Origin of the sequence: Marinomonas lutimaris (assembly GCF_019426345.1) — a bacterium.
GTDB classification, from domain to species: domain Bacteria; phylum Pseudomonadota; class Gammaproteobacteria; order Pseudomonadales; family Marinomonadaceae; genus Marinomonas; species Marinomonas lutimaris.
On record NZ_JAHLLW010000009.1, the window covers coordinates 1 to 115,343 of the forward strand.

Annotated in this window: 104 protein-coding genes (1 of these 104 running past the window's edge); 64 read left to right on the top strand and 40 right to left on the bottom strand. The window is 43.0% G+C overall.

Annotated elements, in window-relative coordinates; translation table 11 throughout:
- The first annotated feature begins 520 nt into the window (after positions 1 to 520).
- The 13 genes from KPL72_RS11765 (at position 521) to trxC (ending at position 9,668) form a co-directional block, all read left to right on the top strand.
- Positions 521 to 1,030, top strand: a complete 510-nt coding sequence (locus KPL72_RS11765) for a GNAT family N-acetyltransferase (protein ID WP_219702869.1) — start codon at positions 521 to 523, stop codon at positions 1,028 to 1,030.
- Positions 1,031 to 1,609: 579 nt separating this feature from the next.
- The gene (locus tag KPL72_RS11770; RefSeq protein ID WP_219702870.1) at positions 1,610 to 1,954 is read left to right on the top strand and encodes a hypothetical protein; all 345 of its coding nucleotides are present in this window, start codon (positions 1,610 to 1,612) and stop codon (positions 1,952 to 1,954) included.
- Between the two features lie 76 nt (positions 1,955 to 2,030).
- The gene (locus KPL72_RS11775; protein ID WP_219702871.1) at positions 2,031 to 2,543 is read left to right on the top strand and encodes a hypothetical protein; all 513 of its coding nucleotides are present in this window, start codon (positions 2,031 to 2,033) and stop codon (positions 2,541 to 2,543) included.
- Positions 2,543 to 3,421 carry a Kiwa anti-phage protein KwaB-like domain-containing protein gene (locus KPL72_RS11780; protein ID WP_219702872.1) on the top strand — a complete coding sequence of 293 codons (879 nt, stop codon included), beginning with the start codon at positions 2,543 to 2,545 and terminating at the stop codon, positions 3,419 to 3,421. Before KPL72_RS11775 ends, KPL72_RS11780 begins: the two co-directional genes overlap by 1 nt.
- A gap of 99 nt (positions 3,422 to 3,520) precedes the next feature.
- A complete protein-coding gene (locus KPL72_RS11785) occupies positions 3,521 to 4,330 on the top strand; it encodes a hypothetical protein (RefSeq protein WP_219702873.1) in 810 nt (269 codons plus the stop codon).
- A gap of 137 nt (positions 4,331 to 4,467) precedes the next feature.
- Positions 4,468 to 5,043 carry a hypothetical protein gene (locus KPL72_RS11790; RefSeq protein ID WP_219702874.1) on the top strand — a complete coding sequence of 192 codons (576 nt, stop codon included), beginning with the start codon at positions 4,468 to 4,470 and terminating at the stop codon, positions 5,041 to 5,043.
- Positions 5,044 to 5,326: 283 nt separating this feature from the next.
- Positions 5,327 to 5,824 carry a GNAT family N-acetyltransferase gene (locus KPL72_RS11795; RefSeq protein WP_219702875.1) on the top strand — a complete coding sequence of 166 codons (498 nt, stop codon included), beginning with the start codon at positions 5,327 to 5,329 and terminating at the stop codon, positions 5,822 to 5,824.
- Between the two features lie 260 nt (positions 5,825 to 6,084).
- A complete protein-coding gene (locus KPL72_RS11800) occupies positions 6,085 to 6,645 on the top strand; it encodes a helix-turn-helix domain-containing protein (RefSeq protein ID WP_219702876.1) in 561 nt (186 codons plus the stop codon).
- Positions 6,642 to 7,364 (top strand): AzlC family ABC transporter permease, encoded by a 723-nt coding sequence (locus KPL72_RS11805; protein ID WP_219702877.1) that lies wholly within the window; start codon positions 6,642 to 6,644, stop codon positions 7,362 to 7,364. Before KPL72_RS11800 ends, KPL72_RS11805 begins: the two co-directional genes overlap by 4 nt.
- A gap of 2 nt (positions 7,365 to 7,366) precedes the next feature.
- Positions 7,367 to 7,708 carry an AzlD domain-containing protein gene (locus KPL72_RS11810; RefSeq protein WP_219702878.1) on the top strand — a complete coding sequence of 114 codons (342 nt, stop codon included), beginning with the start codon at positions 7,367 to 7,369 and terminating at the stop codon, positions 7,706 to 7,708.
- A 145-nt stretch (positions 7,709 to 7,853) separates the two neighbouring features.
- Complete coding sequence (locus KPL72_RS11815; protein WP_212918305.1) at positions 7,854 to 8,039, top strand: hypothetical protein; 186 nt, start codon at positions 7,854 to 7,856, stop codon at positions 8,037 to 8,039.
- 343 nt (positions 8,040 to 8,382) lie between these two features.
- Positions 8,383 to 9,072: a hypothetical protein gene (locus tag KPL72_RS11820; protein ID WP_219702879.1), complete on the top strand. Its 690-nt coding sequence runs from the start codon at positions 8,383 to 8,385 to the stop codon at positions 9,070 to 9,072.
- Positions 9,073 to 9,221: 149 nt separating this feature from the next.
- Entirely contained in the window at positions 9,222 to 9,668 is a 447-nt protein-coding gene (gene trxC / locus KPL72_RS11825) for a thioredoxin TrxC (RefSeq protein WP_219702880.1), read from the top strand.
- A gap of 24 nt (positions 9,669 to 9,692) precedes the next feature.
- Here trxC and KPL72_RS11830 read toward each other — a convergent pair whose 3' ends face one another.
- The 7 genes from KPL72_RS11830 to rnt all read right to left on the bottom strand — a co-directional run bounded on the left by KPL72_RS11830 (position 9,693) and on the right by rnt (position 19,097).
- Positions 9,693 to 9,950: a YfhL family 4Fe-4S dicluster ferredoxin gene (locus KPL72_RS11830; protein ID WP_114411839.1), complete on the bottom strand. Its 258-nt coding sequence runs from the start codon at positions 9,948 to 9,950 to the stop codon at positions 9,693 to 9,695.
- A gap of 10 nt (positions 9,951 to 9,960) precedes the next feature.
- Positions 9,961 to 11,358 carry a prephenate-dependent tRNA uridine(34) hydroxylase TrhP gene (gene trhP / locus KPL72_RS11835; protein WP_249422227.1) on the bottom strand — a complete coding sequence of 466 codons (1,398 nt, stop codon included), beginning with the start codon at positions 11,356 to 11,358 and terminating at the stop codon, positions 9,961 to 9,963.
- 196 nt (positions 11,359 to 11,554) lie between these two features.
- Entirely contained in the window at positions 11,555 to 13,687 is a 2,133-nt protein-coding gene (locus KPL72_RS11840; RefSeq protein ID WP_219702881.1) for a TonB-dependent siderophore receptor, read from the bottom strand.
- A 248-nt stretch (positions 13,688 to 13,935) separates the two neighbouring features.
- Positions 13,936 to 14,196, bottom strand: a complete 261-nt coding sequence (locus KPL72_RS11845) for an HP1242/YdcH family protein (RefSeq protein WP_219702882.1) — start codon at positions 14,194 to 14,196, stop codon at positions 13,936 to 13,938.
- A 313-nt stretch (positions 14,197 to 14,509) separates the two neighbouring features.
- On the bottom strand, positions 14,510 to 17,884 hold the full coding sequence (locus KPL72_RS11850; RefSeq protein ID WP_219702883.1) for a DUF748 domain-containing protein: 3,375 nt from the start codon (positions 17,882 to 17,884) through the stop codon (positions 14,510 to 14,512).
- A gap of 44 nt (positions 17,885 to 17,928) precedes the next feature.
- Positions 17,929 to 18,360: a YbaN family protein gene (locus KPL72_RS11855; RefSeq protein ID WP_219702884.1), complete on the bottom strand. Its 432-nt coding sequence runs from the start codon at positions 18,358 to 18,360 to the stop codon at positions 17,929 to 17,931.
- Between the two features lie 68 nt (positions 18,361 to 18,428).
- Positions 18,429 to 19,097: a ribonuclease T gene (gene rnt / locus KPL72_RS11860; RefSeq protein ID WP_212918313.1), complete on the bottom strand. Its 669-nt coding sequence runs from the start codon at positions 19,095 to 19,097 to the stop codon at positions 18,429 to 18,431.
- A gap of 95 nt (positions 19,098 to 19,192) precedes the next feature.
- Between rnt and KPL72_RS11865 the strand changes: the two genes are divergently transcribed.
- From KPL72_RS11865 to KPL72_RS11885, 5 genes are all read left to right on the top strand, one after another.
- Positions 19,193 to 20,083: a flagellar protein MotY gene (locus tag KPL72_RS11865; RefSeq protein WP_212918314.1), complete on the top strand. Its 891-nt coding sequence runs from the start codon at positions 19,193 to 19,195 to the stop codon at positions 20,081 to 20,083.
- A gap of 202 nt (positions 20,084 to 20,285) precedes the next feature.
- Entirely contained in the window at positions 20,286 to 21,518 is a 1,233-nt protein-coding gene (locus KPL72_RS11870) for an argininosuccinate synthase (RefSeq protein WP_219702885.1), read from the top strand.
- A 185-nt stretch (positions 21,519 to 21,703) separates the two neighbouring features.
- Complete coding sequence (locus KPL72_RS11875) at positions 21,704 to 22,597, top strand: ribokinase (protein ID WP_219702886.1); 894 nt, start codon at positions 21,704 to 21,706, stop codon at positions 22,595 to 22,597.
- A 75-nt stretch (positions 22,598 to 22,672) separates the two neighbouring features.
- On the top strand, positions 22,673 to 23,614 hold the full coding sequence (locus tag KPL72_RS11880; RefSeq protein WP_212918317.1) for a nucleoside hydrolase: 942 nt from the start codon (positions 22,673 to 22,675) through the stop codon (positions 23,612 to 23,614).
- A gap of 77 nt (positions 23,615 to 23,691) precedes the next feature.
- Positions 23,692 to 23,964 carry an RNA recognition motif domain-containing protein gene (locus KPL72_RS11885; protein WP_219702887.1) on the top strand — a complete coding sequence of 91 codons (273 nt, stop codon included), beginning with the start codon at positions 23,692 to 23,694 and terminating at the stop codon, positions 23,962 to 23,964.
- Between the two features lie 46 nt (positions 23,965 to 24,010).
- Here the strand turns inward: KPL72_RS11885 and KPL72_RS11890 are convergent, their stop codons facing one another.
- The 10 genes from KPL72_RS11890 to metG all read right to left on the bottom strand — a co-directional run bounded on the left by KPL72_RS11890 (position 24,011) and on the right by metG (position 35,686).
- Positions 24,011 to 24,337, bottom strand: a complete 327-nt coding sequence (locus KPL72_RS11890; protein WP_212918319.1) for a hypothetical protein — start codon at positions 24,335 to 24,337, stop codon at positions 24,011 to 24,013.
- 183 nt (positions 24,338 to 24,520) lie between these two features.
- A complete protein-coding gene (aptA, locus tag KPL72_RS11895) occupies positions 24,521 to 25,846 on the bottom strand; it encodes an omega-aminotransferase AptA (RefSeq protein ID WP_219702888.1) in 1,326 nt (441 codons plus the stop codon).
- Positions 25,847 to 25,968: 122 nt separating this feature from the next.
- Positions 25,969 to 26,604, bottom strand: coding sequence for an endonuclease III (gene nth / locus KPL72_RS11900; RefSeq protein WP_212918321.1), 636 nt, complete (start codon positions 26,602 to 26,604; stop codon positions 25,969 to 25,971).
- Positions 26,605 to 26,725: 121 nt separating this feature from the next.
- A complete protein-coding gene (locus KPL72_RS11905) occupies positions 26,726 to 27,487 on the bottom strand; it encodes an electron transport complex subunit E (RefSeq protein WP_249411770.1) in 762 nt (253 codons plus the stop codon).
- A gap of 15 nt (positions 27,488 to 27,502) precedes the next feature.
- Positions 27,503 to 28,120, bottom strand: coding sequence for an electron transport complex subunit RsxG (gene rsxG, locus KPL72_RS11910; RefSeq protein ID WP_219702889.1), 618 nt, complete (start codon positions 28,118 to 28,120; stop codon positions 27,503 to 27,505).
- The gene (gene rsxD, locus KPL72_RS11915; protein ID WP_219702890.1) at positions 28,120 to 29,178 is read right to left on the bottom strand and encodes an electron transport complex subunit RsxD; all 1,059 of its coding nucleotides are present in this window, start codon (positions 29,176 to 29,178) and stop codon (positions 28,120 to 28,122) included. Before rsxD ends, rsxG begins: the two co-directional genes overlap by 1 nt.
- Positions 29,179 to 32,151: an electron transport complex subunit RsxC gene (gene rsxC, locus KPL72_RS11920; protein ID WP_249422228.1), complete on the bottom strand. Its 2,973-nt coding sequence runs from the start codon at positions 32,149 to 32,151 to the stop codon at positions 29,179 to 29,181.
- Positions 32,151 to 32,747, bottom strand: a complete 597-nt coding sequence (gene rsxB / locus KPL72_RS11925) for an electron transport complex subunit RsxB (protein ID WP_219702891.1) — start codon at positions 32,745 to 32,747, stop codon at positions 32,151 to 32,153. Before rsxB ends, rsxC begins: the two co-directional genes overlap by 1 nt.
- A 10-nt stretch (positions 32,748 to 32,757) precedes the next feature.
- Positions 32,758 to 33,339: an electron transport complex subunit RsxA gene (gene rsxA / locus KPL72_RS11930; RefSeq protein WP_012069258.1), complete on the bottom strand. Its 582-nt coding sequence runs from the start codon at positions 33,337 to 33,339 to the stop codon at positions 32,758 to 32,760.
- Positions 33,340 to 33,634: 295 nt separating this feature from the next.
- Positions 33,635 to 35,686, bottom strand: a complete 2,052-nt coding sequence (gene metG, locus KPL72_RS11935; RefSeq protein WP_219702892.1) for a methionine--tRNA ligase — start codon at positions 35,684 to 35,686, stop codon at positions 33,635 to 33,637.
- 254 nt (positions 35,687 to 35,940) lie between these two features.
- On the opposite strand from metG, the gene apbC reads away from it, so the two are divergent.
- The 7 genes from apbC (at position 35,941) to KPL72_RS11975 (ending at position 43,410) form a co-directional block, all read left to right on the top strand.
- Entirely contained in the window at positions 35,941 to 37,011 is a 1,071-nt protein-coding gene (apbC, locus tag KPL72_RS11940; RefSeq protein ID WP_219702893.1) for an iron-sulfur cluster carrier protein ApbC, read from the top strand.
- Between the two features lie 9 nt (positions 37,012 to 37,020).
- Positions 37,021 to 37,605 carry a dCTP deaminase gene (gene dcd, locus KPL72_RS11945; RefSeq protein ID WP_219702895.1) on the top strand — a complete coding sequence of 195 codons (585 nt, stop codon included), beginning with the start codon at positions 37,021 to 37,023 and terminating at the stop codon, positions 37,603 to 37,605.
- A 2,073-nt stretch (positions 37,606 to 39,678) separates the two neighbouring features.
- On the top strand, positions 39,679 to 40,284 hold the full coding sequence (locus tag KPL72_RS11950; RefSeq protein ID WP_219702897.1) for an AbiU2 domain-containing protein: 606 nt from the start codon (positions 39,679 to 39,681) through the stop codon (positions 40,282 to 40,284).
- Positions 40,285 to 40,418: 134 nt separating this feature from the next.
- Positions 40,419 to 40,889: a hypothetical protein gene (locus KPL72_RS11960; RefSeq protein WP_219702899.1), complete on the top strand. Its 471-nt coding sequence runs from the start codon at positions 40,419 to 40,421 to the stop codon at positions 40,887 to 40,889.
- An 89-nt stretch (positions 40,890 to 40,978) separates the two neighbouring features.
- The gene (locus KPL72_RS11965; protein WP_219702901.1) at positions 40,979 to 41,419 is read left to right on the top strand and encodes a hypothetical protein; all 441 of its coding nucleotides are present in this window, start codon (positions 40,979 to 40,981) and stop codon (positions 41,417 to 41,419) included.
- 985 nt (positions 41,420 to 42,404) lie between these two features.
- Positions 42,405 to 42,935 carry an NUDIX hydrolase gene (locus tag KPL72_RS11970; RefSeq protein ID WP_100187309.1) on the top strand — a complete coding sequence of 177 codons (531 nt, stop codon included), beginning with the start codon at positions 42,405 to 42,407 and terminating at the stop codon, positions 42,933 to 42,935.
- A 28-nt stretch (positions 42,936 to 42,963) separates the two neighbouring features.
- On the top strand, positions 42,964 to 43,410 hold the full coding sequence (locus tag KPL72_RS11975; protein ID WP_219702903.1) for a DUF1499 domain-containing protein: 447 nt from the start codon (positions 42,964 to 42,966) through the stop codon (positions 43,408 to 43,410).
- 61 nt (positions 43,411 to 43,471) lie between these two features.
- Here the strand turns inward: KPL72_RS11975 and KPL72_RS11980 are convergent, their stop codons facing one another.
- Positions 43,472 to 44,200, bottom strand: a complete 729-nt coding sequence (locus KPL72_RS11980; protein WP_219702905.1) for a tellurite resistance TerB family protein — start codon at positions 44,198 to 44,200, stop codon at positions 43,472 to 43,474.
- Between the two features lie 214 nt (positions 44,201 to 44,414).
- Between KPL72_RS11980 and KPL72_RS11985 the strand changes: the two genes are divergently transcribed.
- The 3 genes from KPL72_RS11985 to KPL72_RS11995 all read left to right on the top strand — a co-directional run bounded on the left by KPL72_RS11985 (position 44,415) and on the right by KPL72_RS11995 (position 47,015).
- On the top strand, positions 44,415 to 44,699 hold the full coding sequence (locus KPL72_RS11985; protein WP_219702907.1) for a DUF1294 domain-containing protein: 285 nt from the start codon (positions 44,415 to 44,417) through the stop codon (positions 44,697 to 44,699).
- 151 nt (positions 44,700 to 44,850) lie between these two features.
- Complete coding sequence (locus KPL72_RS11990) at positions 44,851 to 45,729, top strand: diguanylate cyclase domain-containing protein (RefSeq protein ID WP_219702910.1); 879 nt, start codon at positions 44,851 to 44,853, stop codon at positions 45,727 to 45,729.
- Positions 45,730 to 46,016: 287 nt separating this feature from the next.
- Positions 46,017 to 47,015, top strand: a complete 999-nt coding sequence (locus KPL72_RS11995) for a branched-chain amino acid aminotransferase (protein ID WP_212918332.1) — start codon at positions 46,017 to 46,019, stop codon at positions 47,013 to 47,015.
- A gap of 76 nt (positions 47,016 to 47,091) precedes the next feature.
- Here KPL72_RS11995 and KPL72_RS12000 read toward each other — a convergent pair whose 3' ends face one another.
- Positions 47,092 to 47,637 (bottom strand): hypothetical protein, encoded by a 546-nt coding sequence (locus KPL72_RS12000; protein ID WP_219702912.1) that lies wholly within the window; start codon positions 47,635 to 47,637, stop codon positions 47,092 to 47,094.
- Positions 47,638 to 47,826: 189 nt separating this feature from the next.
- Here KPL72_RS12000 and KPL72_RS12005 point away from each other — a divergent pair, with 189 nt between their 5' ends.
- A complete protein-coding gene (locus KPL72_RS12005) occupies positions 47,827 to 48,105 on the top strand; it encodes a hypothetical protein (protein WP_212918334.1) in 279 nt (92 codons plus the stop codon).
- Between the two features lie 125 nt (positions 48,106 to 48,230).
- Here the strand turns inward: KPL72_RS12005 and KPL72_RS12010 are convergent, their stop codons facing one another.
- Positions 48,231 to 48,731: a CpxP family protein gene (locus tag KPL72_RS12010; RefSeq protein WP_219702914.1), complete on the bottom strand. Its 501-nt coding sequence runs from the start codon at positions 48,729 to 48,731 to the stop codon at positions 48,231 to 48,233.
- 238 nt (positions 48,732 to 48,969) lie between these two features.
- Between KPL72_RS12010 and KPL72_RS12015 the strand changes: the two genes are divergently transcribed.
- From KPL72_RS12015 to KPL72_RS12025, 3 genes are all read left to right on the top strand, one after another.
- Positions 48,970 to 49,656, top strand: coding sequence for a response regulator (locus tag KPL72_RS12015; RefSeq protein ID WP_219702916.1), 687 nt, complete (start codon positions 48,970 to 48,972; stop codon positions 49,654 to 49,656).
- Complete coding sequence (gene cpxA, locus KPL72_RS12020) at positions 49,656 to 51,044, top strand: envelope stress sensor histidine kinase CpxA (protein WP_219702918.1); 1,389 nt, start codon at positions 49,656 to 49,658, stop codon at positions 51,042 to 51,044. The genes KPL72_RS12015 and cpxA overlap by 1 nt, the downstream gene beginning before the upstream one ends.
- 271 nt (positions 51,045 to 51,315) lie before the next feature.
- Complete coding sequence (locus KPL72_RS12025; RefSeq protein WP_212918338.1) at positions 51,316 to 51,537, top strand: hypothetical protein; 222 nt, start codon at positions 51,316 to 51,318, stop codon at positions 51,535 to 51,537.
- A 21-nt stretch (positions 51,538 to 51,558) separates the two neighbouring features.
- Here KPL72_RS12025 and KPL72_RS12030 read toward each other — a convergent pair whose 3' ends face one another.
- The 3 genes from KPL72_RS12030 to KPL72_RS12040 form a co-directional block, all read right to left on the bottom strand.
- Entirely contained in the window at positions 51,559 to 52,302 is a 744-nt protein-coding gene (locus tag KPL72_RS12030) for a class I SAM-dependent DNA methyltransferase (RefSeq protein ID WP_219702920.1), read from the bottom strand.
- A 191-nt stretch (positions 52,303 to 52,493) separates the two neighbouring features.
- A complete protein-coding gene (locus tag KPL72_RS12035) occupies positions 52,494 to 53,786 on the bottom strand; it encodes an NCS2 family permease (protein ID WP_212918340.1) in 1,293 nt (430 codons plus the stop codon).
- Between the two features lie 278 nt (positions 53,787 to 54,064).
- On the bottom strand, positions 54,065 to 54,925 hold the full coding sequence (locus KPL72_RS12040; protein ID WP_212918341.1) for a TraB/GumN family protein: 861 nt from the start codon (positions 54,923 to 54,925) through the stop codon (positions 54,065 to 54,067).
- A 217-nt stretch (positions 54,926 to 55,142) separates the two neighbouring features.
- On the opposite strand from KPL72_RS12040, the gene KPL72_RS12045 reads away from it, so the two are divergent.
- The 15 genes from KPL72_RS12045 to KPL72_RS12115 all read left to right on the top strand — a co-directional run bounded on the left by KPL72_RS12045 (position 55,143) and on the right by KPL72_RS12115 (position 71,236).
- Positions 55,143 to 55,667: an RNA methyltransferase gene (locus KPL72_RS12045; RefSeq protein ID WP_219702922.1), complete on the top strand. Its 525-nt coding sequence runs from the start codon at positions 55,143 to 55,145 to the stop codon at positions 55,665 to 55,667.
- A 220-nt stretch (positions 55,668 to 55,887) separates the two neighbouring features.
- The gene (locus KPL72_RS12050; protein ID WP_219702924.1) at positions 55,888 to 56,637 is read left to right on the top strand and encodes a DUF481 domain-containing protein; all 750 of its coding nucleotides are present in this window, start codon (positions 55,888 to 55,890) and stop codon (positions 56,635 to 56,637) included.
- A 12-nt stretch (positions 56,638 to 56,649) separates the two neighbouring features.
- Positions 56,650 to 57,672 carry a CobW family GTP-binding protein gene (locus KPL72_RS12055; protein ID WP_219702926.1) on the top strand — a complete coding sequence of 341 codons (1,023 nt, stop codon included), beginning with the start codon at positions 56,650 to 56,652 and terminating at the stop codon, positions 57,670 to 57,672.
- 212 nt (positions 57,673 to 57,884) lie between these two features.
- Positions 57,885 to 59,690: an acyl-CoA dehydrogenase C-terminal domain-containing protein gene (locus tag KPL72_RS12060; RefSeq protein WP_219702928.1), complete on the top strand. Its 1,806-nt coding sequence runs from the start codon at positions 57,885 to 57,887 to the stop codon at positions 59,688 to 59,690.
- An 83-nt stretch (positions 59,691 to 59,773) separates the two neighbouring features.
- The gene (locus KPL72_RS12065) at positions 59,774 to 60,085 is read left to right on the top strand and encodes an SCP2 sterol-binding domain-containing protein (protein WP_219702930.1); all 312 of its coding nucleotides are present in this window, start codon (positions 59,774 to 59,776) and stop codon (positions 60,083 to 60,085) included.
- Between the two features lie 186 nt (positions 60,086 to 60,271).
- Entirely contained in the window at positions 60,272 to 61,969 is a 1,698-nt protein-coding gene (locus tag KPL72_RS12070; protein ID WP_283248005.1) for an AMP-binding protein, read from the top strand.
- Between the two features lie 41 nt (positions 61,970 to 62,010).
- Positions 62,011 to 62,571, top strand: coding sequence for a DUF2889 domain-containing protein (locus KPL72_RS12075; protein ID WP_219702932.1), 561 nt, complete (start codon positions 62,011 to 62,013; stop codon positions 62,569 to 62,571).
- On the top strand, positions 62,571 to 63,326 hold the full coding sequence (locus KPL72_RS12080) for an enoyl-CoA hydratase-related protein (RefSeq protein WP_212918348.1): 756 nt from the start codon (positions 62,571 to 62,573) through the stop codon (positions 63,324 to 63,326). Before KPL72_RS12075 ends, KPL72_RS12080 begins: the two co-directional genes overlap by 1 nt.
- A 414-nt stretch (positions 63,327 to 63,740) precedes the next feature.
- Complete coding sequence (locus tag KPL72_RS12085) at positions 63,741 to 64,511, top strand: electron transfer flavoprotein subunit beta/FixA family protein (RefSeq protein ID WP_219702934.1); 771 nt, start codon at positions 63,741 to 63,743, stop codon at positions 64,509 to 64,511.
- On the top strand, positions 64,508 to 65,437 hold the full coding sequence (locus tag KPL72_RS12090; protein WP_219702936.1) for an electron transfer flavoprotein subunit alpha/FixB family protein: 930 nt from the start codon (positions 64,508 to 64,510) through the stop codon (positions 65,435 to 65,437). Before KPL72_RS12085 ends, KPL72_RS12090 begins: the two co-directional genes overlap by 4 nt.
- A gap of 117 nt (positions 65,438 to 65,554) precedes the next feature.
- Entirely contained in the window at positions 65,555 to 67,705 is a 2,151-nt protein-coding gene (gene fadB, locus KPL72_RS12095; protein WP_219702937.1) for a fatty acid oxidation complex subunit alpha FadB, read from the top strand.
- Between the two features lie 27 nt (positions 67,706 to 67,732).
- Positions 67,733 to 68,908 carry an acetyl-CoA C-acyltransferase FadA gene (fadA, locus tag KPL72_RS12100; RefSeq protein WP_219702939.1) on the top strand — a complete coding sequence of 392 codons (1,176 nt, stop codon included), beginning with the start codon at positions 67,733 to 67,735 and terminating at the stop codon, positions 68,906 to 68,908.
- 211 nt (positions 68,909 to 69,119) lie between these two features.
- A complete protein-coding gene (locus KPL72_RS12105; protein ID WP_219702941.1) occupies positions 69,120 to 70,094 on the top strand; it encodes a D-2-hydroxyacid dehydrogenase family protein in 975 nt (324 codons plus the stop codon).
- Positions 70,095 to 70,175: 81 nt separating this feature from the next.
- Positions 70,176 to 70,664 (top strand): inner membrane protein YiaA, encoded by a 489-nt coding sequence (yiaA, locus tag KPL72_RS12110; RefSeq protein ID WP_219702944.1) that lies wholly within the window; start codon positions 70,176 to 70,178, stop codon positions 70,662 to 70,664.
- Between the two features lie 149 nt (positions 70,665 to 70,813).
- The gene (locus tag KPL72_RS12115) at positions 70,814 to 71,236 is read left to right on the top strand and encodes a hypothetical protein (RefSeq protein WP_219702946.1); all 423 of its coding nucleotides are present in this window, start codon (positions 70,814 to 70,816) and stop codon (positions 71,234 to 71,236) included.
- A gap of 92 nt (positions 71,237 to 71,328) precedes the next feature.
- On the opposite strand, the gene KPL72_RS12120 is transcribed toward KPL72_RS12115, so the two are convergent.
- The 3 genes from KPL72_RS12120 to codB form a co-directional block, all read right to left on the bottom strand.
- Positions 71,329 to 73,158 carry a methyl-accepting chemotaxis protein gene (locus tag KPL72_RS12120; RefSeq protein ID WP_249422229.1) on the bottom strand — a complete coding sequence of 610 codons (1,830 nt, stop codon included), beginning with the start codon at positions 73,156 to 73,158 and terminating at the stop codon, positions 71,329 to 71,331.
- A 471-nt stretch (positions 73,159 to 73,629) separates the two neighbouring features.
- Positions 73,630 to 74,886: a cytosine deaminase gene (gene codA / locus KPL72_RS12125; RefSeq protein WP_219702948.1), complete on the bottom strand. Its 1,257-nt coding sequence runs from the start codon at positions 74,884 to 74,886 to the stop codon at positions 73,630 to 73,632.
- 107 nt (positions 74,887 to 74,993) lie between these two features.
- Entirely contained in the window at positions 74,994 to 76,238 is a 1,245-nt protein-coding gene (gene codB / locus KPL72_RS12130) for a cytosine permease (RefSeq protein ID WP_219702950.1), read from the bottom strand.
- Between the two features lie 284 nt (positions 76,239 to 76,522).
- Here codB and katG point away from each other — a divergent pair, with 284 nt between their 5' ends.
- From katG to iolG, 7 genes are all read left to right on the top strand, one after another.
- Positions 76,523 to 78,736, top strand: coding sequence for a catalase/peroxidase HPI (gene katG, locus KPL72_RS12135; protein WP_219702952.1), 2,214 nt, complete (start codon positions 76,523 to 76,525; stop codon positions 78,734 to 78,736).
- A gap of 258 nt (positions 78,737 to 78,994) precedes the next feature.
- Complete coding sequence (locus tag KPL72_RS12140) at positions 78,995 to 80,875, top strand: methyl-accepting chemotaxis protein (protein WP_219702954.1); 1,881 nt, start codon at positions 78,995 to 78,997, stop codon at positions 80,873 to 80,875.
- Positions 80,876 to 81,012: 137 nt separating this feature from the next.
- Positions 81,013 to 81,465 carry a DUF2127 domain-containing protein gene (locus tag KPL72_RS12145; RefSeq protein WP_212918360.1) on the top strand — a complete coding sequence of 151 codons (453 nt, stop codon included), beginning with the start codon at positions 81,013 to 81,015 and terminating at the stop codon, positions 81,463 to 81,465.
- A gap of 33 nt (positions 81,466 to 81,498) precedes the next feature.
- The gene (locus KPL72_RS12150) at positions 81,499 to 81,918 is read left to right on the top strand and encodes a GNAT family acetyltransferase (protein WP_219702956.1); all 420 of its coding nucleotides are present in this window, start codon (positions 81,499 to 81,501) and stop codon (positions 81,916 to 81,918) included.
- Between the two features lie 398 nt (positions 81,919 to 82,316).
- A complete protein-coding gene (locus KPL72_RS12155; protein WP_219702958.1) occupies positions 82,317 to 83,480 on the top strand; it encodes a Gfo/Idh/MocA family protein in 1,164 nt (387 codons plus the stop codon).
- A 53-nt stretch (positions 83,481 to 83,533) separates the two neighbouring features.
- Entirely contained in the window at positions 83,534 to 84,349 is an 816-nt protein-coding gene (gene iolB, locus KPL72_RS12160) for a 5-deoxy-glucuronate isomerase (RefSeq protein WP_219702960.1), read from the top strand.
- Between the two features lie 204 nt (positions 84,350 to 84,553).
- On the top strand, positions 84,554 to 85,552 hold the full coding sequence (gene iolG / locus KPL72_RS12165) for an inositol 2-dehydrogenase (protein WP_212918364.1): 999 nt from the start codon (positions 84,554 to 84,556) through the stop codon (positions 85,550 to 85,552).
- Positions 85,553 to 85,629: 77 nt separating this feature from the next.
- Here iolG and KPL72_RS12170 read toward each other — a convergent pair whose 3' ends face one another.
- The 8 genes from KPL72_RS12170 to KPL72_RS12205 form a co-directional block, all read right to left on the bottom strand.
- Positions 85,630 to 86,703, bottom strand: coding sequence for a DUF748 domain-containing protein (locus KPL72_RS12170; protein ID WP_219702962.1), 1,074 nt, complete (start codon positions 86,701 to 86,703; stop codon positions 85,630 to 85,632).
- Positions 86,704 to 86,829: 126 nt separating this feature from the next.
- Complete coding sequence (locus KPL72_RS12175) at positions 86,830 to 87,243, bottom strand: acyl-CoA thioesterase (protein ID WP_212918366.1); 414 nt, start codon at positions 87,241 to 87,243, stop codon at positions 86,830 to 86,832.
- A 101-nt stretch (positions 87,244 to 87,344) separates the two neighbouring features.
- Positions 87,345 to 88,367: a LacI family DNA-binding transcriptional regulator gene (locus KPL72_RS12180; RefSeq protein WP_219702965.1), complete on the bottom strand. Its 1,023-nt coding sequence runs from the start codon at positions 88,365 to 88,367 to the stop codon at positions 87,345 to 87,347.
- A complete protein-coding gene (locus KPL72_RS12185; protein WP_219702966.1) occupies positions 88,364 to 88,999 on the bottom strand; it encodes a dual specificity protein phosphatase family protein in 636 nt (211 codons plus the stop codon). The genes KPL72_RS12180 and KPL72_RS12185 overlap by 4 nt, the downstream gene beginning before the upstream one ends.
- 32 nt (positions 89,000 to 89,031) lie before the next feature.
- Entirely contained in the window at positions 89,032 to 89,886 is an 855-nt protein-coding gene (locus KPL72_RS12190; RefSeq protein ID WP_219702968.1) for an inositol monophosphatase family protein, read from the bottom strand.
- A gap of 95 nt (positions 89,887 to 89,981) precedes the next feature.
- A complete protein-coding gene (locus tag KPL72_RS12195; RefSeq protein WP_219702970.1) occupies positions 89,982 to 91,100 on the bottom strand; it encodes an ABC transporter substrate-binding protein in 1,119 nt (372 codons plus the stop codon).
- A gap of 23 nt (positions 91,101 to 91,123) precedes the next feature.
- The gene (locus tag KPL72_RS12200; RefSeq protein ID WP_219702971.1) at positions 91,124 to 92,293 is read right to left on the bottom strand and encodes an ABC transporter ATP-binding protein; all 1,170 of its coding nucleotides are present in this window, start codon (positions 92,291 to 92,293) and stop codon (positions 91,124 to 91,126) included.
- Position 92,294: 1 nt separating this feature from the next.
- Complete coding sequence (locus KPL72_RS12205; RefSeq protein WP_219702973.1) at positions 92,295 to 94,124, bottom strand: ABC transporter permease; 1,830 nt, start codon at positions 94,122 to 94,124, stop codon at positions 92,295 to 92,297.
- A 185-nt stretch (positions 94,125 to 94,309) separates the two neighbouring features.
- On the opposite strand from KPL72_RS12205, the gene KPL72_RS12210 reads away from it, so the two are divergent.
- The 9 genes from KPL72_RS12210 to rnk all read left to right on the top strand — a co-directional run bounded on the left by KPL72_RS12210 (position 94,310) and on the right by rnk (position 104,894).
- On the top strand, positions 94,310 to 94,909 hold the full coding sequence (locus KPL72_RS12210; protein ID WP_219702974.1) for a pentapeptide repeat-containing protein: 600 nt from the start codon (positions 94,310 to 94,312) through the stop codon (positions 94,907 to 94,909).
- A 37-nt stretch (positions 94,910 to 94,946) separates the two neighbouring features.
- Positions 94,947 to 95,486 (top strand): hydrolase, encoded by a 540-nt coding sequence (locus tag KPL72_RS12215; protein ID WP_219702975.1) that lies wholly within the window; start codon positions 94,947 to 94,949, stop codon positions 95,484 to 95,486.
- Between the two features lie 89 nt (positions 95,487 to 95,575).
- Complete coding sequence (locus KPL72_RS12220) at positions 95,576 to 95,860, top strand: hypothetical protein (RefSeq protein WP_212918375.1); 285 nt, start codon at positions 95,576 to 95,578, stop codon at positions 95,858 to 95,860.
- A 98-nt stretch (positions 95,861 to 95,958) separates the two neighbouring features.
- Positions 95,959 to 98,364 carry a zinc/cadmium/mercury/lead-transporting ATPase gene (locus tag KPL72_RS12225; protein WP_219702976.1) on the top strand — a complete coding sequence of 802 codons (2,406 nt, stop codon included), beginning with the start codon at positions 95,959 to 95,961 and terminating at the stop codon, positions 98,362 to 98,364.
- 349 nt (positions 98,365 to 98,713) lie between these two features.
- Positions 98,714 to 100,018: an L-fucose:H+ symporter permease gene (fucP, locus tag KPL72_RS12230; RefSeq protein WP_219702977.1), complete on the top strand. Its 1,305-nt coding sequence runs from the start codon at positions 98,714 to 98,716 to the stop codon at positions 100,016 to 100,018.
- Between the two features lie 116 nt (positions 100,019 to 100,134).
- Complete coding sequence (locus tag KPL72_RS12235) at positions 100,135 to 101,034, top strand: helix-turn-helix transcriptional regulator (protein WP_219703057.1); 900 nt, start codon at positions 100,135 to 100,137, stop codon at positions 101,032 to 101,034.
- A 117-nt stretch (positions 101,035 to 101,151) separates the two neighbouring features.
- A complete protein-coding gene (locus tag KPL72_RS12240; protein ID WP_219702979.1) occupies positions 101,152 to 102,498 on the top strand; it encodes an MFS transporter in 1,347 nt (448 codons plus the stop codon).
- A 19-nt stretch (positions 102,499 to 102,517) separates the two neighbouring features.
- Positions 102,518 to 104,179: a glycoside hydrolase family 3 protein gene (locus tag KPL72_RS12245; protein ID WP_219702981.1), complete on the top strand. Its 1,662-nt coding sequence runs from the start codon at positions 102,518 to 102,520 to the stop codon at positions 104,177 to 104,179.
- 301 nt (positions 104,180 to 104,480) lie between these two features.
- Positions 104,481 to 104,894 carry a nucleoside diphosphate kinase regulator gene (gene rnk / locus KPL72_RS12250; RefSeq protein ID WP_212918380.1) on the top strand — a complete coding sequence of 138 codons (414 nt, stop codon included), beginning with the start codon at positions 104,481 to 104,483 and terminating at the stop codon, positions 104,892 to 104,894.
- Between the two features lie 110 nt (positions 104,895 to 105,004).
- Here rnk and KPL72_RS12255 read toward each other — a convergent pair whose 3' ends face one another.
- From KPL72_RS12255 to KPL72_RS12280, 6 genes are all read right to left on the bottom strand, one after another.
- A complete protein-coding gene (locus KPL72_RS12255) occupies positions 105,005 to 109,006 on the bottom strand; it encodes a non-ribosomal peptide synthetase (protein WP_219702983.1) in 4,002 nt (1,333 codons plus the stop codon).
- Between the two features lie 189 nt (positions 109,007 to 109,195).
- Positions 109,196 to 110,428: an MDR family MFS transporter gene (locus KPL72_RS12260; RefSeq protein ID WP_219702985.1), complete on the bottom strand. Its 1,233-nt coding sequence runs from the start codon at positions 110,426 to 110,428 to the stop codon at positions 109,196 to 109,198.
- A gap of 80 nt (positions 110,429 to 110,508) precedes the next feature.
- Positions 110,509 to 111,342 carry an ABC transporter ATP-binding protein gene (locus KPL72_RS12265; RefSeq protein ID WP_212918383.1) on the bottom strand — a complete coding sequence of 278 codons (834 nt, stop codon included), beginning with the start codon at positions 111,340 to 111,342 and terminating at the stop codon, positions 110,509 to 110,511.
- Positions 111,343 to 111,345: 3 nt separating this feature from the next.
- Positions 111,346 to 112,398: a FecCD family ABC transporter permease gene (locus KPL72_RS12270; protein ID WP_212918384.1), complete on the bottom strand. Its 1,053-nt coding sequence runs from the start codon at positions 112,396 to 112,398 to the stop codon at positions 111,346 to 111,348.
- Positions 112,399 to 112,429: 31 nt separating this feature from the next.
- Positions 112,430 to 113,530 (bottom strand): ABC transporter substrate-binding protein, encoded by a 1,101-nt coding sequence (locus KPL72_RS12275; RefSeq protein WP_219702987.1) that lies wholly within the window; start codon positions 113,528 to 113,530, stop codon positions 112,430 to 112,432.
- A 226-nt stretch (positions 113,531 to 113,756) separates the two neighbouring features.
- Positions 113,757 to 114,857 (bottom strand): ABC transporter substrate-binding protein, encoded by a 1,101-nt coding sequence (locus tag KPL72_RS12280; RefSeq protein WP_249422230.1) that lies wholly within the window; start codon positions 114,855 to 114,857, stop codon positions 113,757 to 113,759.
- Between the two features lie 202 nt (positions 114,858 to 115,059).
- Between KPL72_RS12280 and KPL72_RS12285 the strand changes: the two genes are divergently transcribed.
- On the top strand, positions 115,060 to 115,343 hold the start of the coding sequence (locus KPL72_RS12285) for an isochorismate synthase (protein WP_219702989.1). It continues 892 nt past the right edge of the window; only the first 284 of its 1,176 coding nucleotides appear in the window; it begins with the start codon at positions 115,060 to 115,062; its stop codon lies beyond the right edge, outside the window.

Genomic DNA, 115,343 nt, shown 5'->3' on the forward strand with positions numbered 1-115,343 from the left:
TTTATCGGGCTTTCGCCCAAACGTCTCATTTACTTTGTTTAAGGTAGCGTTTAGCAACACGACTTTTATCGTAAGGCATAGATTGTTAACTTGGTGCGAGATAGGTCTTCAAGCAATGACTCTGAAACTCCATAAAGTCGCGCAACTTCGTCGCGTCGAACTGACTTCATCCTAGCTAATCGTCGGGAGTTACTCTGTTGCAGTGAACTTAATTCTTTGGTTAACTCAAGACTAACAGTGCGAGAACCAAACCCAATAACAAACGGCTTAGACAAGTCATTCCCGCGAAGGCGGGAATCAAGCTCTTATGGTCTTGGGTAGGTCGCGGCTTCAGCCCGACGCGGAATTTCTGATATACGATTTGTTTTGTGTTTTCAATGTCATTTGAAAATAATCACAGTATTTCGCGTTGGTGCTGGTAGGGAGTAAGGAAGTCTTTTAGTATTCATTGAGAGTGACTCATCGCCTAGAGATAATCGAACATTCGTACTATTAAAATGCCATGTAACGGAAAGGGAAAATGCTAGAAACTGAACGATTGATTCTGCTTAAACCAAACAAAAATGATCTGGATGTCATTTCTGAAATACTCTCGTGTCCTAAACAAACTAAGTACCTTCCAAATGAAGCGCCATATTCACAAATCCAACAGAAAGCGTACTTAGATAAGCGCATTGCTCATTGGGAGAATAATGAGTTCGGTACTTTTATTATTTGTTTGAAAGATAACCCTCGCATCAAACTCGGTTTTGTTGGTGCTGAATACGCTCCAAACCCAAAATATGTGGATATTCGGTTCGGTATCACCAAAGAGTTTGAAGAGAAAGGCTTTGTTACGGAAGCAGCAAGAGCGTTGGCAACTTGGTTTTTCGATAACACTGAACACGAAAAGCTTTATGGCGTTTCAATGGTCGATAATGTTGGTTCTAAAGCTGTTTTAAAGAAACTTGGCATGACGCCAGAGAAAAATGTAGACCTCTATAATTGCGAAGGGCTAGATAACTATAGCCTAGAGGCACCCACTGCATAACAATCTCATGTTGGCGCACATCTTTGTCGCATCGAACTGACTTATTCGGTTAATTCAAGACTAACAGTGCGAGAACCAAATCCAACAACGAAGCTCCATGGATGGCCGAGACACGTCATTTCCGCGAAGGCGGAAATCAAGCTCTTATGGCCTAGGATAGGTCGCGGCTTTAGCCCGACAATCAAAGAATCCAGAGCGAATAAAAAATGTATTTTATGTCTGTATATACAGTTTATTTTTAAAATGGTTATTTTATTGTGCGTTTAGCCATTTTAAATAAACCCCGTTGTGCGCTTTTTGTACTGGTAGAAAGTAAGAAAGTCTTTTACTATCAATGGATAAGAATATCGGCAGACGAAATAACGCGCTGTGGATAAATTAAATAACACGTATGCTCGTTTTTCCAGTTTTGAATTTTGTTAATGTTCTTATAAAGTCTTTATTGTTTATATGGTTGTAAGGATATTTCGAGGTTTTAGAAATTGTCTAAACGCGCATGCGCACTATTAAAATATTAAGTGTTCGCCAACATGCGATTGAATTATGCAGTAGTCGCTTTCATTAAAAAAGGAAATTACAATGACCGCAAAACTGCTAAGAGTTAACAATATCGACTTGGCATTACTCAAAAGTAATCCGCCACAGCTGAGTATTACTGTTTTTGGATCATCCCCAACCACAGGATGGACGAATACACATCTTGTACCCTATGTTTACATCATGCCTCCGGAAGGTGGTATTTATGATTTTGACTTGGTGGGAACCCCTCCATCTGGGCCTGCTGGAGAGATGATCTCTCCAGCAGTTGCTAATTATATTTGGCCTGAATATCCGTCTGATCTTAAGGGGGTTAGGGTGCATGCATCTTTGAACAAGGCAGAAGAAATGTTAGCTGATGATACCAAGTCAATTAATTACGATTAATTTAATTACTTAAAAAATAAAGACAGCAGATGCTTCGCACCGCTGTCTTTATTTTTTAGCACTTTCAAGGAGTATCATGCGAAACTGGATTAAGACACTTCTCTTTACATCGGCTTTTTCACCGACTTTGCTAGCACTTGCGTTTGTCAGGTTTCAAATTCAAGGTGTAGATTTTACAGTTTACCAGCTAATTATTATCTCTGTACTTGGTACCATTATCCCTTTATTAATTTTGGCTAAAGCAAATAGATCGACGGAAGTCGTTAGGTTTCAAGCAAAGAAAATTGAGTCAACTGATTTCTTCTTGCTAGCATTTGTCGCCAGCTACATTGCTCCAATAATAATGCGAGCCGTTGAACTCGATTTTACAATTATTTCAACAATTTCAGCGCTTATAGTTGCTGTACTTTGGTTTATGACAGCGATTCCTTCGCATCCTCTTTTATATTTGTTCAAATTTAGATTTTATAAGGTTGAATCGGAAAGCGGGGTAGTTTACACGCTTCTAACAAAACGAGAGTTAAAAGATCCGAAAAATATCAAAAATGTGAAATGTATTTCACACAGCATGCTTATGGAGAAGTACTAATGTTACTAAATTTATTTGCTCTGACAAATAATCCTGCAAATAGAATTGTACGATTTAAACTTACTGAAGATGTACAGGAAGAACTGTCTGGATTACTTATAGGTCAAGATAGGACTTTCGATGCAGCTATAGAAGAAGAGATTGAGTTTGATGGTAAGTACAAGCCTGACTCAGGTGAAGCTTTATTTATACAGAATTACGATGATATAGATAATCTGGAAAACTCAATAAGAAACCCTTTAGGGGTTGAAGAAGTCATTCCTAATAATGACTTCTTTACATCAATTAAAGCTCTGTTTTCTGGGTATGAGAACGAAGATGGTTCCATAAGAATATTACTTCAGTATTTCGACAAACGTAAAATCATATCAACAAATGGCCTTTCAATATTTCATTCTGTAGATGTATATAAGAAAGTTGAAGGTATAGGGATATCAATAGATACCAAGCTATCAGCAACGTTGACTGAAGGAAAATTAAGGTTCTTTAGCTTTCATCTATTACGTCAGGTTTTTGATCTAACACAATACTATAAAGAAGCCACAAATGATGATATCACTGAGTTCTCTGGTCTGGAAAATATAAAAGTCACAGACAATGATCATCTTTTATCGATTTCTGATAGCTGGGTTCGCAGGAAGATCTCACTAATTCAGCAGAGTGAAATATTAAGTACAGTACCAATGAATCAAATGAAAGCTGTGGCTTTGGAATTTAATATTCCATTCGAAACAGTAATTGAAAGTGAAGTTGAAATGATAAAATTACCTGATCAAAAAGCTGATCTGAAGATGCTTCTCAGGTTTCTTGATGAGGATTATTACCGATCACCATTATCAAACACTAATTTCGTCACTAATTCCAAGCGAGAAGCTTAATTACCTACTAACAAGGTGTTGCTATGGAAAATTTACTCGCTAGCTCTCCCACGTTTCCGCAGAGCGCGGCGTTACGCCTTTTATATTAGGAGCACTACAATGATTGAAGCTTTGAAGGATATTCCAATAGCAATTTGGTCGGTAGTATTGGGCTCGCTAATTACTTTATTCGGTGTTTTAATCTCCAACAGGAATAATAGAAAGAGATTGGAAATTCAGTTAAAACATGATGCAGAACTCCAAAAAGTTGAAAGAAAGGCTTCAGTGAGGCGCGAAGTTTACTTGAGTGCGGCTGAAGAATTAGTTAAGGCAAATAATTACCTTGGATCTCTTGCACAAATAGATCTCACTAAAACTAATATCGCTGAAGGGCTTCAAGGCTTTTTTACTTCAGCTGCGAAATTGGGTTTAGTTTCTGAGCAAGAAACTGGAAAAGCATTAAATGATCTGGTGTTGGCATATAGTGTTCTATTTTTTAGGTTGCTAGCTAAAGTGTCGCCTATTAATGATTCGAGAAGCGACATAAATATCATAAATTATCACTATGACGAATCTCAAATAGAGATAAAGAGAATTTTAGCTGGAATGACTAGCCAAAATGAATCTGGAGCGCCAAACAAAGTGGTTTTCGAAGCCTTAAACAAATCTTTTGAATTTCATAGTAATAGGTCAAAAGAGCTAACTGATGAAAGAGATGAGTGCTGGAAAAACGTAAATGAGCTCACAAGGAAATTCGCGATAGAGGTGGCAGAAGAAATGAAAGTAATTGTGCTACTTCAAATACCGGTTCTGGTAGGCATACGTAAAGAACTGGATTTAGAAACAGATATTGAATCCTACAAGCAACAAGTGGTAAACAACTCAGAAAAACTTAGCGAGCAACTTGATGTATTTATATCATCAATGTAAAACGAGACTTAACCAATCGTGTTTGTCAGACAGTTTGTTCCATTGCTCTTTTGTGCCGCTCGCTACGCTAGCACTAGCATAAAACGCCACTACTCAAGCTGTTGCTGCACTAGGCGTTAGTGTGATCAGGAGGATAAATGGCATCGTTTTGTAGTGAAAGAACAGTGGAATACATGCTTGTCCCACGAATAGTTAGTATTCTAGAAAAGCATTTTGATACTGTCATTCCATTGTTTTCTTACGCGACGCGTGAATTCACAAAGTTGTCTAAAAACCTACATAGCAAAGATAACTTTCAAGTTATTGCGCTATTCCCAAGAAGACCGAAAGTTTCTGATACTGGAGAAGCAGGAATATCCATTTTCTATGGACTTGATGAGTTTCAAATTATCACTCAATCTTTAGGGGTGCCAGTCGTATCAGGAAGTATTGATGCGTCTAATCTTTGGGAACTTGCTAAGCATGAAAACTTTGTATGGTTTAATATGAGTCAATTTATAGAAGAAGCATATATAACGCCAATTAGCTCTATATATAGAAATACACCTGAAGCAATTTATAGTGAAAATGCTTTGATAGAACTGGCAAAAAGTAGTCGATGTATAACTTTTAGCGAGCTTGTTGAGATCGCAAAGCAGGGGCGTATGAAGTTGGGGCATCATCGCTATGGACCAAGATATAGACCTGTGTACTTATTGTTGAAATCATACTAACAAAGCATTTAAGAGTGATTCCTAACGCTTAGTGTTTTCAGTTCAAGGTTGGGTTTCGTGTTTACGGCACAATGGTTTAGGTTATATGGTGAGCGTTGCTCACTACTTAACGCGGTGTTAAGTGTTCGGCAATCAAACTATATATCGTGTCGTTTAAAAATAAGAGGAAGGTAATGGCATTTAGGAGCCCTAATAATTTAGGGTCAGATGAAAAATAGAATCGCTTTTAATCAGTCCCAACTCCCCTAAGAATCCCAGCATTCCACATCAAACTGGAGACAAAATGGATTTAGTCTTACCATCCTCAAAATATATCCAAAGTTATAACGAGTACATCGAAGAGTTGGGTGATGAAGTTCGTTACCCTTTTCCTATGGGTTTTGATCATCAAGATTTTGATGCACTTTTAGCGAAGTTGTCTGATTTTTCCTTGGGAAAAAATCTGCCTGACGGTTTTGTGCCAAGTACAACCTTGTGGCTGGTGGAAGGCGATCAGTTGCTTGGTGTGACTAATTTACGTCATTACCTTAATAGCGCTATTGAAGAGTGTGGTGGTCATATTGGATTAGGTATTCGTCCATCTTACCGTGGCAAAGGTTTGGGTAAGTTGTTAATGAAGCTGTCGATAGAAAAGCTTAATGCTATGGACGTAAGTGTTGTTCATATTCACTGCTATAAAGATAACTCCGCATCGGCCAATACGATTATTGCTAATGGCGGCGAGTTAAGTTCTGAGCTGATTTTGGATGGTAAAGTGGTTCAACGGTATCGAGTCAGTTAAATGGAATCAGGTGCAAATAAGACCTAATTTTCATCTGGTCCAAACGGCACTTCAACTCAAGCTTTTCACCTCAAACCAAAGACACAAACAGCGTTAGCCTTACATCCTCAAAACATATCTCAAGCTATAACGAGTCCATCAAAGCATTAGCTGATGAACTCGTTTCCACCTCTCAACCCCCTCCATTTTCCACAATTCCATTGACTTTCTTTCGTTCTTTATATAGAACGTTCTATATAAAGAACAATTTGAGATGCACTATGAATAAACCGATTCTCGGCTCGTTAGGGCGAAATATACAAAAATTGCGTATGGCAAAGGGGTTGTCTTTGTCTCAGCTGGCTCTGGATGCTGGGCTGGCGAAGTCTAATTTGTCTCGTATTGAGCAGGGTGAGGGCAATCCGACTTTAGAAACGATTTGGCGTTTGGCAGTACAACTGAATGTTCCGTTTGGGGATCTTGTGGCCAGTGTGGAGTCGACACTGGGCGAAAACGGTGTACAGGTCAGGTTGATTGATCAGGGCGAGGGGAATCCGCGCGTCGATGTGTATTGGATGTCTTGCGCGCCGAACACTATTAAGCAATCAGAGCCGCATATTGCTGGTACGACAGAAGCTATAACCCTAATAAGTGGGCAATTGCTGGCGGGTGAAAGTAATGACTTACGCCAGTTGGAAATTGGCAAAGCCCATACTTTTGCGGCCGATGTTCCGCACAGTTATCAAACGGGCGATGAATGGGCGACGCTGATGATGGTCATTACTTATGCTAAACAGTCTGATGCTAAACAGGACGATGCCATACAGGAGGTACAGTCATGAATACAGCAACTCAAACTCTTGCGGGAACGCCTTGGAAACAAGGTGTAAAAGACGCGATTCCACTGCTTGGCGGTTACATTCCTGTGGCGATTTCGTTTGGTCTGATTTCCGTTCAGTCTGGTTTTAGTGTGTTAGAGACTGTTCTTATCTCTGCCTTTATTTATGCGGGCGCGTCACAGTTTCTTTTTGTTGCTATGGCGGCTTCTGGCGCGCCGTTATGGTTTGTGGTCATCATGACTTTGTTAATTAACGCTCGACATGTTGTTTATGGGCCAAATCTCTCTCCTTACTTAAACCAAGATAAAAAGTGGTTGCCACTAATGCATGGTTTGACCGATCAAATTTTTGCGCTGGCTCACGCACGTTTGCCTCAGCTTCCAGATCAGGCGCGGATAGGTTGGTACACAGGTGCAGCGGTGTTGGCCTGGTTGAGCTGGATTGCAGGAACCGCACTGGGTGCCATTGCGGGTGGAGAGTTGACGCAACGGTGGCCATTAATCAACGATATTTTGCCATTTGCACTACCAGCTCTGTTTTTCGTTTTAATTGTGCCGCGTTGTAATAATCGCTTGTGGACATTAACGATCGCTTTGTCTGCTGTTAGCGCTGTTATTTTGAAAGTGTCAGGTTACCCAAATGTCGCTATTCCGTTAGCGGCTTTGTGTGGCGCAGCCTTGTTCTACGCTCTGAAAAATCAGCGCGATATGGGAGGGCAATAAGTATGGAAATGTCTATGTGGCTGGCGCTTGCTAGCATTGCCATTGGTACCTATTTAATTCGTCTTTTACCCTATATTTGGATGAAGCGAAGCTTGGCGAAAAGACAAACGGAGGACGGCGTTGGCTCAATGCCGACTTGGTTAACCATACTGGGGCCAACCATGATTGCCGCGATGTTCGGTACTTCGTTAGTTCCTGCTCATTCTGGGGCTTTGTCATGGCTAGCGACTGGGGTTGGGATACTGGTTACTTACGGTGTTTGGACTCGAACTCGCTCTATGGGTTTGCCTATTTTATTTGGGGTCCTGGCATTTGGAATTGTGATGCTGTTTTTTGTTTTCTAAGAAAAATCCATTTAGTGCCCCAATAGTTGAAGAAAACTAAACACCTGAGTGAAAAAGCATCGTTTGTTAGGATGTTTATCTCCGATTAAAATTGTATTAGTAAATAATTTCATCTACTCATACATTTTTATTCGGAGTGTTTATTATGAACGCATTAGATAGCAAATCCTTATCTTCTCATGTGTTAGGCAATGTAAAAATCGCAGGCCTTAACGGTTTGTTTGGTAAGCTAGTTAGCCTTTTTAAAAGCAGTGAGAAAGCAGCTAAAGCACCAGTAGACATGGAAGTAGACAATCTTGATTGGTACCGCACTTTTCCTGTTAAAAAGTAAGCCTCGCTTTCCTGCAGCAATTTCCTACAGCAACGACCGAGAGAATAAAAATAACATTCCTCTGGTTTTGCTCGTTCTTGTAAATTTCTTTATTTTCTTATTTTTTCGATTCTAAATGGCTTTGTAAGCTTTTAGCTTAGTCGTTCGCATGGATCCTGATTTTTTACTACTTTGATTCAGGTGTAATCACTGCTCAAAACATTTTTTCCGATAGATAGCATCTTGCTTCCACTCCCTGTACATTGGTTACTCGGTCTGTTTCTTTATTAAGATCAATATTGGCTACTTACAAAGCCTACCAGTGTTATTTCCTGCAATGTTAGCGTTCAAATAGGAGTGCTCGATGCAAGCTAAGTTTACCGTTCAAATTGATTCCTTTCAGAAAATTAGCAAGATTCCAAACGCGTGGTCTGACGAAGATTATCGTGCTCTTTTGAGCATTATGGATTTCGACGATGATGTCGAGAAAATGGATGCAGCAGAGCTCCGCGAGATGTGCATGATGTCGCTGAACGATCTTGAGCCTGCGGATGCGGCAAAGGCGGTATTAACGCATTTATTTCCTGAGTTATCGAAAGGCAAGGTAGATCAAATTAGCCACGATATGCTTGATGACCGTTCGTGGGAAGAGTATCCAGATTGTCTGTTTCATGAGCGTTTTTTTAGTGCTTATGCCTTGTTGCGCGAGGCCTTTAATGGCACTTTCGCGAAGCCAACGGGTGTTGAGTTTGCCATTACGGTTACCGCTGAACATGTTGAAGATATGGCAATTTTTGATGAGTCGTTACATTCATCGATTGTACGTTTATTGGCGAGTGGGCAAGGCGATGATGCGTTAATCAATCGCTTATATGAAGATCAAATCAAAGGCACACAGTTTCCTGAAGCGCCGGGTCTTGTTTGGCAACTTAAGCAAGTTGCAGACGAAGGCACAACCCGCCAGTTTAGCTTGGTGAGTTCCTATTTTTGGATGGAAAACTTCGAGCAGATGGATGGTTTTCAAGCCGTCTCTCATGCTGATGCAGAAGAATAGCTTAGTGACGTGAGTTGAATCAGTCTTACGAAGGTGACAAAAAGCGAATCAATGATTCGCTTTTTGCTTTTCTAGGTTGGCAAACATGCAGTATTTCGATTTAATTCCGTTCTGTTTATGAATAAAAGCATTTAATCACGAGGCTCAAAATGACCAATTCACCTATTCAAATAGTTTGTCAAAGTTGCAGTACGAAGAATCGCGTACCGAAAGATAAACTTGGTAATAAGCCTCTTTGTGGCAAGTGTAAAAAGCCCGTTCTTTCAACACAGCCCATAATGGGCGGTGATAATAATTTTAAACGCTACATCAATGATAATGACCTTCCTGTTGTGGTGGACTTTTGGGCATCTTGGTGTGGGCCGTGTCAGCAATTCGCGCCTATTTTTGAACAGGTAGCCAGCGAGATGTCGACAAAAGCTTGTTTCTTGAAGTTAGATACTGAGCAGAATCAAACGACGGCCGGTGGCTATAATATTCGTTCTATTCCGACTTTGATGATCTTCCATCATGGCAAAGAAGTAGCTCGTTTATCTGGCGCGCTACCGAAAGCACAATTCCAACAATGGTTAGCGCAGAACTTGCCAGCGGCTTAAGATGTTTTGGATATTGGCTGGACGTTAAACGCTGGTATCAAAATGCATCTCAACAAACTTTTCGTATAGTGCTTCTTCTGTTTCGCGTCTGTCTGGATCGGGTTTTACACAGTCTATCGGGCAGACGGCGACACAGGTGGGTTGGTCGTAGTGACCAACGCACTCTGTGCATTTATCTGGATCAATGACATAAATCTTGGCGCCCATGGTAATGGCGTCGTTAGGACATTCTGGTTCACACATGTCGCAGTTTATGCATCGGTCGTTAATGAGTAATGCCATGGCCTTGCCTCTACGCCGTCGCGCTGGCGTGAGGTTGGCGGGTGGTTTGCCCTTCCGATAGGTTTCTCATTAGGATCCCCATGGAAGCATCAATACCTTGCGGGCAAGGAATAGACACCACATGACCACTGCCTTTTGCTACGTCGATAGGGCGACCTTGTTTGTCATTTAGTTCGCCTAATGCAAAAGTGACATTGCCTTTTGGTGTTATTAATTCCAAAGAATCCCCAACACTGAAGCGGTTCTTCACTTCAATAGTGAGTGAGTCGTCATGGGTTGCAATGACTTCACCGACAAACTGCTGTTTGTCACTGATGGAATTACCTGTTTCATAGTTTTGTAGGTCCACATGACGATGGCGTTGCAAGAAGCCATCTGTGTAACCACGATTTGCTAGGTTATCTAAGCTGCTCATGAGACTGGCATCAAAAGGGCGACCTGCGACGGCGTCATTAATGGCTTTGCGATAGATTTGTGCCGTTCTGGCGCAGTAATAAAAAGACTTTGTACGACCTTCCACTTTTAGAGAATGTACGCCCATTTTTACGAGTCGTTCAACGTGTTGAATGGCGCGCAAGTCTTTTGAGTTCATGATGTAGGTGCCCTGTTCGTCTTCAAACGCAGGCATATATTCGTCTGGACGACCGCGTTCTTGTAACAAAAAGAGCTGATCGCTTGGCTGTTGAATTTGCACTGCAGACGCTGGAGTTTTTGATGAAGCGGCACTGCTGGCAATGATCTGACCTGTTTCGTCTTGTGTTGCTTCGTGGGCGTTGTATTCCCATCGGCAGGCATTAGTGCAAGCGCCTTGGTTTGGGTCGCGTTTGTTCATGTAACCCGATAACAGGCAGCGGCCAGAGTAGGCCATACACAACGCACCATGAACGAAGACTTCCAGTTCCATGTCGGGTACTTTTAAGCGAATTTCTTCAATTTCATCTAGCGATAGTTCACGGGACAAAATAACGCGGGAAATGCCTTGTTGTTGCCAGAATTTCACGGTAGCCCAATTGACCGCATTGGCTTGTACTGATAGGTGAATTTGTTGATCGGGAAAGGCTTCACGCACCATCATTATTAAGCCTGGATCAGACATGATGAGCGCGTCTGGTTTGAGATCAATGACCGGTGCTAAGTCTTGTAAGTAGGTTTTCAGTTTCGCGTTATGGGGTGCGATATTGCTGACCACGTAGAGTTTTTTGCCCAGCTCGTGTGCTTCATTTATGCCAATGCCCAGCTTTTCTAGATCAAACTCGTTATTGCGCACTCTTAGGGAGTACCGTGGCTGGCCTGCGTAAACGGCATCGGCTCCGTAGGCGAAGGCATAACGCAGATTTTTTAACGAACCTGCTGGAGAGAGTAATTCTGGCATGAAGCTTTTTTGCTGAGACATTTTTTCTTGAGACATAAGGCGCACCGACCGATCAAAACGGGCGGAGTTTACCTGTGTGTTAATTGAACTCAAGTGATGATGGCGGGATTGGTGACTTAAATAAGCTCGGTTTGATCTAGGTCAAATATTAGAAATGACAGAGTAAAGTTAAAGGGGCAGATTCCTTTAATAGGCTCAAGGAATCTGCCCCTGTTATTGCTTCTTTACTCAGCTAAAAGTCATAGGCAGCGGTGACGTAAACGCGACGTCGTTCACCGACGAATGATCCTATGTTTTTGGTAAAGCCACTAACAGCATATTCTTTATCTAACAAGTTTTTGATGTTCAGCTGGAATTTCCAATCCTGCCATTTTGTCTGCCATGACATGTCATAAACAGTGTAAGGTTTGACTATTTGATCATCTCGGTTCTTTTGTTGGCTAACGTAATCTGCGCCAACAGCAATAGAGGAATCTATGCTAGGGAAGTCGTAGCGACTCCAAAGGCCAAGTTGATGATAAGGGGTGTTAGCAAAATATACGCCTTCTGCAGCATCAGTTACTTTCACATCGTTGTAGGCGTAACTGATATTGGCTACCCAGCGAGGTGTGATGTCTGTGAGAATATCCAGTTCGACACCTTGGCTGCGCACTTTGCCAAATGAAACCAACAAGTCACTGTCATTCGGGTCTTCTTGTAGGATGTTTTTGCGGACAATGTGATAAGCAGCAAGATTCACGTTGAGCTTGTTGTTAAACCAATAACTTCTTACACCTGCTTCAAATTGCTGACTTTCCTCTGGATCAAACAAGCTGCCATCGGCTGACTTTTGTTGGTCGGCTGCGTCTTGTGGTACGAATCCAGTGGAGAAAGAGGTGTAGGGTTTCCAGTTGTCATTGAGTTTATACGTCGCGCCAATGCGGCTAGAGTAGCCTGTGTCCTTGTAGTTTGCTTTTGTGGTCCCCGTTTTTAGTTTGTAACCATCGTATTTTTCTTCGATACGATCTATTCGTGCACCAGCAAGGAAATCTAGGCGATCGGTGACTTGCCATTGGTCTTGAACGTATAAGCCAATTTGATCCGTTGTGGTGCTTTCATTTGTTTGGAGAGCCATGTCATAGGCACTGATATCGTCTTGACCATAAACAGGATTGCTTAGACTTAGCTCGGCAACACCTTTGGTCGTTTTGTGATAAAGGAAATCGTTTTTCTGATGGAAATAATCACTCCCGACTAACACGGTATGATCACCTAGCTCTGCGATTAAATTACCTGCAAGCGTAATGCCTTCGCGAGAACGGACTTGGTCACGAAATTCTCGTTTCACTTTATCGCTATCGGTCGTATCAAGACCTTTAGACTCATGGTATTTCTGGGTTTCCGTGTTTTCGAAGTAACGAACAGACGCATTGCTCTCTAGCCATGAGTTGATGCTGTGGTCTAGGCGTGCTTGAAAGACTTGGGCATCCAGTTCTTGGTAATCACTTTTTTCGTTATTGTTCCAAGAAGTGTCGGCTAGGAAGTTGCCCTCGTCATCAGTAGGAATACCCCGTAAGCGGGCGCCAGAAAGGTATTGATGGATGTCCGTGTATTGAACGGTGAGTGTGTTGTTTTCATCGATGTCCCAAGCGTAACCAAGGTCAATAATGCGGTTTTCTTCTTCAACATTATTGCGGTAGGAGTTTTGTCCATCGGAGTAAATACCAACACGGTAGCGTTGCGATGCATCTTCATTGGCAGGACCAGATGATTCAATACTGCCACTCAAGAAGTCTTTATTGCCCGCACTGACTTTTAGGGTGTTTTTTTGTTCATAAGTCGGCTTTTTCGTCACATAGTTTATGACGCCGCCGGGTTCACCTGCGCCATAGATTGCACCAGATGGTCCTTTAAGGACTTGTATTTGTTCTATGGTGAACAGTTGAGGAATAGAAAAGTCGCCAAAAGGGTCGCCTTTCAGACCGTCGTAGAGTACTTCGTCTTGGCTAAAACCTCGTAATGTTACTGTGGAGACATTGTTTTGCGACATGCCTGAAATAGAGCGATATAAGTCCGTGATTTGTCTCGCGGCTTGGTCTTCAATGAGCTCTTCTGTCACGATTTGAATAGATTGAGGTGTTTCGTCTATTGGGGTGGAAGTTCGAGTGGCTAGGGCGGCTTCATCTTCTTTGTAATAGGATAGCGCGCGACCTTGTACCTGAAGTGTTTGAAGCTCTATGTTGGATCCATCCTTAACTTTGTTATCTCCATCATTGAGATAACTGTCTTGTGTGATGTTGCTTGCAGCATTTTCGGCAAAAATCACAGTAGAAAAAGCAAGCGCTCCACATGCTTGCATCATCATTAAGGTGGTTCTTAACGTCATAGGAAAACCAAGTTGAAGTGAGTGAGTTGCGTATATTAATGTTTATGATATTCGTTTACAAATGAGAATGGATTTACAAAAGCTTCAAAATACAAAATTGGCCGTTTTAACGCTAATGCAGTATTAGAAATGGTGTGGAGAGAAGGGCGTTTCTGGATTATCTGAGCTAGTTCATCGGGAAGTAAGTTGAGCGGTTTTAAAAACTAAAACCGCTCTTTGGGAAGGTGTTCTTTGTGGCGGTGTTGCTGTTACGCTTTTTCAGCAGCGAGTTTCGATGCTTTAATGTAGCCTTGTATAGTGTCTTTTAGCTGCAGGCGTTGTTTCTTTAACTTTTCTTCTTCGATTGTGGTCGCTGGGATGATTTCCTGCTCCATCTTTTCCACTTCTTTTGTTAAGTGGTTGTATTCGTCATAGAGTCTTTTAAAGTGCGCATCGTCCATTTTTAGCTGGTGGATGTCATCTTTATATTCAGGAAATTCGTTTACTAAATTATGGTCTTCAATCGGCATAATTGCCTCCTATACTTGCTAGCTTTCGTTTAAGACTAACCTAGTTTGGTTTGTCTTCTCTTGATGTTGGTCATGCTTTATTGAGTCTTTAACATATTCAAATCAATTACTTTGCTACATAGGGATTTCAAACGCTGCTTATATAGTTATGGCCTGTTTATTTTGGTTTTCAATGGGGGAATTTAAGTCTAGAGGATGTTGCACTATTTGGTGGGTTTCTTTGCGTCTTTTTGACATTAAAAAGCCGCGATAGAAACATCTATCGCGGCTAGCTTGGTTTGATTTTTTTTAAAGAGTGTCTAAAAATAGGTGCCTAGAAGTTCAGTTCTATCCTTGGTTTACTACTTTTCGATAGATCAATCTCAGGTGAGCAGAGGAGAACGCGTGAAGACGCAATCCCTTCCTTGACTAAATAATCTTTTAAATTATCTGCTCGCTTCTGCGCCAATTCTCTTGCTGTTTCTTTTGTGTCGTCGTCTATAGATACTGGCGGATTCTCAAGGCCTAGATCGCGGTAGCTGGCGACTCCACATGCTTTTAATTGACTGTCTTTTTTGTCTTTCATCAAAGCAACCAACTGAGTTAAAAAGGCATCTTGGGAATCGTTTAGCTCATCATCCTCGGCTTCAAATATCAAAGGCTCTACGCGAATTTTAAGCAGCTGGTCGCCAGCAAATTGCGCAATGCTAATAACATTAGCGTATGGCACAAAAGTTTGCATCAAGTAGGTACTCGATGCACTAAATAGCGCTTTTCGAACCGGTAACAGCAAGAAGTCTTGCCAACCGAATGCTGGGTTTTCAATGTCGCCAGAAAGTGGAATATCTAGATCAATATTGTTATCGCTGTCTTTTAGGACGCCAACGGCAATATTGAGAGGAACGGCGCCTGCTTTGATAACCGTGCTGCTGTCTTGGCGGCCACCTAGATCGAATTCTCGTAATAAAATGTGAGAGTTGCCACTCAACACTCCTTTGTCTGCATTGAGTTTTAAATCGAGATCTAATTGCCCAGAATCTATTTGATAACCTAAGACGCTAGCAATATAAGAAGAATAAGGTGGAAGCTCTGCTTCACGAATTACCAAATCGCTCTTTAGAGTTAATTCCTCTGCTAGAGGCCAAACTGTGATATCACTTTGCAGTGTTGCGTATTTGCCGTTACGAGCTTTTAGCGCAAGTACCGTTGCTTGGTCTTTTTTCTGTGTATTTAGATTACGCAATGACAATGTGTCTATGTCTAAAGTGCGTTGCAGCATCGGCGAAATGCTCTTATCTTTAACATAAATGCTGGATTCTCCAGTGGTGTCGTAAGCATCTAGAATGACGAAATAAGGTGCTTTAAAAGCGGGGTTTTGTTCGGCATCCTGTGTATTGCTGATGACGTTTTTAGCGTCTTTTTCTCGCGGAACCGTAGGGTTTTTTAATGCAGGCTCAGGGGTGGGTTGCTGATCTACATCGACGAAAACTAGGTTTTCTATGCGTTTTTTCGCATCCAAAATCAGGCTGACTTTGGCTGAATCTGTGGTGATCTGTTTGATTTTAGCGCCATCTTGCGTCGCATTAACGTTTTCAACCTTGATACTACCAATGCGGCTTAATGGTGGGAGAGTTTGTTTGCTACCTGCATCTGCAACCAGTTCGGAAACGGTTAAATCTATAACACTTAACTGCGTTAACGAGGCGTCAAAGTCTTTATCTTGTTGAGTAAACGAAAGGCCGCTGATGTCGGCATTTTTCCAAGAAGCAATGCGCTTTTTATTCGTTAGCATGCTGTCTAGCGATTCACTGGTGAAGTTAAGGTTAGTGCCTTTTATTGCTGGAGGTTGCTGATTAGCTTGTTCTACATCCAATTGGTCTGCTGTGAGTTTGGCCGCACTTAACGAGAATTGTTTTTCGTCACTTTGTTGCGCCTTTAGACCTTTAATATCTATCGTTAATTGCTTGTTTTGAACAGCAAGTGAGTCGCTGTTTTTTTGCAGAGCAAGTGTGTTTGATAAATTGAATGTGTCGTAGTCGGCTGTGTTTCCTGCTTGTTGTACGGATAAGCCATTGCTTTGGATGTTGGCAAGTAGAGCGGCGGTTAGGGCTTCATTGTTATCCATAGTAAAAGCCACATCGTTTAATGCAATGTGCAGTTGTTTGTTTTGTACAGCAAGGCTTTCTGATGAAAGAGAAAGCTCATCCATGTTCAATACAGAAGAGGTGGTCTTTGCACTGAGGCCTGATTGCTTATCCTGTTTTACATCAAATGGTGCTTTCAATGTAAGGTTGTCAAATTGTGCTTTTTGCTCGGCTTGAGCAAAGAGGGATTTCCCAAGCTGTAAATCAAGGTCGCCGGTCGCAGCTAACCCAAGTTCATTCTGTGTGATATCGAAGGGTGTCTTTAGTGTTAGGTTATCAAATTGTGCTTTTTGCTCGGCTTGAGCAAAGAAGGACTTGCCTAACTGTAAATCAAGGTCGCCTGTCGCGGTTAGCCCAAATTCATCACTTTGCTTTATGTCGAATGGCGTGTTCAGCACAAGCTTATCAAGTTGTACTTTTTGTTCTGCCTGAGTGAAGAGCGGCTGTTCTAACTGCAAATCTAGTTTTCCATTTGCTGCTAATCCCTGCTTATCACGTTTAACATCGAACGGCGTGTTTAGGGTTAGCTTATCAAATTGTGCTACTAAATCTGCTTGTGCAAAGAATGACTGCGTTGATTGTAAGTTAAGTGTTCCTGTTGCCGCTAACTGATCGGCGGAGGCAAAGTGGATATTGGCTTTTGAAAGCACTAGCGATGTAGATTTTGTTGTAGCTTTGTCTTGCTGACCTAAAGGTAAATCTAGATCGTCAACTTGGGTGTTTAGAGTTAGATTGTTAATATCAAAAACAGGTACGCCATTAATGTGTTGCTGAGTAAATTGAAAACCTGCTGAGAGGTCTAATTTACCTTGACCTTCGTTATAAGGCGCAGGCAAAAAGTGACGAAAGCTTTCTATCTGCACTCGTGTATTTTTAATATCGACGTCTGCGCTGGCTTGTTCTGGTGAGTAGTCAAATTGGCCATCTACAGACAGCGTCGTTTCATTAATTAGAGCTGATAAAGCAATTTCACCTTGCCAAGTGAGTTCTTGGCCGGATAGGTCTTCAATAGACAAATTTGTTAAGACGAATTTATCGGATTCAGCGGGTACGTTTAAGTCCGGCTGGCGGGATAAATTAACTTGGCTGTCTGTAAAGGAAAACGAAGGCAGTTTGATGTTCCAAGGCGTGCTTGTGTTTTTTTCCGACTCAGGTTCCGGCTCTTTTTGATCTTCAGGCGTGATAAATTGAGAGGTATTAATGCCCGCAACAATCCAGTCTTTTTCCTGTTGAGCGACAGTCAGATTTAAACCTTCAATCTTAGCTTCTGAAATATGGACTGTCTTAGTAAATAAAGGCCATATTTCGATTTCAACAATAGCGCGCTTAAGCGTTAAGGTGTCTTGGTTTTTGTCATTGATGACTACGTCTTTTAAATCTACTTTAGGTGGAAAAAAGTCAATAGACAGCTTGCCAATGCTAAGGTCTTCACCTTGTTCTTGAAAATAGGCCGTGAGGTAGTGTTCAGCTACAAATGGCGCTGCTAGCCAGGTTGCAGTAGTTAAGCCTGTCAGAGCTGCAAATGGATAAAAGACAAAATGTCGAAAATGTCGGCGTGTTATCATAAAGTGCCTTCCTGCTTTCTAAACAGTCAATAAGTGAATATGAGTTAGCTGGTCTCGTCTTTGTCTTTTGGGCTTTTTAATGACTCTTCAGCTTCTGTGGCAATCGGGGTTTCCGAACGAAGAGGCATACGTAATAAATAGATGCTGACGCATAGCCCTATGGTAATTAGTCCAACGGTTGCCCATAAGCGAGAAACAATAAAGATCGAAATCGCCATGCCTGCCCACATAAAAATGATGGCGCGGTTTCTTGCTTTACGAGGAATACCATCAGAAGATTGCCAGTCACGAACAATCGGGCCAAAGAATTTATGTTCAATCAACCATGTGTGGAATCGTACCGAGGATCGAGAGAAACACCAAGCAGCGAGTAACACCAGCGGTGTTGTGGGAAGTAAGGGAAGGAAAATACCAATAATGCCAGTGATCAGAGAAAACCACCCCAGCATCAGATATAAGATTCGCTTTCCTTGCATAGTAATGCCTACTTAATAGATAAAGAAAAAATGGGCTTTGGTGACTCAAGCCCATTCTTATTGTGGCGCTATTTTCCTGAGTTGAAAATAGCCGCCATGCTATCTTCTGCTTCGTTTTCAACCAGTGGCCAGCCGCCAAGACGTTTCAAGCGGTTAACCATTTCACAAAATAGTTCAGCGGTCTTTTCTGTATCATATTTTGCTGAGTGTGCTTCGGAGTTGCTAAACGGAATAGACGCTGCTTCACAGGCTTTTGCCAATACCGTTTGCCCAAACACCAAACCCGCTAGGCTTGCGGTATCGAAGCTAGAGAAAGGGTGGAATGGATTACGCTTAATGTCAGCACGTTCAATCGCTGCATTTAAAAATCCGTGATCAAAAGCCGCGTTGTGGCCAACTAAAATGGCACGTTTACAACCTACAGACTTTAGTTCTTTACGAACTTTCGTAAACATTTGATTGATAGCCTCTGTTTCTGGCATGTCTTGTCTGCCAGGCGCAAAAGGATCAATGCCAGTAAAGTCTAGCGCTGCTTTTTCAAGGTTTGCGCCTTCAAATGGCTTAATCAAAAATTCCAATGTTTCATGGATATATAAGTCGCCATTTTCATCCATTCTTAGGATGCTGGCCGCCATTTCTAGTAAAGCATCGGTTTTTTGATTAAAGCCTGCGGTTTCTACGTCGATAACAACAGGTAGGAAGCCGCGGAATCTATCTTTGATTTCATGGTTTGACAAAAGAAGGTCCTTAATTCTGCCGCTTGATCAACAGTAACGGTATACAATAGGATCGGATCATAACACATTTGATAATGCTTGAACGAGATGTCTAAATGGGAATTCCCCAACAACTTCTAATTCGCACCACATTTTTATTGGCTGCTGGCATGCCATTTACGCAGGCCAACGCCATAACTCACTACCAATCCGGTATTTCGGACTCTGAGTGGCTACTTTCGGGCGATATTTTTTCGTGCAGTTTAACGCACCCCGTGCCGAATTACGGAGAAGGTCACTTTATAAAAGAAGCGGGCGAACCGATGAAGTTTATTTTGCAGCCGCAGAATGAAAAGCTTGGTCCCGGTCAGGTTTATATTATTTCCCAAGCACCAGATTGGTCGCCGGGTTTAAAGCCAGAAACCTTAGATATTTTGCCTTATCCTGGCTATGGGTTGACGGTTGAAGTCGGTGGCAAAGTAGCAGAGAGAATGCTCTCTAGCTTGGATCGTGGGCGTCATCCAGTCGTGGCTGGAACAGCTTGGGAAAATAATCGTGAGACAATAGAAGTAGGTTTGTCGAATATTAACTTTGCGCCTGCTTACAATGAATTTAGACGCTGCCTGTCTAGCTTGTTGCCAGTGAACTACGACCAGATTGCTAGAACTGCAGCATTATTTCCAACCAATGGCGTGAACCTTACAGATCGAATTAAGGCACGTTTGGATCTGGTAGCCTTGTATGTTTCTTCTGATCCAAGTGTGGAATACATCTATATTGATGGCCATACGGATATTATTGGTTCTCGCCGAGATAACCGTGAATTGTCAAAAGTACGAGCAGAAAAAGTAACGTCGTATTTACTTGAGAAAGGTGTGCCGGCTGGAAAAATAATTTCTCGTTATCATGGTGAACGTTATCCTTCGACCACAAATAATACCGCTCAAGGCCGAGAACGTAACCGACGAGTCACGATTCGCTTAGAGAAGTCATCTGAGTCGAGTTAATTTATAAAGTATTACAGATTTATCTGATTTACTAAAAGAGCCCCGTTTTGCTGAATTATCTGAGCAAAACGGGGCTTTTTACTTGCTAAGCAAGAATCGAGATCTTACACTTACAGCCCCTTTTTTAAATTTTTTGCGCCGCCATGTTCTGGTTTGAAAGCACTGGTGAGGGAGCGCGAGCTCGTTGAGGAGAATAGAGATAATGTCTGACGTGAAGAAGGTAGTGCTTGCCTATTCTGGCGGCCTGGATACTTCCGTAATCGCGAAGTGGCTTCAAGAAGAGTATAACTGTGAAGTGGTTACCTTTACCGCTGATTTGGGTCAGGGTGAGGAAGTTGAACCAGCTCGTGCTAAAGCTCAAGCGTTGGGTATTAAGGAAATCTACATTGAAGATTTGCGCGAAGAATTTGTTCGCGACTTCGTTTTCCCTATGTTCCGTGCCAACACTATTTACGAAGGCGAATACCTATTAGGTACGTCTATTGCGCGTCCTTTGATCGCTAAACGCTTGATCGAGATCGCCAATGAAACAGGTGCCGATGCCATTTCTCACGGCGCAACAGGCAAAGGTAACGACCAAGTACGTTTTGAGCTTGGCGCTTACGCATTGAAACCTGGCGTTAAGGTAATTGCTCCTTGGCGTGAATGGGATCTAACGTCTCGTGAAACCCTAATGGCATACTGTGAAGAACACAAAATCCCAGTTGATTTTTCTACTAAAAAGAAAAAATCTCCTTACTCTATGGACGCTAACTTACTGCACATTTCTTTTGAAGGTGATCAGTTGGAAGATCCATGGACAGAGCCAGAAGACGACATGTGGCGTTGGTCTGTCTCTCCAGAAAATGCTCCAAACGAACCAACTTACATCGAAATTGGTTACCAGAAAGGCGATCCTATTTCTATCAATGGCGAAGCAATGTCTCCAGCAACTATCTTGGAAACATTAAACAAAGTTGGTGGCGCGAATGGTATTGGTCGTGTTGATATCGTAGAAAACCGTTTTGTTGGTATGAAAGCCCGTGGTTGCTATGAAACACCTGGTGGCACTATCATGATGAAAGCACACCGCGCGATTGAGTCTATTACTCTTGACCGTGAAGCGGCGCATTTGAAAGATGAGATGATGCCTCGTTACGCTAAATTGATCTACAACGGCTTCTGGTGGTCAGAAGAGCGTCGTATGATGCAAGCTTTGATCGACACATCTCAGAAGTATGTAAACGGTACAGTACGTCTTAAATTGTACAAAGGTAACGTAAGTGTTGTTGGTCGTCAGTCTGAAAACAGCTTGTTCGACAGCAAAATTGCTACTTTTGAAGACGATGCTGGTGCTTACGATCAGAAAGATGCAGCTGGCTTTATCAAGCTAAACGCATTACGTATGCGTATTGCCGCTCAGAAAGGTCGTGGTTTTCTAGATAGCGACAAGTAAGCACTTGTTGATTTAGAAAAATAAGCTTTCAAAAAACGCTCCATTCTTGCAGAATTGGAGCGTTTTTTATTTTTGTACACTTGGTCAGTATTCGCTGGTTAATTGACATAGCATGTCGCTTTGCAGAATGAACAGTAGAATGAAATGTGCCGATACGATGCATACTGATCTGAAGGAAGAGAATTATGACAATTTATAACTTTGGTTCGATTAACCTCGACCACCTTTATCAGCTAGATCATTTTGTTCGACCTGGCGAAACAATGGCTTCTAATAGCTATCAGTGTTTGTTGGGTGGTAAAGGAGCAAATCAATCTGTTGCACTTGCTAAAGCAGGTGCTGATGTAAAGCATGTCGGTGCGATTCATCACAGTGATCAAGCTGTTATTGATCAGTTAGAGTCCCTTGGTGTCGATACAGGTCTGATAAAGCAAATTGATGTGCCAACGGGTCATGCGATTATTCAGCTAACCAAAGAAGCAGAAAACTCGATTATTTTGTACCAAGGCGCGAACCATGCATTGACGGAAGAACAAGTTGATCAAGTTTTGTCGCAAGCAAACGCAGGTGATTGGGTATTGCTGCAAAATGAAACTAACCTTATCGAATATATCATGCGCAAAGCGCAAGAGAGCAAAGTTAAGGTTGCGTTTAACCCAGCACCAATGGACGCTGAATTAACCAAAAAAGTGCTTGGTTTTGTTGATTTATTGATTGTTAACGAAGTTGAAGCCATGGACTTAATTGGTACAACGGATATAGACAGCACTATTGAAGCGTTTCCAAAAGCTTATCCAGAATTAGAGGTGTTGATGACCCTTGGGAAAGCGGGGGTATGTTATTTCAGCGGTAATGAAAGCGTGAAGGTAAAAGCTTTTTCTGTGGATGCCCTAGATACGACAGCGGCGGGTGATACCTTTATTGGTTTCTGCTTGTCTTCCATCATGAATGGCGAAGACATGAAGCAAGCCATTACTCGTGCCTGCGCAGCTTCTGCTATTTGCGTTACTCGTTTGGGTGCAGCGTCATCTATACCGACACAAGATGAAGTGACGGCTTTTCTTGCCAAAAACAGTTAGCTAAAAAGAATTCGCTAAGAATGCTTAGCCAGAAATACATAGCCAACAATGAATAGTTAAAAGAGGAACAAAAACATGGCTCGTAAGATTATTATTGATACGGATCCAGGCATAGATGATGCAATGGCGATCTTCTTCGCCTTTCAAGCGCCACAGCTTGATGTATTGGGTCTAACCACGACGTTTGGTAATGTGTCTGTGGATTTGGCAACACAAAACGCCATCACTTTAACTGAGATCGCGAAAGTAAGCGTACCAGTTGCCAAAGGTGTAGCGGTACCAAGTAAGATTGCACCACGTCCACACCCAGATTTTGTTCATGGTAAAGATGGTTTCGGTAACATTGATTGGCCGGCACCAAAAGGTAAGGCAATCGAGAAAAGCGCGGCGCAGTTTATCGTTGATACCGTGCGTGAATTTCCGGGTGAAGTCACCATTATCGCTCTTGGGCCACTAGGCAACTTGGCAAAAGCGTTAGAGCTTGATCCTGAAGTGGCAAATCTGGTTGACGAAGTGGTTCTTATGGGTGGTACTGCAATTGAATACGGTAACGTGTCGCCTGTTGCAGAAGCCAATATCATGAATGACCCACATGCGGCAGACAAAGTTTTCACCGCAGCGTGGCAAGTGACTATGATTGGTTTAGATGTTACTCATCAGGTGTTATTAGACAATTCTGTATTAGAGCGTATTAAGAAAGCCAATCCGACGGAAGGTGGTTTCTTGTACGATTGTGCTCAGCATTATATTAATTTCTACAGTAGTCGTTTTGATATGGATGGTTGCTACTTCCATGATGCATCAACCATTGCTTATGTAATGGACCCAAGTATTTTTGGTGTTGAGTTGGGAGCGGTGCGTGTTGCTTGCGAAGGCATTGGTATCGGTCAAACGATTTTTGCGCCTCAAGGCATGAGCTTCCCAGAGCCTCATTGGAGCGATGTGCCAATGACGCAGGTTTGTATGGAAGTCGACAGTGAAAAATTGTTGGCCTTGTTTGAGACAACCTTGTCTTAAACCGTTAGAATGGCGCAATCAAACTTGAAGGCATGGTAAGTAACTTCCATGCCTTTTTTATTTATAAAGAGAAAAATATGAAATTATTAGTAAGAAACCTTGCCCGTAACACTACGGAAGACGAATTGAGAAGCTTGTTTGCCGTTCACGGTACTTTGCAGTCTTGTACGATTGTTATGGACAAAGAAACAGGCGAATCTAAAGGCTTTGCGTTTGTTGAAATGCCAAAAGTGGGCGAAGCGAAAGTCGCGATCAAAACACTGAATGGCATGGACGTAGATGGTTCTAAAATTCGCGTGAAGAAAGCGGAAGAGACAGCGAAAAAAGCGGATAGTAACGACGCAGAGTAAAATACACGCCTAGTTATCCGCTATCCTAGCTTGTCACTGCTATGAGCTAGGAATGAGCGTCTGCGAACTCTTTGATAAAGGCAAGATCTTTGTCTGATATAGTGTGATAAACGAGTTTAAAATAATGTTTATTATGCTCGTTAAACACATCCAGTTGTGGGTCACACAATGCTTTGATTGTGGCTGTTTTCCCTTCATGAATTGCCTTTAGCTCTACTTTAACTAATTTTGATCCATGTAGACCGTCTGGTGCTTCTACCTCTAGCATTTTTGTAGATATGTGCGTGCAATGAATTGGCATGATAGTTCCATTGGTTAGGTATAGGGAACCGGTCCAAAAGCAGCGAACATAAGGTGAGTGTGTAATAGACATTGGTTTTATCCTTTACTGGGTGAAGATCCAAGGTCATTGATGACTCTTCTAGGACAGCCATTATAGTGCAAGATTACAGGTTAGAGATAGCTAGAAAAAATTGATGTGAATCAAGATGTTGCTGTGAACTTACCAACAACATCTTGATTATAGAAAAGTATTACGAAGATAATTGAGAGGCTTTTATCTTTGTTGCTTAATTGTCTCGCCTAGGGCATTGACTAGGCTGTCAATCTCGGACTGCTCTGTTGTGAAGGGTGGTGCTAATTGAATAGTGTCGGCACCATAACGTACATAGTAACCTTTGTCCCACATTGCCATGGCGATTTGGAAGGGACGCTTAGCTGGTTCACCATCTATTGGTGCAATGGTGATGCCTGCCGCAAATCCATAGTTACGAATGTCAGTGATCATAGGGCTAGCGTCTTTAAGTTGATGTACGCTGTCCTCCCAGACCGAACTCATGCTGCTAACTCGTTCAATCAAACCTTGTTTCTTTATCTCACTAAGAGATGCTAAGCCAGCTGCGCAGGCAATAGGGTGAGCCGAATAGGTGTAGCCATGAGGAATTTCCAGCATGTAGTCTGGGCCGCCGTTATCCATGAAGGTATCGTAGATCTCCTGTTTGAAAGCTACAGCGCCCATTGGAATAACACCATTGGTTACTTGCTTTGCCATGGTAATCACATCAGGCGTCACCCCAAAAGCTTCTGCACCGGTTTTTGCGCCCATGCGACCAAAAGCGGTAATCACTTCATCAAAGATAAGCAAAATATTGTGCTGATCACAGATTTCACGCAAACGCTGCAAATACCCTTTTGGTGGAACGATAACGCCAGCGGAGCCAGACATAGGTTCAACAATGACTGCCGCAATGTTAGACGCATCGTGCATCATGATTAGGTTAAGCAAATCTTCAGCGCGTTCTTTGCCTTGTTCGGCCATGCCTTTAGAAAATTCGCTGCCCGGAACTTGGGTGTGAGGTAAGTGATAAGATTCTAAGCCTTGACCATAAAGCGTACGGTTCGCAGGAATACCGCCGACGCTGAAGCCTGAAATCCCCGCACCATGATAACCTTTAGCACGACCGATAAATTTAGTCTTAGTGCCCATGCCTTTTTTACGCCAGTAAGCACGCGCCACTTTTAACGCTGTATCAACGGATTCGGAGCCCGAACCCGTGAAGAAAATGCGGTTTAAACCAGCAGGCATAAACTCGGTAATTTGCTCTGCTAACAAGAAAGACTTCTCGTGACCGAATTGAAACGCAGGGGAGTAATCGAGGGTCTTAACTTGCTCAGCCACCGCTTCATTTATTGCTGGGTTGCTATGTCCTAAACCGCAAGTCCATAAACCAGAAAGCCCGTCAAAAATCTTTCTACCATCACTGTCAGTGTAATAATTTCCTGCGGCAGAGGTAATAATGCGAGGATCTTTTTTAAATTGGCGGTTGCCTGTGTAGGCCATCCAATGGGCATCAAGCTGGGCTTGGGTTAAACGGTGACTCATGGCATTCTCCCTCTAAAAAGTGAAATCTTAATAGAGTAAGAATGCCGAGCTAGAAAGGTTTAATAAATGTGATGTTATTTAATTTTAGGTTAGTCTTTAGTTAACTAAAAAAAGTTGGATAATTAAGTTGAGGTTTTGTCTTTGTATTCACACAAATCTTCAATAATACAGGCATCGCATTTAGGCTTGCGAGCGACACAGATGTAACGACCGTGAAGTATCATCCAGTGATGCGCATCCAAAAGAAATTCCTTCGGAACAAACTTCAACAGCTTCATTTCCACTTCTAAAACATTTTTGCCCGGCGCGACTTTTGTTCGATTACCAAAGCGGAAGATATGCGTATCAACGGCCATGGCCACTTGTCGAAATGCCGTGTTTAGAACCACATTGGCGGTTTTACGGCCAACCCCTGGTAGGGCTTCCAGCTCTTCGCGCGTTTCAGGTACGACGCTGTTGTGTTTTTCGATCAGGATTTTGCAGGTCTTGATGGCGTTTTCGGCTTTGGCGTTGAACAGACCAATAGTTTTGATGTAGCTTTTTAGGCCATCAACACCAAGCGCCAGCATGGTTTCTGGCGTATTGGCGACAGGGAAAAGCTTTCGTGTGGCTTTATTGACGCTAACGTCCGTAGCTTGTGCTGAAAACAGCACCGCAATCAAAAGCTCAAAAGGCGAGCTGTATTCCAGCTCGGTTACGGGATTTGGGTTTTCAGCTCGTAAGCGAGAAAAAATCTCGTAGCGCTTCTCTTTGTTCAAAATAAATTGCCTTTGTTCATTTTTTAACCCCCTCCCAGCCTCCTCCTTGGCGGGGGGAGGAGCTTAGAGCTTTTTTGTTCCTTCCCCCTTAGCAGGAGGGAGGAGAACAGAATTTGTAGAGTTAACTAACTTGCCCAGTCACCCGCACACGTTTTGAGGCACTTGGGCCGTCTTTGGCCTTTTGTTCTGCAACGCGTTTTTTCTCGCGTTCGTCTAGATAGTTCTTACCCGCGATCAATAAGCCTAAACCAATAAAGGCACCCGGTGGTAATACGGCAAACAATACATTTGGGTAGTTTTCGAAAACGGTGATTTTCCAATGGATAGCCATATCGCCGAACAACAACTGCATATCTGAAAACAATGTGCCTTGTCCGATTAGTTCACGCATGGCGCCCAAGGTGACAAGGATAAACATGAAGCCCAAGCCCATCATAAAACCATCTAGCGCTGAAGGCAGCACAGGGTTGCGGCTGGCAAAAGCGTCAGCACGGCCAAGGATTGCACAGTTGGTTACGATTAGAGGAATGAAAATCCCCAAAATCTGATAAAGCTCATAGGTGTAAGCCTGCATTATCAATTCGATACAGGTGGTAAACGAGGCGATGATCATGACAAAAGCAGGTAGGCGAACCGCATCGGCAACGTAGTTACGAATTAGGGAAACCGCAATGTTGGAACCTATTAAAACCACCATGGTAGCCAACCCAAGACCTAATGCGTTGACGACAGTACTGGTCACCGCCAACATAGGACATAAGCCAAGTAATTGAACTAAAGCTGGGTTGTTTTTCCAAATGCCGTTGTAAATGATTTCTGCGTAATTGGCGCTTGGTTTACTCTCTTCTTGAGTAGCGTCACTGGTTACTGTTTCTGCGCTCATTTTCATTTGGCTATCCTAATACGCTAGCAGCGTATCTTTGTGTTGATCAAAATAAATAAGAGTGTTCTTTACGGCACGAACCACGGCACGAGGTGTGATCGTTGCACCTGTGAATTGGTCAAAATCGCCACCGTCTTTTTTCACGCCCCAGCCTTTTAGGCCTGGATTATCTAACGATTTGTTAGCAAAGCTTAATATCCATTTGGACTTTTTAAGATCCACCTTGTCGCCAAGTCCAGGTGTTTCTTTGTGGCTAATGACTCGGCTACCAGTGACTACGCCGTTTTTATCAATGGCAATGAGCATGTCTAAATTGCCGTTATAGCCGCGCGGGGCGATGGTCTCGAAAATGATGCCAGAGACTTCGCCATTCTTACGGGCGATGTGGATTTTTATACCTTCTTCGCTACCTAATAAAGGATCAGCTGGCAAAATGGCAGTGTCTTTGGTTAAGTCGTTATCGTATAAATTGGCTGGTAAGATTTCGTTAAAAGCAGAAATTTGCGCATCCAAAATATTGTTCTTAATGGTGTGATCTGTCAGCTGATGGGTGATGGCAATGAGGCCAGCAGTCAACACCGCGAAGATAGCCAAACCAAGACTATTACGACGAATAGAGGCGAACAATTCCATTAGTTATCCTCCCCAATTTTTAAGCCGGTTTTGGCTTTTTTATGACCATAGGTTCTGGGTTGTGTGTAGTAATCGATTAATGGTGCCGCGAAGTTCATTAGCAATACGCCAAACGCCACGCCATCAGGATAACCGCCCCAAGAGCGAATGATGTAAATCAAGATGCCAATGCCCGCGCCATAAATCAGTTTGCCGCGATTACTGGTGCAAGAAGACACAGGATCGGTAGCAATAAAGAAGGCACCAAACATGGCGGCGCCAGTGGTTAGGTGGAAAAATGGCGTTGCCGTGTTGCTAGGATCAAATAAATGGAATGCGCCAGACATTACTAACAAAGCACCTAACAATGCCACAGGCGTGTGCCAAGTAATAATACGCAACCAAATCAGAGCAAGACCACCCACAAGGTAAGCCAAGTTCACCCAAAGCCAACTGTTTAGGCTTGGGCCTTGTAGCGCTGCAATGCTGTTAAAAGCTGCTTGGGTGTCTAATAAATCTTTGTGTTTGAAGCCATCTAATGGCGTTGCCATGGTGTAGCTATCGATCACGGGTAAGTGATGGAAAATAGCTTGCAAGCTCTGTATGAAAGACAGGGTTTCACCAGCAGGAATCATGCTTTGCACACCAAGCCATTGGCTCATAGGTACAGGAAAAGACACCAATACAATGGCATAACCGACCATAGCAGGGTTGAATGGGTTATTGCCCAAGCCGCCATAAAGCTGTTTGGCAAAAATAATAGCAAAGGCGACTGCTGTCACGGTTACCCACCAAGGCACAACGGGAGGCAAAGCAACGCCTAACAACACCGCAGTTAATAGCGCACTGTAATCTTTTAAGAAGAAGCCGACAGAGCGACGACGAATCGCCAAAATAGCCGCTTCACTTAATAGTGCCGTGATGCAGGCAATCATTAGGTTGATTAGCGTGCCCCAGCCAAATAGCCAAGTCTGTACGACTATGCCAGGAATGGTCGCTAAAATGACCATCTGCATCACCCAAGAGGTGCGACGTCCTGCACGTTGTGTGTGGGGGGAGGTGATCCTCAATAATGCCATTTAACGATTCTCTTGCATGTTGGTTTGCGAATGAATAAGTTTTTCTAACAAGGTTTCGGCGCTCTGCAGACGTTGCTCAGTAGCGGCAATCTCTTGATTGATGCTATCGGCGTCTTCAGGCGAGTTTTCTAAACGCTTGTTGAGCTTGTTAATTTGCGCTTTGGCGAGCGCGACAGCGATTTTTTCTTTCTTGATCTGCGTTGTCAAATCCATTTCTGGTTCAACTTTGGCTTCGCTGTCAGCAGCAGCTGTTTTCTCTACAGGCGTAGAAACGGAAGTAGCTGATGTGCTTTCTTCTGCTTCAAGCGCGGCTAGCTTTTGTTGTGCTTCAATGAGCTTTTTAGGCCACTCCGATGCCTCTATCTCGCTTTCGTCTTTGCCTTGCTCTTTTAAAAGCTGAATATTTTTCTCGGCTTTCTTGATACCGGCCTTAGCAATAGCTAGGTCTATCTTGCGTTTTTTAGCGGCATCTGCATCGACGTTTTCCGTGGCTACTGGTGTGGATGGCGCACTGGCTTCTGTTGTCGCAGGAGATTTAGTGGTTTCTGCTGCCTGTTCTTTCTCAAGTGCGGCGAGTTTATCCTGTGCTTCTTTTAGTTTGCTTGGCCATTCAGAAGCATTGATTTCAGCTTCGTCTTTGCCTTGCTCTTTTAGAAGCTGAATATTTTTCTCGGCTTTTTTAACGCCTGCTTTGGCGATGGCAAGATCAATTTTGCGTTTCTTCGCTGCATCGGCATCAAGATTCGCGGCGGTTGGCTCTGCTTTAGCCGCCGCAACTTTTGGCGCCGTTGTTTCTGGATTAGCTAAGGCTTTTTCCAGCTCATCAGCTCGTTGTTGCGCTTCTTGCAACTGCTGGCGAATAGACTCGATTTCTGGTGCTTGAATTTCTTCGGCTTTCTTCAAGGCTTTTTCGACTTTTTTCACCGCCGCTTTGGCAATGGCAGCATCGATTTTTAGCTTTTTCAATTCATCACTAATCACGGCTTTTGGTTCAGCTGCTGCCGTATTTGCGCTTGGCTGAGTGTTTTCGCTTAGCTTGCTGACTGTGTCTTGCGCGGCTTTTAGATCGGTTTCAAAAGCGCTGATCTTGTCTTTCAGCTCTTGATCATCTGGTGTTTCGCTAAGCTGCTTTTGTAGTTTCTTCAGTTTCACGCCAATCAAGGCTACATCGACTTTGGCTTTTTTCAGCTCGTCGCTAACCGGCGCAGGGCTTGCCTTGGCGGTATTTTCTACTGGAGCGACAGGCGCCGCGCTAGGAACTTGCGCAAGCTGCTCTTCTAGTGATGCGATAGCTTTTTCTTGATCAGTGACTTGCAGTTGCAAGCTGTTGATCTCTTCCACGTGTTCGTTTTCTTGCGCTTCAAGCAGCTGTTTTTGTAGCTTCTTCAACTTGGATTTGCCAATGGCGATATCGACCTTGAGCTTTTTCGATTCGTCATTGCTTGCCGGTGCAGCAGTGGCCGTTGGAGCCGCTTTTGCTGGTGCGGCTTTTTTCGCATCGGTTGCTTTGCTTGATGTCGCTTTTTGACGAGCAAGACGTTTGGCTTCTTTCTCCGCGGCCTCTGCGTCTTGACGAGCTTTACGCGCTTCAAAACGTTGCTTGGCTAAGTCTGATTTCACATTGGCTTCGCGAGCTTCACGGATGCTGCTCTTGGAATGACGATAATATTGCACCAGCGGAATGCTGCTTGGACAAACATAAGAGCAAGCGCCACATTCGATGCAATCAAACAAGTTGTGGTGTTCGGCTTTTTCGAACTCTTGGCTTTTGCTGAACCAAAGCAATTGCTGAGGTAGCAAACTAGCAGGGCAGGCTTGTTCACACATGCCGCAACGAATGCAGGCTTGTTCAGGTGCTGGTGGCGGAAGTTCTTTTTTGCTGGCCGCTAAGATGCAGTTGCTGGTTTTAACAATCGGCACAGCCGCTGAATCTAAGGTGTAGCCCATCATTGGACCGCCCATGATCAGACGGCTGAGTTTTTTCTGTTCAGAGTCGGCGTAATCCAATAAATGCGCAACTGGAGTGCCAAGTAGCACTTCGACGTTTTGCGGATTTTTTAATGCGTCACCGGTCAATGTGGTGAAGCGTGAAATCAAAGGCTTACCCAGTGTGATAGCGTCGTGAACCGCAACACAGGTACCGACGTTTTGACACAAAATGCCGATGTCCGCTGGATATTGACCGCTTGGGACTTCTTTACCCGTTAATAGCTGGATTAATTGTTTCTCGCCACCAGACGGGTATTTAGTCGGCACCACGGCAAGTTGAATCTTGCTATTGCGCTTGGTGAGTAGCGACTTTAGTGCGGCGATGGCTGTCGGTTTATTGTCTTCAATACCAATGACAACGTTATCGGCTTCTACAAGATGTTGAAGTATCTCGATGCCTAATACCAACTCTAGCGTTTTTTCACGAATCAGCATGTCATCGGCGGTGATGTAAGGTTCACATTCTGCCGCGTTAACAATGAAGTGCGTTAGTGGGTTTTTGTGTGCACCTTGTAACTTCACTTGAGTTGGAAAGCCTGCGCCGCCCATGCCGATGATGCCCATTTCAGACAAATACGCCAGCACGTCAGTTTTGCTAATGTCTTGCCAATTGCTTAATGGCTCAAGTTTTGTCCAGGTTTCATTACCGTCTGGGATGAGGATAATACAAAGGTCGCTTAAACCAGATGGATGGGCAATTAGGCGCTCTTCAATAGCAGCAATGGTGCCAGAGGTTGGTGCATGTAAAAAGCTGCTTAAAAAGCCATTGTTAATGGCAATGGTTTCGCCTTTTAGTACCTTGTCACCCACTTTTACTAGAGGGCGAGAGCTTTGACCAATATGTTGTCCAAGCGGCAAAATAAGCTCACTCGGTAGGCTTGGTCTGCCCAAAGGTAATTGCAACGATTGCGCTTTGTTTTCCGGTGGATGAATGCCGCCGTGAAAAGAAAAAACGTTTGCTGTTTGCATGTTTACTGCTGACATTAGTGTGCAACCTCCGCTTGGCGGTCGGTGGCAATAATGTTTAACGAGGTTGCCGCGATACCCTGCGGTTTGTCCCAAGACCAAGTTTTCGCTGTCACGCCTACTTCTACCATATCAATACAATCTACAGGACAAGGCTCGACACAAAGGTCGCAGCCTGTGCATTCGTCCGCTATGACGGTGTGCATTTGCTTTGCTGCACCTAAAATCGCGTCTACAGGGCAGGCTTGAATGCACTTGGTGCAGCCGATGCACTCGTCTTCACGAATGACAGCCACACGCTTTGCGCTTTCTGCACCGTGATCGCCATCTAACGGAACCGCTTCTACATCCAATAAGTCGGCTAAGGCTTGGATTGTTGCTTGTCCGCCTGGTGGGCAATGGTTAATGGCTTCGCCGTTCGCAATGGCTTCTGCATAAGGGCGACAACCTGGATGACCGCATTGGCCACACTGGGTTTGTGGAAGAAGAGCATCGATTTGGTCAACAATTGGATCGCCTTCCACGTGAAAGCGTACATTGGCATAACCCAAGATTGCGCCGAAAATAAGCGATAAAAGTACTAAGATGGCGATAGCGAGTAAAACAGTAAACATCGTCTGGCTCCTAAATCTGCACGAGGGCGGTGAAGCCCATAAAAGCGAGAGCCATAAGACCTGCGGTAATCATACCGATGGCAGAGCCTTTAAAAACAGTCGGTACATCTGCAACGTTAATTCGTTCGCGCATAGCAGAGAACAGAATTAATACGAAGGAGAAACCCACCGCAGCGCCAAAGCCGTAAAGGATAGATTCAACAAAGCCGTTTTGTTTGCTGATGTTTTGCAGTGCCACACCCAAAACCGCACAGTTTGTGGTGATCAAGGGCAAGAAAATCCCCAATACGCGATAAAGCAGAGGGCTGGTTTTATGGACAACCATTTCGGTGAACTGTACAACCACCGCAATCACCAAAATAAAGGAAATGGTTTGCAGGTATTCAAGTCCAAATGGCTGAAGTATGTAGGTATAAGTGAGATAGCTACATAGGCTAGACAATGTCAAAACAAAAGTCGTGGCCATCGCCATGCCAATAGAGGTTTCTAGTTTCCCAGACACGCCCATGAAAGGGCATAGGCCCAGAAACTGTACCAATACAAAGTTGTTAACCAAAATGGTACTGACCAGTATCAGGAGATATTCAGTCATCTCAAATCCAAAGTATGTGGTGAATATTGTGTGGTTTTAGACACCTTTAGACAAAAGTATCTTTGAGCGTAACTATACCAATCTGCTTATAACTAACAAGACTAAAGCTTTTGTATTTCTAGTCCGATTTAGTATATAGATAATAAGTTATGCTTATATAAGTTCGATTTATGTTTCTTTATTAATGCCAATGCCCACCTTATTAAGAATGTTTCTTATTAACTAAGGTGAGCATTGGTTTCTCATGCAATTTTTAGAGCTACCAAGAGGTGCTCTGTTGTTTGCTGAATAGTTGTTACATCACGCGTTGGCCTGGTTTCGCACCTGCATGAGGTTCCAGTAGGTAAATTTCTTCGCCACCAGGGCCTGCTGCTAATACCATGCCTTCTGACATGCCAAACTTCATTTTGCGTGGAGCAAGGTTGGCAACCATCACAGTATGTTTGCCTTCTAAGTCTTCTGGCTTATAAGCTGACTTGATACCAGAGAACACGGTGCGAGTTTCGCCACCGATGTCCAATGTCAGTTTTAGTAGCTTATTGGCTTTTTCAACGTGCTCGGCTTTGACGATCAAGGCGATACGTAAGTCAACTTTCGCGAAGTCATCAAAATTGATTTCTGCTTCAATAGGTTCTTTGCTTAGTTCAGTTTCTATTTGAGCGGGTTGAGCGGCTGCTTTCGCTGCGGCTTCTGCCGCCGCTTCTAGCTTGCCTTCTTCGATGATGGCATCAATTTGTGTTTGCTCAATACGACCCATTAGCGGTTTAAAGGTATTCACCGTACGACCAAACAACAATTCGCTGCGGTTGTCCCAAGTTAGTTCTTTGCCAAGGAAAGCTTCAGCCTCTGCCACCATGTTTGGCATAACTGGTTTCAAATAAGTAGCCAAGATGCTGAATAAATTCAAGGCAACAGTACAAACGTCTTGAACTTTCGGTAATGTCGCTTCATCTTTTGCCAATACCCAAGGTGCTTGCACGGCAATGTATTCGTTTGCCACATCAGCAAGGCGCATCACTTCACGAATCGCTTTACCGTATTCACGGCTTTCAAAGTGATCAGCAATCACTTCACCAGCATCGATGAAAGATTGAATCATTTCCTCTTCGCTCACTTTGCTGGCTAATTGACCGTCGAATTTCTTGCTGATGAAGCTCGCTGTGCGGCTAGCAATGTTAACCACTTTGCCAACAACGTCAGAGTTAACGCGTTGTAAGAAATCACCTAAGTTAAGATCGATATCGTCAACACGAGAGTTCAGTTTGGCTGCATAGTAGTAACGCAAGTATTGCGGATCCAAATGCTTCAAGTAAGTACGGGCTTTAATAAAAGTGCCACGTGACTTAGACATTTTTTCGCCGTCAACGGTTACATAGCCGTGTGCGTTCACCGCTGTCGGTGTGCGGTAGCCTGCACAGTCCAACATCGCAGGCCAGAACAAAGCGTGGAAATTGATGATGTCTTTACCGATGAAGTGGTAAAGCTCAGCGTTAGAGTCTTTGCCCCAGTAATCATCAAACTCTAAACCTTCCGTACGATCACACAGGTTTTTAAAGCTCGCCATGTAACCAATCGGTGCGTCTAGCCAAACGTAGAAATATTTGCCCGGCGCGTCTGGGATTTCAAAACCAAAGTAAGGTGCATCACGGCTGATGTCCCACTCTTTTAGGCCAGAATCCAACCATTCAGATAGCTTGTTAGCCACTTGCTCTTGCAAGGTGCCGCTGCGCGTCCATTTTGCTAGGAAGTCTTGGAAATCTGGCAATTTGAAGAAATAATGCTCAGAGTCTTTTTCAATCGGCGTCGCACCAGAGTAAACAGAGCGCGGATTGATCATTTCCATTGGCGTGTAAGTTGCAGAACAGACTTCACAGTTGTCGCCGTATTGATCTTCTGCTTTACACTTAGGACAAGTTCCCTTAATGAAACGATCCGCAAGGAACATCTCTTTTTCAGGGTCGTACGCTTGTACTATAGAACGAACAGCGATTTTGCCATTGTCACGAAGGGCTTTGTAGATGCTGTTTGAGAATTCGCGGTTTTCTTCAGAATGCGTTGAATGGTAATTATCGTAACCAATCAGGAAGTCATTAAAGTCTGCCATGTGCTCTTGGCGAACACCTTCGATCAACTCTTCTGATGTGATGCCATTTTGCGCAGCTTTGATCATAATCGCCGTGCCGTGAGCGTCATCCGCACACACTGCTGTACAAAGATGGCCGCGCATTTTTTGAAAACGCACCCAGATATCTGTTTGGATGTGTTCCAGCATATGCCCCAAATGGATAGAACCATTGGCATAAGGAAGGGCGCTGGTGACTAAAATTTTGCGTTGCGTTTGTGCCATTTTTGATAAGCCTGCTGGATTAAAAAAGGTCGGGTATTCTATCAATAATTAGGCGTAGATGACGAATAAATAAAGCGCCTAAAGGATAGATAGTCTAAGAAAAGCGACATTATAAGACCCAATCTTCCATGTGCAAGGGCTTGTCTTCTTCCATAGCTCTGCTTTTCTGGTTTCTGGGCTTGCTTTTCTGCAATTTGCCCCCAAACTTGGCTCAACATTAAAAGATTTACATTACGCCTTACAAGGATCCCCCTATGTTAACTGATGCCCAACTACAGGCGACTTTAGAAAACCTTATTGATGATAATAGCGGCCAACCTTATGGTGCTGTTTGGAACGTCGTAGCAGATGATAATCGCGTTCATGTCACCTTGATGCTTGGCTACCCAGCGCAAAAACAACAAGCTCAACTAGAAGACAAGATCAAAGAGCTCTTGGACGATTCTCGCAACTTGGTGCTAGACATCGACTTTCAAGTCAAAAGCCACGCGACTCAAGGCAACATCGCAGGGCTAAAAGGCGTGAAGAACATTATTGCCGTGGCGTCTGGCAAAGGCGGCGTGGGTAAATCCACTACCACGGTTAACCTTGCCCTTGCCATGGCAAAAGAGGGCGCTCGCGTTGGTATTCTAGATGCGGATATCTACGGCCCAAGCCAAGGCATGTTGCTCGGCTTCGCCGAAGGTACTCGTCCTCAAGTTCGTGAAGACAAATTCTTTGTGCCGCCAACTGCGTTTGGCGTGCAAGTCATGTCTATGGCGTTTCTGACCACTAAAGACACGCCAGTTGCATGGCGTGGTCCTATGGTGACAGGCGCCTTGATGCAGATCCTAACGCAAACCGATTGGGATAACCTTGATTACCTATTTATCGACATGCCACCTGGTACAGGCGACATTCAACTGACGCTGGCGCAAAAAGTCCCAGTGGCAGGTTCCGTCATTGTGACAACACCGCAAGACATCGCTTTGCTGGATGCTCGTCGCGGAATCGAAATGTTCAACAAGGTCAAAATTCCTGTGTTGGGCGTGGTTGAAAACATGTCGACGCATATTTGCTCCAACTGCGGTCATCACGAAGCCATCTTTGGTGACGAAGGTGGCGCGAGCCTAGCAAAAGAATACGATGTTAATGTATTGGGTAAACTACCACTCAGCCTAGCGATCCGTGAACAGAGTGATGCTGGCCGACCAATCGTGGTAAATGCCCCAGAAAGTGATACTGCAAGCATTTATCAGTCGATTGCACGCAAGCTTGGTGCTACCCTTGCATCCCAACAAAATGAACAAACAGCGATGCCTATTATTGGCATGAGCGACGATTGAGGAAAAGTAATGCGTTTGTGTGACCGAGATATTATTAAAGCCCTAGACGAAGGTTCCATTGTCATCGAACCCCGCCCAGATAACAGCGTTATCAGCGGCGTATCTGTTGACCTACGATTGGGCAACTCGTTTCGCGTCTTTCAAGGTCACCCAGCGCCTTATCTTGACCTAAGCAGCTCAAAAGCGGACTTAAGCAAAGTTATTGAATCCGTGATGAGCGAAGAAATCCTTGTCGAAGACGGCAAACCTTTCTTTATTCATCCGGGCGAACTCGTACTTGGCGTTACCAAAGAATCTGTCACCTTGCCTGATAACCTAGTCGGCTGGCTCGATGGTCGTTCTTCCCTCGCACGCCTTGGCTTAATGGTTCACGTAACCGCACACCGCATCGACCCAGGTTGGAGCGGCGGCATCGTTCTAGAATTCCTCAACGGCGGCAAACTACCAATCGCCCTAAGCCCAGGCATGACCATCGGCGCCATCAACTTCGAAACCATGTCGGGTTCTGCGGATCGCCCTTATAACAAGCGGGATAACGCAAAGTATAAAGACCAAACTTCCGCAGTTGGTAGCCGGATTTCCGGCGAAAACTAGTTTTCAGTTTCTTCCTCTTTTTTAAGGGGAAGACGGAAAATGGGGCTGTTCTTTGTTCCCTCCCCTTATGTCTTTCAAGGGGGGGGTTAGGGTGGGGTTAATCTTTAGATCTTCAAGTCTGTTTGTTACTTCTCAACACTTCCTAGTTTGCAAGCTTAGTTCCGCTCTGCTGAGCGGGTAACTTTTTGCTAGCGCCCAAAAACTTCAGTTTAAAGGAAAGCAAAAATTCGCTTTATCGGGCTATCGCCCAAACGTCTCATTCATTTTGTTTAACATCACGTCTTGCAAGACGATTTTTATCGGAAGGCATAGATTGGTTTTGATGATGCTAGGAAAGGTATTTTTATCTGATTCTGAAACTCCATAAAGTCGCGCAACTTCGTCGCGTCGAAGCCGCTTTTTTAAATTTATCTGGTTCCACTCAAACGCTTTGTATTCCCAACCTTTATTCCGCTTTTTAATTCAGGAAAAAGCTGAGCTGGTAACTTTTGCCAATCGATGCAAAAGTAACCAAAAGGTCGCTTTATCGGGCTATCGCCCAAACGTCTCATTCACGTTGTTTAAGATTGGTCTAGCAGGACGATTTTTACCGTAAGGCATAGATTGTTTATTTAGTGAGAGACAGATTGTCAAACAATGACTCTGAAACTCCATAGGGTCGCGCAACTTCGTCGCGTCGAACTGACTTCATGTGTGATGCTGGTTTTTGTAGGGCGGATGAGGGAGGTACGACCGTGATCCGCCGGAGAAAGCGAAGCTTTCATATGTAGGTCGTCCTTCAGGGCGACGCGAAATTTAGATTCCATTCAAACGCTTTGTATTCCCAAGCTTTATTCCGCTTTTTAATTCAGGAAAAAGCTGAGCGGGTAACTTTTGTCCGCCGTTTAATTCAGAAAAGTACAAAAGTAACCAAAAAATCTTTTATCGGGCTATCGCCCAAACGTCTCATTCATTTTGTTTAACATCACGTCTTGCAAGACGATTTTTATCGGAAGGCATAGATTGTTTATTTAGTGAGAGACAGATTGTCAAACAATGACTCTGAAACTCCATAGGGTCGCGCAACTTCGTCGCGTCGAACTGACTTCATGTGTGATGCTGGTTTTTGTAGGGCGGATGAGGGAGGTACGACCGTGATCCGCCGGAGAAAGCGAAGCTTTCATATGTAGGTCGTCCTTCAGGGCGACGCGAAATTTAGATTCCATTCAAACGCTTTGTATTCCCAAGCTTGGTTCCGCTCTGCTGAGCGGGCTAGTTCCTTCCCCTTTCTTCAAGGGGAAGGTTAGGATGGGGTTATTTCTTTGGGTTTTAAAGGATATTTGTTACTTCTCAATAGCTCCGAGCTGCAGGTTTATTCCGCTCTGCTGAGCGGGTAACTTTTGTCCAGATCCACAAAAGTAACCAAAAGGTCTCTTTCTCGGGCTATCGCCCAAACGTCTCATTTACGTTGTTTAATTCTGGATTAGCAACACGATTTTTATCGTAAGGCATAGATTGATTATCTTGTGGGAGTTGGCTCGTCAAACAATGACCCTGAAACTCCATAGGGTCGCGCAACTTCGTCGCGTCGAACTGACTTTTTCGTAGCTAATTGTCTGCAAATTTATACCCGATACCGTAATGCTAATCGTAGGGCGCGATGAGGGAGGTACGACCGTGATCCGCCGGAGAAAGTGAAGCTTTCATTGTCTGAAACCGACTTTATTTTTGGATGAAATTTAAAACACAATTTATGGGTGGATATACAGTCTATTTTTGAGATGAAGGTATTTTTGCTCGTTTAACCATTTTAAATAAACCGGTTGTGCGCGTTTTGTGCTGGAGGTAAGTAAGAAAGTCTTTTAGTATCAAGGAATAAGGATTTACAGAGCAGAAATAACGCGCTGTGGATAAAAAGAATAACGCGCACGCTCGTTTTTCCTGTTTTTCCTGTTTTTCCTGTTTTAACTTTTGTTGATATCTCTATTTATGGTTTTAGAGTCAGTGGCTTATAGTAATATTAAGAAGGTTTCCAATCTGTGTAAACGCGCATGCGCATTAACAAAATGTTAGGCAACAATAGTGAGTATAAATATGGTAACAGAAGAATACACTAAGTATCTGAAAAGGCTTCAAAAAATTGTTTCAATGGAAGTCGTTCCTAAAACAGCTATGTTTGATTACTTTACATCAGATATTTATAAATATGATGAAGATCCTCTAAAAGTTGAGCCGTTAGTGTGGTATATCCAATCAGCTTTACTATCAGACTTAACGTTTTCTATTTTTCGACTTTTTGATGATAAATCTGATAAAAATTTATATCACTTTGTTCGATTTTCAAGAGAAAACGCAAATAAAATTGAATGGAAATCGCCTTTAACTGCTGATGATTTCAAAGAGCAGCAGACAATGCTAAAAAGTATTCATGATCGCAAAGATAAATTGAGAAGACGTCGCAATATGTATTTTGCGCATTATTCAGAAGATTACTTTTTTGAACCCGAAAAAATACAGAAAGAGCTCCCTTTTACTAGGGAAGATGCCATAGCATTGGTTCGAGTTGCTCAGCAGATTATTGGTAAACATTCTTATGCTTTGAGCAACTCATCAGCAATAAGTATTGATGGGTTCGTCTACGCTGCATCGGAGAAATTGTATGAAAAATTGAGAAGTAGCTATAATCAACCAATTGCCTAACAAACTGTTCAAAAGGGACTCGTAACGCGTACCATTTTCACTATGCGTTGCGTTTAGTGTTTAAGGTGGTATGCGCGAGCTTTGGTATTGCGTTGCTCACACCTTAACAGGACGTTATGTTTTCTGGAGAGATCGTGCGTAAAGAAGATATTAATGACCCTTTAAAGGAGTATGCGTTTGATTTCTTTTATTGGTTCTCACGATTTGAGTTTGCGCTTAAAGAAAACCGTTTCTTAAAACGCAATGGCGCTGGAGAAAATGCAGAACCGGGGTGGGATGCGTTCGTAGAAAGGTACGCAGAGATGTTCGAGCACACAGCGGAAACCAATAAGCTAATTGAACTTAACCCCAAAAGACAAAAGATTGGGGAGCATTCAGACCTTCAATGGCGCGAAGTAGGCTTAGCAGATTGTAACTCTGAACTCTGTAGAGTTGTTCGCTTACTTAAAACGATCAGAAACAACCTCTTTCACGGAGGTAAACACGGTGCAGAGGGCTGGGATAATCCAGAACGAACACAAGACTTATTGGTTACAGGTAAATCAATCCTAGATCAATTGGCAAGCTTGGCTGACATTGAAGCAGACTATACCCAATACTATTAAAAACATAACAAGCAAAGGCAGCATCGCCCTGCGGGCTGGACGCGCTACCGCGCGCCGCTGCTTTGGGCGTTATAGGGCAAAGGAAACTAATGGAAAGCATCGACTTCTATACCGTTTCATTAAAAAAGGTATACAAAGAATGGCCTCAAAGTACTCGAGACGCGATAGATCGAGATAGTAAAATCATCTGGTATTATTTTCTTGGTTGGGTTGCATTCCTTGTGCTGGCATTAGCTGGTGCAATGTACCTTATTGTAAGTGATGTTGTCCTTGATTCTGTTGGAAACAAAATACAGAGGGTTGGCTCACTCATGTCGTTGTTTATTTTGTTTGGGGAGATAGCTTTTATTTATAAGCTTAATGACCTCACAAAAGTGAAGCATCCTGCTGGGCTCATGTTTGAAATCTATAAAGCTAGATTCTTTAAGCCTCTGACAATATTTACATTAGTTGTATCATTTATCCTTGTGGCATCAGGTGCAATCATGTCTGGGTATGGTGATTGTATATATGAGCATTTTGCCCAATAACAAACGCATTAAGTCGCTCGCAGGCTTGCTTGGACGCCAAAACTACACGGCGATTTAGTTTTGTGCTTCGCAATTTTAAACCAATCGCCGCTAATTTTGTCGCCACTTATGCGGGCGTCACCTCCTTCGACGCGACGAAGTTGCGCGACTCTATGGAGTTTCCGAGTCATTAACGGAAAGATTCTCTCCAGCAGCATAACCAATCCATGCCTTACGATAGAAGTCGTGTTGCTAGACGTGATGTTAAATAAAGTAAATGAGACGTTTGGGCGATAGCCTGATAAAATAACGACCCCATCCTCCGCCTTCCCCTTGGAAGACAAAAGGGGAAGGGACTAAGCCCTCGCTCAGCAGAGCGGAAAAAAAGCTTAGGAATCCAAAGCATTTGAATGGAATCTAAATTCCGCGTCGGGCTAAAGCCGCGACCTACCATACAATGAAAGCTTTGCTTTCAGCGGCAGTTTTTAATTAGATAGTCGCTGCGCTTATGATGCCCTACGTCCTTTGTTTTCCATCACTGCAATCCTGAAGAAGTCAGTTCGACGCAACGAAGTTGCGCGACCCTATGGAGTTTCCGAGTAATTAACGGAAAGCCTCTCTCGAACAGCAAGACCAATCTATGCCTTACGATATAAGTCGTCTTGTTAATGATGATGTTAAACAAAGTGAATGAGACGTTTGGGCGATAGCCCGATAAAGAGACTTTTTGGTTACTTTTGCACTTTCCTAAATTAAGTAGTGGGTAAAAGTTACCCGCTCAGCAGGACGGAATAAACTTGCAGCTCAAAGTCATTGAGAAGTAACAAATATACTTGAAGATCCATAGAACAACCCCATCCTCCGCCTTCCCCTTGGAAGACAAAAGGGGAAGGGACTAATCCCTCGCCCAGCGGAACCAAGTTTGCAAACTAGGAATCGTTGAGAAGTAACAGATATACTTGCAGACCAAAGAAAACTAACCCAACCACACGAAGTGTCCCAATCTATGCGTTTACTAAAATCCTCTATCCATCCAAGCCTTGAATCCCTCGATCAATCTTCTTTTTTACGTCTTGCTGCCCGTGGGATTATTTTGAAAGGCGAGGATATTTTGATGCTGTACACCCAGCGTTACGATGATTACACCTTGCCGGGTGGTGGGATTGATGAAGGCGAGAATCAGGTGGAAGGTTTGATCCGTGAGTTAACGGAGGAGACTGGGGCGCGGAATATTCGCAATGTCGAGGCGTTTGGTTTATATGAAGAGTTTCGGCCTTGGAATAGGGATGGTTTTGAGATCATGCAGATGAAGTCTTACTGTTATACCTGTGAGATTGATGAACAGTTAGGCGAGACTAGTCTGGAAGATTACGAAGTCAAAAACGGTATGAAGCCGGTGTGGATTAATGTCCACGATGCCATTAAGCATAATTTGGATACCATTAAAAACAGCGATAAAAAAGGCATGTCGATTGAGCGGGAAACCTTTTTATTATCTATGATTCGAGATGAGCTGTTGGTTGTTGCAAGCTGTTAGTCTCTGGCTAAAGTTATTAGGATTGAGCATGTTTACTAGAAAACTTTTATATTTATTGGTGTTTATTTTATTGCAGGGGTGTTCAAGCCATATGCCGAATTTAGGTGTTTCTAATGAGAAGTTAGCTGAGTGTCCTAGTTCGCCAAATTGCGTGAGCAGTCAGGCACCGGTCAGTGATAAGCATTACATTGAGCCTATTGTGTTGAAAGGTTCCAATGTGTCTGCCCATGATAAGGTGTTGGCGGTACTGGAGTCTTCGAAACGCACTAAGGTTGTGGTGAATGAAGAGAATTATATCCACGCTGAATTTACATCCTTGGTGTTTCGTTTTGTGGACGATGTGGAGTTTTTGTTTTCGCAAGAGCTAGATGGAGAAGTGAGCATCGATATTCGTTCTGCCTCTCGTGTTGGGCACTCCGACTTTGGCGTGAATCGAAAACGTATGGAAGACATTCGCGGCAAACTTAATAAGTAGTCTGGTCGGTTATTGATTTGAAGGCGCTCTGTATATTCTGTAGAGCGCCTTTTTTATCAGGTCACAGTGTTTGTGAATGTTTCACTTCGTATTCGATGTTTTGACGCAGGTCGTTTGGTAAGTGTAGGGCGTCGCCTAGACGATCTAGGTAGCGGCGTTCTTCGTCGGTATCGATATCGATTGCGAGCATAGAAACGAGGTAAATCTCTGCCGATTGTGCTTCATTTTCAGACAGGCGTGCGATTGCGATTGGGTCGCTGGTTGCTCGTAGTTGCTCTATTAGAAATTTTTGTTCTTCTGCGCTGATACCTAGGTCATTGATTTCTTGTTCGATTCGGGCGCGTTCGGTCGCATCGATATGACCATCGGCTTTGGCGGCGCTGATCATGGCTTTTATTAGAATGATGTATGTATTTTGCGTCTGTTTGCTTGGCTTCTCTTCAGCGAGGTCGAAGATGCTACCTGCGGGCGCTTCGGGTATGGTGGTGGATGAGTCGAAGCTCTGATTAGGCTCAAGGTTAGTTATTTGTGTCGTGGTTTTGTCCTCTTTGTGAGCGCGCCAGGCTTTGTAGGCCATTCCGCCCACAGCTGCCATGCCACCGTATTTGATGGCTTTACCGCTCATTTTACGGGCTTTTTTGTTCGTTAATAACATGGCGGCTAATCCGCCAGCGACTGCACCGCCCATTAGACCACCGGGCATAGAGCCAGATTTTGCTTTGGTGACGGCTTTGCCAATTCCTGAGCCTGTAGAGCCCATAATGCTGCTTAACAATGAGTTGATATTCACGATTGAGAATCTCCTATTAATTTATTGGTTAATTGATCAGACTGAATAAGCGTGGGAGAGTTCATCTTTGGCTGTTTTGTTCCCTTTCTTTTACTCTTTAATTACGCTATTGAAAGGGGATAAATCTATGACTTGTTTGAGCTATTTATGTCGAAAAATGTGTTGATGGTTAGTGGGGAAGCGTGTCTAGTTTCCCGATGGGTGGTGAGTTGAAATGATTTATGTGTTTTCTATTTATGGCTTTCTTAGCCTAATCACTTTTTGTGTCTATGGTCTCGATAAGTCCGCGGCAAAGCGTGGCAAGCAGAGAGTTAGAGAATCGACTTTGCATTTGTTGTCACTGTTTGGCGGTTGGTTCGGTGCTCTGTTGGGGCAGAAGGTGTTTCGTCATAAGACGAAGAAGATGCGTTTTCTGGTGGTGTTTTGGCTGACGGTTGTGATGAATGTCTCTGTAATAAGTTATGCCATTTATTTTTTCAATTCTCTTGATGTTGGTTAATCTCGTTACGTTATGTAATTGGCGTAGGTTTTTTATTCAAAAACCATAGATAATAATTACTTAGATAGCAGCGCTAGATAGAGCGCTTTATTGGGTTGTCTTCTACAATCCATGAATGGCACTGATTTTTTATCTTTGGGTGTAATGTTTTATGAAAAACAATGAACTAGCCATTAGCCTTGCCGATGTGATGGAGCTGATGCTCGATGCGGTTTGTGTTGTTGATCGTGATGGAGGTTTCGTTTTTGTTAGTGCGGCTTTTGAGGATATGTTTGGCTACGCGCCCCATGAAGTGATTGGCAAGCCTATGATTGATCTGGTGTATGCAGATGATAGGGAAAGAACGCTAGGCATCGCAGAGTCTGTTGTTGATGGTCACATGCTACCTCGCTTTGAGAATCGTTGGGTGCGTAAAGATGGCAAGGTGGTGAATGTTCTGTGGTCGGCTAGGTGGTCGGAAGAGCACCAGGTAAGAATTGCGGTTGCTCATGACATTACTGAGCGTAAGGAAATGGAGGCTCAGTTGCTTTACGCAGCGGGCCATGATGATTTGACGGATTTACCCAATCGTACTTTGCTTTTGGATCGTTTGCAGGCGTCGCTAACCTTGGCGGAGCGTGAGCAGGCAGGTTTATCTGTTTTGTTTATTGATATTGATGGCTTTAAAGATATCAATGATGGTTATGGTCATGCGGTTGGTGATTTGTTGTTACAGCAAATAGCCAAAAGATTAGGGGCTTGTGTTCGTAAGTCAGATACGGTTGGGCGTCTTGGCGGCGATGAGTTTTTAATTATTTTAAATAAAGTGAGTAATACGGAAAGTGCTACTCTGGTTGCTGAGAAGATTCGTGCAATGTTAGCTGAGGCTTTTGTGATTGAAGGTTCTTCTTTGCTCGTTTCTGCCAGTATTGGTGTTGCCCGTTATCCTGAAAACGGTAAAGAGCCGTTGGATTTGGTGCAGTCTGCTGACCATGCTATGTATCAAGCCAAAAACTATGGCGGTGATAAGGTTGTTTTGACGGCTTCTTAGGTTTTTTTGCTTGGAGATGTGCTTTGGGTTATTGAGCACTTTTCATCGAAAAGGTAATATCCTTGTTACGTTTCATCACTCTTCTGTCAGTCTATTTTCTGCTTCAAATTAGCAAATATACTGGAAATACACATTCTGTTTGATCCGTGGTTTACGATTTGCTTTCTTCGTGTTGGTTTCCGTTTTACTATCGTGTCATTGGGCGAGAAGCAAAGTCTAGAGTCCACATAATATCTGTGTCGATCACTGGTATTGTTTGTAATCATTTAACTTTATAGGAAACAATAATGGCGGCTTTTGGTAGCGTGTTTATGCCTAAAATGGCATTGGCAACATTCGAAAATAATCAATGGAGTGACGCAAGCATTGTCGCATCGGACAGCATTCAATTGCATCCTGGTGCTCACGTGTTGCATTACTCAAGTACCTGTTTTGAAGGTTTGAAGGCGTTTCGTCATGCTGATGGCAGTGTACATGTGTTTCGTATGGACCAAAATATTAAGCGTTTAGCACAAAGTAGCCGTCTATTGTCTTTGCCAATTTTGGATGAAGCTCAAGTTTCTAAAATGATTATTGATGCGGTTGCTGAGTTTGCGACTGATGTGCCAGAGCCACCAGGATCTATGTATATTCGCCCAACTCACATTGGTACGGAAGCGGCGGTTGGTAAAGCGGCGGCGCCAACAGCAACGTCTATGTTGTATGTTTTGTTGTCTCCTGTAGGTGATTATTTTACTGGTGGTGCTAAAGCGCTTCGCCTTCTATTGGATGAAACGGGCATGCGTTGTGCGCCACACATGGGGATGATCAAAAGTGGTGGTAATTACGCCAGTGCTTTGGGTCCTATGATGAAGGCGAAAGCGGAAGTGCAAGCAGACCAAATTTTGTTCTGTCCAAATGGCGATGTACAAGAAACTGGCGCGGCTAACTTCTTGTTGATCGATGGCAATGAGATCATCACGAAAGGTTTGGATTCATCTTTCCTTCACGGTGTGACTCGTTCTTCTATCTTAACGCTTGCGAAAGATCTAGGTATGACGGTAAGTGAGCGTGATTTGACGGTTGCTGAGTTACTAGAGCGTGCCGCTAAGCCTGAAGTGGAAGCCGTGTTGTCTGGTACAGCGGCGGTATTAACGTCTGTTGGTACTTTTATCCATAACGATAAAGAGTACAAAGTAGGTACTGGTGAGCCAGGTCCTATCGCCCTAAAACTTCGTCAAGCATTGAATGATATTCAGTGGGGCAAGGCAGAAGACAAGCATAACTGGCTAACAAAGGTTTGCTAAGTTAGATCTGTTTAGGTTGTAAAAAAATGGGCTGACATGTTGAATGTCAGCCCATTTTTTATGCTGATTGAGTGCTTTAGAAATTGAGTCTTAGTGACGCAAACATGGCGTTTAGGTCGTTGCCATTGGTTTCTGCTGTGTCATAGTTTGCAGCCACAGAAAAGTTTGGCGTGACATAGTATCTAAGAGCAGCGGCAAAGCTGGTATCGGTTTGTGAGTAAACATCGTCGTGTTTAATTTTACCTTCTAACTCGACACGGTTTGTTAGAGTGGTTCGTACTCCCGCAGAGATTCTAAAACCTGTTTCGTCGTTGTTACCATAGTCCGCCTTTATGTATTGCAGCATACCGAACACATTGGACTGGCCGCCAACTGGCGCATAGACACCAGCACCGATAGCCAACACATCGAGTTCGCCGTATTCTGTGGTTTCAAGGGCAATAAAAGGGCCTGCCGATGTTTGAAAGGCGCCAGACAGTGATGAATAGTCATCGGATGATGAAGATGAATCTGGGTCGATTTTGCCAAATCCATAATCGATATAATCGAATGGACCTGCTTGAGCACCTGCTGATAAAGCGCATGCTGTGGCTGTTAAGCCGGATAGTATTATGTTTTTCATGTTCATATCCTTTGTTTTGATTTATGGGAAATCTGTCACATAAGGCGCTGGAACGTTTCTTTCCCCTTTATATTCTGCGGCGGATGTAGATATTAGTTTAGTGAACTGAGGCATTATTTTTGTCAATCTGACGCATTTTACGGTAACTTTACGGTATTGGCTTTTGTATACAGGTGAAGGGCGTTATTTATGAAAGAGGTTTTGAGAAAGCTCTGCTCTCCAGTGTTGGGGATGTTTGAGTCTGGTGAGGGAGATTTTGATTATAAATCATCCCATCGAACCATATTGATTGTATTAGGATTGCTCTGTTTAGTGATTGCATCCGTTTCTTTGACTATGACTCTGATGACAGGAGAGGCTGCCGGTATCATCCCTATCATGGTATTTTTACTAATGGGCTTGGTGTGTGAAATTGTCGGCTTTTTAGGTAGTGATCGTGCAGTGGCAAGAATTTGGAAACGCAGTTAATTAGATCGTTTTAAAATGTACTCATTTATATTGAGACCTTTGTACGACGACTGTGCTGAATACGAAAAAAGCGATCCTAGACTAGGATCGCTTTTTTGTTATCCGCTATTTGTAGTGATCGTGGCTTATTTGCGATCTTTGCCGTGATGGCGAGGCATGTCGTCACAATCTTCCATGCGCTCTTTTTGTAGTTCGATGAATTTGGTTTTTTGCTCAGGAGTTAAGATACTAAGCATTTTGTGTTGTTTGCTTAGCATGTCTACTTGACGCTTAACCTGTTTATCGGACATTTCTTGTGCCAGTTCAGTGGCTTTGGCTGGATCAAATTTGTCTGCAGTAAGTAGGGCGTTTACTTTATCAAAATGAGCCATGCGAGCTTTTTCGCCTTGTTCTTTTTGGTCATTGAAGCGCCCTTTCATTTCTTCTTTGTTAGCTTGGCGAAGCGTTTTGAATTGTTCTTTTTGGGTGTCAGTTAGATTCAGTTCTTTCATCATGCCGCGGTCTAGACCTGGACGACATTCGTCCTGTGGACCTTTGTGGTCTTTGCCGCCAAATGCAAATGCGCTAGTGCTCAATACTAGTGGTAAAACAACAGAGGCTAGGATAAGTTTTTTTGCCATTTTCATATTTTATTCCTTATATACTTTAGGGGATCAGATTGTTGATAATTACAGCGTTCTGAACGCATGGGAGTAGAATAGAGGTTGTAAGGTAAAGTGGCGTATCAGCTGGGTAAAGTATCGTAAAGGCTGCATCACGCACTGTATTTCGACGTAAAATGCTATCTGAGAGTTGCGCTTTACCTGGTGATCGCTGCAAGGTCTCTAGCTAGTTATTTATCTAAACCGTTTTTAGGAATTGTTGATGCCACATATTTTAATAATCGATGATGATGTTGAATTGAGTGATTTGCTCAAAGAAGTTTTGTCTTTTGAAAATTGCGCTGTATCTGTTGCTTATGATGGCTTGTCTGGTTTGGAAGCGGTGGATGATAGTGTGGATTTGATATTGCTTGATGTGATGATGCCTAAACTGAATGGCTTTGAAACCTTGAAGCAGCTACGTGAAAAATGGGATGTGCCGGTTCTGATGTTAACGGCGAAAGGTGATGAGATTGATCGTGTTGTGGGTCTTGAACTTGGTGCGGATGACTACTTGCCGAAGCCTTTTAGCGAACGAGAGTTGTTGGCAAGGATTCGTGCGATTTTACGTAGAACTCAGGTCAGTAAAGGTCAGCCACAAAATGATTTTGTGACGTACCGAGACATCAAGCTTTATCCAGGTCGCTTAGAAGCGTATTGCAATGGTGATTTATTAGATTTGACCAGTACTGAGTTTGCGCTTTTGCATTATTTTTTGCTCCACCCTGGCACCGTTTTAACCAAAGAAGACTTAAGTTTGGATGTGTTAGGTAAACGTTTAGCAGCGTTTGACCGAGCAATCGATATGCATGTTTCGAATTTACGTAAAAAATTGCCTGATTGGCCAAATGGCAAGCCTCGAATTAAAACCTTGCGTGGGCGAGGCTATTTATTGGTGGAGGGCGATTGATGCGCTTGCCAAAGATTACCAGCTTGTACGGGCGTATCTTCGCTATTTTTTGGTTCACTATGTTCTTGGTGATTTTGGCTGTGTTGGCTTTGCCTAGTTTTGACCCTCGTAAGCCTCGAGATATTCCACCTCCTCATTATGATCGGATGTTGGAAATAAGAGATCGAATCGAGCAAATGTTCTCTTCTTCGAAAGATTTGGTACCAGTTTTAAATAATTTAGAAGGCTGGTCACACCGCGGACCAGATGATCATAAACTGCGGCTTTTTATTACAGACCTTGATGGCAATGTAATCACGACGGATCGTCGTCCAGATTTTAGTTATAAGGCGTTGCGTAACTTTGTGACAAGCATTGATAATCCTCTTAGCCCCCAGCAAAAATTATATGGTAAGACGATGATTTCTGGGCCTTTTCCTGTTCGGTTGGCAAGAAAAGATTACTTTCTCTACATTGGCGCTCGCTGGAGTGAGCCGCCGCACTTCTTAATACAATTATTTGATCATCCATTTCGCTTGTTGTTGGCAGTGATGTTAGTCAGTACACCATTACTGCTTTGGTTGGCGTGGGCATTGAGTCAACCTGCTCGTCGTCTAGAGCTGGCTGCCCAGCGTGTAGCAAAAGGGGTGTTTGAAATTGACCCAGAGCTTGAAAAAGGCACGTCGGAGTTTCGCCAAGCAGGGGCTAGTTTTAATCAGATGGTGACGGCCGTTAACTTAATGATTTCGCGTCAGCAACGCTTGTTGTCGGATATCTCTCATGAGTTACGCTCACCTTTGACGCGACTAAGAATGGCGCAAGCTTTGGCGAAACGAAAGTTAGGCGACAGTGCAGATTTGACACGTATTGATACCGAAGCTCAGCGGCTTGAGCAGATGATCGCTAAGTTGCTTGAACTGTCGAGTGTTCAAGTGGACAGTCATTTGAATCGCGAAGCTCAGCCGCTTGCGAGTTTGTGTGATGCTCTGTTGGCTGATAGCCAGTTTGAGGCTGAGCAGGTTGGTAAGACTTTACTGTCTTCGGATGTTCCTAATCGAATGGTTAATTGTCATCCGCAGTTATTAATGAGCGCTTTGGAAAATATTGTTCGCAATGCTATTCACTATGGTAAAGAGCAGATAAAGGTTTCGCTGGACGTGAATGTAGATACTTTGAGTATTCGAGTGGAAGATGATGGTGAAGGTGTGCCTGACGATGAGTTTGATTCTATCTTTAGGCCTTTTTATCGTGTTTCGACCGCTCGAGATCGACACAGTGGTGGCGCAGGATTGGGCTTAGCCATTGCTGAAAACGCCATTCGTCAACATAATGGTACGATCAGAGCAGCTCGAAGTACATTAGGTGGATTGCTGGTGGAAGTCACTTTACCGTTATTAGCTGAGTCATAATATGTTTAAATCTTTGTTTATTAGTAGACAAAGCGATTAATTCAGCTCATATTAGAACCTCATCGTTCTTATTATGCAGTCGGTTAATCGCTTTCCCCAAAGATTTCCCTAAAAGTACAGAGTAACGCAGAGAGTGTTTTTCTCTCGCCACCTTGCCTTTTTATACTTTATTTGAATACGAAATTTGCTAGTAAGCGCTCGGTCTATTTGTTTAGACTCGTTTTAAAAAGAGAAAAGCCTTGTCGTTTTTCTCTAAAACCATAGGTAATACATGATTAATACAGCCAAAGAATTCGTACTACAGCGGATTTGCATTTTTGCAAGTCAGGCATTCGATCCTAATTCAGACTCGCAGGTGGTTGGATTATTAAAAAGCAAATTTAATATCCGTTTGCCGCAACGACGCTCTATCAATGAGTCTTTATCCTCTTCCGTTAGCGACCATGAAATTATTGCTTTGATTCTAAAATATCGCTCGATGACAGAGTCGTGAGTTTAAGCCATTAAGTCTTCTTTATTTTTTGACACATAAAAAAATAGCATTACCAGATAGCTTGTCCCAAGGTATGATTTTGTCGTGCTCATGTTCAAAAATATGAACGTCAAAATACGGCATTAATAGCACTTGTAACTCGTTAAAGCTTAATGCAACCATAGGGTGTTCGTCTGTCCAAAGTTGAGTTTGTAGTGCAGTTGTTTTTTCAATGCTCAGCTTTAGTGTTTGTTTTTCTCCCTCTCCACAGTAATACCAAGAAGAACCAAACGAGAACTCGCTATTGTCGTGAATGACGCTGTGTTTCGCAGAAAGCGTATTATTAATGTGGTTTTTGTCTACCGAGTTAAAACAAAAAACACCACCCGCACTGAGCGATTTGTGTACGCTTTGAATGCAACTTGTTAGGTTTTTAGTGTCGCCGCTGTAATGAATTGAGTATAAAAAACAGGTAATTAAGTCATAAGACTCGGCTGCATCAAATGCACACATATTGCCTAGTTCGAATTGCGCATCAGGGCATCGTAGTTTGGCAAGATCTAGCATCGGCTGATTAATATCTAAACCGCTAGATTGATAACCTGTTTGACTAAGATAGCTAATATGTGGTCCAGTGCCACAAGCTAAATCTAAATGTTGTTTCCCGCCATTGCCGAAAATTTGATGAAGTCGATGTACGTTGTTGCTTTGCGCTTGATAATTAATATCGGCACACATTAAATCGTAATAGCCGGATAGGTCCGTATAAAGCGCGTTTTCAGACATGTTTTCTTCACTTGGCGAGTTGGTAATATGGTAGGTAAAATTTGATGGCGAATAATATAGTAGATACTTTCATACGACTACAAAAACGTTCAGGTAATCACCAAGATCGTAATACTTGGGGAAGTTAGGATAAAAAACGGGAACAAAGGGTTACTTTGTTCCCGTTTTTTATTGATGTTTCGTTATCTTAATTAGACGAATATAAAGAATTTAGCGATAAACAGGGCTGCTAAAAGATATACTGCAACGCCTACTTGCTTGCCTTGACCTGATAGTAGTTTGATAACTGCGTAGCTGATGAAAGACAACGCGATGCCATCTGCTATTGAGTAGGTAAGTGGCATGGTAAAAGCAGCAATCAGAACTGGTGCTGCTTCAGTAATATCATCCCAATCTACGTGCGCTAGGCTGCTTGTCATCAATACAGCAACGTACATTAGTGCGCCAGCTGTTGCGTAAGCAGGAATAGAGCCAGCTAATGGTGCAAAGAACAGGCTTAGTATAAACAGTAGCGCAACCACTACGGCGGTTAAGCCAGTACGTCCTCCAGCGGCAACGCCAGAAGCGCTTTCGATATAGCTTGTTGTAGAAGATGTACCTAGTGCAGCACCAACTACTGTTGCGCCGGAGTCCGCTAGTAGTGCTTTTTTAAGGCGAGGTAGTTTGCCTTCTTTATCCAGTAAGCCACCACGTTGGCCAACGCCAATTAGCGTGCCCGAAGTATCAAACAAATCGACAAAGAAAAACGCGAAAATCACGCTTAACATACTTATTTGGAAAGCACCTTCTATGTCCATAGCAAGGAATGTTGGAGCAACGGATGGTGGCATTGATACAACACCGCTGAATTCATTTTGACCAAATAAAATAGACAATACTGTCACAAAAAGTATGCCGATCATTACTGCGCCAGTGATATTTAAATACGACAGCGCACAGATAACAAAAAATCCAAGCAAACCATAAATTGCAGTTGGTGAAGACAGATCGCCTAAGGACACCATGGTCGCAGGGTTTTTAACTATGATGCCTGAATTTTGTAGGGCAATCATAGCTAAGAAAAGACCAATACCTGCCGCGATCCCCAGCTTTAATGAAGACGGAATAGCATTAATAACCCATTCACGAATTTTAAAAATACTAATGAAGATGAAAAGAATACCGGATAAGAAAACCGCGCCAAGTGCTTGTTCCCATGTGTAGCCCATGCCTAAGACTACACCGTAGGTAAAGAAAGCGTTCAATCCCATGCCTGGTGCAAGAGCAATGGGGTAATTTGCGTACAAGCCCATAATCAAGCAACCAATGGCAGCAGCAAGACAAGTTGCGACAAATACAGCGCCTTGATCCATTCCCGCTTGGGCAAGAATAGAAGGGTTAACGAAAATGATGTAAGCCATCGTCAAGAAGGTAGTAATACCTCCAACAACTTCATTACGAACCGTGGTGTTGTGCGCTTTAAGTTGGAAATAACGTTCGAGCATGAGGGGGACCTTTTGCTAGTAGACGGCAGCGAATATTAACGGTGAGGCTATTTGTTTAAATTGACCCACAGTACAATACGCCGAGATAAGTTTAGTAACTGATCATTTGGTCAGTAAATAATTTCGGCGGCAAGTATAAAAAATTCGAGGTGATTTGGGGAGAAAAATTGTCAGAAATAATTGATGGATTGTAGTTAAGCGGTAAAAACGCACGTTTTCGTGAGTTTTTACCATTAGTTGCGTGTTTTTTGACTCTTACAATACAGTTAATTTGTCACTTATAGTCGAGTGACTTCATAGCCACCAGCTTTGAGCTTTGCAAGGATGCTGTCTGGCCCTGCAAGATGCATAGCGCCAACCATGATGAATTCGACATCACTGTCTTTTAACATATCTTCAATTTGAGGCATCCAAAGGTCGTTTCGTTCCACTAAAAGTGAGTGATACACCTCTGGGTAATCTTGTTTAAAATCTTTCAATTCTATGTCAGCCATGGCTTCCATATCGCCTTTACGCCAGCTTTCTCTTAGGTCATTCATGGTTTTTGGCATGTCTTTAATGTCTGACAATGTATAGTTAATAACATCATTGCTGTCTTGGCTATTAAGGTTACTGAGCATTTCGACTTGAGCTTCAGGTTCCTCAAGCCAGCCTTTGGTTTTTTGATCTTGTTGGGCTTTTTGCGCATAAAACTGATCCACCCCTTCGCTGGTAAAGCCTAAATGTTTCAGTTCAATCATGCTTAGGGAAATCGCTAGCGCGCTGGGTTTAAGATGTTGTATGGCGGTAAATGGGATTTGTCGAGCATTCAAATAGATTTTGAGTGATTGGCAGGTTTCCGGTGAGATCACTTGATCTATGGTCGTGCCATCAGAATAAGACAGCTCAGCTTGCATTTGTTGTTTGAACGTAGGGCTACCGATGGTTTCCATGTTGGTTTCAAAAATGATTTTGTCGGCCGCTTGATAAGCTTTCTCATAGGCTTTTGGTAAAGGGTAATCTTGTGGTGTAAGCAAATGAATAGTGCCACCAATGTAGAGCGTATTTGTTCCTGACGTGACTTTCCAGACAGAGGCTGCTTGGGTTTGAAATGTGGCGGCCGCAAGTAGGGTAAGGCCAAATTTTTTAAGAAGATTCATGGGTTTCCCTGAATGATTTGTGAATCAATAAGTCATTATTATAGTTTTTAGTTTACCTACATTGAGGGGAAGCGGAAGAGGGCTGTCAAAGTTGTACTCCTTTTTTCTCATTATTTGCTACAGTTGATCAGTTAATAACGAGATAAGGAATGGCTATAAAAATACACAAAAGTGTTATTATCGTCGTTCTTTAAAATGCTTGTGTAGTGAATTTTTGATGGAAAATGAATGTGTCTCTATAGGGTTAACGAATCCTAAAAGTACATCTAATGTTGGTTCTGTGATGAGAGCGGCTGGATGCTATCAAGTGGATCAAGTTTTTTATTCTGGTAGCCGCTACGACCGCGCTGTCAAAATGGCGACAGATACTAAGAAAGTCAGCACGTCGATTCCTTTGATTAATATAGACAGTCTTGGTATCGATAATTTAATTGATGCTGTGGATACTGATACAAAAATAGTGTGTGTCGATTTGATTCAAGGAGCCACACCTTTACCAGCGTTTCATCATCCTGATAAGGCTTTATACATCTTTGGACCAGAAGACGGTACGATAGGGCAAAAAATTGTTGATAGGGCGGATTTTGTCGTCTTTGTTCCTACCGTTGGTTGTATGAATCTTGCGGCATCGGTGAATGTTTTGCTCTATGATCGCTTGGCAAAATCTACACGTGCAACAGCGGGAGATGAACTTATTCGTCAGAGCAAAGACGTAAACAATAACGTAAAAGTGCGTATTTAGTGTAAACGTAAGGCTTCTTTGTTTTCTTATCTATTACTTTGCATATAGTTAACAGAATTTTGACTGTGATAATGCGGTATCAATGTAAAAATGTCTCTAAGCCTATATGGCGATTTAGAGGGGACGAGCGTTAGTGTTTTGTCTGCATGTCTTTTTTTTCGTTACATCCTCTGTTCGCCAACATGGAATTTGTTTGATGAGATAAAAGGAACGCATCTAAATGAAGCCCTTAAAACGAATCGTGCTCGCTATGTTTGCTTGTTCTGCACCTATCGTTTATGCCGAGCCTTTTGCTCCCTTAGAGCCGTTAAGTGCTGAGTTGGAGTTGGGCGTCATTGCAATTACTGGTAATACAGAAAGCACAGCCGTAAAAGCCAAAGCCACTATAAAGCAGGATTTTGTCGCTTGGAAAGCAAAATATCAGATAGATACTCTTTATAAAAGAGGCAAGAATACACCGGACGATGAAACCACAACCACAGCTCAAAAACTATTTATGTCAGCCCAAGGTGATTATAAATTAAGCAGTGAGGATAGCTCTGTGTTTGTTTATGGGTCTTATACCGGTGATCGTTTTAGTGGTTATGAATATCAGAATACCGTATCTGTAGGTTATTCTGGCCGGGTGTTTGCTGATGAAGACTCGTTTTTAGACTACAGCGTTGGTCCTGGTTATTCTTTTAGCCAAACGGATGACGGTGAGGAAGATGAAACGGCAATTGTGCATGTGGAGTTGCAGTATGAGTATACGATTAGTCCTAATGCCACGTTTCAGCAGGCGCTAAGTACCGAAGCAGCATTACAAAATGATAAAAACACGCGTTCTAAATCTGAAACATCTATTAGTGTACAGCTGAGGGATAACCTTAGTATGAAAGCCGCTTATAGTCTTACCCATAATAGTCAAGTGTTGGACGATAAAAAAAATACAGATGGCACAACAAGCATCATATTTGCTTATACATTTTGAGATATTCTCGTTATGCGTTATCAGGGTATAAAGGTCACTGTGGTGACAGGCTTTTTAGGTGCAGGGAAAACAACTCTGATTCGTCAGTTACTTGAACAATCCCCTTCTAATGAACGCTGGGCAGTGTTGGTTAATGAGTTTGGTGATATTGGTCTTGATAGTGCGTTTTATGCGGATTTAGGTGTGGCAATTAGTGAAGTGCCTGGCGGCTGTGTTTGTTGCACGACATCTGCCGCTTTTCAGCAAGGACTGAACCAATTAATTCGTCGATACAATCCTGATCGTATTTTTATTGAGCCGTCTGGGCTTGGCCATCCGAAACAGATTATGCAAAAGTTGCGCAGTGCTTCTTATAAAGATGTATTACTGTTGACTGGGGCATTTTGTGTATTAGATGCTCGCAATCTCAAAGACGAGCGTTATACCAAGCATGATATTTTTAATGACCAAATTGAGTCTGCTGACGGCATAGTATTTAGTCATGTTGATCGTTATCATCAAGAAGATATGGCTCTATTAGAGTCCCATTTTGGCAGGTTTACTTCAGAGAAATCAAAACCAGTACTTTTTATCTCCGATCCTATGACCTTGAGTGTAGACTCGTTAGACATTGGTTTAATGGATTCATTAAACACTTTTAATGTCTCTGAAAATGATTCGAATCATTCTTCTCACCATCACCAATATCCTGAACCTACTCATGATATAGAAACACAGATTCAAAACGAACGTTGGAGCTATCATAAACGTCAAAATGCCATGCAGGTTGTCGGCTGGCGCTGGCCTAGTCTTGATGAGTTTGATAAAGAGAAAGTGGCATCAATCATTCAAAATATGTCTAAGCTTAATGGTGTTTATCGTATCAAAGGTGTGTTTGTTATCAACTCAACCGAGGCGTTATTTGTGAATGTGGCACGAGGGGAAGTTGTGATCACAACATCATCATGGTACGAAGGTAGTCGATTGGAAATCATCGGTGGAATCGAGGGTGATTGGCTGGAATTTGCTCATAAGAGCTGTGCTGGATTACTTTAATTCAGATCGAGCTGGTTATATTTGCTAGCTTTGTGCTTGCTTATTTTTACTTAATTCTCTTTGTTTAACTGGCAAAATCTTATGCTTGGTCTATTTTGTCATTAACTTTGGCACCTTTTGTTATTGAGAGAAAGCCTCTGATAGAGGAACCTTTCTAGTATAAGAGGTTCCTATTGGAACTGATGGACAAAAACAATAAGAGGTCATAGGCCATGCCTGAATATAAAGCGCCATTGCGCGACATCAAATTCGTCACTGAAGAAGTTCTCGATTTTCACGGACACTACGCTAATTTGCTAGGTGCTGAAGAAGCAACGCCTGATATGGTGGCGGCGATTCTGGAAGAGGGTGCTAAGTTTGCTGAGCGTGTTCTTTCTCCTCTAAACCGTGTTGGTGATCAGCAAGGTTGTCAATTTAAAGACGGTGTAGTAACAACCCCAGACGGTTTTAAAGAAGCTTACCAGCAATATGTTGAAGGCGGTTGGCCTTCGTTGTCTCATCCTGAAGAAGTGGGTGGACAGGGCTTACCAGACTCTCTTGGTATGATGGTAACGGAAATGATCGCCACATCAAACTGGTCATGGGGTATGTACCCAGGCTTAAGTCACGGCGCGATGAATACCATCGAGCTACACGGCACAGATGAACAAAAACAAACCTATCTAACAAAGCTTGTGTCTGGTGAATGGACAGGCACTATGTGCCTAACTGAACCTCACTGTGGTACAGACCTTGGTATGTTGAAAACCAAAGCAGAGCCGCAAGCTGATGGCAGTTATGCCATTACTGGTACTAAAATCTTCATCTCCGCTGGTGAACATGATATGGCTGACAATATTGTCCATATCGTATTGGCTCGTCTACCTGATGCACCAGCTGGTACCAAAGGTATTTCACTGTTTATTGTGCCGAAACATAATGTTGATGATGCTGGTGAAATGGCAGATCGCAATCACGTTTCTTGTGGTTCTATTGAACACAAAATGGGTATCCACGGAAACGCGACTTGCGTAATGAACTTTGATGGCGCGAAAGGTTTTCTTATTGGTGAACCAAACCGTGGTTTAAATTGTATGTTTACTTTTATGAACACCGCTCGTCTTGGTACAGCATTGCAAGGTTTGGCTCATGCTGAATGGGCATTACAAAACTCGGTTGCTTACGCGAAAGACCGTTTGCAAATGCGTGCTTTGTCTGGGCCTAAAGCACCAGAAAAAGCAGCGGATCCAATTATTGTTCACCCTGATGTTCGTCGCATGTTGCTAACGCAAAAAGCCTTTGCTGAAGGTGGTCGAGCCTTGATTCATTATTGTTCTAAACTGGTGGATATCACTAAGAAGGGCTCTAAAGAAGAGAAAGAAGAAGCTGATGAATTAATGTCATTATTGACTCCGATTGCTAAAGCGTTTCTAACTGAAACCGGTTTTGAATCTGCTAACCATGGCTTACAAGTGTTTGGTGGTCATGGCTTTATCGCTGAATGGGGCATGGAGCAAAACGTACGTGATTGTCGTATTGCTATGTTGTATGAAGGGACGACCGGCATACAGGCGTTGGACTTATTAGGTCGAAAAGTACTAATGACTCAAGGTGCAACATTACGTCGTTTCACAAAAATCATTCATAAATTCTGTAAAGAGCACAAAGGCGATAAGCGCTTAAAATCTTATATCACTGCACTGGATAAATTGAACGGCGAGTGGGGCGATGTAACGATGAAAATCGGCATGAAAGCCATGCGTAACAAAGATGAAGTAGGTGCTGCATCTGTGGATTATTTGATGTTCTCTGGTTATGTCGTCTTAGCGTATTTCTGGGCTCGCATGGCCGTAACAGCACAGACAAAACTAGATGAAGGCACAGATGAAGTTGGTTTTTATACTGCCAAACTACAAACGGCAACGTTTTATTATGAGCGTTTATTACCACGTACTCGTGCCCATGTAGAAGCTATGTTGTCCGGTGCTGATAATTTATTAGCGATGGATGAAGATAATTTCTTATTTCTTAATGCGTAGTCAACATAACGAATAAGTGTCTTTGCATGTTGTTATTCTGTGCATAGTAAATAAAGTTTTAAAAGATTGAAGGGGTTGGTGATATGAGTGAAGCAAGAGGTGTTTTTGAATCCATGTTAAATCGTTTCGATGCTGACGAAGCTGATGATATGGAGGCTGTATTTCAATTTGACTTAGATGATGCTGACAGTTATTACTTAAGTATATCTGATGGAAAATGTGATATGGGAGAAGGTGAGCATGATGACCCAACCGTGACTCTTAGTATGGATTTAAATACCTTGAAAGATGTCATGAGTGGTGAGCTAGATGGTATGGCTGCTTTTATGCAGGGAAAAATCCGTGCCGATGGTGATATTATGCTGGCGACAAAATTGACGCAAATTTTCCCTTAATAGGGGATCTTTTAGCGATTTTATAGCTCTAAAGCTCAACTGCAATGTATGCAGTTGAGCTTTTGTACTGAGATTTTACACGATACTGTACTCGCCAATACTTTGTTAAGAGCGACTTGGCTTAGTTGGTTTAATCGTGAAAGAGTCTCGCATTCTCCTAAATAAAAAAAACAAATGGAGCTTATTATGACAATGGACACTTCTGCTCATAGCAATGTAAGCACTGGAAAAGCGCCAGGCAGCTATTTACCAGAATCGCTTAATCCACATGGTTACCAATCCTTAACAGATGTTTTGGCATTGGCTGCGAAAAAATTTGCCGATAGACCTGCTTTTACGAGTGTTGGCAGAACATTGACGTATCGAGAACTAAATGAGAAATCTGATCAGTTTGCGGCCTATCTTCAGCACGAAACAGATTTATTGCCCGGTGATCGGATTGCGGTACAACTACCTAATGTTATTCAATATCCTGTCGTGCTATTCGGTGCTATGAAAGCCGGCTTGATTGTTGTCAATACCAATCCACTTTACACGCCAAAAGAGCTTCAACATCAATTTAACGATTCGGGTGCAAAAGCTTTGGTCGTGTTTGCGAACATGGCGCATAACGTCGAAAAAATATTGGCTAAAACGTCAATAAAACACGTCATTATTACTGAAATTGCTGATTTTCACTCTCCATTAAAACGCTTGCTAGTGAACTCCGTTGTTAAGTATGTGAAGAAAATGGTGCCTGCTTACCATATTACGGGAGCTTTGACGCTAAATGATGTGTTGGTCAAAGGTAAAGGTAAGCGGGTAACTAAAGTCGAAGGTAAGCCTGAACAAATTGTGGTGCTGCAATATACTGGCGGCACAACAGGTGTTGCGAAAGGGGCGATGCTGACGAATGCTAATTTGATTGCCAATATGTATCAGTTAAGCTCGAGATTGCATTCTATTATTGATGATCAGAATGAAGTCTATATTGCTCCGCTGCCGCTTTATCATATCTATGCTTTTCTAATTCATGGTCTGACGTTATTAGAGCGCGGCGCTCATACAGTATTAATTCCTAATCCTCGAGATTTACCTGGCTTTGTTAAAGAACTGAAGAAATGGCCATTTACAGGCTTTGTCGGATTGAACACTTTATTCGTGGGCTTGTGTAACAAAGCTGAATTCAAAGCACTCGATTTTTCTACGCTTAAACTAACCTGTTCTGGTGGTATGCCTCTAACTCACGCTGCTGCAGACGAGTGGGAGAGAGTTACTGGTTGTAAAATAGTCGAGGGTTATGGTTTAACCGAAACATCACCTGTTGTGTCTTTTAATCCAATTGGTAAAGAGCGTATTGGTACAATTGGTCTTCCTGTAGCGGAAACTGACATTAAGATCCAAGGACGTGATGGTGAAGCTTTGCCACAAGGTGAAGCGGGGATGCTTTGTGTGCGCGGCCCTCAGGTGATGAAGGGTTATTGGAATCGTGAAGAAGCGACCCGAGAAGTGATGACAGAAGATGGTTTTTTAATTACAGGTGATATTGCTATGCAGCACCCTGATGGTTATTTACAAATCGTCGATCGTGCGAAAGATATGATCATTGTATCTGGCTTCAATGTGTATCCAACGGAAGTGGAAGATTGCCTTTCTTCTCATCCATCAATTTTGGAATCAGCTGCTATTGGTGTGCCTGATGACAAAACGGGTGAGTCAGTAAAAGCCTTTGTCGTTTTAAGAGCGAACGTTGACACACTTGATGAAAAAGCCTTGCGCTTGTACTGCAAAGAAAATCTTGCGGCTTACAAGGTTCCTAAATTTGTTGAAATTCGCAAAGAACTGCCAAAGACCAATGTGGGGAAAGTCTTGCGTCGTGCGTTGCGCGAACAAGAGCAGGCATAAAGCTTGTTTTAAAAGCCTTTTGACGTATTGGGAGAGCGGTAATGGCACAGATTAAGCGTAATCTAATGCACCGACGTTGCATAGAATCCTATGGTTTTTTGCGTGAGGATGGCTTCTGGGATATAGAGGCTACCATGCAAGACCTTAAGGCTTATGATGTTAATCGTGAGTTTGATGGCAGCTTGGTGCCGGAAGGCAGTCCTTTTCATGATATTCGTGTTTGCTTAACACTAGACGACACCTTTTTAATTAAAGAAGTGTCGGTTTCTATGGATTCCTATCCTTTTCCTAGTTGTGGTGGTGCTGCGCCTAGTTTCTCGATTCTAAAAGGTACTCGCATTGAGTCAGGTTGGAATCGTTGGTTAAAGGAAACTTTTAGCGGCAAAGTAGGTTGTACTCATGTTTTGGAGCTTTTCCCAGTCATTGCTACGACTGCTTTTCAGACTATGTGGGGACCGTTAGGAAAAAAATATCCGAAACATGTCCCTGCTGCACTGACTAAGCTGATTAATAGTTGTCATGGTTGGTCTGAAGACGGCCCAATGGTTCGTAAGTTGGTTGATGAACAGGTACTTAAACTACCATCAGAGGAGAATCAGTAATGAGTGATTTTGTTACTGAAAGCATTGAGTCTGGTGTGCAGATTTTGTGCCTAAATAGAGTCGAAAAAAAGAACGCGATTACATTAGATATGTATCAAGCATTAACTAATTCCTTGCGTAGCGCGGAACTTAACCCTGATATAAAAGTGACGTTAATTCACGGAGCGGGGAATGATTTTTCGTCGGGCAATGATATTAATGAGTTTGTTCAGATAGCTCAAACACCAGAGAAAATGGAAGCTATTATGGCTTTCTTGCAAGTATTAAGTAGTTTTAAAAAGCCTCTTATTGCAGGTGTAGAAGGTCGAGCCGTTGGTGTTGGCGCAACTATGCTGCTTCATTGTGATTTGGTTCTTTCCTCACGTGCCGCTCGCTTACAATTTCCCTTTGTACAATTAGGATTGGTGCCCGAGGCCGCGTCGAGTCATCTATTACCTCAGTTAGTTGGTCATCAAAAAGCCTTTGAAATATTAGTGTTAGGCGACATTGTTAGCGCGGAACAAGCCTATGAACTTGGACTGATAAATCACTTATGTGAAGAGGGTGAGGCTTATAAAATGGCGTTGTTTTATGCTGAAAAAACAGCGGCATTGCCTGTTGAGGCTGTGGCATTAAGTAAGGATCTATTGAAATATCGAGGTCAGGATGATGTTCAAATGGCGTTAATGCGAGAGGGACGGATTTTCAAAGATCGTTTGCGCTCAACAGAAGCTCATCAAGCTTTTACAGCATTTTTGTCGCGTAATAAAAAATAGTGTTATTTGGCAAATAAAGCTACTTTAAAGCTCCACTGTTTCAGTGGGGCTTTTTTGTTTCTGACATGCATTGAGATCTCTACACTGAAACAGTAGATTATTGCGCTTACTGAACTCGTCAATTCTTTATTTAATCCATATTTTCACCATTTAATTTCATTGCAACGTACTAAACTGATTCTAATCAAAGCTTGAGGTGTGTTCTTTTCTTCATGAATAAAGCGTATCTTGATCAGGCTTGAATATTTTTGTCAGTTAACTGGCGCTTTTTTGTTATTGATGAAAACCATTCCCAAACTACTATAGAGGGTAAGTAAAGAGTTCTATTGATAGGGAATATTTGCATGCTACCAATCTGGTGAAAATCTGGACTGAATGTATGAAACAGAACTTAATAATAAATACGAGGGGCTTATGAAAATCTTAGTATCTGTAAAACGAGTCATAGACTACAACGTCAAAGTTCGAGTCAAAGCCGACCATACTGCGGTCGATCTTACCAATGTAAAAATGTCCATGAACCCTTTCTGTGAAATCGCAGTGGAGGAAGCTATTCGTTTAAAAGAAAAAGGTGTGGCATCTGAAGTTGTGGTGGTCTCTGTTGGCTCAAAGTCTTGTCAGGAGACCTTGCGTACCGCAATGGCATTAGGTGCAGACCGCGCTATTCAAGTTGAAACAGAAGATGGTTTAGATTCTTTATCTGTCGCCAAACTTATCGCCAAAGTTGCTCAAGATGAAGCCGCTGATTTGGTGATTATGGGTAAGCAAGCGATTGATTCTGATAATAATCAGACGGGTCAAATGGTTGCTGCATTACTGGATTATCCTCAAGCGACGTTCGCGTCTGAGGTTGTTATTGAAAACGGTGAAGCACAAACTTCCCATGAAATAAAAGTAACTCGTGAAATTGATGGTGGTTTGCAAACCTTGGCGATTACGCTACCTGCGGTTGTTACCACAGATCTTCGTCTAAACGAGCCTCGCTTTGCGTCTCTGCCTAATATTATGAAAGCGAAGAAAAAACCATTGGATGTAAAAACACCTGCCGATCTCGGCGTGGAAGTTGGGTCTAAAGTCAGCATCGTATCTGTTACGCCGCCGCCACAACGCGCTGGTGGTATTAAAGTTGGCTCTGTTGCTGAGTTAGTAGACAAACTTAAAAATGAAGCGAAGGTGGTGTCATGAGCGTTTTAATCATTGCAGAACACGATAACAAATCTCTAAAGCCTGCGACCTTAAACACAGTGACCGCAGCAACACAAATTGATGCTGATGTTCATGTATTGGTTGTCGGTTTTGAATGCCAAACCGTCGTCGAGCAGGCTTCACAAGTGGCTGGCGTCACCAAGGTATTGGTCGCTGACAATGCCGCTTATGAGCATCAGTTGGCAGAAAATGTTTCTAAATTGGTGGTTGAAGTCGCTAGCGACTACGAACACATTTTAGCGCCAGCAACGACGACGGGTAAAAATACCTTGCCGCGTGTAGCAGCGCTATTAAATGTGGCTCAGTTATCCGATGTGATCAAAGTCGAAGCAGCGGACACCTTTGTACGCCCAATCTATGCAGGCAATGCCATTGCGAAGGTAAAAACAACGGACGCGGTAAAAGTGCTAACTATTCGTACAACGGGTTTTGATGCCGCTGCAAGCTCTGGTGGAAATGCCGAGCGCCAAGTGCTTTCTCAAGTTATTACTTCAGATCGTAGCCGTTTTGTGAAAGAGCAATTAGCCGAGTCTGACCGTCCTGAATTGACAGCAGCCAGTGTGATTATTTCTGGTGGTCGAGGCATGGGCAATGGCGAGAACTTCAAATTACTAGAAGGTGTTGCAGACAAACTAGGCGCTGCCATTGGTGCTTCCCGTGCCGCAGTGGATGCAGGTTTTGTACCAAATGATTTACAAGTGGGTCAAACAGGTAAAACCGTTGCGCCAGATCTTTACATCGCGGTTGGCATTTCCGGTGCCATCCAGCATTTGGCTGGTATGAAAGACTCTAAGGTAATTGTTGCAATTAACAAAGATGAAGACGCGCCAATCTTTCAAGTAGCCGATTATGGTTTAGTGGCTGATTTGTTTGATGCCGTGCCAGAGCTAGAAAAAAGCCTGTAATTTTTTATAGAAAGTCGCCTGTTTGAGCTTTTGACAAAGCTCAAACAGCTTTTAAATACCGGATAGCGGTGAAAGATAGTTTTGCCGCTATCAAAATAAAAATAATTGGAGACCAGCATGATTTTCGAAGGACAAGCAGTCAAGGTTGCAGTCGATGATGCCGGCGTGGCAACCGTCACTCTGGATTTGGTCGGTGAATCGGTCAATAAATTCAATAGTCTTACCTTGAATGAATTGGCCGAAGCCGTTACTGCGCTAAAACACATTGACGACCTGCAAGGTGTTATCTTTGCCAGCGCAAAAGATGTTTTTGTCGTCGGTGCGGACATCACCGAATTTACCACTTGGTTCAAACTTGAAGATGACGATTTAGAGGATAAATTGCGTCATGCTCACAGTATCTTCAACGACATTTCAAATCTTTGCTGTCCAACTGTAGCAGCTATTAATGGTATCGCTCTTGGTGGTGGCATGGAACTGGCATTGGCTTGTGATTACCGTGTTATGGCAAGCACTGCGAAAATCGGTTTACCAGAAACTCAATTGGGTATTTACCCAGGATGGGGCGGTACTGTTCGTTTACCTCGTCTAATCGGTGCAGATAATGCCTGTGAGTGGATTTGTGGTGGTGCTCAGAAACGCAGTGAAGATGCTTTTAAAGACGGCGCTGTTGATGCGGTCGTTCCTGCTGAAAAAGTGAATGAATCCGCTCGTCATCTTATCCAACAAGTACTTGATGGTAAGTTGGATTATCATGCTCGTCGTGATGAATTACGTGCGCCTATGGTATTTTCTCCAATTGAAAAAATGATGGTTTTCGAATCGGTTCGCGGTGTGGTTGGAGCTAAAGCTGGCAAACATTACCCTGCGCCTATGGCTGCAATTAAAACCATTGAGAAAGGCATCAGCCAAGACATGGAAAAAGCCCTTGATACCGAAATCAAAGGTTTTATTAAACTTGCTAAAGGTCCTGTTGCTAAATCCTTGGTGAACTTATTCTTAAGTGACCAACAGATTAAGAAAACCGCAGGCAGATACGCTAAAAATGCGACGCCAGTTAAACAAGCAGCGGTATTGGGTGCAGGTATTATGGGTGGCGGTGTTGCTTATCAGTCTGCGTCAAAAGGCACGCCAATTATCATGAAAGATATTCGTCCTGAAGCCCTAGAGTTAGGTTTGAGTGAAGCGAATAAGCTATTCAACGGTCAAGTAGAGCGCGGGCGTTTAACAACCGAAAAAGCCTTTAAAGCCATGAACGCGATTATTCCTGCCCTGAGTTATGGCGAATTCGAACATGTTGATCTAGTAGTCGAAGCGGTAGTTGAAAACGTTAAAATCAAAAAGTCTGTTTTGGCGGAAGTAGAAACTAAGATAGCCGACGACGCCATTCTGACGTCTAACACGTCAACGATTTCTATTACTGAATTGGCAAAAGATCTAAAACGCCCAGAAAATTTCTGTGGTATGCACTTCTTTAACCCAGTGCATCGTATGCCGTTGGTAGAGGTTATCCGCGGTGAAAAAACTAGCGATGCAGCAATCGCCAAAACGGTTGCTTATGCTCAAGCCATGGGTAAAACACCTGTTGTGGTAAATGACTGCCCAGGATTCCTTGTGAACCGTGTGTTGTTCCCTTACTTCGCTGGTTTCTCCTTGATGATGCAAGAGGGTGCGGATTTCCAAGTGGTAGATAAAACCATGGAGAAATTTGGTTGGCCAATGGGGCCAGCTTATTTACTTGACGTGGTTGGTATCGACACGGCTTATCATGCGGATCAGGTCATGGCAGAAGGCTTCCCAGATCGTATGAAGCATGAAGGCACAAACGCAGTAGATTGTTTATTCGAGTTGGAGCGCTTTGGTCAGAAAAACGGTAAAGGTTTTTATACCTACGAGCCAGATCGTAAAGGTAAACCAAAGAAAATATTTAATGAAGAAATCGATGTTTTGCTTTCTTCCATAGTTGTATCCAAATCTGAATTGAGCGAAGACGACATAGTGGCACGCATGATGATTCCACTTTGTATTGAAACAGTACGTTGCCTTGAAGAAAATATCGTGGCATCGGCGGCAGAAGCGGACATGGGGTTGATTTACGGTATTGGTTTCCCTCCATATCTTGGCGGTGCTCTGCACTACTTAGACCAAATGGGACTGCAGGCCTTTTGTGACCTTGCAGACAAATACAGCCACTTAGGTAAGTTGTACGAGCCAACCGCAAAAATGCGTGAAATGGCGAAGAACAACGACACTTTTTACGGCGCATAATTTCCCATAGGCTAGAGGAGAATCTCCATGAAACTGAATCCAAATGATGTCGTTATTATCGACGCTGTTCGCTCACCAATGGGTAAAACAAAAAATGGCGTATTTCGTAATGTGCGAGCAGAAAACTTATCTGCAGCGCTGGTAAAAGCATTGTTCAAACGTAATCCAAATGTCGATCAGAAAGACGTAGAAGACTTAATCTGGGGTTGTGTTAACCAAACCTTAGAGCAAGGTTTTAACATGGCGCGAGCTGTGTCTTTGTTGGCTGGTTTGCCGATCACTTGTGCGGCACAAACCGTGAACCGTCTTTGTGGTTCGTCTATGTCCGCGATTCATACGGCAGCTCAAGCTATCATGACGGGACAAGGTGATGTGTTTGTCGTCGGTGGTGTTGAACATATGGGTCACGTTGGCATGATGCACGGGGTGGATGTAAACCCTGCGCTCTCAAAACATATGGCGAAAGCCTCCATGATGATGGGCGTTACTGCAGAAATGCTAGGCAAAATGCACGGCGTTAGTCGTGAAGCACAAGATGCCTTTGCAGTACGTTCACATCGTCTAGCTCATGAAGCGACGTTGCAAGGTCGTTTCAATAACGAAATTGTTTCCATCGAAGGCCACGATGCGGATGGCAACAAGATCCTAGTGGAAGTGGATGAAGTGATTCGTCCAGAAACCTCTATGGAATCGTTAGCTAAGTTAGCCCCAGTGTTTATGCCGAAGGTCGGTACAGTGACCGCAGGTACATCTTCTGCTTTGTCTGACGGCGCATCCGCTATGTTGATGATGTCTGCGAAAAAAGCCGAAGAATTAGGTTTAACGCCTATTGCTAAAGTACGCAGCATGGCCGTTGCCGGCTGTGATCCAGCGATTATGGGTTACGGTCCAGTGCCTGCTACGAAGAAAGCCCTAAAACGTGCTGGTTTGACTATCGCCGATATTGATATTGTCGAACTAAACGAAGCCTTCGCAGCTCAGTCTATTCCAGTACTAAAAGATCTTGGTTTGCTGGATTTTGTTGACGATAAAGTGAACTTGAATGGTGGTGCGATTGCCCTTGGTCATCCACTTGGCTGTTCTGGTACGCGTATTTCAACAACCTTGTTAAATGTGATGCGTGAAAAAGACGCGACCGTTGGCCTAGCGACCATGTGTATTGGTATGGGGCAGGGTATAGCGACGGTATTTGAGCGTGTGTAAATGCACGACTAATGTGTTCATGACGTCGTGAATAGGGTTCAATTAAGCACATGAAGTTATGTGCCTCCTTGCTTTAGAACAGCAAAATGTAATCTCTGTCTTTAGCCCCGCCATGTGCGGGGCTTTTTTTGCTCTGGTGTTTTGTACAATCTTGGACGATGATAAGTAGCATTAACTAAGCGATAACAGATGAGTAAACGAGGATTGTTTCGTGAAAATAGCAATATTAGATGACTATCAAAATAGTGTTAAAGACCTTGCATGCTTCAATGTTTTACAAGGCCATGATGTACATGTATTTAATGAGAGTTTTACAAATACTGAAGATTTAGTCACCAATCTAAAGGATTTTGATGCGCTTGTTTTGATACGTGAACGTACCGTTATTTCGGAAGAATTACTCGATAATTTGCCTAATTTAAAACTGATTAGCCAGACAGGAAAAATCAGTAATCATATTGATGCCAAGCTTTGCCATAAATACGGTGTTGCCGTGGCAGAAGGCGTTGGCTCTCCGGTTGCGCCATCTGAATTATGCTGGGGTTTGATTATGTCGGCGAGTCGACATATTCCCGAGTATGTAGCGCAATTTTCACAAGGTCAATGGCAACAGTCTGGGGCTCTAGGGTTAGGTCGAGTATTAAACGGATCTGTTTTGGGAATTTGGGGATACGGCAAAATCGGTCAACGTATCGCGCAATATGCCAAAGCCTTTGGTATGAAGGTGATGGTTTGGGGAAGTGAAAGTTCCAGATCATTGGCACAAGAACATGGATTTTCAGCAGCACAATCGAAAGCGGAGTTCTTTCAAACTGCCGATATTATCACTTTGCATTTGCGACTCAATGACGCCACCAAAGCTATTGTGACGCAAGCGGATTTGGCTTTGATGAAGTCTGATTCTTTGTTGGTAAATACTAGTCGTGCCGAGTTGCTCGAAAGTGGTGCCTTGTATAGTGAGATGTCTTCAAATCCAAGTAAACGAGCGGCTGTTGATGTATTCGAAACGGAACCTGCGAATACTAATAATGAGCCTTTACTATCTTTGCCAAATGTATTGTGTACGCCGCATATTGGTTATGTAGAAAAGTCTAGCTACGAGCTTTACTTCAAAATTGCTTTTGAAAATGTTGTGGCTTTCGCCAATGGTAAAGCGGAAAATTTGATCATTGTTGATAAACATTAAATATGTTTAGTGTAAAATTGGTGAGGCGAAATCCCTTTAGGGAAGACAAATAATGAATGGACTTTAAGGATCATGACAAAAATGAATTCAGCAGAACAAAAAATTAATCAGCCGACTACGGCTTATATCTTTGCAACATGGGCTGCAATGGCTATTGGGGTTTTAGGTTATTTAATTGGATTGTGGAACGCAGCGCTTGAATTTAATGAAAAAGGCTATTATCTAGCTGTTTTTTTGTTATCCATGTTTGCTGCTGTCACTTTGCAAAAGACAGTGCGGGATAAAGAAGAAGGAATCCCTGTCACGGGCATTTTTTCTAGTATATGTTGGGTGGCTTTTTTAGCTGGAATTGTCTTGTTAATTGTAGGTTTGTTTAATGCTCAAATGCAGCTAAGTGAAAAAGGCTTTTATTGTATGGCATTTGCTCTATCTTTATTTGCTGTGATCACAACACAGAAAAATATTCGAGACTTAGCTAGTGTCCCAAACAAAGAAAATATGAGTTTTTCTACTTCTTCTCAAAAATCAGAGAGTGCGCAAAAAGCTGATAATTCTTTAAGCGCAGAATGAGCTACCAACTAAATCTGTTTATCAATAGTAGCTCTCAGTAAACCATCTTGATTTAACCTATATTATGTAGGTTAACAACGGAAATTGATGATGGTATGGTAAAATTGCTGTGCCTCTTGGATATATTTTTAATTACATAGGATGTCGTGATGAAATTTTTTGTACCTATGCTGTTTGTTGCAGCGCCTGCCATATTTTCTTCCAGCTTGCTAATCGCTGAAGAAACCACAGAAGCGCCGGTTTGTGAAATCAAAGATATAACGTCTTTTTCTTACATGGAAAATCTTCCGCCTAATAGCGACATAGATGTTGGGGCGATATATAAAGCAAAAACAGACGAGCTTATTGCTTTTGGCAAAAAGAATAATCTAGAAGATTTTCAAGTCATTAGCCAAGATGCGTCTTTTAGCCCTAATTGCTGTGGTAATTATGGCTCACAAGTAAACATGAATTATACCGTTAGCTATAAGCCTAGCTATGATGCATTTAACGCTTTCCGTAAATTTGCGGGGATGGGAGCCGTGTCAACGTATCGTGTTGGTATGGAAAACTGTCCTATAGAGAATAAATAATTAACTGTCTTGCTCTTTAACTGCAGGTGTTAAAGAGCAAGACGCTATTTTTACTTCATTTTATCTTTTACTAATCTCTATCTCTAGTAACACTAGATTTTAAAGTTTCCTACTTCATTATTTAGTGTTTTATACAAATTTGTTATTTGTGTGGACTGTTTGTTTATTAGGTTTGAGACGTCTTTCACGCCATCGGTTTGTTCTTTCAACTCTATCAGGCTTTGATTTATACCATCTGACAGGGTGGCTTGTGCAAGTGTCGCTTTGGCCGTTTTTGATGCCATTTTTTGTACTTTTTCGAATGAATAGTTGAGGGAGTCAAAGATGTTGATAACGCTATCAAAATTTGACGCTGTGTTGTCGGCATTATCACGGCTATTTTGAGTGGAAATCGAGGACTCTTTAACATTTAGTTTGAGTTGTTCGATGATCGTCTCTATTTCATCCGTACTGTTTTGAGTCCGAGTTGCTAATGTTCTCACCTCATCAGCGACGACGGCAAATCCTCGTCCTTGCTCACCAGCACGAGCGGCTTCTATGGCTGCGTTTAGGGCGAGTAAATTGGTCTGCTCGGCAATATTCCTAATGACCTCAAGAACTGACGAGATATTCTCTGAGCTTCTTTCTAACTCTTCAGCTCGTTTTAATGACTCTTCAATATTGCTGATTAAGCTCGAAATAGCTTTGTGTGATGTATTTACCGCTTGAATACCTTGTGCAGTTAATTTACTTGAAGCGGTAGCTTCTGTTTCTGTCTCTTTTGCCACTTCTGCCATTTGTTGGTTTGATAGATTCATCTCTTGTCCTGCATTAATCATAGATGACGATGCATTCACTAGAGCATGAGTAATATTGTTTGTGGTTTCGGAGGCGTTTTTTAACTCCGTTGTCATACTGCCAAGGGCGGATGATTGTTTATGTATATTGCTAATAATTGATCGCAGCTGTTCCACAAAACCGTCAAATTCTTTAGCTAGATCGCCAAGCTCATCTTTAGCACTTGAGTTGATTCTTTGTGTTAAATCGCCGTCACCTTCTGCAATTTCTCGAATACGACGTCCCATATTCTCTACATTTTTAGTGATTTTGAGGGGAATGATATAGCCAAAAATAAGAGAAATGATAAAGGCGATAGCCGTAACTATCATGGCGATTTCTTGATTACGTGCGATATTTTTTTTGGTTATTTCTTCAATTTCTCTGGAATGCTTTCTTACTGCTTCACCTGCTTTGTCCAAAAGTGAACGAATGGCTGCAAATTTTTCGTCTGCATTTATTATTTCTTGCGGAAGTTTGTTAGATGTTTGAGCCTCAGGAGATTCAAAATGAACTAGACTCCCTTCAAACCATTCATTAAAAAGTACATCAAATTCACTGTAAGGTTTTGCGAGTTCAGGTTCATGTATAAGGTAGCCTCTATATGCTCTAAACCTTTCCAATGCTTGCGCTGAATTTAGTTTGAAGTCTTCTTTATTATCAGTACGATCGCCAATGCCATTAATGATTCTTTGTTGTGCTAAACGTGCTTGGTACAAATCTCTATCCGCATTCAATACTTCAGTAATTGCTTCTACATAGTTATTTAGTTCGGCAGCGGAATTTATTTGGTCTTGTATATTGTGGGTGTGCGCTCGTAATTTTTCCCCCGCATCATCGAGCATATTGCGAATGACTTGGAATTTATTATCTAACGCTATCATTGTTTCTGAAAACTGAACGCTGCCTTTTGAGGTGTCAATGAGACTCTCGCTTGATTTTAGCCATTCGTTATAAAGCGTATTAAAAGAGTCAAAAGGCGCGAGAAGATCTTTTGGTTCATCGGCAAGGAACTGTCTATATAGTTGAAAACGATCAAACACTTGTTGGGCGTTTTCTCTAAAATCGGCCTCATTGCCATTTTTTGGCCCTTGGCCATCGAGCATTTTTTCTTGTGCTAGTCGTGCTTGATAAATGTCTCGGTCAGCATTTAATACTTCTGAAATAGCTTCAAAATAATGCTCTGCCTGTAACTTCATATTATTTTTTTGTATGCTGCTCATCAGCATCATAAAGGCAAAAAGAGAGATTAAAATAATCGATAGAAAGATGATAGGGAGCATCATCTTGATCCGAATAGAATGGATACGCATGTATAATCCTTTATCAGTTTGTAAGTTAATTACAGTCTAGGAAAGGATATTTATTAGCGCAAAAAAATAGTGATCAATTTTTAAACTAATGCACACCTTTTTTAGTGACAGTTTTATGTTGTGTTCAATAAAACTCGAAAAATTAGAAAAGGTGAGAGCGTGGCGATGTCTTTCACCTTTTTTCTAGAAAAGTCTTTTTTAATTAAAAATGACTGGGTGTATCTCTTAGATATCGGCAATCATTTTTATGTTTTTACTGGCTAATTATTTTATTACTTGTGTAATCCAAGGTTGAGTGATCACCTGAGACGGCTTGCGTTGCATGATGATTTCACCATGGCGTACAGACAGTAATACTTCACCTTGCTGACGCAGCACACTGTAGTCGTCATACCCTTCCAACAAGATAAAGTTTGCTGCGTTGCCTACTTCTATCCCATAACCTTGCAAACACATAGTGCGAGCGCTGTTGTCTGTGATCATATCTAGAGCGCTGGCGTAGTCTTGATACCCCATCATCTGGCAGATGTGCATGGCGTAATCCAATGTGCGTAGCAGCTTGCCATTACCTAGTGAATACCAAGGATCGAAGATAGAATCTTGGCCTAGGCAAACATTGATATTAGCTTCTCTTAATTCTTTAACTCTGGTCACGCCACGGCGTTTAGGGTAAGTATCAAAGCGACCTTGTAAGTGAATGCTTTCGGTTGGGCAGGATATAAAGCTAATACCGGAGTTTTTCAATAAACGAAACAGCTTCGAGCAATAGGCATTGTCATAAGAGTGCATGGCCGTGGTATGACTTGCAGTGACTTTAGATCCCATGTCATGAAACAGAGCCTCACAGGCCAGAAACTCCAAGAAGCGTGAGTTTGGATCGTCAATTTCATCACAATGAACATCAATCAAACGGTCGTATTTTTTTGCCAGTTCTATTATCAGCTTGACGGATTTCTCACCCAGTTCACGAGTGTATTCAAAGTGTGGAATCCCGCCGACCACATCGGCACCAATTTCTAAGGCTTCTTCCATCAGCTTTAAGCCATTTGGGTAAGACAGCATGCCATCTTGTGGGAAGGCAACCACTTGTAAATCGATTTTGTCTTTCAATTCATCACGCAGAGCGCAAAGGGTTCGAACGCCTATTAACGTCGGATCAGTGGTGTCTGCATGAGTTCGAATGGCTTGTACACCGTTTTGTACCAGTAACTCTATGGTCGATAGTGCGCGGCGACGAATGTCGGCTTCATTCAACATAGGCTTGCGCTGGCTCCAGCGTTCAATGCCTTCGAAAAGGGTACCGCTTTGATTCCATTCTGGTTCGCCAGCAGTAAGGGCGGCATCAAGATGAATATGTGGCTCGACAAATGGTGCGCAAACTAGTTTACCATCAGCATCTATAGCATTATCAGCTGCTGTTAATGTATTTTCTTGTACCTCAATTTTGCTGAAACGGCCTTCATCAATATAGATAGAAAATAGCTCTGAACGTTGGCGCAAACGGGCGTTAATAATGTGCATAAAAACCTCAATCGTGTTGCAGAGCAGGCGTGGAAACCTGTTCTTCGATGTTGTGATGGTGAAATAATATTTTCTCGATAATCAATGCATTTATCACATGGTTTCTATCATGCAGTGACGGTTTGTCTATGAGATAGAAAAGATAATACGCCATAAACCACTATTGCGACAAAGACCCCAACAATAGGTGGCATCATCGGAGATGTGTAGGCTGCTGCTGAGGCGATGGCATAAGAGCAAAGCCCAATCCAATTAAAAGCGGGCAAGTTTGCGTTGGCTAGCAATGGATATTGGCCTTTATGGCGCAAGCAAAAATCAGCCATGATTACACCACCAATTGGCGGGATAAATGTTCCTAACAAGACCAGAAAAGGAATGAGAAAGTTATACATGCCAAATACCGCCATGACGGTACCAATGGCTGCGCCAGCGATGGTCACAACTCGACGCTTATCGGTTCGAAGAAGATTGCAGCCGGCGACGGCAAAGTTGTAAATGGTATTGTCTTGAGTTGTCCAAATATTGAGAAACAACATAAGCACAGCCAGTACCATAAAGCCTTGCGCGAGCATGACGTCGACAATATCAGCTTGCTGGTAAATTAACGTACCAAGTGCTCCGGTTAATACCATCAGGCCATTGCCTAAAAAGAAGGCCCCCATGGTTGCCCAAATAGCGACTTTTCCGCTATTGGCGAATCGGCTCCAGTTAGTTGCTTGAGTGGCACCACTGACAAAGGTGCCAATTACTATGGTGATAGCTGCGGTGAAACTCAAACTTTGTGTTGGCTCAATGCCAAACAAAGCGGATATACCGCCAACATCGACTAATCCTGTGTAAAGGCTGATTAAAATAAAAATGAGCATGGCAGGAACCGCTACTCGGGACAAGATATCCATGCCACGAAAACCAATCATGGCGGTTATACAAAAAGCCATGCCGAATAAAATCATTAAGGGCGTTTGCCATGCTTCTGGTATGTTCGTAATTTTGACTAACACAATTGCAAGCGTTGCTGTTCCCCATGCGTACCAGCCAATTTGAGTGAAGCCAAGTATGAAGTCTGCTAACTTGCTGCCAATTTCACCAAAGCAAAACCTTCCCATTAGGACACTATTTAAACCACTTTTATAGGCAATGAATGCTAATGCAGAAGCATAAATGCCTAGCAGAAAGTTACCGACTAAAATAACTAAGAGTAACTCTGAAAATGAAAACGCGGCTCCTAATGTTCCTCCAGCCCACATGGTTGCGGTAAAAAAGGTAAAACCAAGCAGAATCACTGCCATTGGCAGTAGTCCTCGGCGTTTATCTTTAGGCACTTCAATTAATGGATAATCTGATTGCGTCATAGTTGTTCCCCATGATGATTTAGTCAAAGTCACTTATTTGTGGTTTCCTTTAGTTTATAAGCAACTTATGAACCAGTTTTGGGTAAATGCTTTTTATCAAATGAGTTTGTGGCGAGATTATGAAAAATGGTCACAATTGATTAGGTAAAAGCCAAGGCAGTCATTGCCTATTGTCTTCTTAGTTTTTATTTATTAGTTACTCACTCTTTTTAAGTTTATAACTATAGTTAATGAAGTGTTACTGAAAAATAAGATGTTCTAAGCAGCAAGTAGGAGAGAGCGTTATGTCTAACGAAAAGATGTCGAATGAAGGTAAGTGTCCTTTTAATCATGGTGCCGCAGGTGCAAATCAATCATCTGGCCGCGGTACATCAAACAAAGACTGGTGGCCGAATCAGTTGAACTTAAACATTCTTCACCAGCATTCGCCAAAATCTAACCCAATGGGCGAAGATTTTGATTATGCCAAAGAATTTAATAGCTTAGATCTTGAAGCGCTTCGCAAAGATTTATTTGCGTTGATGACAGACTCTCAAGATTGGTGGCCGGCTGATTACGGTCATTATGGCCCATTCTTCATCCGCATGGCTTGGCACAGTGCAGGTACGTATCGTACGGCTGATGGTCGTGGCGGTGCGACGTCAGGTACTCAGCGTTTTGCACCATTAAACAGCTGGCCAGATAATGTTAACTTAGATAAAGCGCGTCGCTTGCTTTGGCCTATTAAGCAAAAATACGGCCGTAAGATCTCTTGGGCAGATTTGATGATCTTAACGGGGAACTGTGCATTGGAATCCATGGGCTTCAAAACGTTTGGTTTTGCTGGTGGTCGTGTTGACGTATGGCAGCCTGAAGAAGACATTTATTGGGGAACTGAGAAAACTTGGCTAGATGATGAACGTTATACTGGCGATCGTGAACTTGAAAACCCTTTAGCAGCCGTACAAATGGGTTTAATTTATGTTAACCCAGAAGGTCCAGATGGTAAGCCCGATACGCTCGCTTCCGCCCGTGATATTCGCGATACTTTTGAACGTATGGCGATGAACGACGAAGAAACCGTTGCCTTGATTGCTGGTGGCCATACCTTCGGTAAAGCCCATGGTGCAGGTGATGCCGCTCAAGTTGGCGCTGATCCAGAAGCGGCAGGCATTACTGAGCAAGGTTTTGGTTGGAGTAATAGTATGGGCACGGGGAAAGGTGTCGATACTATTTCTAGTGGTCTTGAAGGCGCTTGGACGAAGAGCCCAATTGCTTGGGACAACGGTTACTTTGAAAACTTGTTTGAGTATGATTGGGAATTAACTAAGAGCCCAGCAGGCGCTTGGCAGTGGACTCCAAAAGGTGGTGCGGCAGCAAACTCTGTTCCAGATGCTCATGATTCATCTAAACGTCATGCGCCAATTATGTTTACATCGGATTTGGCATTACGTGATGATCCGATTTATGCGCCAATTTCTAAACGTTTTTATGAGAATCCAGATCAACTTGCCGATGCGTTTGCTCGTGCCTGGTACAAATTGACTCACCGTGACATGGGTCCAGTGGCTCGTTACCTCGGGCCTCTAGTGCCACAAGAAGAGTTGGTATGGCAGGATCCGATTCCAGCGGTGACGTATGTTTCGGTTAATGACCAAGACATTGCAGACCTTAAAGTAAAAATTCAAGCTTCTGGATTGTCCATTGCACAGCTTGTTTCTACAGCTTGGGCTTCTGCATCGACTTACCGTGGTTCAGATATGCGTGGTGGTGCTAATGGTGCTCGTATTCGTTTAGCTCCACAAAAAGATTGGGCCGTAAATCAGCCTGAGCAACTTGCTAAGGTGTTGTCTGTTTTAGAGGGCATTCAAGCTGAGTTTAATGCCCAAGATTCAACTAAACAGGTTTCTCTTGCTGATTTGATCGTATTAGGTGGATCTGTTGGCGTTGAGCAGGCTGCAAAAGCAGCGGGACACAGCGTTACAGTCCCATTTACATCAGGCCGAGCTGATGCGTCTCAAGAACAAACCGATGTGGAATCCTTTGCTTTCCTTGAGCCTGCTGCAGATGGCTTCCGTAATTACTTAAAAGGTAAATACACTGTGTCTGCTGAAGAAATGTTAGTAGACAGAGCGCAATTACTAACCCTTTCAGCACCAGAAATGACAGTGTTGTTAGGTGGTCTACGTGTCTTGAATACCAATACGGGTCAATCTCAACATGGAGTTTTGACAAGCCAACCAGAAACGTTAACCAATGACTTCTTTGTGAATTTGTTGGATATGGGAACCAAGTGGTTTGCTACTTCTGAAGAAGAGGAGGAGTTCCAAGGTCGTGACCGTACAACAGGTAAGATCAAATGGACTGCAACACGTGCCGACTTAGTGTTTGGTTCTAATTCTCAACTTCGTGCTATTGCAGAAGTGTATGCGAGCTCTGATTCACAAGAACGTTTTGTGAAAGACTTTATTGCCGCATGGACTAAAGTAATGGAGTTGGATCGTTTTGATCTAGCTTAATCTCCTAGTGTTACCAACACCCAACCCTGCTTCCGAAAGGAATGCGGGGTTTTTTTATAGGAATAATTATCGGTTTTCTGCTAAAACTTTCGTTACTACAAAAAAACAACGTTTTAAAGGTGGCACTTTAATAGTTGATGTTATAAATTCCTCCGAAATTCATTGGATTGACATAATTCAATGTCATTAATTTTGTTATCTCTGAATTTGCATGGAAGTGATAAGTTTTTTTCGTTTATTTTATAGGATAATTTAGTAATGAAGGTTTCTCATAAGGTTGTCTGGTGTGCATCAATTGTTGTTGTTTTAGCATTCTCGATGTACTCGTGGTTGCAATACAGCAGCCTTAGAAGTGCATTGTTTGAGAAAACAACGACAAGTACTCAAGAAAGTAGTAAAGCTCTCGCTTTGCAGGTTAATAACTGGCTTAAAAATAAAATGGATTTGATTGAAGCTATTTCGCAAACAGTTGATGCGGACTTTAGTCCTGAAACCATTCAAAAAGCTTTCGACTTACCTATTTATAAAGACGAGTTTATTTTACTGTTTGGTGGTTTGGATATTAACGGTAGTCGAATCACCAATGATCCTAATTGGAACCCACCGGGCTGGGATGCCCGCAAACGCCCTTGGTACGGCATGGGGAAGCAGCATAAGCAAGCAGCGCTAACAGAACCTTATGTCTCGACTGAGGGCGATATTCTGATTTCTGTGATTGCAGACTTTTCTGACCATGGCCAATTTAAAGGTACTTTTGGTGGAGATCTAAATCTTAATACAGTATCTGAAGCAGTTAATGCGCTTAACTTCAATAACACAGGTTATGCGTTCCTATTGAGTAAAGATGGAAAAATAATCAGCCACCCAAATGCAGATTTGAACGGCAAATCTGTATCTAATTTATTGCAAGGTGGTGTGCCAGAACTGAGTAAAGACTTGGTTGAAAAAAAACTGGCTGACGGTACGCCTGTATATGTGTCTTTTAGTTCATTGCCTAATTTGTACGGTTCAGATTGGTATGTCGGTGTTGTTTTAGATGAAGACAAGTTATTTGCCAGTGTTCGAGAGTTTGGTTGGGTCGCTTTTTGGGGAACTTTAATTGCCGCCTTACTTGTTTCTATCGTGCTGTATTTTGTCGTGACTGGTTTGCTAAAACCACTTCGTGCTTTACATGAATCACTAAAAGATATAAATGGTGGGCAAGGGGATTTAACCAAACGCCTTGCGATTACTAGTGACGATGAATTCGGTCATGTATCGAGCGAGTTTAATAAATTTATTGATTATTTACAGAGCTTAATTGGCGAAGTAAAAAGCCAATCTCGTCATATTCGCGAAAATACAGATAAGACGGCAGTGTCTTCCGTAGAGTCATCGAAACAACTGTATACTCAGCTTAATGAGTTGGATCAACTGGCTACTGCGATGCATGAAATGTCAGCGACAGCGCATGATGTGGCAGACAACGCTCAAACAGCCGCAAGCCGTGCAAATCAAGCAGACGCTGCTGCAAAAGAGGGCGAAGTTATTGTTGATCGTACGACTACTTCGATTGCTGAGCTGACTCAGAAAATGGGCGATGTTGTAACAACTATTAATGACTTAGTGAAATATAGCGATAATATTGAATCAATTCTTACTGTTATCACCGACATAGCTGATCAGACTAATTTATTAGCCTTGAATGCTGCTATTGAGGCGGCACGAGCTGGTGAGCAAGGCCGAGGCTTTGCTGTCGTCGCCGATGAAGTGCGAACATTGGCGTCAAAAACACAAGAGTCCACAGAACAAATTAAGAAAATGATTCAACAGTTACAAACTGGGGTAAGAGGTGCTGAAAAAGCCATTCTTGAAAGCCGAGAAAACGCCAATGCAACCCAGCAAATTGCCGATCAGGCTAAGCAGTCTCTAGAGGCGATTCGCTTAAGTATCAATGAAATAAACGACATGACAGTACAGATTGCTGCTGCGGCAGAAGAGCAAAGTGCGACATCAAACGAAATCAACCGTAATACCACCAATATTCGTGATATTAGCCAGTCGGTTTCAGATGCTGCACAAGGACAGTCTGTGCTTTGTGACACTATGGTTGAAATTACCGTTGAACAAGCGAGATCTTTAGACAAATTTAAAGTGTAGCTTTGTCTAAGTTCTATCAAGGCGAGTTGGGTTTTTTGTCCTACTCGCCTTTTTTGTTTGCTCTGCAAAGCTATTGTTATCATCACTTTTTTGTCATCGAATTGATGTATGCTGGTTTTTTTTAAGAAGTGGTGCTTATGAAGTTTGAAGGTCTAAAAGCCATTGCTGTTATTGATGGTGTAAAAGGTGTATTGGCCTTATGCGTTGCATTGAGCGTAAACATAATAGCGAAGCAAGATCTCCATCAGCTTGCAGCACAGATAATGAAAAATTGGCCTATCTCGCCCAATAATTATTATATCGATTTACTGTTAACCTTTATTGAAAAACTGGCTCAGCAAGACCAAGTTTTAGTGATCTCAGTTTCCCTTATGTACGCCTGTTTTCGCTTTGTCATCGCCTATGGCTTATGGCATAAACTGCGTTGGACAGAATGGTTCGCCTTTATTAGTGGTTCGCTCTATATCCCCTTTGAGCTTTATGCTATTTATCAAACCCCCAACCTGGTCAATTTTTCGATACTGTTGTTTAACTTAGCAATAGTTGCTTATTTGTATTGGGTGCTAAAGCGTGGTGAAAAGTCGTTTTAGCGATGGCCACCAGATAGGAGAGATTTGAACTTTATGAATATTCGTCCATATGAAGAAACAGATAGAGAAGCGGTGATTGCTTTGTGGAATCAATGTAGTTTAGTGGTTCCTCAGAATGATCCGCATAAAGACATTGATCGAAAGCTGAAGGTAGATGCTGATTTGTTTCTTGTTGGCGTCGTCAATAACGACGTGGTTGCCACAGTAATGGGAGGTTATGAAGGTCATCGTGGCTGGATTAATTATCTTGCTGTTAGTCCTGATTATCAAAGAAAAGGCTATGGACAGGCAATGATGAAAGCCGTAGAAGCGTTAATTATTACTAAAGGCTGCCCCAAAATTAATCTGCAAGTCCGTAATACAAATCAAACCGTTATCGCATTTTACAATGCGATTGGTTACGGTAATGATCAAGTTGTTAGCTTAGGCAAGCGACTTGAAAACGACAACTGATTTGCTCTTTCTCTTTGTTTGCTATCGCTTATCTTGCCGCCTGAGTTAAGCCTATAAATTAAGGATATTAGTAGGTTTTAGGTTGTGAATCCTATCTGTCTAAGACGAAAATTATGGTCTATTAGAATGTATATTCCATGTTTCTTGACTGTGAATAATTCTTTTATTAGTTATCTATCCTTTTGTTATATATGAACTTATATTGTTTTTTTTAATGATGTTTTGCCGTTTTTTGATGCTTTCACGAGGGCTTTATAAAAAAACATTTTTTATCTATTGAAATAAATGAAATAAATATTCTATCATGTGTCTATCGTTAGAATAAAAACACGAAATTCTATGTATTAATGACTGATGTAGTTTGGTGGAATTAATACAACAGAATATGAGGCATGATTATGACAATAAAAAAAATGCGTGTTGGCTTGGTTGGCTCAGGCTACATGGGAAAATCACATGCGATTGCCTACCGAAATGCGATGGCAGCTTTTGCCATTCCACAAAGCCAATTACATTGTGAGATGTTAGCTGATGCAACGCCTGAATTAGCTGAAATGAAAGCCTTGGAATTGGGCTTTAATCGCTCTACAGGGGACTGGAAAAGCTTAATTAACGATCCGGATATTGATGTGGTCGATATCTGTGCTCCGAATTTTCTACATAAAGAAATTGCTTTGGCTGCCATTGCAGCAGGTAAACATGTTTATAGTGAAAAACCGTTAGCACTAAATGCTTCCGATGCGAAAGAAATGACTGAGGCTGCTGAACGAGCAGGAGTAAAAACACTGGTTGGTTTTAATTACATCAAGAACCCCACAGTGCAATTTGCTAAGCAATTAATTGCTCGTGGTGATATCGGTGACGTAGTACATTTTCGTGGCGTGTTTAATGAAGATTATCTTGCAGATGCAAATCTACCCTTTAGTTGGCGTTTGCAAAAGCAGTTTGCTGGAACGGGAGCGCTGAACGATTTAGCGTCTCATCTAGTGCAGCTGGCGACTCATTTGGTCGCACCAATTACGTCATTGTGTGCCGATCTTAAAGTGGTACATCAGCAGCGTCCTTTAGCTCAAACTTCAAGCGATTCTAAAGTCGGTGTTGGCGAAGTTGAAAACGACGATCAAGCTCATATGATGGTGCGCTTTGCTAATGGTGCACAAGGCACATTGGAGGCGTCCCGTATCGCATGGGGCAGAAAAAATGGCTTGTCTTTCGAAATCACAGGAACCAAAGGAAGCTTGATTTTCGATCAAGAAACCTTGTCCGAATTGTCTTTGTATATCGCTGAAGGTAATCCACAGACTCAAGGCTTCAAGCGTATTCTAGTGGGGCCTGAGCATCCTGATTATCAAGCATTTTGTGTTTCAGCAGGCCATGGCTTGGGTTTCAATGACATGAAAGCGGTTGAGATTCGAGACTTATTCCAAGGTGTTGTTCATGACGCTCCTTTGTGGCCAGATTTTCGAACTGCGACTCAGGTTAATATCATTCTCGACAGTGTAGTGGAATCCTATGAAAAAAGAACATGGGTTGAGGTAGAGCAATATGAAGTGAGTCGATAGTGCTTTAGACGACTGGAAATGTTCTCGATAAAATAATAACGATTGAGGTTTGTATGTCACATTTATTAAGTAAGAAACGCCCGCTCGACGGCACAACATTGACGCAGCATGTCACACCACAAAGTGCTAATTGGCGTTATGTAGGCTTTGAAGCACATCAACTTAAAGCTGGCGAGTCTGTAGTGATTCAAACTGGTACAGATGAAGTGTGCGCGGTGATTCTGTCTGGTAAAGCGAATGCTAGTACCAAGCTCGAAACTTGGGACAACATTGGTGACCGCATGAGTGTATTTGATCAAAAAGCACCATATTCAGTGTATTCGCCAGCGCAAGACGAAATTTGTATCGATGCTATTACTGATGTAGAAGTGGCATTTTGTAAGGCACCAGGCAAAGGCGGATTCCAAGCGAAATTGATCACACCGGAGCAATGTCAATATGAAACTCGTGGTGTGGCCAGCAACACTCGCCATGTGTGCAATATCTTATTCGGTAATGAACCCGCTGACAGCTTGTTAGTCTGCGAAGTGATTACGCCAAGTGGCGGCTGGTCAAGCTATCCGCCTCACAAACACGATACCGATGCGGCGCCTGCTGAAACCCAGCTGGAAGAAACTTATTATCACAAGATAGATCCGCCACAAGGCTTTGCTTTCCAACGAGTTTATACCGATGACCGAAGCATTGATGAAACCATGGCCGTGGAAGACGGTGATCTCGTCATGGTGCCAGAAGGCTATCATCCAGTTGGCGTACCTCATGGTTATCAATCCTATTATCTGAACGTCATGGCGGGGCCAAGTCGTAACTGGATTTTTCATAATGATCCGGATCATGAGTGGATTATTGAACGAGATAAAAAAATATAAATGGTTTTAATTTTTGGGCGACTACTGCGCTCGTCAATACTTTGTTAAAAATAGACTCGAATTGCTCATTTATAACCCATAAACTCCGCCTTCTCGTCTATTTTTGCCTCGTCTTGGCTTCGCTCGTAACGTCGCTTGCTTGAAAGAATATCTACAAGTCTAATAGTCGCCTTGTATAAAAAAAATAAACCTAAGGATAAAACTATGCTTAATTTTGCGTTATTTGGTGCTGGTCGAATCGGAAAAATGCACGCCCAAAATATTCAGGCGTTTGCCCAATCTAATTTAAAATATGTCTTTGATGTCTATGCGCCAGCGGCAGAGGCCGTGGCGAAAGCCACTGGTGCTAAGGTAGCGGATAGCGTAGAAGTGGCTTTAGCGGATCCTGAAGTCGATGCTGTGTTGATTGCAACCAGTACAGACACGCATGTGGACCTTATTATTAAAGCCGCTAAAGCGGGAAAAGCCATTTTGTGTGAAAAGCCAATTGATTTGGACACGGCCACGGTGAACGCGTGTTTAGAGCAAATTAAAGATTGTGGGGTGCCGATTCAGATTGGTTTTAACCGTCGTTACGACCCAAGTCATGCAGCAGTGGTCAAAGCTGCGCAAGATGGCAGTATTGGTAAGCTAGAGCAAATCATCATTACCAGTCGTGACCCAGGCATGGCGCCAGTGGAGTATCTGAAATCGTCTGGCGGTATTTTCCGCGATATGATTATTCATGATTTCGATATGGCGCGTTTTGTCTTGGGTGAAGAAATTGTTGAGTTACAAGCTTTCGGTAGTGCTATGGTGGATGAAAAGATCACCGAAATTGGTGATGTTGATAGCGTGATGCTTATTATGAAAAGCCAGTCTGGTCGCTTGATTCACATTAACGGTTCACGCCGTGCAATCTACGGTTATGATCAACGTGTGGAAGCCTTCGGCTCGGAAGGCATGGTGATTTCAAACAACCAAACGCCAACGTCGGTAACGCGTTTCACCAAAGATACGACACAAGTAAAAGATCCGCTTTATAACTTCTTTATTGATCGTTATGTGGATGCTTATAACTTGCAGCTAACGTCTTTCATTGAAAACGTTCTAGCGAAGAAACCAGTCTCTCCAAGCTTCGAAGACGGTCGTCGTGCACAAATGCTCGCTGATGCCGCACAGAAATCGTTGGAAACAGGGCAGAAAGTGACATTGAGCTGGTAATTTCTATTGAGGTGATTTAACTCAAGATAATAAAAAAGGGCTGCTAGCCCTTTTTTATTATCTGATGTTAGAGAGGTTCAATTATCACTTTTTGGTTTAAGCCCTTCAAACTTGTTATCGAACGCTTCTATAAAGGCGTTTTTCAATGCTTCTAAAACAGCGTCAAACGCACTCATTTCAGGATCCTTTAGTGAGCCTGTAATCTCGATTATAGTGGCGGCTTTGTTCGTATCGCTGTTGGTAAATAGGCCCGTTAGTCCGCCGCTTAATCCTTCCCAAGATAATTGTAATATTCCATCACCATCTTCTACGGCATCTTGTTGCCAATCCAGAATGTCGACTTTTTTGAACAAGGGTTTCACGTAACCGTTTAGTTTTCCATCCGCGGCTTTTAGCTCGCTGACAACTTCGCCTGTACCGGCTCGAAAGTCAAACCCGGCATAGGCTTGGGCAAAATCATTGAGCAAGGGCAGTGAAACGGATTCTGTTTTTAACGCGATGCTGAAGTCGTTAGAAACAAAGGGATCAAAGTCGGCGTTCATTTCCAAGGACGCGGAATTCAGCAGTTTTGCGCCTAGATTTAAGTTCGCTACACGCCTGCCATCTTGCCCTGCAATATTAGTGAGATTGGCTACTTCCGCATGAAGTTCGGTAAGTTGTACGTTAACTGGCGGTTCTGACTCGAAATTACGAAAGGCAACGCTGCCGTTGTATAAGCTGATCTTACTGATGGTAATAGGTATAAGCCCTTCGACGACGCCTTGCCAGTCGCCACCTTTGCCCGATTGGGCGTTATCCTCTTTTTCACTGTCGACAAAGTTGACCTGTGGTGAATCAAGGGAGATGTCAGCAAGAATTTCGCCTTTAAATAATGCGCGCCAGCTTAATGCAATATCTATATTGTTGATGCGAACAAATGGCACTTTGTGTGTACCTTTGATCTTTGAAATAGATAACGCTTGCAACTGATATGCACCTCGATAAAGATCTATATCGACATTTTCTATGTGTCCTGAATAGTCTCCCATATCGGACAATTTTTGATTCACTGTATAAAGTGCCCAATAGGGTAAATACAGTCTCAATATGATGAGAATACTTAAGATCATCACAAGAAAAGTGATGATGTTTTTCAGTCGTTCTGCTTTCATGCTAATTTCTCCTTGTTAGCATTTAGATTAAGGCGCAGAGCGTTTTTTCTCAATGAAAATCAAGGTCTTCCATAATCTATACATGCTGTTGTCAGGTTATCTACAGTTAGCATGAAAAATACAGGGTTATTCAGATGAGGCAATGGCTTGTTCGATAGTGTGTTTAAGCTCATCAGGTAATGGAACCGCTGCTTTTAGTGTTTTAGAAAAGCAGACATAAGTGACGTCTGCTTCGGCCACAAGGCTTTGGTTTTTTGTGTTAAGAATGGTTTGCTTCATGGTAATGCTGCGATTGCCAATTTTAGCGTAGCGGGTTTGTACCTCAAGAAGATCTCCGAAACTGGCTTCGCTCCTAAAGTTGATGTTTATATTGACAACGGCCCACGCTAAGCCTTGTTCAATTAGCTCATTTCCAGCATTAAATTCATCAAAAAAAGCCCAGCGACCTTCTTCTAAAAACTCTAAATAACGAGCGTTATTGACGTGCTGAAAAAGGTCGATGTGATAACCGCGGACTTTTATTTTTGTTCTGTTGAGCATGACTATTCCCTCTTAAAAACTCGAACATAAAAGGTTACGGCTCTTTAAGAGGGAATCAAATAACAAAATCGCTCGATTTTACTAACAGAGAATTTGAATAGTCATAAAGCGCTTGGCCGCACAGAATGTCTCCAAACGGGTGGTGCATGGAAGGTTAAATGTTGCTTGTTACGCGCTTTGTCAGAGGCGTTTTCCAAGAGTTCTGAAATGGCATCGACCATAGCGCCTAATGGTTGTGAAAAAGTGGTGAGCTGGTAGCCAAGCCAACTTGCCTGTTCAATATCATCAAATCCGACAATGCAGATGTCTTCTGGAATTCTTAAACCAAACTCATTTTTAGCCACATCTATAAAACCACAGGCGATCAAATCAGTAACGCAAAAGACACCGTCAGGTCTCTCGCGTGAGGCTAATAAACGTCTTGCTGCGTCTACGCCAGTTTGGTAACTGGTTGGTCCTGTTCGCAACAAAATACAAGTTTGCTGAGCGTCTTCGGCGGCTTGAATAAAGAGTTTTTCACGAGTCAGTAAACTGGGGGATTGAATGGTCGACGAGACAACGGCAAGGTTTGTGCAGCCGGCTCTTAAAAGCATATGGTGTGCGTTGGCCATGGCGGATTGATAGTCGATACTGATGTGGTCTGTGCCTTCAAATTGGCCGGCACGGTTCACAAGGATAACTTGTTGGCCACTCTTTACGCAGGTTTCGATTAAGGTGGTTTGTGGTGTCCCGGATAAAACGATCGTTGCCGACGCGCGATAATTTAACGTTTGTCTTAATGCTGCATCTGCACTGGCTTCGCCGCCAGACGTATTGATCACCATCACAGCCTGGCCAGCTAATTGCAAACGCTGGGTGAGGGCATCGAGCAAGCTAGCTTGATAGGGTGCATTCAGGTTGGCACCAAGAATACAAACGGGGCGGCTTTTCTCGTTAGATAAGCCACGGGCAAGATGATTGACGTGGTAATTCAGTTCTGCAGCAGCCGCCAGTACACGCTCACGAGTGTCTTTGGAAACACTCGCACCTTGGGTAAAGGTGCGAGAAACAGCAGACCGAGAAACACCAGCGAGTTTGGCTACTTCTGCGGCGCTGGCGATATTTTTCGGTTGCTGGTTTTTCATGCTTTTCTCATATCCTGACCAAAGCCCGCGTCGCGTAGTAACTTTTCCATGCTGGCGGCACGTTCTGCTAGGTGAATTAAGGCGGGTTTTGGGGTTTCATACCATTCATCTGGGTGAAGCTCTCGTTTTTCCCGAATATGTGCAATGGCAGAATCCAGTGTCGGGTAACGATCTGGATATTCTAAATGCAAAAATAGGGCAACTATAGTGACTGAGCGGCTGCGTCCACCACGACAATTCACCAAAATATTGCCTTTTTCACGAACTTTATAAGAGGCTTTTTCAGGCAGTACTTGATCTAGAGCTGAACGCATTAAGTGATAACCTGCTAAAACCATGGACTCTGGGTTTCCTGGGCCATCGATCATGCCAATTTTGTAATATCGAACAGGCGCCCAACCATGTTTTAGTAAGTGTTCTGGTGGGTTAGGTTCTTGCGAATTTACAAGGTCAATATCTAGGTTTATCGCGCAGTTAAGCACTACTTTTATATTATGTTTTTTAAGAAGCTCTGCGTCTGCCACACTGGTAGAACCGCCAATGTAGATATCCACTCCCCAGCCAGGAATATTGCTTTCAATTAGGCTCATTGGTGGGCGAGGATAGCGTTTTTTTACTTTTTCGGTGGTCATAATTGTCTCTTTCATTGTATGGGGTCAACAGATTAGGCAGTCAGTCCAAACTGATTTTCTTTTCGGTTATGTGTCTTAGTGGACAGAGATATCATGGTGTCATTGGAAAACTGTTCCGCGACACCGGGGGCGACGGCTAGAATGGCTCCGCCATGGGCTATCTCTTCGTGGGTCTGAGGGTAAACGCCTGTTCGCCCGCCAGCTTCACGCACCATGAGTAATCCTGCTAAGCAATCCCATGCATTCATATGTGATTCAGCATAGCCATCAGTTCGACCTTCTGCTACCCAAGCCAATGCCAACGCGCCAGAGGCGCCACGTCGAATATTAGTACCGCTTGCCAAAAGAGAAGAAATGATTGCCAAGTAGACTTCTTGGGGAATCCGTGTAGACCATCCTAATTCAAAGGAGGAGCTATGGGTATCCGTTATAGTGGAAACACGCAGCGCCTGACCATTTTTGCTGACGTAATGGCCTTTGCGCGCTAAATACATTTCGTTTGTCGTAGGGTTGTAGATCGCACCAAGTAGTGTTTCGCCGTTATGAACAAAAGCAATGGAAATACAGAAATGATCGATGCCACGGGCGAAGTTAGCGGTGCCGTCAATCGGGTCAACTACCCAAAGCGAGGGATTCGATGTTGAGCCTCCTGTTTCTTCTCCAAGTAATCCATCTTCAGGAAAAAGGTTATAAATAGCTTGGCGAATGTGTTCTTCGACCAGAGCATCAGCTTCGGTCAAAAAGTCTTGTTGGCCCTTCAGTGTAAAATCGCCAGGTTGTCTGGCGCGATAGCTTTTTAGTGCTAATGCTCCTGCGCTTAGAATAATTGAGTGCAGGGCGGTTTCGCGCTTTTCTAGTTCGCTTTTTTTGATGTTGTTGGGTGTCAAGGAGGGATCCTTTTCTATTTGTTATATATAAATCAGTTGGGAAAAATTCGTCCCAACTGATTTCATTCTTAGTAATAGCTAGAGCCTTTTACTGCTTAATTTTTGAAGCTTAGGCTCCATAGGTCTTGCCAGTCTTGACGGCTTTCCCAGTCAGATTTTGCTGTAGAAGCATCGTATCCCATGATTTGGTCGCGGACTTTATCTATACCTGCTGGCTCGTTATCAGGTAGTTTAACGGTTTGGTTGGTGGACATTTTTCCATCAACACCCTGTGGCGCGATGCCTTCGGCTGTCATCATGTAATGAATAAATAATTTCGCGGCGTTAGGGCTTTTCGTTCCAGTGGTAATGAAGCCTAAACCTGGATAGCTCCAACCGCTAAATGGCACCATATCGGCACAAAGACCCAGCTTCATACCATTTTCGTTTTGACGAAATTTTGCCGCGCTCACCATGCCGACAAAACTGTCTTTCACATCTGGTGCGCCAACAGCGTTAGCGGCTTCTGTATCAGAACTAGTGACTAGTGGATGATTTTCTGCGAGGGCTTTTACAAAGGCTGCTGTGGCGCTGTCTTCACTGGTTTTTAATGGTTTTCCAAATTCTGCTTGATAGGCATCGGCCATGGCTTTGTCGTGGTGTGTGGCGAGCTGGTTAAACCAATCTGTGTAAGATGGTTTGCCAAGAGGGTCCTGCATGGCAACTTTGCCACGCCATTCTGGTTTAGTAAGTTGCCATACATTTGTTACTGGGCAGGTGTCATAAAGGCCTGTGTTATAAGCCCAAATATTGGGCGCTAAGACCACCGTAAGCGGGTTTTGGTAGGTCGCTGGAATATTAACGGCAAGGTCCGTAGGAACCCAGCTGGTGACATAGCCTTTTGATAGTAGCTGCTCCATGCCTGCAGGTGCATCGGCCAGAATGGCAACGTCGGCTTTCACATTGCCAGCTTTCGCTTCACGGCTGACAATCTCAAGTATCTGTGAGGCTTTTGCTTTAATCCCCGTTGCTTGGATGCCGTATTTTTTGCTGAAGGATTCCGCCTGTTTAACAATTTTCCCTGTGGAATCATACACAGTTAGCGGTGCTTCTTGTTTTGCGGCTACGATTAATGCTTGAAGATCAAATGTGTCGGCAGCGAAAGTCGAAGCCGCACCAAAAGTGGTTAGGCTAACAGTCAGTGCAAGAAGGCTTTTTTTCATCGGGAAGTTCATAACGGTTTCCTTTGTTGATTAGCTTATGCTTGTTTAGCGAGTGGTTGATTGGTGTGCTTTTGGTTGATTGACGCCGAGTTGAGCAGTAAATGGTTGTAATCGAGATCTGTTTCTGGAAGAACAAGGCGATTGTTTGCTTGATCAAAAAAGTGCAGTGACAACGTTGGCAAATAAGCATTTACTTGCTCTCCTTCTCGCCACTTTGGACGAGACTGAGTAGAGTGAAATAATCTGTCATCACCAAAACTCAGTTCAATCACCCAACTGCCCCCAGTAGGCATGATGTTTTCAATGGTCATTGGCAGCGTATTGGCGTTTGCCGTATCGGTCAGAATGATTTCTTCAGGACGGATCGCGCAGACGTTGGTGAATTCGTTGGTGGCGATTCTGCTTCGAATATGATTAGCAAGGCTGACTTGCTCTGCGGCAGAGGCTTTTAAATCAACAATATTTATTTTTGGGTTGCCAATAAATTCAGCCACAAAGCGATTGCATGGTTCGGCGTAAATTTCATCTGGCGTACCGATTTGTTGCAGCTGCCCTTTGTTCATGACTGCAATGGTGTTGGCCAGCGTCATGGCTTCCCATTGGTCGTGGCTGACAAAAATAATGGTGGTGCCAAAGGTTTGATGTAAGCGACGTAGCTCGGCGCGCATTTCTAGTCGCAGAGTCGCATCTAGGTTCGATAAAGGCTCGTCTAGTAGCAGAATACCAGGATTTACCGCCAGCATACGTGCCAAGGCAACACGTTGTTGCTGACCGCCAGACAATTGAGACGGATAACGATCGGCGTATTCAAGAATGCGTAACTTGCTCATCACATCCAAACAACGTTCTTTGCGTTCTTGGGCTGGTACTTTTTGTAAACGCAAACCAAAGTCCACATTGCGTTCCACTGTCATGTGGGGCCAAAGGGCATAGTTTTGAAATACAAAACCAATACGGCGCTGTTCCGGTGGAATAAAACAGGATTGGTGAACCGAATCGACCACCAAATCATCCACGGCAATTTCGCCGCTGGTGGAATGTTCGATACCGGCAATCATGCGTAAAATCGTCGTTTTGCCACAGCCCGATGGGCCGAGCAAACACATGAATTCGCCGTCTTCCACTGTCAGTGATACTTGGTCAACGGAAGGCTCAGTATTGCCGTCGTAGCATTTCGTTAGATTGGTTAATGAGATTGTAGGCATATTAATTCTCCAGACCTTGAGCCAAACCGGTACCAGAGATCTTTTGGATCAAGACGGTGCCAAGCCAAGCGATAAGTGCAATCATCAAGACCACCGCATTGGCGGCTTGGTCGTAGTTATAATCGAGTAAACGCAGTGAATAGGTGGTGAGAACATCCGTGGATGGAATCGCCAAAATAATGAATAGGCTGACGCCTTTAATACCGGAAATGAATGGCAACAGAATCCCCGTTGCCAACGGCCCAGCTTGTATTGGGATAATGATTTTAGTCATGCGGCTAAACCAGTTAGCACCAGCAATGCGTGCCGCTTCTTCCGGTTCTTTGCCTAACTGCGTCATGGCAGCGATACCAGATCGGCTGGCAAACGGCATTTTGGAAGCCACTAGAGCAATGATCAAAATGGCAGGCGTGCCGTATAGCGCTGGAATCGGGCCGCGAGCTACGGCGAATAAAGATAAAAACGCCGCCGCAAAGGCAATGCCGGGAACCAAATAAGGTAAGAAGGTAATCTGACGTAAGAAAGCGCCAACGCCTTTGAATGAGCAACGTAATACTGCATAACCCACTAACAACCCTAAGACGCCAGAGATCATTGAAGACGAGCCGACAATGACAATAGTGTTCCATGCGGCTTGCCAAAATTCTGGTGTTAGCAAGATGCCATTGCGTAGGGCAACCGTGTCTAAATTACTGCCAATCCAATAGTCAAAGGTGAAGTTCTCCAGTGTAAAACGGCCGGGCAAAATCATGATGGTGGATAAGAACAAGGTCAGTAATGGCAGAACTACTCCGATCAATACAAAAGCCCCCGCAAAGCCAGATGCTGGTAAACGCATACGGCCCAGTTTGCGCAGTCTGTCCATATTGCCTTTACCACCAACAGTGACGAAGCGCCGAGCCTCTTTCATCATGCGCACATCAATCAGTAAGGTAATCACACCGATGATCATAATCACGCCAGCAATGACCGCAGCCACGCCGTTTTGACGGGTGTCTAGCGCTCGATACAAACCCGTTGCTAAGGTGTCATAGCGCACAGGTAAACCTAAAATATAAGGCACTGCGAACTCGCCAATACAATCGGCAAATATCAATAAAGCGGCAGACATTAAGGCCGGGCGAATTAACGGCAGAACAATAGAAAAAGCGATGGTTCGAGATGGTGCACCAAGCACTCGAGCACTGTCTTCCATTTGTGAATCAAGGCGACGTAACGCATTGCCGACAATCAAGATGACCAAGGGCGTGTAATGCAAAACCAAGATGAAAACGATGGGGAAATAGCCGTAAGCCACGCTGTTTGAAGTGGTGATGCCTAAAGACTCTAGCCAGCCAGGTTGTCCGCCAACAGTACGGTTTTTAAAAATCGTCGTCCAAGCGAGAGCGAAGGTCCAAGTAGGTAACATAAAAGGCACAATCAGCGCCGTAGCGAACCAAGCTCGCCCCGCCATGTTGGTGCGATTGACCAACCAGGCTAGCACTACGCCAATACTCATAGAAAACACCACCGTACTGGCCGCAATGGCTAAGGTGTTATAGAGAGGTTGCCATAAGAGGATTTCAGAAATGCGTGAATACAGCGTTCGTACAATATAGTAAAAGGTGAAACTGCCTTCGTCTTGATGGGTTCTGGCTTCGTCTCCGGATTGCACGATAAAGGAATCCACGAGAATGGAGAGCACAGGTGCAAGAATCAAATAAGCAAAGAAAATAGCCAGAACAAGACCAATCAAATTGGCAGGCTCGTGTCGGGCAACAGCAAATGAATGCCTTGCGCGTCGCCAAATATTTGGCTTTTTTTGCTCTGCTGCGGTGAGCAAGATGGTCATAGGTTATTCCTTAGAAAAACATGTAATTTTCTAAACAATAATCTTCCTCTATGACAAACCGATGACATTTTGCACATATGTGCAAAAAAGTTTTTGCGAACGGTTTTTTAAGCTAAATAAGCTTATTAGATTGAGCACGCTGACATCTCTTGTTACTTTAGTTTTTCTAGTGACGGGAGAATGTAATGGAACATGTATTGCCGAACGATGAGGCTTTTTATGGTAAGACCTTTATGGATTTGTTGATGGAGCAGGGCAAGGTGAGTCGTAAGGTTTTTGAGTCTTGCGTATTTGAATCTTGCGATTTCAGCGAAGCCTTCTTTGATGCTTGTACTTTCAAAGATTGTCAGTTCCGTAAGTGCAAATTAACGGCAGTGAATGTGAGAAACAGCAAGTTCTCAGATGTCCAGTTTTATGAATCAAAAGTCTTGGGTGTGGATTGGACCAAAGCCTATTGGCGTGGCTTGGAGCTCGGTGCGCCGCTTTTTTTTAAAGAATGTCTGGTGAATGCCTCGTCGTTTTATGGCTTGAAACTATCAGGTGTCGTGTTTGAAGATTGCCGAGCGCATGACGTGGATTTTCGAGAAGCGACAATGTCTCGTGCGCGTTTTACTGGCACCGATTTAACCAACAGTTTGTTTGTGAACACGGATCTGACCGGCGCGGATTTTAACGGCGCGACCAACTACGATATTGATGTGAAAAAAAACACCATTAAAAATGCCACCTTTTGCCGATATGAAGCGGTAAGCTTACTGACATCGTTAGGGATTAAGTTGGTTTAAACACTGCGGATAACAATAAAAACAACAGGAGATGGAAATGTTAAGAAAAGACAAAACCGGTTTGGTCATTATCGACGTTCAAGGAAAGCTTGCCACTATTGTTCATGACAGCGAGGCGTTTATTGCCAATCTGGTCAAGTTAGTAAAAGCCGCTAAGTTATTGGGAATGCCAATTCTGTGGCTCGAACAAAACCCAGAAAAATTGGGCGCAACCCTACCGGAATTGCGCGAAGTGTTAGACATGGTTGAACCTATTGCTAAGTATTCTTTTAGCGCCTGTGGTGAGCCCATTTTTGTCGAGGCGATTAAAAAGGCCAAGATGAACACGTGGCTGATTACGGGTATTGAAGCACATATTTGTGTTTATCAGACGGCATTAGGCTTGTTGGATTTAGGTTATGACGTGGAATTGGTTAGCGATTGTGTATCATCTCGAACGATAGAGAACAAAGACATGGCGCTCGCCAAGTTAGCTCGTAAAGGCGCGGAAGTGACCAGCCTTGAAATGTGTTTGTTTGAATTGATTGGTGATTGTCGAGCGGATGAGTTTAGAGCGGCCCTTAGCTTAATTAAGTAAGTTAATTTATCTCGCAGTGCCTGCTTTGTGGTTTAATCCAGTAATAGTTTTCATTGAGACTCAATACCTTTCCCCTTTAGGCAGGCAGCATGAACATAGACAAATCGAAAAAACGTATCGCGAAGAAAGTAAAAATGGGTTTCAAAGGTTATCCGCAACTCTCCATTGCCTACTTTGGTGACACAGAAGAGATCGCCACAGAAGTGATTGTCACCTTTACTGCAGAAGAAGGTGCCGAGCCACAAGATCAGCGTTTTGTGGGCCAAAGCGATGTACGCGAAGACGAAGTGATTCAATCCGCCTTGGTAAAAATCATGGAACGCACAGATGCGAAAACAGTATTAGAAGTAGAAGGTGTTTCGATCAAGAGCTGAGGCTCTTTTTTTATTTAAATGATATGAAACTGGTGCTTGACCTTGGACTATTATCCAAGGTCTACACTCTCCTTATAGCTTAAAAACAGGAGAGACGTATGCATCATTCATCAGATCAACATAAAGAAAATTGCCAATCTCATTCTTCATGTCAGTGTCACCAAGCAAAAGACCATTCATCACACACACATCAAGAAACGAGCCGTTCTTGTTGCTCTACATCGAGTGAGGTTTCCTCTTGCTGCGCAAGCGAAGATAGTGGGAAAAAAGAAAGTTCTTGCTGTTCTTCCGATGACGAAGGCGACGCCAGTTGCTGTGTGCCCGCTGATACAAATGACGATGCCTCTTTAGCCCAAGCAACCGATAATCAGAATTATAGTTGGCGAGTTAGCGGAATGGATTGCGCCAGTTGTGCGCGTTCCATTGAGAAGGCGGTTACTTCTGTTGAAGGTGTAATAAGTGCCAATGTGGTTTTCTCTACTGAAAAACTTCGAGTGTCGGCGAATGCTGATGTGTCTGACAAAATTCAAAACGCTGTAAAAGGTATTGGCTTTGACTTAGTTTCTTTTGACGCCAGTGCTTCCAAGCAGCAGAGCCAAAAGCCTACCCACTCTGAACAACAAACGGCTTCATGGTTTTCGCGTCAGCAATTAACCGAATACGGTCCGATTGTAGCTTTGGCTGTGCTGATGTTATTGAGCTGGGCAATAACACAATTTAATCCTGTATTGGGTGAGACGGCGTTTATTGTTACCACCTTAGTTGGTTTAGTGCCAATCATGAAAAAGTCATGGCGAATGATACGCAGCGGTTCCCCGTTTGCCATTGAAACCTTGATGAGTGTTGCAGCGATAGGCGCGTTATTTATCGGTGCCACCGCAGAAGCGGCCATGGTGTTGTTGCTGTTTATGATTGGCGAGTGCTTGGAATCCTTTGCCGCAAATCGTGCGCGCAAGGGCGTCAGCGCCTTGATGGCCTTGCTGCCAGAAGAAGCCTTGATTATCAAAAATGGCGAGCGCCAAAAAATTGCCATTGCGGATTTACGTCCAGGAGACGAAATTGAAGTGTCGCCGGGTGAGCGCTTACCTGCGGATGCGGAACTCTTGTCCGAAATGGCGAGCTTCGATGAAAGCGCTTTGACTGGGGAATCTGTTCCTGTTGAGCGTTCGTCTGGTGAAAAAGTTCCCGCTGGCAGCTTGCTGGCAGATCGGGTGGTGCGGCTCAAAGTCGTGTCGCAACCCGGTAATAACGCCATAGATCGAATTTTACACCTGATTGAAGAAGCGGAAGAACGCAGAGCACCGCTTGAGCGTTTCTTAGATAAATTCAGCCGTATTTATACGCCAGTGATTATGCTGATTTCTGTCTTGGTGATCTTGATTCCGCCTCTGGCTTTCGCTCAACCTTGGGATACGTGGATTTATCGCGGCTTGGCTTTGTTATTGATTGGCTGTCCTTGTGCCTTGGTAATTTCGACACCTGCGGCAATTACGTCTGGTTTGGCAGCGGCGACTCGTCGTGGTGCCTTGATTAAAGGCGGATTGGCGTTAGAGCAATTAGGCCGAATCAAAACCATCGCCTTTGATAAAACCGGTACGCTAACCGAAGGTAAACCAAGTGTGACAGATGTGGTGCCTTTTAATAATGCAAATGTGAGTGATGTATTGTCGGCCGCAGCGTCGGTTGAAATGGGTTCCCATCATCCATTGGCTAAGGCTATTGTGGATTACACCGAGCATCAAGGTGTTGCTCTCGTTCATGCTGATAATCGCAAGACCTTGGCGGGTGTTGGTGTAGAAGGGGATTTTGAAGGTAGAAAAATCAAAATCAGCTCACCAATTAAGTTAGAGCAAGCGTTAGATGATTCTATTCAACAGCAAGTTATTGGCTTGGAAGAAGAGGGTAAAACGGTCGTTGTTGTACTTGAAGATGGCGAACTTTCTGGCTTGATCGCGTTGCGGGATAGATTACGCGATGACGCTAAAGCCGCGCTTAAAGACTTAGCCGATTTGGGTATTAATGGTGTGATGTTAACCGGTGATAATGCCCGTGCCGCTGCGGCCATTGCTGCCGAATTGAACATAGATTATCGAGCGGATTTATTACCAGAAGACAAAGTTACGGCGGTCACTGAATTGAATCAACAGCAGGCGACAGCCATGGTGGGCGATGGTATTAATGACGCTCCAGCGATGAAAGCATCTACCATAGGCATTGCGATGGGAAGCGGCACAGATGTCGCCTTAGAAACGGCAGATGCGGCATTGACGCATAATCGCTTGCAAGGCTTGGCTGAGATGATTCGTTTGTCTCGTGCGACCAATGCTAATATTCGTCAGAATATCACCATAGCTTTAGGCCTGAAGGCGGTGTTTTTGGTCACTACGTTACTGGGTATAACTGGGTTGTGGCTTGCCGTATTGGCGGACTCTGGCGCGACCGCGTTGGTCACTGCGAATGCCTTGCGATTGCTGCGTAAAAAACAGTTGGATAGGGATAATTAGCAAGTATCAGAATGACTTAGGGGGATTAAAAATGAACCCTAAGTCATGAATATTTCATTTATGTTAATGAAATGGGTAAGAAAAAATTAATCCACTTACAAAGTACTAAGTTTTGTTCTGCAAGCGCATTTTTATAGAAAGTTGGTGGTAGGATTTCGCACCTTGTGTTTGATGTTGGTCGTGGAAAGGGCACTTTTGGTGGTTTTAAATCAACCAAGTTAATGCCCAAACTGCGGTTAGCCTATATCAATGTCTGATGGTGGCGAGGTGTTTTTAGTCTGTCTATTTGAGAACAGATAGCAAGCACGTCCTATCATCCAACTATAAAATAATAGATGTTGTTTGCTTTATGAAAAATCAAAATACAGCTCCAGAAAAATCCTTATCTGCTCCGTTCGTTTATCCGAACATGAAAATTGCGTTTATCTTATTGATTACCTGTTTTGCTGCATGGGGCGTTGCCGCCAACATGACAGATCCTTTGGTGAAAGTGTTTAGCAAAATTTTTACCATGAGTACGTTTGAATCGGCTTTAGTGCAGTTCGCGTATTATGGTGCGTATTTCTGTTTGGCGATTCCTGCGGCGTTTATCAATGCTCGTTACTCTTATAAAGCGGGTGTGTTGACAGGCTTGGGCTTGGCTATTTTGGGTGCCTTGGCTTTTTATCCTGCCAGTATTTCGATGACATATGGCTTCTTTTTGGCTGCTTTGTTTATTTTGGCGGCGGGCTTGTCTATTTTAGAAACCTCGGCGAATCCTTTTGTGATGACCATGGGGCCAGAAGGCAGTGCTGCACGTCGTTTGAACTTAGCTCAAGCATTTAATCCAGTTGGCACCAACATAGGTGTATTTCTTGCTGCGACATTGATTCTTCCTAATCTAAACACAGCTTCAGCCGAAGAAAGAGCTAGCATGGCGCCAGAAATGCTACTGAGCATTCGTGCGGATGAATTAAACAGCGTGATGACGCCTTATGTTGGTATGGCGTTTGTGTTGATGATTATCTGGGCGCTTATCTATTTTATGCGTATCCCTAAATCGGCCAATAAGGTCAATGTTGATGAAGTACAGAAGATTGATTTTGTGGCGACACTGGGACGCTTGCTCGCTAGAAAACAATACCGCTGGGGCGTGGTTGCACAGTTCTTCAACGTGGCAGCGCAAACTTGTACTTGGACCTTTACCATTCAATACGTACAAGAAACTCTAGGTGGCACCGAAGCCAGCGCGTCTGATTATCTCCAGTACAGTTTGATCATTTTCTTGATCTCGCGCTTTGTGATGACTTGGTTGATGGGCTTTTTCCGTCCCGCTGTGTTGCTAAGTATCTTGGCTTTATTGGGTAGCGCTTTGTGCCTTTATGCTGTGATGGTGCCAGATGTAACTGGTGTTTGGGCTATCGTGTCTATTTCTGCCTGTTTATCTTTGATGTTCCCAACGATCTACAGCATCGCGTTAGACGGTCTTGGTAGCGACACGAAATTTGGCTCTGCGGGTTTAGTAATGGCTATCTTAGGTGGCGCAGTAATGCCTTTGGTTCAAGGGGCTACTATTGATGAATACGGCGCGATTATTTCTTATGTGGTGCCAGCGGCGTGTTTCCTTGTGGTAGCCGCTTACGGCATGTTTTCGGTGAAAAATACCAGCGTTTAATCCCAATAAAAAATGTGAATGAAAGGGCCTCGCGACATGCGGGGCCTTTTTTTGCCTGTGACTTTGTGCATTAACTTCCTTATCATTCGTTAAGCGATTAAGGGTGTTAGTTTGTGATGTATTTATTGAATAGAGCGGAAATATTAGAAGAAGAAAGCCGAATATTTGCTCATTGCGTGACTCAGTGTGATTTACACCATCATGATGCCCATGAATGCTTATGGGTGGTAAAAGGTCGAATTCGAGTTCAGGTGATGGATGAAATACTGCTGCTGCAGGAAGGCGATGTTTTGTTTATTAATAAAGCGTTGCCTCATGCGACTCAATCGACCGAGGAAGATAATCTCGTTCTTTGTTTGCAATATAACTTTGTTGGAGTGGCGCTAGATACTTCCCCAATAAAAAACTGGAGTCTAGTTCAGAAGAATATGTTGCCTGAAATTAAACGACTAATGGCGCATTTGTGGTGGGAGCAGCACTATAAAGCGGATCATTGGCAACAAGCGCAAGCCAGTTTTCTTGCTCAACTTGGTTTGCTGTTTGTTCGTTATTTTCCTTCAATTAATGCAATTAAAACGGACTCTCTGGAATCTACGTTATTGATGAATGATCTTTTGCGTCAGATAACCTTGCGCTACCAAGAACATATTTCTTTATCCTTGCTTGCCGAGGAGCGTGGGCTGTCGGAAGCCTATTTAAGCCGCTATTTTAAAGCCAAAGTAGGTGAGACTTTTTTACGCTATTTGACGCTTTATCGATTAGAAAAAAGTTTGTCAGACTTAGCTCAGAAACCTAAAAAAGCCATATCAGATATCGCTTTAGACCACGGTTTTCCTTCTGTAAAAGCGTTTAATACAGCCTTTCGTCGAGAATACGATTGTACGCCAACGGAGTTTCGCCTTAAGCGGGAAAGCATAACTTTGGTGAATGTTGGCCAGGCTTATGCAGGCGTCGATTTAGTGCTTTTGAAGCAGCGAATTGTGCCGTGGTTGGATAAGTCTTTTTTGTATCTCTAATGATAGTGGTTTTGGTGATGTCAAAAAACGGCTAATGGAGAGGTCAAAAATCGGATAGCACGTTTCAGATTAATTCCCATAATGAAACCAAACAATAAATACAAAAAAGGTTTTATTATGAAAAAGTTGTCGTTCTTCGATAAAGTGAGTTATGGCTTTGGTGACTTAGCCAGTAATGTGGTGTTCACAGCGGTTGGCACCTATCTGATGTTTTTCTATACCGATGTGTTCGGAATTTCTGCGGCTCTGGTCGGAACTTTGTTTTTTGTTACCCGAATGTGGGACGCTATATCCGACCCAATAATGGGAATGATAGGTGACAGAACTAAAACACGCTTTGGTAAATTTCGCCCTTACTTGCTTTATGTTCCTATTCCTTTAGCGATTGTCGCTGTGCTTACTTTTACCACACCGGATTTGGACGATTCTGGTAAGATCATCTGGGCATTTGTGACCTACATTTTATTGATGACGCTTTACACTGCTATCAATATTCCATATTCCTCCTTGCCTGCAACCATATCAGATAGCCCTGTTGAGCGTGGTCAGATGGCATCATTCCGCATGGTGTTAGCTTTTACCGGAGCATTGCTTGTCAATGCTGGCACCTTGCCGCTGGTTGAATTTTTCGGCAATGGCAATAAACAACAGGGCTTTCAATATACCATGATGTTACTAAGTACCATTATGGTCGTGATGTTCTGGCTGTGTTTCTCTCGTGCCAAAGAGCGCGTTCCTATGATCAAACAGCGTTCATCTTTGAAAGATGATTTTGCTGTGGTGATTAAAAATCGCGCTTGGTGGGTTACCATTTTAATGGGTATTCCGTTGTTTACGTTTACTATCATGCCTTTTGCTGTCGGCATGTATTACTTTACTTATATTGTTGGTGATGCCAGTAAAGCTGGTATGTTTTTTACTATGGCTAGTCTGGGGATGATTGCAGGGGCAGCCTTGATGTCTCAGCTAGTTAAGCGTTTCTCTAAGCGTAACTTAGTGATAGCAGGTGCGTTGTTGAGTATGTGCTTGATTGGCAATCTATACTGGATTGATCCATCCGATGTCTATCTAATCTACGCGATTATCTTTTTCAATCAGTTGTCGAAAGGTATTGCCGCTTCATCATTATGGGGATTGGTCGCTGATACTGCGGATTATGTTGAGTGGAAATCGGGCCGACGAGTGGTTGGTTTGTCGACCAGTTCGGCCACTTTTTCTCATAAATTCGGTATGGGATTAAGCGGAGCTTTGGTTGGAATAGGTTTGAGCTTTGCAGGTTATCAAGCGGGCGTTGAGCAAACGGCAGAATCCATGCAGATGATTTTACTTTTCATGAGTTTGATTCCTGCTTTTGGTGCTGGTTGTATTGCCTTTATCGCTTACTTCTATCCGATTACACAAGAAATAGAAGGCACTATGCAATCCGAATTGCGAGTGGCACGTGAAGCAAACCAAGCAAATTAAGGGATACTGAGGTTTTTTTATGAATGAGCTATTTCGTAAAGCACCATTTTTTTTAGATGATGAAGCTCTTATTTGGGTGAATGAAACATATTCAAAGCTAACGCTAGAGCAAAAAGTAGGGCAGTTGTTTAATCTTATTGTGAGAGTAAACTCCGCAGAAGAATTGTCTCTTATTGATTCGATTCAACCTGGTGCGGTGACTAAGTTTGTCGGGCACGATCTTGATACCGAAGTAAAGATGATGAATCAATTACGTCGCCATTCTACTGTTCCTCTTTTGGTGAGTGGTGATCTTGAAGGCGGAGGTATGAGTTTTTCGTTTGGTGCTCAAGTGCCTAATCAACTTGGCCTTGCTGGATTGAAAGACGAGAGTGCGGTGGAATACTGTACTAACGTGATAGCACAAGAAGCAAAGTTGCTGGGAATTAATTGGTCATTTACACCGGTTGTCGATATTAATGCTAAGTTTCGTAGTGCCGTCGTAGGAACACGCTCTTACGGTAGTGACGTGAATATTATTGAAACCATGAGCTGTTCTAATATCAATACATTCCAAAAAAATGGCATAGCGGCAACGGCTAAACATTGGCCTGGCGAAGGTTTTGATGATCGAGACCAGCACCTAGTAACAACTGTTAATCCGCTGACTATGCCTGAATGGGAAGAGCGTTACGGACGGCTTTATCGCAGTGCGATTGATAGCAATGTGATGTCTATCATGTCGGCACATATTGCGTTGCCTGAGTATGCTAAGGCTCATGAGGAAAATCCTGAAGAGTGGTGGCGCCCAGCCAGTGTGAGTAAATTGCTCAATAAGCAGCTATTGCGTGATGAACTGGGGTTTAATGGTTTAATTGTGTCAGATGCGTCTGTTATGGCCGGACTGAGTAGCTGGGCAAAACGTGAAGATGTGGTCGCTGAGATCATCGAAAATGGTTGCGACATGCTGCTGTTTTGTAAGGATCCAGTTGAAGATTACGCCTATATGCTCAACGCCGTGCGTGAAGGTCGAGTGTCGGAAGCGCGATTAGAGCAATCTGTCATGCGAATCTTAGCAATGAACGCCGCTTTGGGGTTGCAGCACAAACAGGAAGAAATCAATGCCGATAAATTTAACGCATTATTGGCTTCAGATTATGCCGATAATATTCCTGAGTTAAACCGTCGTACTGTGCATTTGGTGAAAAATCGCCATGATATTTTGCCAATCAGTCCAGCGAAACACAAACGCGTTTTAGTGATATCAACAGGAATCAAAAACATTTTTGTGCCTGAAGCTATACCACTTCATGTACCTAAAATGTTGGAAGATGAAGGCTTTGAAGTCACTGTGTTTGAAGCCGGAATGGCATTGGATACGAAAAACTATGATTGGGTGCTTTACCTAAGTGCAGATGAATCTATGTTGGTGAAGTCGCATATTTATATTGATTGGATGGCTTTGCATGAAGGCTTTGGTAACGCCATGTTCCGCCCTTGGGTAGATATTCCGGCTGTGATGGTTTCCTTTGGGCATCCTTATTTTTTATACGATGCACCGAAAATACCGGCTTATATTAATGCTTATAGCCCTTTATTAGAGGTTCAAAAGGCTGTCGTTGATGGTTTGTTGGGGCGAATGAATTTTAATACTGATGCCGCGATAGATCCTTTTTGTGGGTTAGAGCAACTGCGTTATTGATCGATAATTGGTTTGATGAAAAAAGCGAGTGTGTTTGGTGCACATAAGCTCTTTTTTGTTTGCTGACTTTGTCTTCTAACTCGCTTATGATGGTCTATTGTGGTGCAAAACCACCGCACGAATTGGAAAGAGCGAGTGTTATAAAAAAACAAGGAAGGTTTCTTGCCAGAGCAAATTTCCCTTCCTTTATACTGTTTTACACACTGAAAAAATTCTGAATCAAGTCGTAGGTAACATGTTTATCTGCGGCTTTTTTCTATTTTAAGTAATGGGTTAGGCCAAGAGAAAGAAAAGGTAGATTATGATGCAAAGACCGCAAATAACCATTTCATCATTAGATGCTGAGAGACTTGAGAAGATACTGGATTCATTAAGTTATTCCCAATTTCCCAACAAGGATGATTTACAGGAGGAAATTAATCGCGCCGACATTGTTGAGCCGCGAGAGATGCCTAACAATATTGTGACGATGAATTCGACTGTTACTTTTAAGGTTTTATCTTCTGGCAAGGCGTTTTCAAAAACCTTGGTATACCCAAAAGATGCTAATGGCGCAGAGGATACGGTGTCGGTTTTAGCGCCAGTTGGCAGTGCATTACTTGGTCTAAAAGAAGGTGATCAAATTGATTGGCCTAAGCCAAATGGCGATATGCTGTCTGTTACCATTGTTAAGGTGGATTATCAGCCTGAACGTGCTGGTGAGTTCCAGCGCTAGAGGTATTGCTTAGATTCAGCTTTTGTTAATAAAAAAATAGCCCCTTTGTGAAGTGACCCCAATAGTTGGACAACCAATTTTGGGGGCTATTTTTATATCTATTATGTAATTTAGTTTGAAGTCTTTTCAGTCGACTTTAATAAGTGTTCTTTGATTATTGGGCCAATGATATTGAGAGGATCAGAGTCCAGCATGTCTTGATGTTTGCAAGGGATGCTGTGAGTTTCTATATTGCCAGTAATTCTTGATGCCCAAGCATTGGATTGATGCTCGAGAATATTTCCCATTGAACCATTAGCACTTTCTTCTGCAACAAAAAACAGTAAACCTGTATCAACCTTCCCAGGTTTAAAGCGACCGGCGAGCGCTAAGTTGTTTTCGATGATAATTTGAACTCTGTCCATAATATCTGCTTGGCTTTTTTGGATATCTTGAACCACTGACATGGAAGAATCGTCATAATCTCGCCATAACAATGACGCTAATTCTTCTTTGTTAATCGGCAGTTTTTCCAATGTACTGAGATCATAACCAAGGAAGAGTAGGGCTGCCCTGACAATATCTGCTTCGTTTTTGGGTTGCTGGTAGTCTAGTTTGTATGGGTAGCTGTCTAACATACATAAAAAGGATACACTTTCCCTTTCAGTTTGTAGTTTTTCTGCAATCGCATGAGCAACCAGACCGCCAAATGACCAACCTAGAAGGCGATACGGCCCTTTTGGTTGTACGCGTTTGATTTGCAATAAGTACTCTTCCGCCATGTCTTCTATGGATTCTGGCAAACGTGCTGTATGGCGCAGCCCTGTTGCTTGTAAGCCAAATACAGGTGTTGATTTGGATAAATGACGTAATAGCCCTGCGTATCCCCAAGAAAGCCCAAGTGCTGGATGAATACAAAATAATGGCGAATCCGTACCGCTTGATTTAATGGGAAGCATGCTAAGCATAGGGTCCCAATCTTCGCTACGACTCAAGTAATCAGAAAGGTCGGCGATAGTTGAGGCTTTAAATAAAACGCCTAAGGGGACTTCAATCAATAAGTTTTTCTGAATGTGATTCAATATTCTTGTGGCGGAGATGGAATCACCGCCAATTTCAAAGAAATTATCTCGGATGCCAACAAGAGTAAGCCCAAGAGTTTCGGCCCACAAATTGGTGAGCATTTCCTCGAGCTGGTTTCTTGGTGCCTCATAACTATTAGATGCTTGCCAAGTCGGAAGGGGTAAGGCCTTACGGTTCACTTTTCCGTTTGGAGTGAGCGGCATTTCATTGAGCAGCATGAAGTGTGCTGGGACCATATAGTCAGGAAGAGCATTGATCAACTGGCGACGTAGTTCACTGGTGTCTAGATTTGCGTCTACTGGGATAACATAGGCAACTAGCTGTTTGTCTCCATTGGGTGATGTTTGCGCTACGACAATCGCTTGAATGACTTCTCGACATGCGAGCAAAGCGGATTCTATGTCACCAATTTCAATACGGAAGCCGCGGATTTTAATTTGATGGTCGTCGCGGCCTTGGTACTCCAATAATCCATCTTGGCGCCAACGAGCTTTGTCTCCTGTAATGTATAGGCGGCTGCCCTCTTTGCCGTATGGATTTGAGATAAAGCGTTCGTTTGTTAAGTCTGGTCGTTGGTAATAGCCTAGAGCTAAACCATCACCAGCAATGTATAGGTCGCCTGTTACACCTACTGGAACAGGTTCCATTGCGTGGTCTAAAACATACATTTGAGTATTTAGAAGCGGTCTGCCAATTGGAGGGTGACGAAGGTCTGTTTGCTTAATAAGCGGCATAATACTCGACCAGATCGTTGTCTCAGTGGGACCATAAAGGTTTACCACTGGGTGACCTAGATTCGACATGGTTTGAGCAAGTTGCCCAGGTAACGCTTCGCCGCCAACCAAAGGTCGAATGCCTTTTAGTTCATTGTTATAGGTTGGTAATAATGCCTGCCAAAGAGACGGTGTAGCTTGGAGCAAGGTTACGCCTTCTTGGACAGCGAGCTCTGTTAAAGCTTGTGGGTCTCGAACGGTTTTCCTATCAGCAATCACTACGGATGCTCCAACTGTCATTGGTAAGAACAATTCAAGAATAGAAATATCGAATGAAATGGTGGTAACAGCTAAGAACTTATCTTGGCTTGTAAGATTGAGTTCGTTTTGCATGGCGTATAAGAAATTCATCAAGGCGCCATGTGGGATTTCTACTCCTTTTGGTCGACCCGTAGAACCCGAGGTATAAATAACATAGGCTGAACTGTTTCCTGAAATAGCTAACTCAGTAGGATGCGAAACACTTTTGTCTAAAGAGATATCAGAATGTGGGTCGTCAATCAGAATTATCGGTGTAGCGACTGTAGGTAACTGTCCAATAGCACCATGGCAGCTGAGTATTAATTTAGGATTAGCATCTTCCACTATGCTACGAAGACGATCTTCTGGAAAGTCTGGGTCCAGTGGTAAATACGCAGCCCCAGCTTTTAGTGTGCCGAGTAAAGCAACTAACATGTCTGTATTTCGCATTAGTGCAATAGCGACTAAATCACCAGCGCAAACTTGCTCTTTTATTAGCTTGTTCGCCCATGCATTAGACAAGGCATCAAGTTCTGAATAGGTTAATGTACTTTGCTCAGAAGAAACTGCAATGGATGTCGGATTGCTGATTACTTGAGCATTAAATGCTTCAACCACGGACTGTTGTGGAATAGGGCAAGCAGTATTGTTCCATGTATGCAGAATTTTATGACGTTCATTTTCCGATAATAGTGCTGCTTTACTGATAGGGTTGGCGGGAGCTAATATCATTCCATCTATAAGGCGTTCAAACTGTTCTAAATGGTTTTCTAGTTCTTGTTCTGTGTAACGCGTAGGGTTGGCATCGAACTCTACTTTTAAGCCATTATTATCATGTCTGTCGAAGATAAAGACGGTGAGATCGTCGATTAAGGCGTTACTTAAATTGTGCAGTGAAGTCGAGCAGTCACCGAATGCTAGGTTATAGTCAAAAGGTTCAATATTGACGCCTAATGAGGCAATTTGCTGTCCAGCAGACATTAAACCCAGCTCACGTTTTAGATCTTCATAACGATATTGTTGATGGCGCAGGGCTCTAAGTACTACTTTAGACACTTGTGTTATTAATTCTTCTAGCGTGATTTCAGTTGATAAGCTTAAGCGTATAGGAACGGCGTTAGCCATCATTCCTGGTGTGCTACGTTGTAAGCGTTGTGTTCTTGCTGTCACTGGCATTGCAAAAACTAAATCATTTGCTCCTGTCATGCGATAAAAATACGCGGCAACTAGAGCAATAAGTGTTTGTGGCAGACTAGCATTAACAGTTTGTCCAACTATGGCTAGTTTATCTGTTAATTCTTGCGATAAATGAAGCGCTTTACGTAACTGACTTGTCTGATTTGATAGGTCAATTCGTTGAGAAAGAGATGTCGTCTCAGGTAAGTTGATCAGGTTTTCTAGCCAATATTGACGATCTTTTTTGTAGCGTTTGGAGGATTTATAGACGTTTTCACTTTCGATAAGCTCTGCTAGAGAGCCAAAGGGGTTTGGGCCAGTATCTCGATTATCTAACAGAGCATTGTAAATTTCAGCGAGCCTTAAGGTAAGTAAATTCCCTCCAAAACCATCGAGTGCAACGTGATGGCAGCGCTGATACCAGTAGTAATGATGTTCATCGATTTTAATTAAAGCGCTACGCCACAATATATCGCCGGGGTTGGTGAGCGGCTGCATCATGTCGTCCGTCATCCATGTCATTGCTGTTTGAAGAGGACTTTCCGTAGAGCTGAAGTCCAATAACGAGAAATGACCTTCATCTATTTGATGGACTATTTGGAAGATTTTGTCGTCTTCTTCGACGATTTGGCTGCGTATACAATCAGCTTCGCTGATAAGCTGTTTAATAGCAGAAGTAAAGTGGACTATGTCAACGAATCCTTTAATTTCGACGTATTCGGCAACATTAAAAGCTGTATCTTTAGGGGCTAGTTTTTGGGCTATCCATTGCCCACGTTGAGCAGTCGAAAGGGGAAATGCAAATGATTGTTTAGAAATAGGCTCTTTTGAACCATAGCAATTGTTATGACTTTTAATCATTTGTCTGCTCCTGCAAAAACGTAATCCATGTGTATTTAGTGATCATTTTATACTAAATATTTACTTAAAATAACATAAGTCTATTCTATAATTAAGTATATTAAGAAAACTTTACATATATATGAATATATCGCTTGAATAAAGTTTATTTTTTAGACTAAGTGAGGCTTTAGGGTAGGGCGTTTAGCGTTAAAAGGTGAGATTTTGATTTTTTATATGATTGGTCACTTGTAAAAAAAGTAATGCGCCAGATAAGGCTCCAAATCCTGCAAGCCCTAGCCAAATCCAACCGTGGTCTATATTAGTCGAAGACAGTAGCCAGCCTGTGCCGATGTTGCCTATAAAGGCGTACAGTCCACCGACGCAAGAATACAAACCATAATGGCTTCCTAATTCTTTTGGTGGGCAAAACTTAGGGACATAAGCGCCTAACAGCGGAAACACCAGCATAGAACCAAGGCTAAAAAAGACAGCGCAAATTATGAAAGGCAATGCTGGTATCCAAGGTAAGCTGAGATTGAGCCAAAGATAGCTGGAGCCCATAATTGCCATACCCAACCCAATGCCCCGTGCTGTACTCAAGTGCGACTCCACGAATCGGCTCACAGGCATTTGCATTAATACGCCCAAAATGGAGGATGTTGCGAAAACCCAAGTAATAATGCTCACATCTTGAGTGACTACACGGATTTCATGAGGAATGGCAATGTATAGTTGATGAAACAGTAAGTGGTAAACGGAAGAGCACAAGACAAATTGCATAAAGGCTTTGTGTGTAAGCATTTGCCCCCATTGTTTCCAAAACTTTGAGTGGGCATGTGTGGTGTTTCTTTGTGATGCCAATTCAGGTAAATAACGCCATTGAATAACGAGTAGTAAGGTAAATAATCCTGCAGAAACGACACCAACTAAAGCGAAACCAACGTAGAGTAGAGACAAGCCCACTAACGGCCCCAGTAACATTCCGGCTTCAGACATTAGGCTTTGCAACGCAAAAACCTTATCTCTGGATTTTTGCTCTTGATACTCAGATGCTAAATAAGCTTGGCTGCTCGGTGTAAAAAGAGCACCTGCAAAACCAGAGAAAAATGCACCTAACATTAAAATAGGAACAGTTTGCCCAACGCCTAATAAGGTAAAGCCAATAATACGAACCGCACAGCCTAATAAAATTAAGCGTTTGTAGCCTAATCTGTCACCTAAAGTCCCACCGACTAAAAACATGCCTTGCTGGCTTAATACTCTCAGCCCAATGATTGCGCCAACATACCAACCGCTGATGCCCAAATTATGCTGTAAATGATCAGCCAGATAGGGCAGCAACATGTAAAAGCCAAGATTGAATGTAAAACCGTTTATCACCAATACTCGTCCCGCAGGAGAAAGTAATTGCCAATCTTTTATCAAGAGTTTCGAAAACATGATGTAGTTAATTTAAGCCTTAATAAAATAATAGTGTGCAGCAGGTGTTTGGCTGTTGAAGTTTGTTTTGACTAGAGTGCTCAGATAACACCTTCAGCGACTTTTATTGTTTGTTCTTTTGGTTCTTTGTTTTTGATGGAGACTGAGCGATTACTTCGGATGGTGCGTACAAAAGGAATGCCAGTAGCGTCTTTTGTAATATCGGCATCAACGTTATACACATTTTTCACTAGCGATGGCGTGAGTATGTCATTTGGGTGACCGTTGGCGATTAGCTTGCCATTTTTAAGAACCAGCAGATTGTCAGCATATTGAGCGGCAAGATTCAGGTCGTGAAGCACCATGATGGTGATCCAGCCCTGTTCTTTTGTTTGAGTATCTAAATGGTCAAGAAGGACGTGCTGAAAATGCAGATCCAATGCGCTTACGGGTTCGTCTAACATAAGTATTTTGGGTTTACGCATTAAAGCTTGAGCAAATAAAATCATCTGGCACTGACCACCGCTGAGTTTATTGACTGGACGATCTGCTAGGTGCAAGAGACCAATTTTATCAAGAGCGGATAAGGCTTCTTTAATAACGCTATCATCTAATCGAAAGCCTAGTGCGTTTAATTGCCCAAGTAGAACCACCTCTAAAACGCTTAGTTCCACATCAAGACGGATGTCTTGTGGCATGTAACCGAACTGTTTTCGCCAACGAGATAACTGTTTACGTTGTAAGGTCTCGTTTGCGAACGATATCTTACCCGATTTGGCATGGATGTCGCCAAATATGGTTTTTAATAAAGTGCTTTTCCCCGTGCCATTAGGCCCAATAATGACGTTGACCTTGCCAGGTTCTAAGTGAAAAGACATGTCCTTCGCCAGCACAAGGTCATCTAAGATAACATTAAGGTTATTTACATACAGCATCGGTTAGCGCCTTTTACCTAAAATTAACCAGAAGAAGAAGGGCACGCCTATGATGGCAGTGACAATGCCAATAGGAAAGAGTGCACCAGGCACGATCACTTTAGACAATACTGACGCACTAGAGAGTAAAAAGGCCCCGATGATAAACGACAGAGGTAAGAAAAAACGCTGGTCTTCTCCAACCAACATCTTAGCGATATTGGGTGCCACAATGCCGACAAAGCCAATAATACCAACAAAACTGGTAACTGTTGCCGTCATAACGGCAACGATCAATAAAGTTCGTAACCTGAGTTGAGTGATATTAACACCAAGACTTTTAGCTCTTTCTTCACCTAAGCGTAATGCGGTTAGCTTCCATGCATCGCGTATTAAAAAGAACATACAGACGACAGTAACACCGATAATAATAGAAAGATTAGACCAAGAGGCTTTTGATAAGCTGCCGAAGAGCCAAAATAGGATCTGTTGGCTCAGTTCTGGCGAAGAAATAAATTGTACAAGCGATAATAAAGATTGAAACAGGAATAATAGCGCAATCCCTGCCAATATCAGTTGTCCTGAGCTAATGTGCCTCATGGTTGCCAGCGCAAATAAAAATGTTGCTGCTAGCATGCAGCAAACAAAGGCTCCTAGCGGAACGGCAATATTGGTATTAAGTCCTAATGAGCCAAAATACAACATCATGGCAGCACCGAATCCCGCCGCTGCCGCCATACCTAATGTGTATGGGCTTGCCATAGAGTTATTGAGTAAGGTCTGCATTTCCGCACCACCAACACCCAATACGCCACCGACAACCACCGCCATGATGGCAATGGGAAGGCGTAAGTTAGACACAATGACCTGAGTTGTAGGATCCACGTCTACCGGAAAGCCAATCAGGCTGAGTAGAGCATTGGCAACATCTTTTACGTTTAGTAAAGATGGGCCGGTCGCGACATCTAATACAAAAGACAAGACAAGAATGATTAATAGGATGCTGATAACTGACCAACGACGCTTTTCGCTGCGTCGTTGGCTTGAGACCGCATCAGAGATTAAGTCTGATTGCATAGGTATGGATTCATCATTATCTCGATGAATATTACTCCGTTATTTGCGCGGTAAAAGTGCCTGTTGGTATAACAGGTAAATATTTTTTATAAAAGTCTAAGTATTCTTGCTCTGGATTTATATCTTTAAATAGGCTCGGATACATAGATTTAGCGATAAATTGAACCATAGATGCATCCAAAATAGTACGAGAAGCACCTTGGTATATGCCATATACTCGGTTGTTTTTCACCGCAGGCATTTGTTCCCAGCCGGTGCGTTTTTTATAACCAGCTAGGCGAGACTCGGCTAATTTTCTATCTACGCCTTGACCCATTGCTATCGCATCACCTGCCATTCCTGATTCTGTGCCGGCAAGAAATACCACTTCAGGTCGTGACGCCAGTACTTGCTCTGGATTCATTGGTCCCCACCATTCAACAAACGGTGTGGCAATGTTATCGCCGTCCATCATGGTAATGACAGCGCCCCACATATTTTTTCCATAAGTGAAGCTGTATTGGCTTGGGCCTTTATTGCCAAACTCAACATAAGTGCGTGGTTTTGGTAACTTAGCGGCTTTTATACGCTGTAGGGTGGATTCTATCGTATGTTGATAGTCATCTGCTATTTCTTGTGCGCGTTTTTCTTGCCCAGTTAGTTCGCCAATAATTTGTGTGCTTTTAATGTGGCGCTCTAATGTTTGAGCATTGTAATCGATAACAACGATTGGAATACCTGCATTTTCTAGGCGTTCAACATCAGTACCAAGCCCTTGATATTGCCAATCTGCTAGTAGAATAACGCTAGGCTTAAGGCTAATGACTTTTTCGATAGAGAAGGTTTGCGCTTCTACTTCGCCCACATCTGGAATGTCCTTTAATGAAGGACGGTAGTTTGTATAAAGATTCCAGCTTGCTGGACGCCAGCCTTCCCATGTGTCACGGGAAATACCAACTACATTGTCTAATGCGTTTTCGGTGCCTATGGCCATGTAATCTTCGGCGTAGAATCCTAGGATGACACGCTTAGCAGGTAAATCTATTTCAACTTTTCTTCCCAAAACGTCATCAACGACGGTCATTTTTGCTTGGGCTGATCCTGCAAAAATAGACATCCCCAAAGCGTAAATAAGTAGAGCTCGTAGTTTCATTTAAAATATCCTTTTTATTGAGAATGGTTTTTGTTTGGCATCTTACGTATGGATGAGAAATTATCAAGAGCTTTATTAAGATTTAAGGCGATTTTAAGAATCATTCCTAGATATTATAAAGATAGGATGCTATTGGGTTAGGAGAGAGAAGGCTTTCATTCAAATTTAGAGATCTTTGCTGGTGGTTTAGTGCAAAGGTCTCCTATCGTAGTTTAAATAATGAATATTATTTCGTTATTTGAGTAGTAAAGGTGCCCGTTGGTACGACAGGCAAATATTTTTTATAGAAATCTAGGTATTCTTCTTCTGGGTCGATGTCTTTAAATAAACTTGGGTACATGGACTTTGCTATAAATTGAACCATAGAGGCGCCTAAGATAGTACGAGCAGCGCCATGGTATATACCATAAATACGTTGGTTTTTTACTGCTGGTAATTGCTGCCAGCCAGCGCGCTTTGTGAAGTCTTTTAAACGAGATTCAGCCAGCTTTCGGTCAATGCCCTGTCCCATTACCATAGCGTCTCCTCTTACTCCAGACTCGGTACCTGAAATGAAGATTACTTCGGGTTTTGAGTCTAAAACTTGCTGAGGACTCATCGATCCCCACCACGCGATAAACGGTGTCGCAACATTGTCTCCTTGAAGCATAGTAATGACTGCCCCCCACATATTTTTCCCATAAGTGAAGCTGTATTGGTTTGGCCCTTTATTACCGTATTCTACATAGGTACGAGGCTTCGCTAAGTCAGCTGCTTTTATTCGTTGTAATGTAGATTCTATTGTCTGCTTGTACTCGTCTGAAATTTTTCTCGCTCGTTTATTTTGCCCTGTAAGTTGGCCGATAATCATCGTACTTTTAATATGGCGGTCTAATGTTTGAGCATTATAGTCAACGACGACGATTGGAATGTTAGCGTCATTGAAACGGCCAATGTCCGTACCTAAGCCTTTATATTGCCAATCTGCTAGTAAAATCACGCTGGGGTTTAAACTAATTACCTTATCAATGGAGAAGGTTTTAGTCTCGACTTCACCAACATCAGGAATATCTTTCAACGAAGGGCGGTAGTTGGTGTAAAGCTTCCAGTTTTCAGGACGCCAGATTTCCCATGTATCGCGTGAAATGCCTACTACTTTATCAAAAGCACTTTCTGTGCCGATAGCCATATAATCTTCAGCGTATATACCTAGAACCACTCTTTGTGCAGGCAAGTCCACTTCTACCTTGCGGCCTAAAACGTCATTGATCACGGTCATTCTCGCTTGGGTTGGCCCAACCAAGGAAAACATCCCTAACATCAGTATAAATTTAAGAAGCTGATTCATAAAGTACTCTTTACTGAGGATGATTTTTCGCTTTTTTTATGCTCTGTATAAGTGGTGAATTACCTATTAATTTTAAAATGCTCTCTACTTTTAATAGTACGCTTACAGATAATTTACAAGTGATTATTTTGGTTTTAATTGAAAATGGTTATCATTAAGTCTATATTCTCTTTTGATAATGGTTATCATTACAGGAGATTTTATGGACGTTACCTTCCCTGAACATCCCGATATCTTAGTGCCTCATCAGTCACAAGATGATGTTTTTTTATTCAATTCTAATTCCAGTCTTGTGCGTACAAACGGAATTCGCCAACGCATTGCTGTCCCACTGCTGAGTAATACTTTCCGCCAAGAGGTTCAAGCTGTATTTAAAAAAGAGCAGGCTCAAGGCAAATGTAATCCCATTCTAGTAGGAGCTATTCCATTTGATATGAATCAGCCGGCTCAACTGGTGGTGCCTGAGTGGTATGAAAGAGTTAAGCC

What these genes read in the sequence shown, in the direction of transcription:
- KPL72_RS12055 (WP_219702926.1), top strand. Translation starts at nt 56,650, where the DNA reads ATGCGTTATCAGGGTATAAAGGTCACTGTGGTGACAGGCTTTTTAGGT.
- KPL72_RS11890 (WP_212918319.1), bottom strand. Translation starts at nt 24,337, where the DNA reads ATGTCTATTACACACTCACCTTATGTTCGCTGCTTTTGGACCGGTTCC.
- KPL72_RS12185 (WP_219702966.1), bottom strand. Translation starts at nt 88,999, where the DNA reads ATGACCACCGAAAAAGTAAAAAAACGCTATCCTCGCCCACCAATGAGC.
- KPL72_RS12260 (WP_219702985.1), bottom strand. Translation starts at nt 110,428, where the DNA reads ATGTTTTCGAAACTCTTGATAAAAGATTGGCAATTACTTTCTCCTGCG.
- aptA (WP_219702888.1), bottom strand. Translation starts at nt 25,846, where the DNA reads ATGAGTCACCGTTTAACCCAAGCCCAGCTTGATGCCCATTGGATGGCC.
- rnk (WP_212918380.1), top strand. Translation starts at nt 104,481, where the DNA reads ATGATGCAAAGACCGCAAATAACCATTTCATCATTAGATGCTGAGAGA.
- KPL72_RS11985 (WP_219702907.1), top strand. Translation starts at nt 44,415, where the DNA reads ATGATTTATGTGTTTTCTATTTATGGCTTTCTTAGCCTAATCACTTTT.
- KPL72_RS12065 (WP_219702930.1), top strand. Translation starts at nt 59,774, where the DNA reads ATGAGTGAAGCAAGAGGTGTTTTTGAATCCATGTTAAATCGTTTCGAT.
- KPL72_RS11845 (WP_219702882.1), bottom strand. Translation starts at nt 14,196, where the DNA reads ATGCCGATTGAAGACCATAATTTAGTAAACGAATTTCCTGAATATAAA.
- KPL72_RS12210 (WP_219702974.1), top strand. Translation starts at nt 94,310, where the DNA reads ATGGAACATGTATTGCCGAACGATGAGGCTTTTTATGGTAAGACCTTT.
- KPL72_RS12005 (WP_212918334.1), top strand. Translation starts at nt 47,827, where the DNA reads ATGAAAGAGGTTTTGAGAAAGCTCTGCTCTCCAGTGTTGGGGATGTTT.
- KPL72_RS12215 (WP_219702975.1), top strand. Translation starts at nt 94,947, where the DNA reads ATGTTAAGAAAAGACAAAACCGGTTTGGTCATTATCGACGTTCAAGGA.
- iolB (WP_219702960.1), top strand. Translation starts at nt 83,534, where the DNA reads ATGTCACATTTATTAAGTAAGAAACGCCCGCTCGACGGCACAACATTG.
- KPL72_RS12060 (WP_219702928.1), top strand. Translation starts at nt 57,885, where the DNA reads ATGCCTGAATATAAAGCGCCATTGCGCGACATCAAATTCGTCACTGAA.
- katG (WP_219702952.1), top strand. Translation starts at nt 76,523, where the DNA reads ATGTCTAACGAAAAGATGTCGAATGAAGGTAAGTGTCCTTTTAATCAT.
- rsxA (WP_012069258.1), bottom strand. Translation starts at nt 33,339, where the DNA reads ATGACTGAATATCTCCTGATACTGGTCAGTACCATTTTGGTTAACAAC.
- KPL72_RS11830 (WP_114411839.1), bottom strand. Translation starts at nt 9,950, where the DNA reads ATGGCATTACTCATTAACGACCGATGCATAAACTGCGACATGTGTGAA.
- fadA (WP_219702939.1), top strand. Translation starts at nt 67,733, where the DNA reads ATGAAACTGAATCCAAATGATGTCGTTATTATCGACGCTGTTCGCTCA.
- fucP (WP_219702977.1), top strand. Translation starts at nt 98,714, where the DNA reads ATGAAAAATCAAAATACAGCTCCAGAAAAATCCTTATCTGCTCCGTTC.
- KPL72_RS11790 (WP_219702874.1), top strand. Translation starts at nt 4,468, where the DNA reads ATGGCATCGTTTTGTAGTGAAAGAACAGTGGAATACATGCTTGTCCCA.
- KPL72_RS12010 (WP_219702914.1), bottom strand. Translation starts at nt 48,731, where the DNA reads ATGAAAATGGCAAAAAAACTTATCCTAGCCTCTGTTGTTTTACCACTA.
- KPL72_RS12255 (WP_219702983.1), bottom strand. Translation starts at nt 109,006, where the DNA reads ATGATTAAAAGTCATAACAATTGCTATGGTTCAAAAGAGCCTATTTCT.
- KPL72_RS11965 (WP_219702901.1), top strand. Translation starts at nt 40,979, where the DNA reads ATGGAAAGCATCGACTTCTATACCGTTTCATTAAAAAAGGTATACAAA.
- KPL72_RS11855 (WP_219702884.1), bottom strand. Translation starts at nt 18,360, where the DNA reads ATGCAAGGAAAGCGAATCTTATATCTGATGCTGGGGTGGTTTTCTCTG.
- trxC (WP_219702880.1), top strand. Translation starts at nt 9,222, where the DNA reads ATGACCAATTCACCTATTCAAATAGTTTGTCAAAGTTGCAGTACGAAG.
- KPL72_RS11905 (WP_249411770.1), bottom strand. Translation starts at nt 27,487, where the DNA reads ATGAGCGCAGAAACAGTAACCAGTGACGCTACTCAAGAAGAGAGTAAA.
- KPL72_RS12015 (WP_219702916.1), top strand. Translation starts at nt 48,970, where the DNA reads ATGCCACATATTTTAATAATCGATGATGATGTTGAATTGAGTGATTTG.
- KPL72_RS11795 (WP_219702875.1), top strand. Translation starts at nt 5,327, where the DNA reads ATGGATTTAGTCTTACCATCCTCAAAATATATCCAAAGTTATAACGAG.
- KPL72_RS11775 (WP_219702871.1), top strand. Translation starts at nt 2,031, where the DNA reads ATGCGAAACTGGATTAAGACACTTCTCTTTACATCGGCTTTTTCACCG.
- KPL72_RS11870 (WP_219702885.1), top strand. Translation starts at nt 20,286, where the DNA reads ATGTCTGACGTGAAGAAGGTAGTGCTTGCCTATTCTGGCGGCCTGGAT.
- fadB (WP_219702937.1), top strand. Translation starts at nt 65,555, where the DNA reads ATGATTTTCGAAGGACAAGCAGTCAAGGTTGCAGTCGATGATGCCGGC.
- KPL72_RS11805 (WP_219702877.1), top strand. Translation starts at nt 6,642, where the DNA reads ATGAATACAGCAACTCAAACTCTTGCGGGAACGCCTTGGAAACAAGGT.
- KPL72_RS12140 (WP_219702954.1), top strand. Translation starts at nt 78,995, where the DNA reads ATGAAGGTTTCTCATAAGGTTGTCTGGTGTGCATCAATTGTTGTTGTT.
- KPL72_RS11970 (WP_100187309.1), top strand. Translation starts at nt 42,405, where the DNA reads ATGCGTTTACTAAAATCCTCTATCCATCCAAGCCTTGAATCCCTCGAT.
- trhP (WP_249422227.1), bottom strand. Translation starts at nt 11,358, where the DNA reads ATGTCTCAAGAAAAAATGTCTCAGCAAAAAAGCTTCATGCCAGAATTA.
- KPL72_RS12075 (WP_219702932.1), top strand. Translation starts at nt 62,011, where the DNA reads ATGGCACAGATTAAGCGTAATCTAATGCACCGACGTTGCATAGAATCC.
- KPL72_RS12170 (WP_219702962.1), bottom strand. Translation starts at nt 86,703, where the DNA reads ATGAAAGCAGAACGACTGAAAAACATCATCACTTTTCTTGTGATGATC.
- KPL72_RS12115 (WP_219702946.1), top strand. Translation starts at nt 70,814, where the DNA reads ATGAAATTTTTTGTACCTATGCTGTTTGTTGCAGCGCCTGCCATATTT.
- rsxG (WP_219702889.1), bottom strand. Translation starts at nt 28,120, where the DNA reads ATGGAATTGTTCGCCTCTATTCGTCGTAATAGTCTTGGTTTGGCTATC.
- yiaA (WP_219702944.1), top strand. Translation starts at nt 70,176, where the DNA reads ATGAATTCAGCAGAACAAAAAATTAATCAGCCGACTACGGCTTATATC.
- KPL72_RS12090 (WP_219702936.1), top strand. Translation starts at nt 64,508, where the DNA reads ATGAGCGTTTTAATCATTGCAGAACACGATAACAAATCTCTAAAGCCT.
- KPL72_RS12040 (WP_212918341.1), bottom strand. Translation starts at nt 54,925, where the DNA reads ATGAATCTTCTTAAAAAATTTGGCCTTACCCTACTTGCGGCCGCCACA.
- KPL72_RS12225 (WP_219702976.1), top strand. Translation starts at nt 95,959, where the DNA reads ATGCATCATTCATCAGATCAACATAAAGAAAATTGCCAATCTCATTCT.
- KPL72_RS12195 (WP_219702970.1), bottom strand. Translation starts at nt 91,100, where the DNA reads ATGAACTTCCCGATGAAAAAAAGCCTTCTTGCACTGACTGTTAGCCTA.
- KPL72_RS11840 (WP_219702881.1), bottom strand. Translation starts at nt 13,687, where the DNA reads ATGACGTTAAGAACCACCTTAATGATGATGCAAGCATGTGGAGCGCTT.
- KPL72_RS12035 (WP_212918340.1), bottom strand. Translation starts at nt 53,786, where the DNA reads ATGCTCGAACGTTATTTCCAACTTAAAGCGCACAACACCACGGTTCGT.
- KPL72_RS12180 (WP_219702965.1), bottom strand. Translation starts at nt 88,367, where the DNA reads ATGAAAAACCAGCAACCGAAAAATATCGCCAGCGCCGCAGAAGTAGCC.
- KPL72_RS12270 (WP_212918384.1), bottom strand. Translation starts at nt 112,398, where the DNA reads ATGCAATCAGACTTAATCTCTGATGCGGTCTCAAGCCAACGACGCAGC.
- metG (WP_219702892.1), bottom strand. Translation starts at nt 35,686, where the DNA reads ATGGCACAAACGCAACGCAAAATTTTAGTCACCAGCGCCCTTCCTTAT.
- KPL72_RS11785 (WP_219702873.1), top strand. Translation starts at nt 3,521, where the DNA reads ATGATTGAAGCTTTGAAGGATATTCCAATAGCAATTTGGTCGGTAGTA.
- KPL72_RS11875 (WP_219702886.1), top strand. Translation starts at nt 21,704, where the DNA reads ATGACAATTTATAACTTTGGTTCGATTAACCTCGACCACCTTTATCAG.
- KPL72_RS12085 (WP_219702934.1), top strand. Translation starts at nt 63,741, where the DNA reads ATGAAAATCTTAGTATCTGTAAAACGAGTCATAGACTACAACGTCAAA.
- KPL72_RS12030 (WP_219702920.1), bottom strand. Translation starts at nt 52,302, where the DNA reads ATGTCTGAAAACGCGCTTTATACGGACCTATCCGGCTATTACGATTTA.
- KPL72_RS11885 (WP_219702887.1), top strand. Translation starts at nt 23,692, where the DNA reads ATGAAATTATTAGTAAGAAACCTTGCCCGTAACACTACGGAAGACGAA.
- KPL72_RS11770 (WP_219702870.1), top strand. Translation starts at nt 1,610, where the DNA reads ATGACCGCAAAACTGCTAAGAGTTAACAATATCGACTTGGCATTACTC.
- rsxC (WP_249422228.1), bottom strand. Translation starts at nt 32,151, where the DNA reads ATGTCAGCAGTAAACATGCAAACAGCAAACGTTTTTTCTTTTCACGGC.
- KPL72_RS11990 (WP_219702910.1), top strand. Translation starts at nt 44,851, where the DNA reads ATGAAAAACAATGAACTAGCCATTAGCCTTGCCGATGTGATGGAGCTG.
- KPL72_RS11880 (WP_212918317.1), top strand. Translation starts at nt 22,673, where the DNA reads ATGGCTCGTAAGATTATTATTGATACGGATCCAGGCATAGATGATGCA.
- KPL72_RS11865 (WP_212918314.1), top strand. Translation starts at nt 19,193, where the DNA reads ATGGGAATTCCCCAACAACTTCTAATTCGCACCACATTTTTATTGGCT.
- KPL72_RS11820 (WP_219702879.1), top strand. Translation starts at nt 8,383, where the DNA reads ATGCAAGCTAAGTTTACCGTTCAAATTGATTCCTTTCAGAAAATTAGC.
- KPL72_RS11800 (WP_219702876.1), top strand. Translation starts at nt 6,085, where the DNA reads ATGAATAAACCGATTCTCGGCTCGTTAGGGCGAAATATACAAAAATTG.
- KPL72_RS11780 (WP_219702872.1), top strand. Translation starts at nt 2,543, where the DNA reads ATGTTACTAAATTTATTTGCTCTGACAAATAATCCTGCAAATAGAATT.
- KPL72_RS12155 (WP_219702958.1), top strand. Translation starts at nt 82,317, where the DNA reads ATGACAATAAAAAAAATGCGTGTTGGCTTGGTTGGCTCAGGCTACATG.
- KPL72_RS11995 (WP_212918332.1), top strand. Translation starts at nt 46,017, where the DNA reads ATGGCGGCTTTTGGTAGCGTGTTTATGCCTAAAATGGCATTGGCAACA.
- dcd (WP_219702895.1), top strand. Translation starts at nt 37,021, where the DNA reads ATGCGTTTGTGTGACCGAGATATTATTAAAGCCCTAGACGAAGGTTCC.
- KPL72_RS11765 (WP_219702869.1), top strand. Translation starts at nt 521, where the DNA reads ATGCTAGAAACTGAACGATTGATTCTGCTTAAACCAAACAAAAATGAT.
- KPL72_RS12265 (WP_212918383.1), bottom strand. Translation starts at nt 111,342, where the DNA reads ATGCTGTATGTAAATAACCTTAATGTTATCTTAGATGACCTTGTGCTG.
- iolG (WP_212918364.1), top strand. Translation starts at nt 84,554, where the DNA reads ATGCTTAATTTTGCGTTATTTGGTGCTGGTCGAATCGGAAAAATGCAC.
- KPL72_RS12240 (WP_219702979.1), top strand. Translation starts at nt 101,152, where the DNA reads ATGAAAAAGTTGTCGTTCTTCGATAAAGTGAGTTATGGCTTTGGTGAC.
- KPL72_RS12235 (WP_219703057.1), top strand. Translation starts at nt 100,135, where the DNA reads ATGTATTTATTGAATAGAGCGGAAATATTAGAAGAAGAAAGCCGAATA.
- KPL72_RS12200 (WP_219702971.1), bottom strand. Translation starts at nt 92,293, where the DNA reads ATGCCTACAATCTCATTAACCAATCTAACGAAATGCTACGACGGCAAT.
- KPL72_RS11975 (WP_219702903.1), top strand. Translation starts at nt 42,964, where the DNA reads ATGTTTACTAGAAAACTTTTATATTTATTGGTGTTTATTTTATTGCAG.
- cpxA (WP_219702918.1), top strand. Translation starts at nt 49,656, where the DNA reads ATGCGCTTGCCAAAGATTACCAGCTTGTACGGGCGTATCTTCGCTATT.
- KPL72_RS12275 (WP_219702987.1), bottom strand. Translation starts at nt 113,530, where the DNA reads ATGAAACTACGAGCTCTACTTATTTACGCTTTGGGGATGTCTATTTTT.
- KPL72_RS12000 (WP_219702912.1), bottom strand. Translation starts at nt 47,637, where the DNA reads ATGAAAAACATAATACTATCCGGCTTAACAGCCACAGCATGCGCTTTA.
- KPL72_RS12150 (WP_219702956.1), top strand. Translation starts at nt 81,499, where the DNA reads ATGAATATTCGTCCATATGAAGAAACAGATAGAGAAGCGGTGATTGCT.
- KPL72_RS12025 (WP_212918338.1), top strand. Translation starts at nt 51,316, where the DNA reads ATGATTAATACAGCCAAAGAATTCGTACTACAGCGGATTTGCATTTTT.
- KPL72_RS11815 (WP_212918305.1), top strand. Translation starts at nt 7,854, where the DNA reads ATGAACGCATTAGATAGCAAATCCTTATCTTCTCATGTGTTAGGCAAT.
- KPL72_RS12120 (WP_249422229.1), bottom strand. Translation starts at nt 73,158, where the DNA reads ATGCTCGATGGCCAAGGGCCAAAAAATGGCAATGAGGCCGATTTTAGA.
- KPL72_RS12280 (WP_249422230.1), bottom strand. Translation starts at nt 114,857, where the DNA reads ATGAATCAGCTTCTTAAATTTATACTGATGTTAGGGATGTTTTCCTTG.
- KPL72_RS12245 (WP_219702981.1), top strand. Translation starts at nt 102,518, where the DNA reads ATGAATGAGCTATTTCGTAAAGCACCATTTTTTTTAGATGATGAAGCT.
- KPL72_RS12175 (WP_212918366.1), bottom strand. Translation starts at nt 87,243, where the DNA reads ATGCTCAACAGAACAAAAATAAAAGTCCGCGGTTATCACATCGACCTT.
- KPL72_RS12145 (WP_212918360.1), top strand. Translation starts at nt 81,013, where the DNA reads ATGAAGTTTGAAGGTCTAAAAGCCATTGCTGTTATTGATGGTGTAAAA.
- KPL72_RS12045 (WP_219702922.1), top strand. Translation starts at nt 55,143, where the DNA reads ATGGAAAATGAATGTGTCTCTATAGGGTTAACGAATCCTAAAAGTACA.
- rsxD (WP_219702890.1), bottom strand. Translation starts at nt 29,178, where the DNA reads ATGGCATTATTGAGGATCACCTCCCCCCACACACAACGTGCAGGACGT.
- KPL72_RS12080 (WP_212918348.1), top strand. Translation starts at nt 62,571, where the DNA reads ATGAGTGATTTTGTTACTGAAAGCATTGAGTCTGGTGTGCAGATTTTG.
- KPL72_RS12050 (WP_219702924.1), top strand. Translation starts at nt 55,888, where the DNA reads ATGAAGCCCTTAAAACGAATCGTGCTCGCTATGTTTGCTTGTTCTGCA.
- KPL72_RS11810 (WP_219702878.1), top strand. Translation starts at nt 7,367, where the DNA reads ATGGAAATGTCTATGTGGCTGGCGCTTGCTAGCATTGCCATTGGTACC.
- rsxB (WP_219702891.1), bottom strand. Translation starts at nt 32,747, where the DNA reads ATGTTTACTGTTTTACTCGCTATCGCCATCTTAGTACTTTTATCGCTT.
- KPL72_RS12220 (WP_212918375.1), top strand. Translation starts at nt 95,576, where the DNA reads ATGAACATAGACAAATCGAAAAAACGTATCGCGAAGAAAGTAAAAATG.
- codB (WP_219702950.1), bottom strand. Translation starts at nt 76,238, where the DNA reads ATGACGCAATCAGATTATCCATTAATTGAAGTGCCTAAAGATAAACGC.
- KPL72_RS12205 (WP_219702973.1), bottom strand. Translation starts at nt 94,124, where the DNA reads ATGACCATCTTGCTCACCGCAGCAGAGCAAAAAAAGCCAAATATTTGG.
- KPL72_RS11950 (WP_219702897.1), top strand. Translation starts at nt 39,679, where the DNA reads ATGGTAACAGAAGAATACACTAAGTATCTGAAAAGGCTTCAAAAAATT.
- codA (WP_219702948.1), bottom strand. Translation starts at nt 74,886, where the DNA reads ATGCACATTATTAACGCCCGTTTGCGCCAACGTTCAGAGCTATTTTCT.
- KPL72_RS12070 (WP_283248005.1), top strand. Translation starts at nt 60,272, where the DNA reads ATGACAATGGACACTTCTGCTCATAGCAATGTAAGCACTGGAAAAGCG.
- apbC (WP_219702893.1), top strand. Translation starts at nt 35,941, where the DNA reads ATGTTAACTGATGCCCAACTACAGGCGACTTTAGAAAACCTTATTGAT.
- KPL72_RS11850 (WP_219702883.1), bottom strand. Translation starts at nt 17,884, where the DNA reads ATGATAACACGCCGACATTTTCGACATTTTGTCTTTTATCCATTTGCA.